The 93,161-nt window shown below is 60.4% G+C and carries 94 protein-coding genes and 1 tRNA gene (1 of these 95 running past the window's edge); 47 read left to right on the top strand and 48 right to left on the bottom strand.

What is annotated here, in order from left to right; all coding sequences use genetic code 11:
- Positions 1 to 2,655, bottom strand: a 2,655-nt coding sequence (locus ACN0Q0_RS10160; RefSeq protein ID WP_417243270.1) for a DUF3971 domain-containing protein, incomplete at its 3' end; no start/stop codon positions are given.
- 161 nt (positions 2,656 to 2,816) lie between these two features.
- On the opposite strand from ACN0Q0_RS10160, the gene bcp reads away from it, so the two are divergent.
- From bcp to ACN0Q0_RS10135, 5 genes are all read left to right on the top strand, one after another.
- The gene (gene bcp, locus ACN0Q0_RS10155; RefSeq protein WP_417243269.1) at positions 2,817 to 3,275 is read left to right on the top strand and encodes a thioredoxin-dependent thiol peroxidase; all 459 of its coding nucleotides are present in this window, start codon (positions 2,817 to 2,819) and stop codon (positions 3,273 to 3,275) included.
- Positions 3,272 to 4,081, top strand: coding sequence for a ferritin-like domain-containing protein (locus ACN0Q0_RS10150; protein ID WP_417243268.1), 810 nt, complete (start codon positions 3,272 to 3,274; stop codon positions 4,079 to 4,081). Before bcp ends, ACN0Q0_RS10150 begins: the two co-directional genes overlap by 4 nt.
- A 321-nt stretch (positions 4,082 to 4,402) precedes the next feature.
- The gene (locus tag ACN0Q0_RS10145) at positions 4,403 to 5,704 is read left to right on the top strand and encodes a DUF5930 domain-containing protein (RefSeq protein ID WP_417243267.1); all 1,302 of its coding nucleotides are present in this window, start codon (positions 4,403 to 4,405) and stop codon (positions 5,702 to 5,704) included.
- On the top strand, positions 5,694 to 6,278 hold the full coding sequence (locus tag ACN0Q0_RS10140; protein ID WP_417243266.1) for a bactofilin family protein: 585 nt from the start codon (positions 5,694 to 5,696) through the stop codon (positions 6,276 to 6,278). The genes ACN0Q0_RS10145 and ACN0Q0_RS10140 overlap by 11 nt, the downstream gene beginning before the upstream one ends.
- Positions 6,279 to 6,490: 212 nt before the next feature.
- The gene (locus ACN0Q0_RS10135) at positions 6,491 to 7,393 is read left to right on the top strand and encodes a DMT family transporter (protein ID WP_417243265.1); all 903 of its coding nucleotides are present in this window, start codon (positions 6,491 to 6,493) and stop codon (positions 7,391 to 7,393) included.
- Here ACN0Q0_RS10135 and ACN0Q0_RS10130 read toward each other — a convergent pair.
- Positions 7,390 to 8,163 carry a DUF2189 domain-containing protein gene (locus ACN0Q0_RS10130; RefSeq protein WP_417243264.1) on the bottom strand — a complete coding sequence of 258 codons (774 nt, stop codon included), beginning with the start codon at positions 8,161 to 8,163 and terminating at the stop codon, positions 7,390 to 7,392. The genes ACN0Q0_RS10135 and ACN0Q0_RS10130 overlap by 4 nt on opposite strands.
- A gap of 123 nt (positions 8,164 to 8,286) precedes the next feature.
- The gene (locus tag ACN0Q0_RS10125; protein ID WP_417243263.1) at positions 8,287 to 9,675 is read right to left on the bottom strand and encodes a divergent polysaccharide deacetylase family protein; all 1,389 of its coding nucleotides are present in this window, start codon (positions 9,673 to 9,675) and stop codon (positions 8,287 to 8,289) included.
- Positions 9,676 to 9,900: 225 nt separating this feature from the next.
- Between ACN0Q0_RS10125 and ACN0Q0_RS10120 the strand changes: the two genes are divergently transcribed.
- From ACN0Q0_RS10120 to ACN0Q0_RS10110, 3 genes are all read left to right on the top strand, one after another.
- Positions 9,901 to 10,488: an anthranilate synthase component II gene (locus tag ACN0Q0_RS10120; RefSeq protein WP_417243262.1), complete on the top strand. Its 588-nt coding sequence runs from the start codon at positions 9,901 to 9,903 to the stop codon at positions 10,486 to 10,488.
- Positions 10,489 to 10,494: 6 nt separating this feature from the next.
- The gene (gene trpD, locus ACN0Q0_RS10115; protein WP_417243261.1) at positions 10,495 to 11,526 is read left to right on the top strand and encodes an anthranilate phosphoribosyltransferase; all 1,032 of its coding nucleotides are present in this window, start codon (positions 10,495 to 10,497) and stop codon (positions 11,524 to 11,526) included.
- A 100-nt stretch (positions 11,527 to 11,626) separates the two neighbouring features.
- Positions 11,627 to 12,160 carry a hypothetical protein gene (locus ACN0Q0_RS10110; protein WP_417243260.1) on the top strand — a complete coding sequence of 178 codons (534 nt, stop codon included), beginning with the start codon at positions 11,627 to 11,629 and terminating at the stop codon, positions 12,158 to 12,160.
- 119 nt (positions 12,161 to 12,279) lie between these two features.
- Here ACN0Q0_RS10110 and ACN0Q0_RS10105 read toward each other — a convergent pair whose 3' ends face one another.
- The 5 genes from ACN0Q0_RS10105 to ACN0Q0_RS10085 form a co-directional block, all read right to left on the bottom strand.
- Positions 12,280 to 13,668 carry a TRAP transporter large permease gene (locus ACN0Q0_RS10105; protein WP_417243259.1) on the bottom strand — a complete coding sequence of 463 codons (1,389 nt, stop codon included), beginning with the start codon at positions 13,666 to 13,668 and terminating at the stop codon, positions 12,280 to 12,282.
- Between the two features lie 5 nt (positions 13,669 to 13,673).
- A complete protein-coding gene (locus ACN0Q0_RS10100) occupies positions 13,674 to 14,363 on the bottom strand; it encodes a TRAP transporter small permease (protein WP_417243258.1) in 690 nt (229 codons plus the stop codon).
- Positions 14,364 to 14,496: 133 nt separating this feature from the next.
- Positions 14,497 to 15,498: a DctP family TRAP transporter solute-binding subunit gene (locus tag ACN0Q0_RS10095; RefSeq protein ID WP_417243257.1), complete on the bottom strand. Its 1,002-nt coding sequence runs from the start codon at positions 15,496 to 15,498 to the stop codon at positions 14,497 to 14,499.
- A 290-nt stretch (positions 15,499 to 15,788) separates the two neighbouring features.
- Positions 15,789 to 17,045, bottom strand: coding sequence for a sigma-54-dependent transcriptional regulator (locus ACN0Q0_RS10090; protein ID WP_417243256.1), 1,257 nt, complete (start codon positions 17,043 to 17,045; stop codon positions 15,789 to 15,791).
- A complete protein-coding gene (locus ACN0Q0_RS10085; RefSeq protein ID WP_417243255.1) occupies positions 17,042 to 18,907 on the bottom strand; it encodes a sensor histidine kinase in 1,866 nt (621 codons plus the stop codon). Before ACN0Q0_RS10085 ends, ACN0Q0_RS10090 begins: the two co-directional genes overlap by 4 nt.
- 61 nt (positions 18,908 to 18,968) lie before the next feature.
- On the opposite strand from ACN0Q0_RS10085, the gene ACN0Q0_RS10080 reads away from it, so the two are divergent.
- The 5 genes from ACN0Q0_RS10080 to lexA all read left to right on the top strand — a co-directional run bounded on the left by ACN0Q0_RS10080 (position 18,969) and on the right by lexA (position 23,550).
- The gene (locus tag ACN0Q0_RS10080) at positions 18,969 to 20,168 is read left to right on the top strand and encodes a cytochrome P450 (RefSeq protein WP_417243254.1); all 1,200 of its coding nucleotides are present in this window, start codon (positions 18,969 to 18,971) and stop codon (positions 20,166 to 20,168) included.
- A gap of 76 nt (positions 20,169 to 20,244) precedes the next feature.
- Entirely contained in the window at positions 20,245 to 21,051 is an 807-nt protein-coding gene (gene trpC, locus ACN0Q0_RS10075) for an indole-3-glycerol phosphate synthase TrpC (protein ID WP_417243253.1), read from the top strand.
- 1 nt (position 21,052) lies between these two features.
- A complete protein-coding gene (gene moaC / locus ACN0Q0_RS10070; protein WP_417243252.1) occupies positions 21,053 to 21,544 on the top strand; it encodes a cyclic pyranopterin monophosphate synthase MoaC in 492 nt (163 codons plus the stop codon).
- Positions 21,541 to 22,713 carry a molybdopterin molybdotransferase MoeA gene (locus tag ACN0Q0_RS10065; protein WP_417243251.1) on the top strand — a complete coding sequence of 391 codons (1,173 nt, stop codon included), beginning with the start codon at positions 21,541 to 21,543 and terminating at the stop codon, positions 22,711 to 22,713. Before moaC ends, ACN0Q0_RS10065 begins: the two co-directional genes overlap by 4 nt.
- 126 nt (positions 22,714 to 22,839) lie before the next feature.
- Positions 22,840 to 23,550 carry a transcriptional repressor LexA gene (lexA, locus tag ACN0Q0_RS10060; protein ID WP_417243250.1) on the top strand — a complete coding sequence of 237 codons (711 nt, stop codon included), beginning with the start codon at positions 22,840 to 22,842 and terminating at the stop codon, positions 23,548 to 23,550.
- On the opposite strand, the gene ACN0Q0_RS10055 is transcribed toward lexA, so the two are convergent.
- Positions 23,547 to 25,769 carry a ComEC/Rec2 family competence protein gene (locus ACN0Q0_RS10055; RefSeq protein ID WP_417243249.1) on the bottom strand — a complete coding sequence of 741 codons (2,223 nt, stop codon included), beginning with the start codon at positions 25,767 to 25,769 and terminating at the stop codon, positions 23,547 to 23,549. The genes lexA and ACN0Q0_RS10055 overlap by 4 nt on opposite strands.
- Positions 25,770 to 25,875: 106 nt before the next feature.
- On the opposite strand from ACN0Q0_RS10055, the gene gltX reads away from it, so the two are divergent.
- The 3 genes from gltX to ACN0Q0_RS10040 all read left to right on the top strand — a co-directional run bounded on the left by gltX (position 25,876) and on the right by ACN0Q0_RS10040 (position 30,003).
- Positions 25,876 to 27,312 carry a glutamate--tRNA ligase gene (gltX, locus tag ACN0Q0_RS10050; RefSeq protein ID WP_417243248.1) on the top strand — a complete coding sequence of 479 codons (1,437 nt, stop codon included), beginning with the start codon at positions 25,876 to 25,878 and terminating at the stop codon, positions 27,310 to 27,312.
- A gap of 323 nt (positions 27,313 to 27,635) precedes the next feature.
- Positions 27,636 to 28,931 (top strand): citrate synthase, encoded by a 1,296-nt coding sequence (gltA, locus tag ACN0Q0_RS10045; protein WP_417243247.1) that lies wholly within the window; start codon positions 27,636 to 27,638, stop codon positions 28,929 to 28,931.
- Positions 28,932 to 29,058: 127 nt separating this feature from the next.
- Positions 29,059 to 30,003: a hypothetical protein gene (locus ACN0Q0_RS10040; RefSeq protein WP_417243246.1), complete on the top strand. Its 945-nt coding sequence runs from the start codon at positions 29,059 to 29,061 to the stop codon at positions 30,001 to 30,003.
- A gap of 6 nt (positions 30,004 to 30,009) precedes the next feature.
- On the opposite strand, the gene ACN0Q0_RS10035 is transcribed toward ACN0Q0_RS10040, so the two are convergent.
- The 13 genes from ACN0Q0_RS10035 to ACN0Q0_RS09975 form a co-directional block, all read right to left on the bottom strand.
- Positions 30,010 to 30,786: an enoyl-CoA hydratase-related protein gene (locus ACN0Q0_RS10035; RefSeq protein ID WP_417243245.1), complete on the bottom strand. Its 777-nt coding sequence runs from the start codon at positions 30,784 to 30,786 to the stop codon at positions 30,010 to 30,012.
- Positions 30,787 to 30,873: 87 nt separating this feature from the next.
- Positions 30,874 to 31,413: a DUF2087 domain-containing protein gene (locus ACN0Q0_RS10030; RefSeq protein ID WP_417243244.1), complete on the bottom strand. Its 540-nt coding sequence runs from the start codon at positions 31,411 to 31,413 to the stop codon at positions 30,874 to 30,876.
- 227 nt (positions 31,414 to 31,640) lie between these two features.
- Positions 31,641 to 32,093 (bottom strand): cytochrome c-type biogenesis protein CcmH, encoded by a 453-nt coding sequence (locus tag ACN0Q0_RS10025; RefSeq protein WP_417243243.1) that lies wholly within the window; start codon positions 32,091 to 32,093, stop codon positions 31,641 to 31,643.
- A complete protein-coding gene (locus tag ACN0Q0_RS10020) occupies positions 32,090 to 34,069 on the bottom strand; it encodes a heme lyase CcmF/NrfE family subunit (protein WP_417243242.1) in 1,980 nt (659 codons plus the stop codon). The genes ACN0Q0_RS10025 and ACN0Q0_RS10020 overlap by 4 nt, the downstream gene beginning before the upstream one ends.
- 242 nt (positions 34,070 to 34,311) lie before the next feature.
- Positions 34,312 to 34,734: a hypothetical protein gene (locus ACN0Q0_RS10015; RefSeq protein WP_417243241.1), complete on the bottom strand. Its 423-nt coding sequence runs from the start codon at positions 34,732 to 34,734 to the stop codon at positions 34,312 to 34,314.
- Positions 34,731 to 34,868 carry a hypothetical protein gene (locus ACN0Q0_RS10010; protein ID WP_417243240.1) on the bottom strand — a complete coding sequence of 46 codons (138 nt, stop codon included), beginning with the start codon at positions 34,866 to 34,868 and terminating at the stop codon, positions 34,731 to 34,733. The genes ACN0Q0_RS10015 and ACN0Q0_RS10010 overlap by 4 nt, the downstream gene beginning before the upstream one ends.
- Positions 34,869 to 34,871: 3 nt before the next feature.
- Positions 34,872 to 35,054, bottom strand: a complete 183-nt coding sequence (locus ACN0Q0_RS10005) for a hypothetical protein (protein ID WP_417243239.1) — start codon at positions 35,052 to 35,054, stop codon at positions 34,872 to 34,874.
- Complete coding sequence (locus tag ACN0Q0_RS10000; protein ID WP_417243238.1) at positions 35,044 to 35,598, bottom strand: holin family protein; 555 nt, start codon at positions 35,596 to 35,598, stop codon at positions 35,044 to 35,046. Before ACN0Q0_RS10000 ends, ACN0Q0_RS10005 begins: the two co-directional genes overlap by 11 nt.
- A complete protein-coding gene (locus tag ACN0Q0_RS09995; RefSeq protein ID WP_417243237.1) occupies positions 35,589 to 36,200 on the bottom strand; it encodes a holin-associated N-acetylmuramidase in 612 nt (203 codons plus the stop codon). Before ACN0Q0_RS09995 ends, ACN0Q0_RS10000 begins: the two co-directional genes overlap by 10 nt.
- Before the next feature lie 123 nt (positions 36,201 to 36,323).
- On the bottom strand, positions 36,324 to 36,767 hold the full coding sequence (gene ccmE, locus ACN0Q0_RS09990; protein WP_417243284.1) for a cytochrome c maturation protein CcmE: 444 nt from the start codon (positions 36,765 to 36,767) through the stop codon (positions 36,324 to 36,326).
- 25 nt (positions 36,768 to 36,792) lie between these two features.
- Positions 36,793 to 37,821, bottom strand: a complete 1,029-nt coding sequence (gene argC, locus ACN0Q0_RS09985) for an N-acetyl-gamma-glutamyl-phosphate reductase (protein WP_417243236.1) — start codon at positions 37,819 to 37,821, stop codon at positions 36,793 to 36,795.
- A gap of 132 nt (positions 37,822 to 37,953) precedes the next feature.
- Positions 37,954 to 38,766: a glutamate racemase gene (gene murI / locus ACN0Q0_RS09980; RefSeq protein WP_417243235.1), complete on the bottom strand. Its 813-nt coding sequence runs from the start codon at positions 38,764 to 38,766 to the stop codon at positions 37,954 to 37,956.
- A 1-nt stretch (position 38,767) separates the two neighbouring features.
- On the bottom strand, positions 38,768 to 39,718 hold the full coding sequence (locus ACN0Q0_RS09975; RefSeq protein WP_417243234.1) for a lysophospholipid acyltransferase family protein: 951 nt from the start codon (positions 39,716 to 39,718) through the stop codon (positions 38,768 to 38,770).
- A 198-nt stretch (positions 39,719 to 39,916) separates the two neighbouring features.
- On the opposite strand from ACN0Q0_RS09975, the gene ACN0Q0_RS09970 reads away from it, so the two are divergent.
- The 5 genes from ACN0Q0_RS09970 to grxD all read left to right on the top strand — a co-directional run bounded on the left by ACN0Q0_RS09970 (position 39,917) and on the right by grxD (position 44,750).
- Positions 39,917 to 40,816, top strand: a complete 900-nt coding sequence (locus ACN0Q0_RS09970; protein WP_417243233.1) for a LysR family transcriptional regulator — start codon at positions 39,917 to 39,919, stop codon at positions 40,814 to 40,816.
- Positions 40,817 to 41,273: 457 nt separating this feature from the next.
- A complete protein-coding gene (gene purL, locus ACN0Q0_RS09965) occupies positions 41,274 to 43,433 on the top strand; it encodes a phosphoribosylformylglycinamidine synthase subunit PurL (RefSeq protein WP_417243232.1) in 2,160 nt (719 codons plus the stop codon).
- 89 nt (positions 43,434 to 43,522) lie between these two features.
- On the top strand, positions 43,523 to 44,008 hold the full coding sequence (locus ACN0Q0_RS09960) for a hypothetical protein (RefSeq protein ID WP_417243231.1): 486 nt from the start codon (positions 43,523 to 43,525) through the stop codon (positions 44,006 to 44,008).
- Positions 44,009 to 44,098: 90 nt separating this feature from the next.
- On the top strand, positions 44,099 to 44,329 hold the full coding sequence (locus ACN0Q0_RS09955; protein ID WP_417243230.1) for a BolA/IbaG family iron-sulfur metabolism protein: 231 nt from the start codon (positions 44,099 to 44,101) through the stop codon (positions 44,327 to 44,329).
- Positions 44,330 to 44,390: 61 nt separating this feature from the next.
- Entirely contained in the window at positions 44,391 to 44,750 is a 360-nt protein-coding gene (grxD, locus tag ACN0Q0_RS09950; RefSeq protein ID WP_417243229.1) for a Grx4 family monothiol glutaredoxin, read from the top strand.
- A gap of 81 nt (positions 44,751 to 44,831) precedes the next feature.
- Here grxD and ACN0Q0_RS09945 read toward each other — a convergent pair whose 3' ends face one another.
- Positions 44,832 to 45,239 (bottom strand): cell division protein ZapA, encoded by a 408-nt coding sequence (locus ACN0Q0_RS09945; protein WP_417243228.1) that lies wholly within the window; start codon positions 45,237 to 45,239, stop codon positions 44,832 to 44,834.
- A 1-nt stretch (position 45,240) separates the two neighbouring features.
- Positions 45,241 to 45,765: a hypothetical protein gene (locus ACN0Q0_RS09940; RefSeq protein WP_417243227.1), complete on the bottom strand. Its 525-nt coding sequence runs from the start codon at positions 45,763 to 45,765 to the stop codon at positions 45,241 to 45,243.
- A gap of 331 nt (positions 45,766 to 46,096) precedes the next feature.
- Between ACN0Q0_RS09940 and tkt the strand changes: the two genes are divergently transcribed.
- The 5 genes from tkt (at position 46,097) to ACN0Q0_RS09915 (ending at position 51,642) form a co-directional block, all read left to right on the top strand.
- Entirely contained in the window at positions 46,097 to 48,115 is a 2,019-nt protein-coding gene (gene tkt / locus ACN0Q0_RS09935) for a transketolase (protein ID WP_417243226.1), read from the top strand.
- 422 nt (positions 48,116 to 48,537) lie between these two features.
- A complete protein-coding gene (gap, locus tag ACN0Q0_RS09930; RefSeq protein ID WP_417243225.1) occupies positions 48,538 to 49,539 on the top strand; it encodes a type I glyceraldehyde-3-phosphate dehydrogenase in 1,002 nt (333 codons plus the stop codon).
- A 272-nt stretch (positions 49,540 to 49,811) separates the two neighbouring features.
- Positions 49,812 to 49,955: a hypothetical protein gene (locus ACN0Q0_RS09925; RefSeq protein ID WP_417243224.1), complete on the top strand. Its 144-nt coding sequence runs from the start codon at positions 49,812 to 49,814 to the stop codon at positions 49,953 to 49,955.
- Positions 49,956 to 50,096: 141 nt separating this feature from the next.
- The gene (gene gap, locus ACN0Q0_RS09920) at positions 50,097 to 51,098 is read left to right on the top strand and encodes a type I glyceraldehyde-3-phosphate dehydrogenase (RefSeq protein ID WP_417243223.1); all 1,002 of its coding nucleotides are present in this window, start codon (positions 50,097 to 50,099) and stop codon (positions 51,096 to 51,098) included.
- A gap of 181 nt (positions 51,099 to 51,279) precedes the next feature.
- Positions 51,280 to 51,642 carry a hypothetical protein gene (locus ACN0Q0_RS09915; protein ID WP_417243222.1) on the top strand — a complete coding sequence of 121 codons (363 nt, stop codon included), beginning with the start codon at positions 51,280 to 51,282 and terminating at the stop codon, positions 51,640 to 51,642.
- Positions 51,643 to 51,750: 108 nt separating this feature from the next.
- Here ACN0Q0_RS09915 and coaD read toward each other — a convergent pair whose 3' ends face one another.
- On the bottom strand, positions 51,751 to 52,245 hold the full coding sequence (coaD, locus tag ACN0Q0_RS09910; protein ID WP_417243221.1) for a pantetheine-phosphate adenylyltransferase: 495 nt from the start codon (positions 52,243 to 52,245) through the stop codon (positions 51,751 to 51,753).
- A gap of 177 nt (positions 52,246 to 52,422) precedes the next feature.
- Positions 52,423 to 52,857, bottom strand: a complete 435-nt coding sequence (locus ACN0Q0_RS09905) for a CBS domain-containing protein (protein ID WP_417243220.1) — start codon at positions 52,855 to 52,857, stop codon at positions 52,423 to 52,425.
- Positions 52,858 to 53,111: 254 nt separating this feature from the next.
- Between ACN0Q0_RS09905 and ACN0Q0_RS09900 the strand changes: the two genes are divergently transcribed.
- The gene (locus tag ACN0Q0_RS09900) at positions 53,112 to 54,173 is read left to right on the top strand and encodes an enoyl-CoA hydratase/isomerase family protein (protein ID WP_417243219.1); all 1,062 of its coding nucleotides are present in this window, start codon (positions 53,112 to 53,114) and stop codon (positions 54,171 to 54,173) included.
- A gap of 84 nt (positions 54,174 to 54,257) precedes the next feature.
- The gene (locus tag ACN0Q0_RS09895) at positions 54,258 to 54,452 is read left to right on the top strand and encodes a DUF2892 domain-containing protein (protein WP_417243218.1); all 195 of its coding nucleotides are present in this window, start codon (positions 54,258 to 54,260) and stop codon (positions 54,450 to 54,452) included.
- Between the two features lie 16 nt (positions 54,453 to 54,468).
- On the opposite strand, the gene ACN0Q0_RS09890 is transcribed toward ACN0Q0_RS09895, so the two are convergent.
- The 11 genes from ACN0Q0_RS09890 to ACN0Q0_RS09840 all read right to left on the bottom strand — a co-directional run bounded on the left by ACN0Q0_RS09890 (position 54,469) and on the right by ACN0Q0_RS09840 (position 63,740).
- Complete coding sequence (locus tag ACN0Q0_RS09890) at positions 54,469 to 55,137, bottom strand: Crp/Fnr family transcriptional regulator (RefSeq protein WP_417243217.1); 669 nt, start codon at positions 55,135 to 55,137, stop codon at positions 54,469 to 54,471.
- A 63-nt stretch (positions 55,138 to 55,200) separates the two neighbouring features.
- Positions 55,201 to 55,641: a DUF302 domain-containing protein gene (locus ACN0Q0_RS09885; protein ID WP_417243216.1), complete on the bottom strand. Its 441-nt coding sequence runs from the start codon at positions 55,639 to 55,641 to the stop codon at positions 55,201 to 55,203.
- 92 nt (positions 55,642 to 55,733) lie between these two features.
- On the bottom strand, positions 55,734 to 56,801 hold the full coding sequence (locus ACN0Q0_RS09880; RefSeq protein ID WP_417243215.1) for a c-type cytochrome: 1,068 nt from the start codon (positions 56,799 to 56,801) through the stop codon (positions 55,734 to 55,736).
- On the bottom strand, positions 56,782 to 58,086 hold the full coding sequence (gene soxC, locus ACN0Q0_RS09875; RefSeq protein ID WP_417243214.1) for a sulfite dehydrogenase: 1,305 nt from the start codon (positions 58,084 to 58,086) through the stop codon (positions 56,782 to 56,784). Before soxC ends, ACN0Q0_RS09880 begins: the two co-directional genes overlap by 20 nt.
- A gap of 131 nt (positions 58,087 to 58,217) precedes the next feature.
- Positions 58,218 to 59,915, bottom strand: coding sequence for a thiosulfohydrolase SoxB (gene soxB, locus ACN0Q0_RS09870; protein ID WP_417243213.1), 1,698 nt, complete (start codon positions 59,913 to 59,915; stop codon positions 58,218 to 58,220).
- 115 nt (positions 59,916 to 60,030) lie between these two features.
- On the bottom strand, positions 60,031 to 60,882 hold the full coding sequence (gene soxA, locus ACN0Q0_RS09865) for a sulfur oxidation c-type cytochrome SoxA (protein WP_417243212.1): 852 nt from the start codon (positions 60,880 to 60,882) through the stop codon (positions 60,031 to 60,033).
- A 30-nt stretch (positions 60,883 to 60,912) separates the two neighbouring features.
- The gene (gene soxZ / locus ACN0Q0_RS09860; protein WP_417243211.1) at positions 60,913 to 61,242 is read right to left on the bottom strand and encodes a thiosulfate oxidation carrier complex protein SoxZ; all 330 of its coding nucleotides are present in this window, start codon (positions 61,240 to 61,242) and stop codon (positions 60,913 to 60,915) included.
- Positions 61,243 to 61,275: 33 nt separating this feature from the next.
- On the bottom strand, positions 61,276 to 61,692 hold the full coding sequence (soxY, locus tag ACN0Q0_RS09855; RefSeq protein ID WP_417243210.1) for a thiosulfate oxidation carrier protein SoxY: 417 nt from the start codon (positions 61,690 to 61,692) through the stop codon (positions 61,276 to 61,278).
- Positions 61,693 to 61,724: 32 nt separating this feature from the next.
- Positions 61,725 to 62,198, bottom strand: coding sequence for a sulfur oxidation c-type cytochrome SoxX (soxX, locus tag ACN0Q0_RS09850; RefSeq protein ID WP_417243209.1), 474 nt, complete (start codon positions 62,196 to 62,198; stop codon positions 61,725 to 61,727).
- A gap of 148 nt (positions 62,199 to 62,346) precedes the next feature.
- On the bottom strand, positions 62,347 to 62,931 hold the full coding sequence (locus ACN0Q0_RS09845) for a thioredoxin family protein (protein ID WP_417243283.1): 585 nt from the start codon (positions 62,929 to 62,931) through the stop codon (positions 62,347 to 62,349).
- A gap of 53 nt (positions 62,932 to 62,984) precedes the next feature.
- On the bottom strand, positions 62,985 to 63,740 hold the full coding sequence (locus tag ACN0Q0_RS09840; RefSeq protein ID WP_417243208.1) for a cytochrome c biogenesis CcdA family protein: 756 nt from the start codon (positions 63,738 to 63,740) through the stop codon (positions 62,985 to 62,987).
- A 113-nt stretch (positions 63,741 to 63,853) separates the two neighbouring features.
- On the opposite strand from ACN0Q0_RS09840, the gene ACN0Q0_RS09835 reads away from it, so the two are divergent.
- The 4 genes from ACN0Q0_RS09835 (at position 63,854) to ACN0Q0_RS09820 (ending at position 66,332) form a co-directional block, all read left to right on the top strand.
- A complete protein-coding gene (locus ACN0Q0_RS09835; protein ID WP_417243207.1) occupies positions 63,854 to 64,267 on the top strand; it encodes a hypothetical protein in 414 nt (137 codons plus the stop codon).
- A gap of 63 nt (positions 64,268 to 64,330) precedes the next feature.
- Positions 64,331 to 64,864 (top strand): GlcG/HbpS family heme-binding protein, encoded by a 534-nt coding sequence (locus tag ACN0Q0_RS09830; RefSeq protein ID WP_417243206.1) that lies wholly within the window; start codon positions 64,331 to 64,333, stop codon positions 64,862 to 64,864.
- Positions 64,865 to 64,891: 27 nt separating this feature from the next.
- Complete coding sequence (locus ACN0Q0_RS09825) at positions 64,892 to 65,266, top strand: ArsR/SmtB family transcription factor (RefSeq protein ID WP_417243205.1); 375 nt, start codon at positions 64,892 to 64,894, stop codon at positions 65,264 to 65,266.
- A 40-nt stretch (positions 65,267 to 65,306) separates the two neighbouring features.
- A complete protein-coding gene (locus ACN0Q0_RS09820; protein ID WP_417243204.1) occupies positions 65,307 to 66,332 on the top strand; it encodes a YeeE/YedE family protein in 1,026 nt (341 codons plus the stop codon).
- 27 nt (positions 66,333 to 66,359) lie between these two features.
- On the opposite strand, the gene ACN0Q0_RS09815 is transcribed toward ACN0Q0_RS09820, so the two are convergent.
- Positions 66,360 to 67,664: a glycerate kinase type-2 family protein gene (locus ACN0Q0_RS09815; RefSeq protein ID WP_417243203.1), complete on the bottom strand. Its 1,305-nt coding sequence runs from the start codon at positions 67,662 to 67,664 to the stop codon at positions 66,360 to 66,362.
- A 76-nt stretch (positions 67,665 to 67,740) separates the two neighbouring features.
- Between ACN0Q0_RS09815 and ACN0Q0_RS09810 the strand changes: the two genes are divergently transcribed.
- Positions 67,741 to 68,316 (top strand): pyridoxamine 5'-phosphate oxidase family protein, encoded by a 576-nt coding sequence (locus tag ACN0Q0_RS09810; RefSeq protein WP_417243202.1) that lies wholly within the window; start codon positions 67,741 to 67,743, stop codon positions 68,314 to 68,316.
- Positions 68,317 to 68,394: 78 nt separating this feature from the next.
- Entirely contained in the window at positions 68,395 to 70,602 is a 2,208-nt protein-coding gene (gene selD, locus ACN0Q0_RS09805; protein WP_417243201.1) for a selenide, water dikinase SelD, read from the top strand.
- Here selD and mnmH read toward each other — a convergent pair.
- The 3 genes from mnmH to ACN0Q0_RS09790 form a co-directional block, all read right to left on the bottom strand.
- A complete protein-coding gene (mnmH, locus tag ACN0Q0_RS09800) occupies positions 70,580 to 71,635 on the bottom strand; it encodes a tRNA 2-selenouridine(34) synthase MnmH (protein ID WP_417243200.1) in 1,056 nt (351 codons plus the stop codon). The genes selD and mnmH overlap by 23 nt on opposite strands.
- A 155-nt stretch (positions 71,636 to 71,790) precedes the next feature.
- Positions 71,791 to 71,877, bottom strand: a tRNA-Leu gene (locus ACN0Q0_RS09795).
- 68 nt (positions 71,878 to 71,945) lie between these two features.
- Positions 71,946 to 72,482: a DUF2306 domain-containing protein gene (locus ACN0Q0_RS09790; RefSeq protein ID WP_417243199.1), complete on the bottom strand. Its 537-nt coding sequence runs from the start codon at positions 72,480 to 72,482 to the stop codon at positions 71,946 to 71,948.
- 131 nt (positions 72,483 to 72,613) lie between these two features.
- Between ACN0Q0_RS09790 and ACN0Q0_RS09785 the strand changes: the two genes are divergently transcribed.
- Positions 72,614 to 73,390 carry a LytTR family DNA-binding domain-containing protein gene (locus tag ACN0Q0_RS09785; protein WP_417243198.1) on the top strand — a complete coding sequence of 259 codons (777 nt, stop codon included), beginning with the start codon at positions 72,614 to 72,616 and terminating at the stop codon, positions 73,388 to 73,390.
- 13 nt (positions 73,391 to 73,403) lie between these two features.
- Complete coding sequence (gene lipB, locus ACN0Q0_RS09780) at positions 73,404 to 74,063, top strand: lipoyl(octanoyl) transferase LipB (protein WP_417243197.1); 660 nt, start codon at positions 73,404 to 73,406, stop codon at positions 74,061 to 74,063.
- A 35-nt stretch (positions 74,064 to 74,098) separates the two neighbouring features.
- Here the strand turns inward: lipB and ACN0Q0_RS09775 are convergent, their stop codons facing one another.
- Positions 74,099 to 74,779 (bottom strand): outer membrane protein, encoded by a 681-nt coding sequence (locus ACN0Q0_RS09775; RefSeq protein WP_417243196.1) that lies wholly within the window; start codon positions 74,777 to 74,779, stop codon positions 74,099 to 74,101.
- A gap of 242 nt (positions 74,780 to 75,021) precedes the next feature.
- On the opposite strand from ACN0Q0_RS09775, the gene ACN0Q0_RS09770 reads away from it, so the two are divergent.
- The 8 genes from ACN0Q0_RS09770 to ACN0Q0_RS09735 all read left to right on the top strand — a co-directional run bounded on the left by ACN0Q0_RS09770 (position 75,022) and on the right by ACN0Q0_RS09735 (position 81,909).
- Positions 75,022 to 75,420 carry a c-type cytochrome gene (locus ACN0Q0_RS09770; RefSeq protein WP_417243195.1) on the top strand — a complete coding sequence of 133 codons (399 nt, stop codon included), beginning with the start codon at positions 75,022 to 75,024 and terminating at the stop codon, positions 75,418 to 75,420.
- Between the two features lie 311 nt (positions 75,421 to 75,731).
- Positions 75,732 to 77,390 (top strand): cytochrome c oxidase subunit 1, encoded by a 1,659-nt coding sequence (locus tag ACN0Q0_RS09765; protein WP_417243194.1) that lies wholly within the window; start codon positions 75,732 to 75,734, stop codon positions 77,388 to 77,390.
- A gap of 129 nt (positions 77,391 to 77,519) precedes the next feature.
- Positions 77,520 to 77,969 carry a hypothetical protein gene (locus tag ACN0Q0_RS09760; protein ID WP_417243193.1) on the top strand — a complete coding sequence of 150 codons (450 nt, stop codon included), beginning with the start codon at positions 77,520 to 77,522 and terminating at the stop codon, positions 77,967 to 77,969.
- A gap of 4 nt (positions 77,970 to 77,973) precedes the next feature.
- Complete coding sequence (locus ACN0Q0_RS09755) at positions 77,974 to 78,405, top strand: bleomycin resistance protein (protein WP_417243192.1); 432 nt, start codon at positions 77,974 to 77,976, stop codon at positions 78,403 to 78,405.
- Between the two features lie 76 nt (positions 78,406 to 78,481).
- Positions 78,482 to 79,090: a DUF2244 domain-containing protein gene (locus ACN0Q0_RS09750; RefSeq protein ID WP_417243191.1), complete on the top strand. Its 609-nt coding sequence runs from the start codon at positions 78,482 to 78,484 to the stop codon at positions 79,088 to 79,090.
- Between the two features lie 207 nt (positions 79,091 to 79,297).
- The gene (locus tag ACN0Q0_RS09745; RefSeq protein WP_417243190.1) at positions 79,298 to 79,939 is read left to right on the top strand and encodes a PEBP family protein; all 642 of its coding nucleotides are present in this window, start codon (positions 79,298 to 79,300) and stop codon (positions 79,937 to 79,939) included.
- 51 nt (positions 79,940 to 79,990) lie between these two features.
- On the top strand, positions 79,991 to 80,524 hold the full coding sequence (locus ACN0Q0_RS09740; protein ID WP_417243189.1) for a ricin-type beta-trefoil lectin domain protein: 534 nt from the start codon (positions 79,991 to 79,993) through the stop codon (positions 80,522 to 80,524).
- A 236-nt stretch (positions 80,525 to 80,760) separates the two neighbouring features.
- Positions 80,761 to 81,909 (top strand): Hint domain-containing protein, encoded by a 1,149-nt coding sequence (locus ACN0Q0_RS09735; protein WP_417243188.1) that lies wholly within the window; start codon positions 80,761 to 80,763, stop codon positions 81,907 to 81,909.
- A 71-nt stretch (positions 81,910 to 81,980) separates the two neighbouring features.
- Here the strand turns inward: ACN0Q0_RS09735 and ACN0Q0_RS09730 are convergent, their stop codons facing one another.
- On the bottom strand, positions 81,981 to 83,123 hold the full coding sequence (locus ACN0Q0_RS09730; RefSeq protein WP_417243187.1) for an HPP family protein: 1,143 nt from the start codon (positions 83,121 to 83,123) through the stop codon (positions 81,981 to 81,983).
- 311 nt (positions 83,124 to 83,434) lie between these two features.
- Positions 83,435 to 84,280: a LysR substrate-binding domain-containing protein gene (locus ACN0Q0_RS09725; protein WP_417243186.1), complete on the bottom strand. Its 846-nt coding sequence runs from the start codon at positions 84,278 to 84,280 to the stop codon at positions 83,435 to 83,437.
- Between the two features lie 162 nt (positions 84,281 to 84,442).
- Here ACN0Q0_RS09725 and ACN0Q0_RS09720 point away from each other — a divergent pair, with 162 nt between their 5' ends.
- The 3 genes from ACN0Q0_RS09720 (at position 84,443) to ACN0Q0_RS09710 (ending at position 90,021) form a co-directional block, all read left to right on the top strand.
- Entirely contained in the window at positions 84,443 to 85,621 is a 1,179-nt protein-coding gene (locus ACN0Q0_RS09720) for an MFS transporter (RefSeq protein WP_417243185.1), read from the top strand.
- Between the two features lie 306 nt (positions 85,622 to 85,927).
- Positions 85,928 to 86,965, top strand: a complete 1,038-nt coding sequence (locus ACN0Q0_RS09715) for an efflux RND transporter periplasmic adaptor subunit (protein ID WP_417243184.1) — start codon at positions 85,928 to 85,930, stop codon at positions 86,963 to 86,965.
- An 8-nt stretch (positions 86,966 to 86,973) separates the two neighbouring features.
- Complete coding sequence (locus ACN0Q0_RS09710; RefSeq protein ID WP_417243183.1) at positions 86,974 to 90,021, top strand: efflux RND transporter permease subunit; 3,048 nt, start codon at positions 86,974 to 86,976, stop codon at positions 90,019 to 90,021.
- A 217-nt stretch (positions 90,022 to 90,238) separates the two neighbouring features.
- On the opposite strand, the gene ACN0Q0_RS09705 is transcribed toward ACN0Q0_RS09710, so the two are convergent.
- The 4 genes in view from ACN0Q0_RS09705 to ACN0Q0_RS09690 are tightly spaced (at most 13 nt apart) and all read right to left on the bottom strand, a layout consistent with a single transcriptional unit that may run on beyond the window.
- The gene (locus ACN0Q0_RS09705) at positions 90,239 to 91,009 is read right to left on the bottom strand and encodes an SDR family oxidoreductase (RefSeq protein ID WP_417243182.1); all 771 of its coding nucleotides are present in this window, start codon (positions 91,007 to 91,009) and stop codon (positions 90,239 to 90,241) included.
- Complete coding sequence (locus ACN0Q0_RS09700) at positions 91,006 to 92,040, bottom strand: zinc-dependent alcohol dehydrogenase (protein WP_417243181.1); 1,035 nt, start codon at positions 92,038 to 92,040, stop codon at positions 91,006 to 91,008. Before ACN0Q0_RS09700 ends, ACN0Q0_RS09705 begins: the two co-directional genes overlap by 4 nt.
- A 13-nt stretch (positions 92,041 to 92,053) precedes the next feature.
- Entirely contained in the window at positions 92,054 to 93,151 is a 1,098-nt protein-coding gene (locus tag ACN0Q0_RS09695) for a mandelate racemase/muconate lactonizing enzyme family protein (protein ID WP_417243180.1), read from the bottom strand.
- Positions 93,148 to 93,161 carry the end of an ABC transporter permease gene (locus ACN0Q0_RS09690; protein ID WP_417243179.1) on the bottom strand. Its footprint extends 988 nt past the window's final position, so the window shows 14 of its 1,002 coding nt (coding positions 989-1,002); its start codon lies off the right edge, out of view; the stop codon is at positions 93,148 to 93,150. The genes ACN0Q0_RS09695 and ACN0Q0_RS09690 overlap by 4 nt, the downstream gene beginning before the upstream one ends.

Genomic DNA, 93,161 nt, shown 5'->3' with positions numbered 1-93,161 from the left:
GACCTGCCGCGTATCGAGCAGGGCCACAACCGCCCCCCCCGCCCCACCCGAAGCCCCCGCAGCGGTTCCGCCAAAGGTGGCGCGGCGCAGATCAAGTGTTCCGCCCGCAATCTCGACGCCCACGGCCTCGCCCGCGCCGCGCCCGATCAAGCTCGCCCCGACGTCCAGCCAATTGCCTAGCTGAACCCGCTCGAACCGCACGCGGTCCAACCTGCCCCCGCGCTGTAATGTCACCGTTCCGCCCGTGGCACTCAGCCCCGCCGCCTCGACCGAAAGATCCGTAACCTCGGGCAGGTCGCCCGCCGTGCCCTCGACACGCAGCACCCCCGCGTCACCCGCCGGTTTGCGCCACCCGAGCGGCGCAATCGACAGCTCCGCCCCCGTCAAATCAGAGGTCAGCACAAAGGCAGGTGCGTCACCTTTGCGCAGCGCCACCGTCAGATCCGCCACCGCCGCCCCCGTCACCGCCCCGTCAGGCAGCGCAATATCAAAGGTGTCGAGGAACGCCTGATCAAGTGTCACACGCCCCGAAATACCCGATTGCCCCGCGTGCTGTGGGCCAAAGGTCTTGCGCCATTGCCCGTCAAACTGTGCGGTGTCGATCTGTGTCGGTCCCTTGATCGTCAGGCCCGTGCCGTCCACCGCAAGCTCCAAAGCCGCCGCGCGCAAGGTTTGCCCCGCCATCAGTGAGGTCGACACCACATCGCGCAACCGTCCCGAGAGCGTGAACTCCACGTCCTCCATCAGCACCTTTTTCTTGAGCGGAAAGGCAATCCGCCCCTCGATCTGCGCCCGTCCTTGTGCCACGTCCGGCCCGAAACTGGCGGCTCTCAGGATCGAGAACGGTTTTTGCGCCATCAACGACAGCGCCGCCTCCATCGGTGACGCCGTCGCGAGATCGACCACCATCGTCGCGGGCAACTTGGTGATATCGGGGATGCTGACCACGGTTCCGGCCACCGCGATGTCGCCGCCCTGAGGCGCCGTGATCACGCCACCGCCCACGGACAGGGTCATCTCGTTGTTTGAAATCGTTCCATAGCCGGACCCGCCGGTCACAGGGGGTAAGCCGTTGATAAAATGAACCGTTGCATCCTCGAACCGCCAATCCAGATAGCCGTCCGGAGCGGGGAGATCCGGCGCGAACCGCAGCGCAAGGTCGAGACCGCCAAATGTCGCTCCGGTGATATTTTTGGCCAACCAGTCGCGGGTCGAGGCCACCGCCCCCTGCGGCCAGAGCGCCATAAGATCGTCAATATCCAGACTGTCGACATGGGCCTCAAGCCCCGAATGCCACCCGTCCGCACGGGCATGTGCCGATCCCGATCCGCGCAACCACACATCGCCGTGGCGCAGCGCCACCTGTCCGATATCGGCCGTAAACGGCGCGGAGGAGAACGACAGATCCACCGAGCCCTCGTCAAACCGCAGCGGCTCGGCAAACATGCCCTCGGGGGACACAATCAATTCGTTGACCTGCAACTGGCCGACAAACCGTTGTGGCCAGTTGCCAACGAAATCACGCAGCAACAGCGCCCCGTGGCCTTTGAAATCCACAGCATCGGTGGCAATCGACAGCTCTGCAAACTGGATACGTTCCGTGACAGGATCATAGTCGAAATAGCCCTTTGCGCCATCGAACGTCAGCGGTGTGGCCCCTGCACCGCCGCGAAAATCCCCCGCACCGATTTCCAACGCGCCGGAATAGGAGGCCAACAGGCCGTCGCCATTGATTTTGGCCCGCATGGAGGCCGACACGGGGGCCTCGATCAGCGATAGAAACGACAGTGCGGGCGATTGCAGCGCGAAATCCGCCGTGGGCGCATCCGTCACCTGAAGCGCAATCGTTGTGGCCAGGGAGCCTTTGCGCGACTGGAACTGGAACCGGGCCTCGGCGAGGTTTTCGGTGCCATTGAACAGGTCGAAATCCAAAGCGATATCAATGGTTTTATCGCTATTCTTAAGGGTAACGATGGCATCGGTGGCCTGCCAGATGCGCCCCGTGCGCGCATCTTCCAGGGTCACGGTGATGTCGCGGGCCTCAACCGTGGAGACCTCCGACAGCGGCGCTTGGGCAAAGGCGGCGTCAATGGCCGCAAGAACCTCGGCGGCCGATCCCACAGCTGCGCCCGCGCCCCCGAACGCCAATGCGAATGTCCCGTCAACCGAGCGGCGCACAGTGATTTGCACCCCCGAAAGGCGCAGGATGTTGGGGGTAAAATCCCCCGCCATCACGCCCTCTTTGGTCAGGACCGCCCGCAGGGAATTGAGCCGCGCCAGTTCCGCCCCCGAGGGGTCAATAATCCCCAAATGACGGGCCGTCACGCGCGGCACAAAATTTTCGTCAACGCGCACAACCAACTGGCCGATCGACACCCGCGCCCCGCCCAGATCACGGTTCACCCGCGCCTCGATTTTATCCGTAACGGCGGCGGGCAGGATCAATTCGCGCTCTGTCATGGACAGGATCACAAGGCCCAACGCCACCGCAAGGATGGTCAACCCGCTGACCATCCAGACAAAGAACCGCACCGCGTGTTTACGTTTGCGCCCCTTTGGCCGCACATCGCCCTCCCCCATGCCCAACGCATCGGTTGGCATGGTCAGCGGGGCATCTGCCTGCGGTTCGGACGGGGCGTGCGGTGCGTCACTCATATCGTTGGAACAGTTCGCTCACTTATCTTACGGAACCCTGACGGAAATGGAGAGGGGCGCACGACACGGGCCGCACACGGTTTCATCTTGTCTGATCTGCGCATAAAACTAAACCTCAAGGGCAATCAACGCCAAACAGATCAAGAGAGAAAGAAAACGACATGTTGGAAACAGGCCAAACCGCTCCCGATTTTACCCTGCCCCGCGATGGTGGCGACCGTGTCACCCTGTCTGATTTGCGCGGACAAAAGGTTGTTTTGTATTTCTACCCCAAAGACAACACCCCCGGATGCACCACCGAGGCGCTCGATTTCACCGCGCTCAAGGACGAATTTGCCGCGGCAGGCACGTTGGTGTTCGGCATCTCCAAGGACAGTGTGAAAAAACACGACAATTTTTGCGCCAAGCATAATCTGGACATCCCGTTGCTGTCGGACGCGGAGGGCACAGTGTGCGAGGACTACGGTGTGTGGGCCGAGAAACAGATGTATGGCAAGAGCTTTTGGGGCATCGTGCGCACCACCTATCTCATTGACGGGGATGGAAAAATCGCACAGGTCTGGCCCAAGGTCAAAGTGGCGGATCACGCCCGTGCCGTGCTTGAGGCGGCCCGCGCATGACCCTGACATTGGCACAGATGGCCGACGAGGTTCTGCGCACCGCCGACGGGCGCGAAAAGACCGCACTGGCGCATAAGCACGCCGCCGCTTGGCGTGCGTCCCGTGACGCAGGCACGCCGATCGGGATTGGCACCGCCACCCCGCCGATGCAGCCCGCCCGCCCCGCGGCCCCCGCGCTTCTGGATCCGCGTGACGTGCCCAAACGCAAGCCCGGAACGCCCGAGGGCCGTCTGGCCATCCTGCACGCCATCGCCCATATCGAACTCAACGCCGTGGACCTGCATTGGGACATCATCGCGCGGTTCACCCATGTGCCGTTCCCGATCGGGTTTTACGACGACTGGGTGAAATCCGCCGACGAAGAGGCCAAACATTTCAACCTGATCTGTGATCGTCTGGAGGCGCTTGGCTCCTTTTACGGCGCCTTGCCCGCCCACGCCGGCATGTGGCGTGCCGCCGAGGATACCGCGCAGGACATCATGGGGCGTCTGGCGGTTGTCCCGATGGTTCTGGAGGCCCGTGGACTTGATGTGACACCGGGGATGATCCAGATTTTCAAACAGGCCAAAGATCCCGAAACCGTGGCGGCGATGGAGGTGATCTACGACGAGGAAGTCGCGCATGTGGCCTACGGATCCAAGTGGTTCCATTTCCTGTGCGGACGCGAGAACCTTGACCCCAAGGTGACGTTTCACAGCCTTGTGCAGCAGTATTTCCATTCGACCCTGCGCCCGCCGTTCAATGCGGAAAAACGGGCCGAGGCCGGCATTCCGCCCGATTTCTACTGGCCGCTTGCGAACGCCTGACAGCAAGACACCATGCGCAGCCCTGCCCGAACAGGGGCCGCAATGCCACACAAGGCGCGGCAAAGTGCAAAAGCAAATGCCGGATCCCCCGGGGTCTTGTCAGGGCCGCCCTACCATATGTGCGACAGGGCGCCGCAGGAGGCACAACGCGCGGGGCACGGTTCGGCATAAAACCGCCCAATCACAGGGGGTTCCGCCGACCTGCTCACAAAAAGGCCGTAAACCGTTGCCCCGCGGGGAATCGTTTTGTAAGGACTTCGGTAACCGGTTCGCGAAAAAGGCAGGATCGGGTGGGATGGACCTGAGGACGGTTGATAAAACATGATTAGACAGCTCAATCACATGCTTGAGCGCCGTTTGCCCGAAAAGCGGGTATTTCTGCGCTCTGACAATGACACCCGCTACCTCCGTCTGTCGCCGCTCACGCAACTGGCCGTGGTGTTCGGCACCTCCGTCACCATCGTCTGGATGACCATCGCCACCTCGATTATTCTCATGGATGCCATCGGGTCGGGCAATTTGCGCGAACAGGCCAACCGCGATCTGGTTTTGTTTGAAACCCGCCTGAGCCAGTTGGCCAGCGAGCGCGACACCCGCGCCGCCGAGGCCGCCGCCGCACAGGCACGGTTCAACACCGCCCTGAAACAGATCTCCGTGATGCAGTCGAATTTGCTGAGTTCCGAGGAGCGCGTGCGCGAACTGGAAACCGGTATCGACGTGACACAGGCCAATTTACGCGATGCGCTCAAGGTCCGCGATGACGCCATCGCGGCACAGGAAACTCTGGCCGCACAGGTCAACGGCACCGATGTGAGCCCCACAGGCGTCACCAGTAAAGACATGGAGGCAACCGTTGATGTGCTGGCCTCCGCGCTGAGCGCCACCTCCGCCGAGCGCGACGCGATGGTTGTTGACGCCCATCAGGCCGTCACCCAAGCCAAAACGCTTCAGGTCGAATTGAAACTGATGGAAGAGAAAAACGACCGGATTTTCTCCCAACTCGAAGATGCGATGACACTTTCGGTCGCCCCGCTCGATAAAATGTTCCGCAACGCGGGCCTGTCGACCGAGAGCCTGATCAAAACCGTGCGCAACGCCTATTCCGGTCAGGGCGGCCCGCTCACACCGATCACCTTTTCGACCTCTGGCCATCTGGATCACGACAGCGAACGTGCCAACGGCATCCTCGACAAAATGGACCGGTTGAACCTTTACCGCATCGCCGCGCAAAAAGCGCCGTTTGCCCTGCCGGTCAAAAACAACTTCCGCTACACGTCCGGCTTTGGCCCCCGTTGGGGCCGGATGCATGAGGGCACAGACTTTGCCGCCGCTTACGGCACGCCGATCTATGCCACCGCCGATGGCGTCGTAACCTATGCCGGTTGGCAGTCCGGTTATGGCCGCCTTGTGAAAATCCAACACGAATTTGGAATTGAAACGCGCTATGCCCACCAGTCAAAACTTCTCGTGAAAGTTGGCCAAAGGGTATCGCGCGGAGAGCAAATTGGTGCTATGGGAAACTCTGGTCGCTCTACCGGCACACACTTGCACTATGAAGTGCGCGTTGGCGGAACGGCTGTAAATCCGATGACTTACATTAAGGCTGCCAACGATGTTTTCTAAAAGCAGGATCAATGAACCCGGCCCGAAACAGGGCGAAGGTGACCAAAAACTCGATACAACTGCGAGCAAAACCGCAGCAGCGAGTGCCAAACCGGCAGTCCCTGATTATGCGGCCCCTGCGGCAAAGCCCAAAGCGGCCGTATCCGTACTGTCCACAGACCTGACCATTACCGGAAACCTCAAGACGACCGGTGACATTCAGATCGAGGGGACGGTTGAGGGTGACATCCGCGCCCATCTGCTCACCGTTGGTGAAACCGCCACGATCCGTGGCGAAGTGGTGGCCGACGATGTGGTCGTCAATGGTCGCGTGATCGGTCGTGTGCGCGGGTTGAAAGTCCGTCTGACCTCCACCGCAAAGGTCGAGGGTGACATCATCCACAAGACCATCGCGATCGAGAGCGGCGCACATTTCGAAGGCTCCGTACAGCGTGCCGACGATCCGCTCAACAACGGCTCCAAGCCGGCTATTCCTGCGGCCACCGCCTCCGCTCAGGCGGCCCCTGCGGCACCGACCACCTCGGCGGCCACGTCGGCGGCGACAGCGGCACGCAAGGCTGACAAAGGCGCATAAGCCCGCCACCTGCGACATGTATTCCAAGGCGGCCCTTCGGGGTCGCCTTTTTCTTTGGCGGTCTTGTGTCTCGTCCCGCCCCACGCCTGCGCGCCCCCACGGTCCTGTGCGCAAACCATCACACCCCGTGATCGCAGACATGCGGGGAATGCGATTGTCTCACATGGCAAGCTCGGGCTAACTGGCGGCCTGATATGTAAAAAGAGACGCCCATGCCCCTTGTTCCCTCCGCCGATCTTCACACCACCGCAAATCTGCGCGGCGCCGCGTTGATGGTGGCGGCGATGGCCCTGTTCGCGGTCGAGGACACCTTGCTCAAGGAGGTGTCCACCCGTTTGCCCGTGGGCGAGGTGTTGATGATCTTCGGGCTTGGCGGCATGGCGCTTTTTGCCGCGCTGATCATGCGGCGCAACGAGCGCCTGATCCACCCCGCCCTCTGGTCACGGGTGATGTTGATCCGCACCCTGTTCGAGATCATGGGCCGCGTGTTTTTCACACTCTCGCTCGTCTACACCACGCTATCGTCCACCTCCGCCATTTTACAAGCCACCCCCATCGTCGTGACCGCCGCCGGTGCGGTGATCTGGCGCGCACCGGTGGGTGCGGTGCGGTGGGCGTTGATCCTGTTGGGGTTTGCGGGCGTTCTCATGGTGCTACGCCCCACATCAGGGGCCTTTTCACCGCTGTCCATTCTGGCCGTGCTCGGGATGCTCGGCTTTGCGGGCCGCGATCTGGCGACCCGTGCCGCCCCGCCCGTATTGTCCTACGCGCAACTCGGTTTGTACGGCTTTGGCGCCCTTGTCCTGTCAGGTATGGGGTTGTTGATCTGGAACGGTCCGGCCGCCATACCGTCCGTGGTGGATCTCGTCGCCCTCGGGGCCGCGATTGTGGTTGGCGTCACCGCCTATTCCTGTCTCACCTTTGCAATGCGCATGGGCGAGTTGTCCGTGGTCACACCCTTTCGCTATTCGCGCCTGTTGTTCGGCATGGCCATGGGGATCTTGGCCTTTGGCGAACGCCCCGACACATGGGAAATCGCCGGCGGGGGTGTCATCGTTGTCGCGGGCCTGTCGATCATGCTGACCGCCCGCACACGCAAACCCGCCGCCCGCTAGATCAACGCGCGGCGATACAGGTGCCAAGTGGCGTGACCGAGGATCGGCAGCACGATCAGCAGCCCCAAAAACAGTGGCGCCATCGCGATCAGGGTCAGCACCGCGACCAGAATGGCCCATGCCATCATCACCACGAAATTTGATGTGACCACCTTGAACGACAGGATCATGGCGGTGACGAAATCCACCTCTTTGTCGAGCAGATGCGGCAGGCTCGTCACCGTGAGCGAGAACAGCACAAAGGCCAGAACCGCCCCCACGCCCAATTCCACCGCGATCATCGACAGGCCCGTGGGTGTCAAAAAGGCCTCGTAGGATGACGAGATATTGGTGAGGTTGGAAATGCCCATGAAGAGCGCAAAAATCATATGGGCCAGAAACGACCAGAACAGCACATAGATGACGATGATGGCCCCCATCCACGGGATTTGGCGGTCCTTTTCGGCCTTCACAATGCCAAGCACCTTGTACCAATCCATCGCTCCGCCACGTTCCAACCGGCGCGAGACCTCGTAAAGCCCCACGGCGGCAAACGGTGCGAACAACGGAAAGCCCAAGGACATCGCAAAGGTCCACAATACGGTCCCCGCATTGAACACCACAAAGCCCAATCCGATCAGCACGTATACGGCGGAAAAGAACAGGCCAAACTGGGGCGCGCGGCGGTAGTCATGCCACCCCGCCGCGAGGACCTCGCGCAGGTCGCGAAAACTCAGGCGTGCAACTTGCGGCAGCGGCGCGGCCGCCGCATGATCTGTGGTGTGCGTCATGTATCCTCCCTGCCGCGCCCTTCTGTCGGGACGCAGTCATTTTCGGAATGATCTGACGCGATTGCCCAGCCCCCTGTCAAGCGCCGCGCAATAATGTTGTGCGTGAAATAACGGGCCTGCGGTTCAATCCGCGCCCGCTGTGAGCTGATAGCTCAACGGCACAAGGCTCACGGTTGCGGCGCGGTTGCCCAGGGCCCATTCGGCCAGAGCCTGAATGGTCTGTGGCGTCGAGCGTCCGAGCAAGACGATGCCATTGTCGATCCCCGCCCGAAAGGCCGCCTGATCGAGGAATCGCTTGATCGCCGCGACATCCTGATTGCGGCCGTCAATGTCACGGAACACCAAGGCTGCGGGCTGATCCTCGCGCTGCGCCTCTTGTTCGAGGGCATTCAGACCACGGGGGAAAGACACCAACCCACGCCCATTGGTGGCCGCGGCGGCGACCACTTGGGCGGCGACCTGACGGCTCGCTTGATAACTGGCGGACGGCACATCGAGAAAGCCGATAGAAACAGGCATGATCTCTTCGGCCTGTGCCAATGTCATCGCCGCATCCTGAGGCGTTGCCCCCTCGGGCAAACCGACCATGGCCAGAACTTCCAGACCCTTGTTGCGATACGACAGCGCCCGCTCGCCCGCCGCAGCGGCCAGAACGTCAACGCCAAAGGTCACGGGGAACGGCAGATTGGCAATCGCCGCATCATCGGGGCCAAGTTGCGCCACGTCGACCAAAATCACCGACATCATCGGGCCATTGACCGCCGTCCCGTCAAAATTGGCGGAATAGGCCACGAGCGCCGGAAGGTCCTCGGCCATAATGACGGGGGTATCTTCGGTCGCGGCCTTGTTCGAGACCGAGGGCAGTCGGGTGGATTTGCGCGTGTCTTCGCGGTCGGTGAAGGAGCCGACTTTCGCGCCCAAAGGTGCCTGTGCGCTTTCGCCCAACATGGCATCGGGTTCGGTATCGGGTTCGGTATCGGGCATTTGCGGCTGTGCGGGGGCGACATCCGCACCCTCGGGAACCGCAACCACATTCGGGGCGGCCCCGGTCGCATCGGGGGCCGCGGGGGCCGACGGCGCCGGACCTTGGGTCTGTGGTTCTTGCGCTTGCGGGGTGGGCAGAACGGGGGCCTCATCCGTGGCGTGCGGAGCGGCGGCAACATCGTCGGAGCTCGGCGCACTCGGCGTGTCGAGCGCGCTCATATCGGGGTGCGGCGCGGGATCGGTTTCGCCCGCACCGGTCGCGCGGGCGTCCTGTGCGACCTGATCGGCGGCGGGTTCATCGGGTTGCGCACCGGAGCGGTCCGGCTCGGACGCGGGCGTCTGTGCGGTCATCTGTGGCGCATCGCTTGCGGCGGGGGCGTCATCCGCGCCCGCGGGCGCCGTATCATCCGCCGCCATTGGCCGTGGCACAGAGACCTCAACAGGGCCAACGACCTCATTGGCCACGGTCAAAATCCCGCCACCAACGACGAGCCCCCAAATCAAACCAGTCAGAATACCGCGACCCATATTTCGCGTGCTCCTTGCTCAAAGACGCGCAACCGCGCGTGATCCCTCATGCGCACCTGTGCGCCATATGCCTTTTTGTCGGAAGAATTCGGGTGGAACCCTTGACCCTCCATCAGCCTTCGTGAACATGTATAACGCGCCTTTAAGGTGGGATCATCCCCCTTTGACGCACCCAATCCCAAAGCGCGACCAAAAGGCCGCGCAATATCACCAAAAGAGCGTAAAATGCTGCTACTCATCGATAATTACGACAGTTTCACCTACAATCTGGTCCACTACATCGGTGAATTGGGGTGGGCGGCGAAGGTCGTGCGCAATGACGCGCTCGATGTGCAACAGGCGATGGCGCTCAAACCGTCGGGCATTTTGCTCTCGCCGGGCCCCAAAACGCCACATGAGGCTGGCATCTGTGTGCCGCTTGTCCATGCCGCCGCCGAAACCGGAACGCCCCTGTTCGGGGTGTGTCTGGGCCACCAATCCATTGGCGAGGCCTTTGGCGGTGATGTGGTGCGCTGCCACGAGATCGTGCATGGCAAGATGGGCGAGATCAAACACGATGGTCACGGCGTCTTTGCCGGATTGCCCTCGCCACTCTTTGGCACGCGCTATCATTCGCTCGTGGTCGACCGCGCCACCCTGCCCGACTGTCTGGAGGTCACGGCAGAGTTGGAGGACGGCACAATCATGGGGCTCAAACACAAAACCCTGCCCATCGAGGGCGTGCAATTCCACCCCGAGAGCATCCGCTCCGAACATGGTCACGCGATGCTCAAAACCTTCCTCGACCGTCTCCCCGTTTCCGAAAAGGCCTGAATTCCCATGTCCGACGCGCCCCATGACCTGCTCAAACCCTTTATCGGGCTTGCCGCCGATCGCCCCCTGACCCGCGCAGAGGCCGAGGCCGCGTTCGAGATCCTGTTCAAGGGCGAGGCCAGTGCGGCGCAAATCGCAGGGCTGTTGATGGCGATGCGCACACGCGGCGAGGCCGTGGGCGAGATTGCGGGGGCCGCCGCCTCCATGCGGGCCAATTGCATCCCCGTCAAAGCGCCAAAGGGCGCGATGGACATCGTCGGCACGGGCGGCACGGGCAAGGCGACGCTGCAAATTTCCACGGCCACCGCGTTTTGCGTGGCGGGTGCGGGCGTGCCTGTGGCCAAACACGGCAATCGCAAACTCTCGTCCAACTCGGGCGCGGCCGACAGTCTTGGCGTCAACGGCATCAACGTCATGGTCGGCGCGGATGTTGTCGAACAGGCGCTTGGCGAGATCGGCATCGCCTTTATGATGGCACCGATGCACCACCCCGCGATGAAACATGTCATGCCCGTGCGCCTTGATCTGGCCACCCGCACCGTGTTCAACATCCTTGGCCCGCTGACCAACCCCGCAGGCGTCAAGCGCCAGTTGACGGGCGCGTTTGATGCCGGCCTGTTGCGCCCGATGTGTGAGACGCTTGCGGCACTCGGGTCCGAGCGCGCGTGGCTTGTCCATGGCTCTGACGGCACCGACGAGGTGACCATCACGGGGCCGACCAAAGTGGTGGCGCTGCACAACGGATTGATCCACGACGAAGAGGTCCACCCCGAACAAGCGGGCCTGCCGTGCTATAAATTCAGCGAGATCGAGGGCGGCAGCCCCGAAAGCAACGGCGCACGGATGCGGGCGGTTCTGGCCGGAGAGGACCACGGCGCCTACCGCGACGCGGTGCTGCTCAATTCCGCCGCAGCGCTCCTGATTGCCGACCGCGTGGAAAACCTCAAAGACGGGGTCGCAATGGCCGCGACAAGTCTGGACAGCGGCGCGGCCCTATCGAAGCTCGAAGGCTTGGCGCGTCTCACCTCAAGCCCATAATCATCCCAAGACGTTTTGAAATCATTCGTAAATTTGTTGCCCCTATTCTGACGAAAGTCCCGTAGATATCCTACAATTGCATTGAGAAAGGCCTGTATCAGTGAAACCCCCTTTTCTTGCCACACTGGCGCTTGCCGTGACCACGCAAATGGCCCATGCCGGCTATTTCGAACATGAAAACTGGGCCACGGTTAAAATCGGTGAAATATGCCATGTCTTCACGCTCGGATCCGCACGGGACACCTCCGGCACATTGATCTTCAGCTTTCCCCGAAACGGCTACAACTCCAGCTTCGAATACCGCTATGCCCCCTATCCCGGGGAAACGGGGGCGCCTTGGGGGCCGGATGATTCCGTTGTGTTATCTTTCGACGACGAAGAAACATGGATTGGTGACGAAATGGCTTTGGAACGGGATTCACACGGTGATTTCGCCAGTCTGACATCGGGTTTTGTTCCCGAAGTTGTCACGTCGGTTCGCACCGCCAACCACAGCGTTGACGTGGCAATTGATCGTGTCGACGAAGGCGAAATCTGGCTTTACGGGACGTTCTCGGCCGCAGGCTTTTCGGCCGCACTCGGCAAGGCGGGCGAATGGTGCCAGTTCGATCCTGCGGCCCTTCCAGAGTCCTAGTCACCCTGCGCCATAGATTGGCGTCAGCACAAATTCGAAAAACAATCGCCCCCGTACAAAACGGCGCGCCCTTTTGCAAAGGCGCGCCGTTGGTTATTTCATCCTAGCGTTTCGCCGCGTCAGTTCGTTATGATCTCCGGCCCCATCAACGTGGTGGGCAGGAAGGTCGAGATAATCGGCACGTAGGTGATCAGGATCAGGAACACGAACAGGATCGCGAGGAACGGCAGGGCTGCGCGGACCACGGCCATCATCGGCATGCCCGCGACACCCGAGGTTACGAACAGGTTGAGACCCACGGGCGGTGTAATCATGCCGATTTCCATGTTCACCACCATGATAATGCCAAGGTGGATCGGGTCGACGCCAAGTTCGATCGCAATCGGGAACACCAGTGGGGCGACGATGACGATAAGGCCCGACGGCTCCATGAATTGCCCGCCGATCAGCAGGATCACGTTGACCATCACGAGGAACATGATCTTGCCAAACCCCGCCGAGAGCATCGCGTTGGCGATCTGCTGCGGGATTTGCTCATCGGTCAAAACGTGTTTTAGGATCAGGGCGTTGGCGATGATGAACATCAACATGATGGTCAGCTTGCCCGCGTCGAACAGGGTCTGACGGGTGTCTTTGTGGACAAGCGCGTGGACAATCGCAAAGCGCTTGAAAATCACAAGTGGCCCGCCCTTGACCCCCTTGAGCGGCCCCATGTCGCGGTAGACAAAGGACGCCACGAGGAAGGCATAGACAGAGGCCACAGCGGCGGCTTCGGTCGGGGTGAAAATCGCCCCTGTGAGACCGGGAATACCGTAAATGCCGACCATGATGATGACGATCAACATCAGGCCCCAGAATGCGTCTTTGAACGAGGCCCAGATTTCGCCCCACCCCGCCCATTCGCCTTTGGGCAGGTTTTTGACCCGTGCAATGACGTAAATCGCGATCATCAACATCGTGCCGGCCAAAAGACCGGGGATTACACCCGCGAGGAACATGCGGCCCACGGAGACATCCGTGGCGGAGGCATAGACCACCATCACGATGGAGGGCGGGATCAGGATGCCCAAGGTGCCTGCGTTACAGATCACCCCTGCGGCGAAGTCCTTGGTATAGCCGACCTTGGTCATCGCGGCGATCACGATGGAGCCGATGGCCACCACCGTTGCGGGCGAGGACCCCGACAGTGCGGCAAAGATCATACAGGCGAACACGCCCGCAATGGCCAAGCCGCCGTGAAAGTGGCCGACACAGGCGATGGAAAAGCGCACGATGCGCGTGGCCACCCCCCCCGTCGACATGAACGACGAGGCGAGGATAAAGAACGGAATGGCCAGAAGCGTGTAGTGACCTGCCATCGCCTGATAAAGCGACTGCGCCACGGAGGCGAGCGAGGTGTCGGAAAAGGCCAGCAAAAAGATCATGGACGACAGGCCGAGCGAGACCGCAATCGGCACACCGATCAGCAACAGCCCGATCACGAATGAAAAGAGAATGACAACTTCCATAGGGATTATTCCTCGTATTCGCCGTGCGCGACGCGCTCGACTTCCTCTTCGGCCTCGTGAGATACGATGAGGCTGTCTTGTTGACCGGTGATGATGCGGATGGTGGCCTGCACAACGCGCAGCAAAATCATCCCGCAGCCAAACGGCAAAATGAAATAGGGGACAACGCGGGGCAGTTTGTCATAGTGGTCGCCATAGTTGATGGCGTCCTCCAGCCAACGGAACATCCCGAGCATCGGCACCTGATCCGTGGTGTAAAACGCACGGTCGCGCACGCCCTCGGTAAAGCCCAACGGGAACCACCGCCCGTCGGTGGGTTGCAGCGCCGCGAAGGGCGCCCAGTAGTCCCACGCCCCCTTGAGCAAAAGCGCCGAATAGATGATGCACGCAATGGCCGACAGGATCGCGGCGACCCGTTTGCCGCGGTGGGGCAACATATTGGTGACCGCATCCACACCGAGGTGGGAGGTCTTTTTGAACCCGTAGGAAATGCCCAAAAGCACCAACCACGCGAACAGGATCAAGACCACTTCGAGGCCCCAGATCAGCGAGGTGTTATACACATACCGCATGACCACATTAACAAATGTAATCAACGTCATAGCCCCAAGAATAAATGCAATCACATTTTCCTCGAGCCCGTCGAAAAACCGCGCGAGCGGTGTCTTGGGTAAATTGTCCTGGTATTGTGTCATAAGACCCCCATCCCTCTAATCCCGATGTGCCGTCAAGCCCGGTGCGGGCCGCGTGTGGCCCACCCGTACGGTGGTTGGCAAACGGCCCCGCACCGTATGGGCGGGGCCGCTGTATTCCATCAAACGCCTGCGCTTAGTGCTTGGCGTTGATTTCTTGGGCTGCTGCGATGTTGTCGGCGCCAACGTCACCTTCGAACTGTGCCCAAACGGGTTTCATCACTTCGACCCACGCCTGACGCTGTTCTGCGGTCAACTCGCGGATCACGCCGCCTGCGTCGAGCACAGCCTGACGGTTTTGCGCGTCCACTTCGGCAATCGCCGCGTTCCGGTCGGCGGTCACTTCGTTCATGATGGTGGAGAGCTGATCGCGGATGTCCGCATCGAGACCTTCCCACCAGTCAACGGAGGTCACAACCATGTAGTCGAGCAGGCCGTGGTTGGTTTCCGTGGTGCCGTCCTGAACCTCAAAGAACTTCTGGCCATAGACGTTGGACCATGTGTTTTCCTGACCGTCCACAACACCCGTTTGCAGCGCGCCGTACACTTCGGAGAACGCCATCGGCTGTGGCGATGCGTCGAGGGCTTCCATCTGGGCGACCAAAACGTCGGAGGGCTGAACGCGGAATTTCAGGCCTGCGGCATCTGTTGGCAACAACAGGGGCTTGTTGGCGGAGAACTGCTTGAGACCATTGTGCCAGAAGCCCAGACCCAGGAGGCCGCGACGTGTCATGGCTTCTTTCATGTTCTGGCCGACTTCGGACTGTTGGAACTCTTCAACGGCGTCCATGTTTTTGAACATGAACGGCAGATCGAAAATGCGGTAGACTTTGGTGAACGCTTCGAATTTGGACAGCGATGGTGCGGCCATCTGAACGTCGCCCTGAAGCATCGCTTCGAGAACCTGATCATCGTTATAGAGCGTGGAGTTGGGGTAGACCTCGACACAGGCCTTGCCGTCCATCTCGGCGTTCACGCGCTCCATGAACAGGTTGGCGGCGATGCCTTTGGGGTGTTTGTCGGTGTTGGTCACGTGGCTGAATTTGATGACCATTTCGCCCTCATCACATGCGGCAAAGCCGGCCTGTGCGGTGACGGTAAGAGCAAGGGCCGTAGCGGCGGTTGCGAGCAATTTCATGGGTGTCCTCCCTGACATGATCCCGAATATTTCAAATCGTGTTTGATGCGGTGCGCGCCATCCCGATCCGGAACACGGCACACTCGAGACAGAGACAACAACAGCCGCAATGCCCGCACAAGGGATCGTGAAGGAAATGTGAACAGCTCCGATTTTCGGCGTGTTTTCAGGGCATTGATCGACGTGAAAACGCATAGCTGCCATGCTGCATCCGCATCATGTGCGACCATCCGCACACCTGTTAGCGATGACTGTGCGGATTTCCGCACAGCGCGGCATGAGTCGCCGGATCACCCGCGATACAGTTCCGCACGCACCCCGTGACGCGCCAGTTTGTCGTAAAAGGTTTTGCGCGGCAGTTTCAGTCCCTTGGCGGCTTCGGTGGCGTTACCGTCGTGGCGTTGCAGCGCCGCAATCAACAAGGAACGCTCGACCTGCGCCAGTTGCTCGGCCAGTCCCAACTCTTCCTCTTGGGCCTCGCCCTCCGACAGGCCCATCGCGAACCGCATCGCCGCGTTCATCAGGCTACGCGCATTGCCCGGCCAGTCCTGCGCCATCAGGCGCGAGATCACTTCGGGGGTGATTTGCGGACTGGGCAGACCCGCCTGTTCGCAGGCAATATCGACGTAGTGGCGAAACAGCACAGGGATGTCCTCGCGCCGTTCGCGCAGGGGCGGAATACGGATCACCGCCGCATCCAGCCGGTAAAACAGGTCCGGCGAAAACGCCCCCTCGCGGGCCAGTTTCCCCAGATCGGCATAGGTGCCCGCGATCAGGCGCGGACGGTCGTGGTGTTCCAACAAATCGAGCAAGGCAAACTGCGCGGGCGACGGCAAGGCGGCCACTTCGTCCAGAAACACCGAGCCGTCTTTGGCCTCCCTAAAGGCCGCGGCAAGGCTGTCGCCCGTTTGGGAGGCAGCGGAAAACTTGAGGAATGGCGCCTGTGAGCCTGCCGACAACAGGTGGACCACTTCGGCCATTTTGGCGGTGCCAACACCCGGTTCGCCCGTCACCAACACATCCGCCGCCGAGCGCGACACGGCGCGGGCCTCCTCGCGCATTTTGCGCGATATGGCGGAGGTGCCGCGCAGCAACCGCGCCGCCGCGTCACCTTGCGCCACCTGACGTTTGAGGCGGCGGTTCTCGAGTACAAGCGCACGGGTACGGATGGCCTTTTCCACCACCGCCAGAAATTCTTTGGGCGCACAGGGTTTTTCCAGAAAATCAAACGCCCCCGACGAAATGCCTTTGACGGCCATCGGGATATCGCCCTCCCCCGTGAGCAGGATCACCGGCAATTCGGGGTCGATGCCATGGGCGTATTCAAGCAATTGAAACCCGTCCTTGCCGGGCATCCGGATGTCGGTGACCACCACGCCTGCGAAATCGCGGCTGATGTGATCCTTGGCCTCGATGTAGCTGCCCGCAAGGGTCGGCACCAGATCGGCCAACTCCAACGTTTGGCCCAAGGCTTCGCGCACGCTCAGGTCGTCATCGACCATCAACACCCGTTCCACCGCCGCGCCGCGTGTCCCCATTGCACTCATTGTTGTGCCGCCTCCCGGTTGCGACCCGCACGGGCCAGCTCGATTGTAAATGTGGCCCCGCCGCCCTCGGAACCGGGACGGTTTGCGCCCTTGATCCGCCCGCCAAAGGACTGGATCAACCCGTAGGAAATCGACAGGCCAAGCCCCATGCCCTGCGCCGCGCCGACCTCTTTGGTGGTGTAGAACGGGTCGAACATTTTCTCGGGATCGTTGATCCCTGCCCCTGTGTCACTGACCGTCAGGCGCACGAACTCCGCCCCCGTCTCCGCGCCTGTTTCCTGTGCCGGACCGATGCGAAGGGTCAGGCGTTTGGGGGCGCCCTCCGCCACGTCGGCCATCGCGTCCACCGCATTGGAAACAAGGTTCATCACCACCTGTTGCAACCGCACCTCGCCGCCGCGCACCACGGCGGGGGGGCCGGCGATCCAATCCGTCTGCACGCCTGATTTGGAGATTTTCGCCTGCATCATTTCCAACGCCGCCTCGACCACGCCATTGAGATCGACATCGGTGACGGCTTCGTTTTCCTGACGCGCAAAGGCCCGCAGGTTCTTGATGATCCGCCCCATGCGCCGCGCCAGTTCCGAAATCCGCCCGAGGTTCTCGCCCGCCTTGTCGGCACGGTCGCGTTCCAGAAACGCCTGCGCGTTTTCGGCAAAGGAGCGAATGGCCATGAGCGGTTGGTTCAACTCGTGGCTGATCCCCGCCGACATCTCGCCCAAGGCCGAAAGTTTGCCCGCCTGCACCAGATCGGCCTGCGCCCGTTTGAGGCGTGCCTCGGCCTCTTCGCGTTCGGCCACCTCGCGTTGCAAATCACGGTTGGCCGCCTCAAGCGCCTGCGTGCGCTTGGCCACACGGGCCTCAAGACGCGAATTGGCCTCTGCCAAGGTCCGCCTGCGTTCCATCGCTACCCATGCAAAGGCGCCAAAGGTCAAAAAGAGCGCCGTGGCAAATCCCGCCTGTAGCCGCGCCATCGCCCGCACCGGCGCCAGATCCATCAACAGTTCACCCGTCAGTTCAATCACGGGAAGGGCCTGGGTCAGGTGCAGCGCCCGCGCGGGGATATACGGTCCCGCGTCCAGATCGAACACCTCATAGCCCCCGATGCGGCGCGTTCCGGTGACCGGAAAACCGGTGTCACCGCTCCCGTCTTGGGTCCGCATCACCAATTCGCCACGGTTGGCCACGAATGCCACGCCTTTGTCATCAGTGAAATAGATCGCTGACGGGTCCGTGGGCCATGACCATTCCAACAGGCCGACATCGACGCTGACCAACACCGCCCCGCGTGACGCGCCGCCCGGATAGAACACGGGGGCCGCAATGACAAAGCGGCGGCGCTGTGCCTCATCCACGAAATGCGCCACACCCAAGGCCCCGTTCAAGGCCCGCCCGAACGCCACGTTCACCCCTGCGGGCATCCGCACCGCATCGCCCGTATCGGCCAGAACATAGCCCTTTCGCGACACGATTGTGATCGAATGCGCCCCCGTTTTGTCGGCCATCCCGAGCAAGAGCGCATCGGCGGCCTCGATTTGCGAGCGGGCGTTGCCGCCCTCCAGTATCGTGCTCAACGTGGTCGGGTGGTCGGCCAGAAACACCGCCAGTTCGCGGTAGCGTTGCAGCCCCGTGGTCAAACGGTCCGAGGCCAGTGCCAAATCCGAGCGCCCCCGCGCCGCCGCCTGATCCAGTTGCGCCCGAAAGGCAACCCCGTAGACCGCCGCCCCGAACAGCGCGGCCACCACCACAAACACAAGCGCCCCGCCCAGCCGGCGCAATCGCGACACAGGCAGGGGCGCAGGTACGGATACCGGCGCAGGCGGGCGCGCATTCGGGTGCGGTGGGGTCAGGGCATCGGTCATTTCAGCCGCAGTCTAGAAAGAACGGCTTGCAAAGCAAAGCGGTTAGCGGCAGCGTCCCCCCATGAAAAATTTCTCGCAAAATCCAAAAGATCCCGCCTTTGTCCAAGACCCCTACAGCTTTTATGCGCAGATGCGCGAAAGCGGCCCGCTCGCCTATTGGCAGGAGTTGGGGCTGCCCGTACTCACGGGCTATGACGGCGTGTCGATGGCACTGCGCGACAACCGGTTTGGCCGTGAGGCCCCCGAGGGGTTTGCGCCCCCCGTCCCCGCGGCCTTGCGGGCGTTTTACGACATCGACGCCCATTCGATGCTGGAACTCGAAGGGCCACACCACCGCCGGTTGCGTGGCCTTGTGCTGCGCGCATTCACCTCGCGCCGGATCAAGGCACTTGTCCCCGACATCGAGGCCATTTGCGACGATCTGTTGGACGGGGTGGCGGACGGCGCCGGCACAGACACCGATCTGTTGCAACGCTTTTGCCAACCCCTCCCCGTGCGGGTGATTTCGCGACTGTTGGGCGTGCCCGAGGAGATGTGCGACCAATTGCTTGCGTGGTCCAACGCCATGGTCGCGGTCTACACGCCGCTGCGCACCCCCGCCATCGAGGCCGCCGCCAACAGCGCCGCCACCGATTTCGCCGCCTTCATGCGATCCTATGTCGAGGCGCGGCGCACCACCCCGCGCGATGATCTGATCACCCATTTGATTGCCGCCGAGGAAGACGGGGAAAAACTGTCCACGGATGAATTGATTTCCACCTGCATTTTGCTGTTGAACGCGGGCCACGAGGCCACGGTACATAGCCTCGGGATTGCCGTCAAAACGTTGCTTGAACACCAGACGCCACACGGCGCCTTGGCCGACGACCGTATCGACACCACGATCGAAGAGGTGTTGCGCTACGATCCGCCGCTGCATTTCTTTGACCGGTGGGTCTATGAGGACACGCAGTTCATGGGGCATGATTTCAAGCGGGGCGACAAAATCGGCCTGCTGCTTGGCGCGGCCAACCGTGACGGGGACGCATGGGATGATCCCGACACCTTTACGCCCACGCGGCCCGTCAAACAAAACATGGCCTTTGGCGCGGGCATCCATTTTTGCGTCGGCGCGCCGCTTGCCCGGTTGGAGATGCGTGTGGCGCTCCCCCGCCTGTTTGCCCGCTTCCCCGCCTTGCAACTGAGCGATGCCCCGCACTATGCAAATACATGGCATTTCCACGGGTTGAGCACTTTGCACGTGCGGCTGCGTGAAAAGTGAGTATTTTACCGACAAAGACGACAAAGTGCGTGTGCCGGTTGACGTTGCATATGCGCCTACAAAGGGATGAACGGCCATGACGACAGTTCTCGATAAAATCAAAGCCTATAAACTCGACGAAGTGGCTGCCGCCAAGCTTGCCGTCCCGCTTGCCGATCTCGAAGAGCAAGCCGCAGCACAAGAGGCGCCGCGCGGGTTCGCCGACGCCCTGCAAGCGTCCGCGAAATCGGGTTACGGCCTGATTGCCGAGGTGAAAAAGGCGTCCCCGTCCAAAGGGCTCATTCGCGCCGATTTCAACCCGACCGCCATCGCCCGCGCCTACGAGGACGGCGGGGCCACCTGCCTGTCCGTGCTCACCGACACGCCCTCGTTTCAGGGCGCACCGGACTTCATGATCGAGGCGCGCGCCGAAGTGCGCCTGCCTGTGCTGCGCAAGGATTTCATGTACGACACCTATCAGGTGACCGAGGCCCGTGCGTGGGGGGCGGACGCGATCCTGATCATCATGGCGAGCGTTGAGGACGGACAAGCCGCCGAGCTTGAGGACGCCGCCTTTGCCCTCGGCATGGATGTTCTGGTCGAGGTGCATAACGCCGAAGAGCTGGAGCGTGCCTCGGTGCTCAAATCACCGCTGTTGGGCATCAACAACCGCAACCTCAAAACCTTTGAGACCACACTCGACACCACGCGGCAGCTGTCGCGCATGGCCACCGAGGATCGCACCCTTGTATGTGAAAGCGGCCTGAGCACCCCCGCCGATCTGGCGGACATGGCCGGTTACGGGGCGCGGTGTTTCCTCATCGGGGAAAGCCTGATGCGTCAGGACGATGTCGAGACCGCCACCCGCAAACTGCTTGCGAACCCCGTTGGAGGTGCGTTGTAATATGGCCGACCTGACCCATTTCGACGCGGGCGGGCACGCCCATATGGTGGATGTCTCGGGCAAGGCGGTCACGGACCGCTCCGCCACCGCCGAGGCCGCGATCAAGATGACCGCGACCACCCTCGAACATATCACCAAAGGCACCGCCAAAAAGGGTGACGTGCTTGGCGTGGCGCGACTGGCGGGGATTATGGGGGCCAAAAAGACCTCCGATCTGATCCCGCTATGTCATCCGCTGCCGATCACCAAAGTGGCGCTTGATCTGGTGGCGGACGAGACCCTTCCGGGCGTACGCATTCAGGCCACGGTGAAAACATCGGGGCAAACGGGGGTCGAAATGGAAGCCCTCACCGCCGCCACCACCGCCGCGCTGACCGTCTACGACATGCTCAAAGCTGCCGAGAAAGGCATGGAAATCACCTCCGTGCGCCTGTTGCGCAAAGAGGGTGGAAAATCCGGTCTGTTCGACGCCACCACGGAGGCCAACACATGATTTCTGTCACCGACGCCCTTAACGAAGTTTTCACGCTGTGCGCTCCGGTTGGCACCGAAACGGTTGCCCTGCGCCACGCCGCAGGCCGCGTTTTGGCCGTGCCTGCCACCGCACGGCGCGATCAGCCGCCCTTTGCCTCCTCGGCGATGGATGGCTACGCCGTGCGCGACGCGGATGCGGGCCAAGGGGCCACGTTCACCGTCATTGGCGAAGCCGCCGCCGGACATGCCTTTGACGGCCCCATCGGGACGGGTCAGGCCGTACGCATTTTCACCGGCGCGCCTGTGCCCGCCGATACCGACCGCGTGATCATCCAGGAGGACGTGACCCGCACAGGCGACACCATCACACAGGATGCGCCCTCGACACAGAACCGCAATATCAGACCCTTAGGCGGGGATTTCAAATCAGGCGACAGCGTGGCCGCCCCGCGCCGCCTCACCGCTCAGGACGTCACCCTATTGGCCGCGATGAACGTGGCCGAGGTCGAGGTGTCGCGCAAACCCACCGTGGCGCTCATTGCCACAGGCGATGAGTTGGTGATGCCCGGCGAGACGCCGAACCCGTCTCAAATCATCGCCTCCAACAGCTTCGGCCTTGCCGCGATGATCGAGGCGGCGGGAGGCATCGCACGGATGTTGCCGATTGCCCACGACACCGAAAGCGCGTTGCGCCAGTCGTTCGAATTGGCGCAGGGGGCGGATGTGGTTGTGACCATCGGCGGCGCATCGGTGGGCGACCATGATATCGTCGGCAAAGTGGCCTCGGACCTCGGACTTGCCCGTGCGTTCTATAAGGTCGCCATGCGACCCGGAAAGCCGTTGATGGCGGGGCGTCTGGATGGCGCACTGATGATCGGATTGCCCGGAAACCCCGTGTCCTCGATGATCACCGCACAGCTATTTCTGGTGCCGGCGCTACATGCGCTTATGGGGTTGCCCGCCACCCCCGCGCCGCGCCGCACGGCCACGCTTTTGGCAGATGTTGGCGCCAATGGCCCCCGCGAACATTATATGCGGGCGCAGCTCGGCGATGAGGGCATCGTGCCGTTTGACCGTCAGGACAGCTCGCTCATGTCGATCCTCTCCACCGCCAACGCCCTGTTGGTGCGCGCCCCCGATGCGCCCGCCGCCACGGCCGGCGAGACCGTCGACTACATCGCGCTTTAGGGCCGTCACGAGGGGAGGACATGGATCCGCCACGCAATTGTTGACACAATTGGGGAACATGGGTAGAACATAGTCAGAACACAGGGCCAAAGAGAGCCTTTTGCGCACCAAAACGGGAGCGAGCAAATGCTGACAAAGAAACAAATGCAACTCTTGGAGTTCATCGATACACGGATGCGCAAAGAGGGCGTCCCCCCCTCGTTTGACGAGATGAAAGAGGCGCTTGATCTGCGGTCGAAATCGGGCATTCACCGTTTGATTACGGCACTTGAGGAACGCGGATTTATCCGTCGCCTCGCCCACCGTGCCCGCGCCATCGAGATCGTGAAACTGCCCGAGGCCTTGGGCGGCGAACCCACCGCGCCCACAGCCGTAGGGTTCACCCCCCGCGTGATTGAGGGCGACCGCCCCGATAGCCCGCCCCCCGCCGCGGCGATGGATGTCTCTGCCGCCGCTGTTTCCCTGCAAATCATGGGTAAAATCGCCGCCGGAGTGCCGATCGAGGCGGTACAGGACAATGACATGGGCATTTCGGTGCCGTCCATGATGCTGTCGGGCCACGGCAATCACTACGCTTTGGAGGTCAAAGGTGATTCGATGATCGACGCCGGCATCAACTCCGGCGACATCGTGGTGATTCAGGAAACCTCTTCGGTACGTGACGGCGATATCGTGGTGGCGATGGTCGAGGGGTACGAGACCACGTTGAAAACCTATCGCAAGATGGGCGACCGCGTCGCCTTGGAGGCCGCGAACACCGCCTATGAAACCCGCATTCTCCCCGCCGAACAGGTCGAGGTACAGGGCAAACTGGTCGGTCTGATCCGCAGCTACTAATCCGCCGCTTGCGCGAGAGTGAATACCTCTCCCAAGTCCTCAGTGGCCGTGCCGTTTGGCGCGGCCTTTTCTTTGGGCACGGACCGCGCGGACAGCGGGCTATTCCACAACCGCCGCCCCACCACACCCCGCGTGGTTTCAAGCACGACATGCCCCGCCCCGAGGTGGAACGCCAAAGCTCCCGTTTCCTTTAGCTTAGACAAATCGAACATTTTACAGCTTCCAACCGGGTCGAAATCCAGTTTTTGATTCACAATTACGATATCGTGGGTGCGACAGGCCGCCCCCACACGGTCCTGCCATCCGCGCCCTGTGATATGGGCAACACGCAGCGGGCCAATCCGTAAATCGGGCATTGCACGTGCAGCGGCCTCACCCTGACCGGCGCGATCCCCGTCGTTTTCCAACCATGTACGGGCGGCGAACCCCGCGCCTTCGGGCTTGCTGAGCACACGCCCCTGCGGGGTCATCATACCGACCAGACCACCGTCATCCGAGACCAGAAACACAGGCCGCTCGGCCCCGATCCAAAGCGCGAAGGCCGCACACAGCGGGACAAGCCCGATGACACGGGCGCGGCCACGCCAGATCATCACAAACACCCCGCCCAAAGCCATCAGTGGCATGACCCCGTCCGGCGGTGTCGGGACATGGGTCACGGCGCCCTCCCACCCTGACACCGTGGCGGCCACGCCCAAAATCCACGAAATTGCGGGGGCCATCACGGCAAGCGCCGCGCCGTGCAATCCGAACGGCGCAAGCCCCACCGCAAGCACCGCCATCGGCATAATGATCGCCCCCATCAGCGGGACGGACAGGACGTTGGCAATCAGGCCATAATCCGCGATGCGGTTGAAATGCGCCGCGGCCACAGGCGCAGTGGCCAGCCCCGCCACGCACGACGACACCACCACCGCCGCCACCACCCGCGCGGGCTTGGGCATGCGTGCAAATTGTGGCACCCGCCGCATCCCGTTGAACGCCGCCACGAGGGATGTTGTGGCGGCAAAAGACATCTGGAACCCCGGTTCGGGGAGCACTTCGGGGCGCAGGAGCAAGATCAGGATCGCGGCAAGGGCAACGGAGCGCAGCGAGATGGCGCGGCGGTCCAAAAGCACGGCCACAAACATCACCGACACCATGATAAAGGCCCGCTCGGTGGCGACATTCCACCCCGACAGCGCAAGGTAGAACGCCCCCGCGAGCACTGCGAAAACGGCGGCGATCTTCTTGCTTGGCATCACCGTCCGGTCCCGAAACCCCATCAGCAAAATCAATCGGATAGCGCCGAACACCGCGCCTGTCAGCAGCCCCATATGCAGACCCGATATGGCCAGAAGGTGCGACAGGTTCGCCCCGCGCAGGGCGGCTTCGGTTTCGGGGGTGATGGCGGAGCGGTCACCCGTCAGGATCGCGGCGGCAAACGCGCCCTCCTGCCCCCCGATGATGCGGCGAATATCATGGGCGAGGACCACGCGCAGGCGGTGCAACAACAGCCCCGCGCCCTGATCCGCCGCCGCAACACGCACCACGGGCGCACGGGTGTAGCCCACAGCGCCCAGACGGTCGAACCACGCCATGCGTTGGAAATCAAACCCCTGCGGCTCGGTCGGTCCCGCAGGCGGCGACAGGTTGGCGGTCAGGCCAAGCCATTGTCCCGGCACGATGGTCTGTACCGGCACCCCGTGCAGCGAGATACGCACCCGCGCGGGCATGCGATCCGGCGCGACATTGCGCAACGCAACGCGGTCCAACGTGAGGCGCACCGCCCCGGAGGCCGAGCGGTCAATCGTGACCACACGCCCCTCGACGGGGCCGTAATAGCGAGAGTTCAACACAGGCGCGGCACGGATATTGGCCCGCGCCCCCGCCGCCATAAGCCCCACCAGAACAAGGCAAATCGCCATCGGGATCACGGCGCGCCCCATACCGATGCGCAGCGCCACGGCCAGTGCCGCGATAGCCCCCGCCCCCGCAAGCGCATAGTGCAGCAGGCGTGGTTCATACGGCAGGGCGAAATAGAGACCGACCCCGACACCGAGCAACACAGGCACCCAGACAAACAGCGTGCCGCGCTGTGCCTCAAGGGGGCCGCGCCACGACAGGGATGTGGCTCTCGACCGCGCCCATGCCCACGCTCCGGAGCACACCAACGCCCACGGCGGACACCATGACGCCCGCACCGCCACAGCGCCTGCTGCCCACCGGTCGGGGGCCATCCCGTCGTATCCTAACCTTGGGCGCACCCTTGTGTCCCCTTTCACGGTCGCGTAAATCTGCTGCGATATCACTCTCCGAAATCTTGGTTACCAAAGGGTTATACCTATGAGCGCAGCCTCCCGCCCCGATCAAACACCCGTCGTGACCCGCATCGCGCCGTCCCCCACGGGCGATATGCACATCGGCACCGCCCGCACCGCCCTGTTCAACTGGCTCTACGCCCGTGCGCGTGGCGGCAAGTTCCTGTTGCGCATCGAGGACACCGACCGTGCGCGTTCGACCCCCGAGGCGACACAGGGCATTCTGGACGGGATGGCGTGGCTCGGCCTTGATTATGACGGCGAGGCCATCAGCCAGTTCGAACGCGCCGCCCGTCACAAAGAGGTGGCCGAGGCCATGCTTGCGTCGGGAGCCGCCTACAAGTGCTTTGCCACCCAGGACGAGATCGAGGCCTTTCGCGAAGCCGCCCGCACCAAGGGGGAAAGCACCCTGTACCAATCGCCGTGGCGCGACGCCGATGCCGCGACCCATCCCGATGCGCCCTATGCCGTGCGCGTCAAGGCCCCGCGTGAGGGCGTAACCGTAATCCGCGATCAGGTTCAGGGCGACGTGACCATCCGCAATGACCAGTTGGACGATATGATCGTGCTGCGCTCGGACGGCACGCCGACCTATATGCTTGCCGTTGTGGTCGACGATCACGATATGGGCGTCACCCATGTCATTCGCGGCGATGACCACCTCAACAACGCCGCCCGTCAGATCCCGATTTACGAGGCCATGGGCTGGCCCCTGCCCGTCTATGCCCACATCCCGCTGATTTTTGGCCCTGACGGGAAAAAGATGTCCAAACGCCACGGCGCCACGGGTGTCAAAGAATACCAGGCCATGGGATATCCATCGGCGGGGATGCGCAATTACCTCGCCCGTCTGGGGTGGAGCCACGGCGATGACGAGTTCTTTTCCGATGCACAGGCCAAAGAGTGGTTTGATCTGGACGGCGTCAACAAATCGCCCGCGCGGTTCGACACCAAGAAGCTCGAAAACATCTGTGGTCAGCATATCGCCGTGATGGAGGATGCCACGATTTTGAGCGAAGTGGAGGGCTATCTCGCAGCTGCAAAATGCCCTGCCCTGACGTCAGAGCAGAAAACGCAACTGGCGGCGGCGATGGTCTATGTCAAAGGATCTGCGAAAACTTACCCGCAACTTATTGAAAAGGCGCACTTTGCCCTCGTGCAACGTCCGCTCGATCTGGACGAGAAGGCGCAAAAGCAGCTCACCGATGTATCCAACGGTATACTGAAAGAATTGACGCCGCACCTGCAAAGTGGTAGCTGGGACCGCGAGGCGCTCGAAGGCGCGATCAACGCGGTCTGTGAGTCACGCGAGATCGGCTTCGGAAAGGTCGCCGGCCCCCTGCGCCCAGCCCTTGCAGGACGTGCCGTGACCCCGAGCGTACTCGACATGATGCTCGTTCTGGGGCGGGAGGAGAGCCTCGCCCGTATTGCGGAGTTTACCGCCAAATGCCCGAGCGCATAAGATAGCCGGAAACACGCCCCCGGGTGTGATTCCCGGTGAACGGACCTGTCTCTCCCAATTGTACGCGCCCTTTTTCGGGACCTCATTGCGTGCATTTGACAAAGGTCATTAAAGTTTAAGCCAAAGCGGTTAACGCTCTGGCAACCGCGGCCCCTTAGATCCTGTCAAAGGCGATATGGGAGACCACGGAGATGCCGAAAGCGCCCCGCGCTTTGATGCCCCAAACGGCGCCTGAGGATACGGATTTAACCCGCACGCCTGAGACGTCCGCCAGACCACCAACGGCCCCTGCGGGAGCGCCGTTGCCAACCGAAGGAATGACGATGGCAGATACCAAGAAAACAGCGACCCTGACGCTTGACGGAAAATCTTACGAGCTTCCCGTTCACTCGCCGACCGAAGGGCCAGACGTGATCGATATCCGCAAGCTCTACGGCGAGGCGGGTGTGTTTACCTATGATCCGGGTTTTACCTCCACCGCCTCGTGCGACAGCGCCATCACCTATATCGACGGTGGCGAAGGCGTGTTGTTGCACCGTGGATATACCATCGGTGAGCTGGCCGAAAAATCCCACTACCTCGAAGTGTGCTATTTGCTGCTCTACGGTGAGCTGCCGACCGCCGCCCAGATGGAAGATTTCGAAAGCCGCGTGACCAATCACACGATGATCCACGAGCAGATGCACAAATTCTTCTCCGGTTTCCGTCGTGATGCGCACCCTATGGCCATTATGGTTGCGGTTGTGGGCGCCATGTCCGCCTTTTACCACGACAGCACCGACATCGCCGATCCGTGGCAGCGCGAAGTGGCGACCATTCGCCTGATCGCCAAAATGCCGACAATCGCGGCGGCCGCGTTCAAATACACCATTGGTCAACCGATGGTCTATCCGCGCAACGATCTCGACTACGCGTCGAACTTCCTGCGCATGTGTTTCTCCGTGCCCGCCGAAGAGTACGAAGTGAACCCGATCCTTGCCCGCGCCATGGACCGTATTTTCACGCTGCACGCCGATCACGAACAAAACGCCTCGACCTCGACCGTGCGTCTGGCGTCCTCGTCCGGTGCCAACCCGTTTGCCTGTATCGCGGCGGGGGTTGCCTGTCTTTGGGGCCCCGCACATGGCGGCGCAAACCAGGCCTGTCTGGAAATGCTGCGCGAAATCGGCACTGTGGACCGCATCCCCGAATACATCGCCCGCGCCAAGGACAAGAACGATCCGTTCCGCCTTATGGGCTTTGGCCACCGCGTGTACAAAAACTTTGACCCCCGTGCCAAAGTGATGAAGCAATCGGCGGATGAGGTTCTCGAACTGCTCGGTGTTGACAACAACCCGACCCTTCAGGTGGCAAAGGAACTGGAGCGTCAGGCGCTCGAAGATCCGTATTTCGCGGACAAGAAGCTGTTCCCGAACGTCGACTTCTATTCCGGCATCATCCTTGAGGCCATGGGCTTCCCGACCTCGATGTTCACACCGATCTTTGCGCTGTCGCGCACCATCGGGTGGATTTCGCAGTGGAAAGAAATGATCGAGGATCCGGCCATGAAAATCGGTCGCCCCCGTCAGCTTTACACCGGCGAAGCGCTGCGGTCCTACACCAACGTCGAAGACCGCTAAGCCACAGGCCCAACACAAAATTTCAAACCCGCCCTCATTTGGGCGGGTTTTTTTTGGCGTTCTGTGCCAGACTTTGAGCCGGGCGAAAGTCGCCTGTTTGAACGGATTACAGGGGCGCGGAAAGATCATGGCACGCAAACTCATTTTGCATATCGGCACGCCCAAAACCGGATCGACCTCTGTGCAGCACACGCTTTTTGCGCATCGCGACCAATTGGCGGCGGCGGGAGTTCATTGGGGGGATAGCACCCGTGAACCACGTGCGGCCGCCCCGCGCCATTCAAGCGTGAGCCACGCCCTGCGACGCGGGCCGCGTAAATGGGACGCCGAACGTGACGCAATTCTGGCCGACTTTGACGCCTCGGGCCACGACACGCTTTTGCTCAGTGACGAGGTCCTGTCCGAATGCGGGGCAAAGGCCATCGCACGGATGGCGGAGTTCGCGGCCCCCTTCGAGACCACCGTGATCTGTTATCTGCGCCGTCAGGACCGCTACGTCGAAAGCCTGTGGAACCAGTATTGTGGCGAGGGGCGGCGTGAACCGCGCAGCATCCGCAAATTTGCCACCGCCCGCGAGGTGCGAAAGCGGCTCGATTATGGCGCGATGTTGGACGCATGGCGCGGCGTTGGCACGGTGAAGGCCGTCTCGTTCGACGCGGCCAGATCCGCCCTTGTCCCGGGGTTTCTGGGCGCACTCGGCCTCGATATGACGCTCACGGACGAAGTGCGCAAGAACGTCAGCCCGTCGATGAATTGCGCGGCCCTGTTGGCCCAACTCAACCGGCAGGGCGTCACATACAACAGAGCGAAAGTGATCAAGGCGTTCCGGCACGACACGCTTAAAACCGCACTCGGGCGGACCTTGCGCAGGGCGCTTTTGGCGGAGCTTCAAGACGCCAATACGGAGCTTGCGGCGCGCTATGGCGTGACCTTTGACGACACAATGCCTGACGAACCGGACCGCCCGCTATATGCGCCGACCGAGGCGGCTTTGGCCCATGCCATCTCCCGCCTTGCCCCTGGCCGCAAAGCCGGAGCAAAGGCAAAAGACGCCACTGACCCCACCGGCTAAACGCGTTTAGCGCCCCTCGTAGACGGGTTTGCGTTTTTCGAGAAAGGCCATCACGCCCTCTTTGAAATCCCGCGTCTGGCCACAGGCATTTTGCAGCTTGGCCTCAAGGCCCATTTGCTGCTTGAGCGTGTTGTCATAGGAGGCGTGCATCGCCTCTTTGAGGTGGCGGAAGGTCACGGTTGGACCGCTGGCAAGGTAACGCGCCCGCGCCATCCAGTGCCCCGCGAACAGATCATCCTCGACACTCTCGTAAATCATGCCCCATTGCGCCGCTTTATCGGCGGGGATTTCATCCGCGAACAGCGTCGATCCAATGGCCCGCGCCAACCCGATGTGGCGGGGCAGGAAATAGGTGCCGCCCGCATCGGGGATCAGGCCAATGCGTGAAAAGGCCTGTAGGAAAATGGCGCTCTCGGTGGCGATTGTAACGTCACAGGCAAGGGCAAGTGACGCGCCCGCACCCGCCGCAGCCCCGCCAACGGCGGCGATGGTCGGGATGGGGCAATCATGGATTGCGAACATCATCGGCTCGTATTCGTCACGCAGCGTGCGCTCCAGATCGGCGGTGCCGGCGTTGACGCCATCGCCCAGATCCTGACCCGAGCAAAACGAACCACCGGCCCCTGTCAGCACCAGAACGCGGGCGGTTTTGGGCGCATCGCGCACCGCGTGGGTAATCTCGGCCCGCATCTGTGTGTTAAGCGCATTGCGCACATCGGGGCGGTTCAACGTCAGAACGCCAACCCCGTCACGAACGTCGAATGTGATGGTCTCATAGTGCATGGGGGTCCCTTCCCTCGGTCACGGGTTCCTATCAAGATAGGCATCCGCGCAGCCGAGGGAAGGGGAACGCCCCGTCACGGGGCATTTTTATTGCGTGACGGTGGGGTTTGCCCGTGTGCGGCGCTTGTTTACGGCGCGGATCACCTCGCGGGCCGTGACATCGGGCGTCACCTCGACACGGGTATATTGCGACCCGTCAAGGGTACGGGTGAGCAACCCGTCCTCGATCAACGACCGCCGGATTTGCGCGGGATCGCGAAAGGTGGTCATCGTGTCAAACAGGTCCGAGATTTGGCGCTCGGTGAACACCGTGCGGGCCGGTACCTGCGCCCAGAGCGCCCAAAGACAGGTTTGTCGCACCTTACGCTTGGTCGACCATGAGGCCATCAACCCCGCCTCATCGAACCGCGCCAAGGCACGGGTGACGGCCCGCCCCTCGGGTGTCTCAATGGGAGCGGCCCCACCCTGTGCGGCGCTCAGGTGTTGAAAGTTGCGGTAGCCCCCTGCCCGCGCAATGGCGTTCAGGAGGGTTTGATGCGGCACAGCTTCGGCACCGAGATCGGATTTGAGAGCCCGCGCAAAGGCGGACACATCGGGAAGGGTGAGCGAAATAGGCTCGCGGGTCATCGGTTCATCTCCGTTGATCGCGTCTTGTTGGTCGTGCGGGGAGCTGCCCTTGGCCCACGCTCGAAGACGCGCGGAAAACCGGATGGTGTGTTTAAAAAGCAGGTTCAGCGTATCCCCGTGCGGGGACGGCAGCGACTCGGTGAACTGCGGACCGGTGTCCCAGACATAGTTCGCCCGCCGATGCATGGCAAGCGGCGGGCGAAACGCATCCGGAAATCCGGTCGGGATCAGTCTTTCATAATCGAATCGAGGCGGTCCTGTTCATCCTGTGTCAGCTCCGCCACCTCGGTCTCGTTTTCGCGACGACGCACAAAGTTGACACCAACAAAGAGCGCGGCCAACAGCATCAACGGCCCCGCGATCCAGAGCAGTTTGTTCGATCCCGTCAGCGTTGGCTTGAGCAGCACATACTCGCCATAGCGGTCCACCACATAGTCGACCACCTCGTCATTGCTGTCCCCCTCGATCAGGCGCTCTCGGACCAACATCCGCAGATCCTTTGCCAGATCGGCGTTGCTTTCGTCGATGTTTTCATTGCGACACACAAGGCACCGAAGCCCCTTGGAAATCTCGCGGGCGCGCGATTCCATGACGGTATCAGACAGCACTTCGTCAGGCTGAACAGCCACCACAGGCGCGGCTGTCATCACGAGGGCAAGTATCAGAACAAGATGTTTCATTCTGCGGGGACTCCTGCGGTGGGGCTCACCGCCGTTTTGCGACGACGCGCCCCTGCGGCCACACGGTAACGGCGGTCGGTCAGGCTCAAAAAGCCACCCAACGCCATGATGATCGTGCCGCCCCAGATCCAGTTGGCGAGCGGTTTGATATAGGTGCGCACGGCCCATCCGCCGTTGGCCTGTACATCGCCGATCACAAGGTAGACGTCACGCAAGAACCCGTTGTCGATGCCCGCTTCGGTGGTGGGCATTTGTTGCACGGGGTAACTGCGTTTTTCGGGGTGCAGCGTGGCAACGTTTTTGTCGCCTACGAACACCGACATGCTGGCCATGGTGGTGATATAGTTCGGGCCTTGTTTACGCTCGACCTGATCGAGGGAAATCGTATAGCCCGCCACGTCAAAGGTCTCGCCGATATTGACGACGCGAATATCCTCGACCGACCACGCGGTCAGACCGGCGATGCCCGCAATGGTGACGCCAAGGCCACCGTGGGCCAACAGGCGGCCCCAATCGGCACGCGGCAAACGGGCCAGACGGGACAGATCGCGCGCCTTGCCGGTTTTGGACAAAAGGTCCTGCGCCGCGCCCGCAACGAGCCACATGCCAAGCGCCAAACCAATGGGACCGAGCAAAGTCTTTTGGGTCTGGATCGACCAGATGAGGCCAAACACCGCAAGGGCAAGGATCATCGACGGGACGAGTTTCTTGAGCGTCGCGCCAAGGCGGGCGCGTTTCCACGCCATCATCGCGCCCACGGGCAGGATCAGCGCCAGAATGGTAAAGAACGGCGTAAAGGCCGCATCGAAAAACGGCGCCCCGACCGAGAGTTTACGATCCCAGAACGCTTCGGCCACGAGCGGCCAAATGGTGCCGATGAACACCACGAATGCCGCCACCGCCAACAGGATATTGTTGGTCAAAAGCGCGGTTTCGCGGCTCACCATGGAAAACACGCCCTTGGCCGTCATGGCCGAGGCCCGCAGGGAAAAGAGCATCAGGGAGCCACCCATAAAGATCGCGAGGATGAGCAGGATAAACACCCCGCGCTCGGGGTCGTTGGCAAAGGCATGCACAGAGGTGATGACGCCGGAGCGGACAAGGAAGGTGCCGATCAACGAGAAGCCGAAGGCCAGAATGGCAAGGAGAATCGTCCACGCCTTGAGGCTTTCGCGTTTCTCGACCACGACAGCCGAGTGCAACAACGCGGCGGCAAACAGCCATGGCATAAACGACGCGTTTTCAACAGGATCCCAGAACCAGAAGCCGCCCCACCCGAGTTCGTAGTAGGCCCACCACGAACCGAGACCGATACCGATGGTCAAGAACACCCACGCGGCCAGGGTCCACGGGCGCACCCAACGGCCCCACGCCGCATCAACGCGCCCCTCGAGCAAGGCAGCCACGGCAAAGGAAAAGGTCATCGACAGACCCACATAGCCCAGATAGAGGAACGGCGGGTGAAACGCCAAACCGGGATCTTGCAGCAGCGGGTTGAGGTCATTGCCGTTCATCGGCGGGAATTGCAGACGCAAAAACGGGTTGGACGTAAACAGGATAAAGGCGAGGAACGCGACGCTGATCGACCCCTGAATGCCCAACACCCGGGCGCGGAGCGTCACCGGCAGGTTGGCCCCGAACAATGCCGCAGCCCCCCCGAACAGCGCCACGATCAAAATCCACAGCAACATGGAGCCTTCGTGGTTGCCCCAAACACCCGACACTTTGTAGAGCATCGGTTTGGCCGTGTGCGAGTTATCAACCACAAGTTTGAGCGAGAAATCAGAGGTGACAAAGGCATAGGTCAACGCACCGAACGAAAAGGCGATCAACACCAGTTGCACCACGGCGGCGGGTTCGCCCACGGCCATATAGGCGCGGCGTCCGGTATGAGCGCCCCAAAGCGGCAAAATCGTTTGGGCAATAGCCACAAAAAACGCCAAGATCAGTGCGAAATGTCCAAGTTCTACGAGCATATGCGTGTCTCCTTTGCACGAGGTTTACCCTCTCGCGGCACGCAGGCCAATGGGCAGGACCGCCAAGTCGCAAAGAAATGATCACGATATGGCGCTCAAGGGTGCGCGTTGGTGTCGCAGACTGCACGATGTGTCCCCGCCCGCGCGACACATCGCACGGAATCACACGTGCAAAAGCCGGAGTGCACATGGCGAAAAAGGGGCCGCATGCGACCCCTTTTCCCCTGTCCCTACCCTCACCTCTATAGAAATAGAAGCACCCCAAGGGACATCGTAAACGCACCAAGAACGGGCCATAAAAACGCAAATCCCCGTAGACCGAATGACCCCTGGATCACGGAAAAATGCAACACCGCGCCGCAGATCAACAACGACAGGAACACAAACAGCGCGGCGGCCTCCATCCCCCATGCGGGATCATCCAACACGCGCATCAGCCACCACCACCCGATGGTGAACCCCGTACCGGCCCATGACAACGACATGCCAAGGGCAAGCGGCGTGGCGCGTTCGTGCCACAGCCAAAGGAAGGTGACCGAGATCAAAAGCGCCATGACCGAGATTGCGCCATAGGCCACTTGCATCATCGCGGCAAACCCGAGCCCGTGGGCGCCGGCGAGGGCCGCCATAAGAATGACGGCGAAAAGGGCTGCGACTTGTTTCATTGCTTTAACATCTCCTTCACGGCGGCATCCAACGCATCGGCGGCCTGCGCGTTTCGTTTGAGCGCGGCACGCACGCCATGCTCGGTCCATTCTGTTTTTAGTCGGGTCCAAAGACGGGATAGGAAACGGTGCATGGCTCACCTCTCTCGCGGTAGGCGTTCGCGGATCATCGTGGTCATCTCGACCAGGATCTGCGTGTTTTTATCGAGCACGGAACGGGTCGCCTGATCCTTTTGCAAGTCTCTGTAAAGAAGGTAGAAAACCATCAATGCCCACGGTCCGTTTTCGGCCAGCGCCTTTATCAGTGCATCACTCATCATGGATCTGCCTCCATGCGGCGAGGGCGGGGTTGTCCTGTCCCGCGCCCATGGCGACAGGCGCCAGACCACTTGACCCCGCAGCCAGAGCATTGAGCGCGGCGATATTGGCCGTCACCATGGATGCCTGGTTCATTGTCGCGGCAATGGACTGTTGAAAGTCCTGGCTTTTGAACTGATAGCGTGCGCCAAAGTAAAAGCTGACAATCGCGCCAAGCAGCCACCACAGCGGCTCGGGGACGAGGGCAATGCCCTGCATCCGCGCGGCGAACCACACCGGATCCACCATCGCCGCCACGCACAGCCCGATTGTGCCAAAAGCCATCAGGGGACGCGGCACGCGGTTGAGCCCGTCCATGAACCGGTCAAAGCCCCCCTTGCGCTCGACCGCAAATTCGCGGGCGAATTGTTCAAGCGCCGAACTGCGAAACGCCGCGTCCCGTGCGCTCGAATTTTCACTGTTCTCCAGAAAGACCTCAGCCGTTTCGCGCAACACGTTGCGGCCATTGCCGAACAGCAGGCCCAAGAGTTTTTCGATCAGCCCCATGACGCCACCCGTTTGTCATGTTCGGCCTGCGTAAAGTGATAGCGTTCCGAGATAAACGCCTCGGCGCGCACGATCCACCCGCCTTTGCCCCCGTCACGGCGCTTGGCGTATTTGCGCGAGGACGGACGGCGATCGGCCAAGGCGTAATAGTAGTTGCGCCGCGCGATCCCGTAGGCATCCACGAGGTGATGCGGGGCGAGCGATTGCGCAATTTGTGCGGCCTCGATCGTTTGCGGACCGATAACGCCATCCACGGCAAGCTTGATCCCCATGTCGCCCAAAAGACGCTGTAACACCCGCACTGCATTGGCGCCCGCGTTGACGTACATGTCGAACACACTCGCCTGCAAAGCGGGCGGCAATTCATCGATGCGCGGCCCGTGAAAGTAATGCGACACAAAGATATCGCGGGCCTGTTCACGCGAGAGTTTGCGCACGTCACTGATGCTGACCTTGCCGTCACCATCGACATCCACGCCCAGACGCCGCAGCGTGCCAATGGTGACGCCGTATTTTGTCGCCCCGCCCGGATCGCTGGGGTCGTTGACGTAACCGCCCTCGCGGTCAATAATCTCGTCTGCGATTTGTTGAACTGTTTTCATATGCCTCAAATCCCACCTATTTGATGGTTCAAGGCTGCCTGAAAATGGTTAACGCCGCCGAACATCAGCGGTCGGCGGCGTCTTAAAATTTCTTAACTGTCGTTGCGTAAGGCGTTGGAAAACCTACGTTTCAGGCTCCTGATAGACCCCTTGCTCCTTGAGCGCGTCAACCACCTCTTTGGGCATATAGGTCTCGTCGTGTTTGGCCAGAATTTCGGTCGCCACGAACACCCCGTCTTTCAGGCTGCCCGTGCCAATCATCCCCTGGTTCTCGGAAAACAGATCGGGCAAAACCCCCTCGTAGCTTACGGGGATCGTATTGGTGACATCCGTGACCTTAAAGGTAACCTCGGTCCCCTCGCCACGTACGATACTACCCTCCTCGACCAGACCGCCGATGCGGAAAATCTCGCCCACGCGCGGTGGCTCTTCGACCACTTGGGTGGGCGAGCGGAACAGGTTGATCCCGTCCTTAAAGCCGTAACCGATCAAACCAACGGCCAGCACCAAAACCAACGTCAGGATGGACAGCACTTGCACGCGGCGGGTTTTTTTGAGGTTCTTCATTCCGGCCATGACGGGCCTCCTAAAGTTACGGGAACATCGGCGCGTTCATCAAACCCGCCGTTTCCTCAAGGCCAAGCATCAGGTTGGCGTTCTGGATCGCCTGCCCCGAGGAGCCTTTGGTGAGATTGTCGAGCGCGCCAATGACGATGCAACGCCCCTCGATACGATCGGCCACAACGCCGATATGGCAAAAATTCGACCCGCGCACATGTTTCATGTTCGGCGCTTCGCCGGTTGGCAGGACCTTGATAAACGGCTCGTCCTTGTAGGCATTGGCAAGCGCGTAATGCACCGCACCGGCCTCACCATGGACATAGGCCGTGGCAAGAATGCCGCGCGTGGCGGGGATCAGGTGTGGCGTGAATTGGATGCGCACATCGCGGCCCGCCACAGCCGAAAACTCCTGATCGAACTCGCCCAGATGGCGGTGTTTGCCGCCCACGGAGTAGCCAAAGGCGTTGTCTTCCAACTCGCCGAACAACAAGTGTTCCTTGAGCGCACGCCCCGCGCCCGACACCGCCACCTTGAGGTCAAGGATGATGTTGTCGAGGTCGATCACGCCCGCACTGATGAGCGGACGCAAAATAAACTGGCCCGTGGCCGCATTGCACCCCGTACCGGCCACAAGACGTGCGCCCCTGATCTGGTCGCGGTAAAATTCGGTGAGACCGTAGACGGCCTCTTTTTGCAAATCGGTGGCGGAATGGTCTTTGCCGTACCAAAACGCATAGGCCGCCGGATCGCGCAGACGGAAATCCGCCGACAGGTCCACAACCTTGGTCGTTGCGGGCAACTCTTTGATCACCGCCTGAGAGGTCGCGTGAGGCAAGGCGCAAAACGCCAGATCCACATCCGCGAAATCAATATCCTCGATCTTGCACAGCGGCGGCAGATCCATGTGACGCAGGTGCGGATAGACCTCTGACATCGCCATGCCCGCCTTGCGATCGCCCGACAGCGCCACAATCTCCATCGACGGATGGGTGGCAATCAAACGAACAAGCTCCGCCCCCGTATAGCCGGAGGCACCGAGGATGGCGATTTTATGGGTCATATCACTGTCTTTCATCAAACGGGACCGCCCATCATAGGGTCGGCCTTAATGTAGGGGGTACACGCCGCAACTGCAATTGCGGCAAAACGCGCAGGGCATCACAACCGCATCACGGCCACGGACATAGGGGTCTCAGGCCTTTACGAACTCGACTTTTCGCTTGAGAAATTGCGTGGCGCCGCGTGACACTTTGGCCGGATCGCCGGTGGTCAGGAACATCGATTCCGTCCCCGCACCGATCATCGCCGGATGGCGTTGCAAATAATCGGCAAGGCTATCGGCCACGAGATTGGCCTGTGAGAACACTTTGACATCGGGGCCAAGCGCCTCCTGGAATTCCTTTTCCATCATCGGGTAATGGGTACATCCAAGGATCGCCGCATCGGGGTTGGGCAATTTGCGTTTGAGCGCATCCACATGGCTGCGCACCAAGGCATCGGCCAAAATCATATCGCCGTCCTCGATCGCATCGACCACGCCGCCACAGGCCTGTGCCTCGACATCCACGCCGATGGCGCGAAACGCCAGTTCGCGTTGAAACGCCCGACTCGCCACTGTGGCAGGTGTCGCAAAAAGCGCGACGTGTTTGACGCCCACTTCGCGCGGCGGCGAGTTGTCGCCCCACTCGCGTTCGGTGAGCGCCTCGATGAGCGGCACAAACACGCCGAGCACGCGCTTGTCTTTGGGGATCCAGTTTTCCTGCATCCGCCGCAGCGCCGCCGCAGAGGCCGTGTTGCACGCCAGAATGACAAGATCACAGCCCGCCTCCCACAACCGCTCGACCGCGGCCGTGGTCAAATCGTAGACGTCATCCGCACTGCGCACGCCGTAAGGCGCGTGGGCATTGTCGCCAAAATACACAAACGGGACATCCGGCAACCGCTTGGTCACCGCATCCAGAACGGTCAAACCGCCCAATCCACTGTCAAAAACGCCTACTGCCATTTTAATACCGGTCCTTTAGACCTCTTCGGGGTTTGGCCCCATGTTTGACTTCGAACTCATACCCGTGATCGAAATTTGCCACAGGTGTCGGGGATAGTGAATAGGTCTCACGCCGCAGAAAATCCATCATCTTTTTAGGATCACGCAGGTATGGCTCCAGTTTTTCCCGCGCAATCGGTGCGCCGACCACAACCCGCACAGGCGCCCCGATGCGGGCGCGAAACTCGCGGATCAGCAACCCCATGCGCAACGTGTTGTGTAAATGGCTCGCCAACTGGAACAGGCGCGAATTGACCCCGTCGAAATAGACCGGCACCACCGTGGCGTCCGAGCGCGCAATCATTTTGGCCGTGAACGCCCGCCACCCCGGGTCCATCGGCTGCCCCAGCGGGTGCGCCGCCGTCGAAACCGTCCCGCCCGGAAACACGCCAATGCAACCGCCATTCCCCAAATACCGAAGCGCCTCTTTGCGGGTTTCGAGGTTCAGCGCCACCCCCGCTTTGGTCTCCTCGAAAGAGACGGGTAGGACCGCACGGTCAAGATCCTCGGCCCGCTTGAACACACGGTGCGCCAGAATGCGAAAATCACCACGCGTCACCGACAGGATATGCCCCATCATCAACCCGTCCAGAATGCCGTAGGGATGATTGGCCACCACAATCACCGGCCCCGAGGCGGGAATGTTTTCAAGCGCGCCCGCGACCACATCCAGTTCAAGCCCGTAGCGCTCGACCATGACCTGCCAGAAATCGCGCCCCTGCGCGACGTCGGCACCGTACCCCGCCGCACGACGAATAAGACGCAATCGCCCCGTTGCATTCTCCATCAGCCGGATCAGCGTACGCCCGGAACGGGTCTTGGCGGAACTGGCATAGGAAATATCACGGGCAACCTGACGTGCCGACAGCGGCGGTTGCACGGCAGTCTCGGGTGTCGTGTTCGGGTCCGACATTCTCGCAGCCCTCCAAGCTGTGCCTGCACCGACTGTAATGGACTGCTTACGTTGCCGCCATAAAAAGCGTATATAAGAGGCACGGGTTACAAAGGCCTCACATATTTGAGATATGTGGGGGGCTGCGTCTTGCACCACGCAAACGCTATGCTATGTGCCAGTGATATTTCGGGTTGGACGGGTTAAAGCGAGAGACAGATGGATTGGGATAAGCTACGGATTTTCCACGCAGTTGCGGACGCAGGGTCATTGACCCATGCGGGTGATACCTTGCACCTCAGCCAATCCGCCGTGTCGCGCCAAATCCGCGCGTTGGAGGAATCACTCTCGACCACACTGTTCCACCGTCACGCCCGCGGGTTGATTTTGACCGAGCAGGGCGAGTTGTTGTTCGAGGCCACCCGCGCCATGAACAAGCGCCTTGATGCCGCCTCGGCGCGGATCCGCGACAGCGAAGAGGGTGTCAACGGCGAACTGCGCGTGACCACCGCCACCGGCTTCGGCTCGCTTTGGCTGGCCCCCCGTTTGCACCTGTTGTATGAAAAATATCCCGAGCTGAAGATTGATCTGATGCTTGAGGAACGCGTGCTTGACCTGCCGATGCGCGAGGCCGATGTGGCCATCCGCATGAAAGAGCCGTCCCAGGCCGATCTGATCCGCAAACGGTTGATGAACATCCGTATGCGCCTTTATGCGACACAAGCATACCTCGACCAGAACGGCGTTCCCAAAACCGTCGAGGACCTCGCCAACCACCGCCTGATTTGCCAAAATCCGAGCTCCGCTCAGGTCTCGGCGGGGGCGCAACTGGTTCAGGAGCTGACCGAGGTGTCAATTCCCTCGACACTTTACGTCAACAACTATTTCGGCGTGCTGCAGGCTGTGCTGCACGATTTGGGTGTCGGCGTTTTGCCGGACTACCTGACCGAAAGTGCGCCCGAACTGGTGCGGGTCCTGCCCGAGATTGAAAGTGGCGAAGTCCCCGTGTTCCTCGCCTACCCCGAGGAATTGCGCCATTCCAAGCGGATCGCCGTGTTCCGCGACTTTATTACCGAGCAAATTTCAGAGCACCGCCGCCACATGCGCGACGACGATTAACCACGACCCACGCGCGCCGCGCCGCAGCACTGTGGCCTCCTCGCAACAGGGGGCGACATGGCACCCGAAACCTTTGCGTCACGCCATGCGCACTACCCCCTTGATGACACTGCGTAAATTTTACCCGCCGCGTAAATTCTTACAAGCTATGCGTGTGCCGCATGGCAGCAATGCGCAATTTCACAGCTTAAAACCTTGCGCCATTCACAAACCGCACCTAAATCGGGCAGTGAAGGTGCTGATTGACGCAAGTCTTGGCAACTTCACCTCCCTGTTAGACTTGGGCCGAGCTTATGCTCGGCCTTTTTTTTGGGATTTCGTAAACTCCGCCGGATTTGCGCCGCGACTTTGCGTTTATTGTGCATGATTCCACGCCTCGCGCGTGCCTTCCCCCTTCCCCCACGTCCACGCATGTCCTAAGACAGCGCCAAGAATTGCTGCCTTCGAGGGGATACCAATGACCGAGCCTGCCATCACCGAGGATCTGATTGCCGCACATGGCCTCAGCCCTGACGAATACGCCCAGATCCTGCGCATTTTGAACCGCGACCCGTCCTTCACGGAACTTGGCATTTTCTCCGCCATGTGGAACGAACACTGTTCATACAAATCGTCCAAGAAACACCTGCGCGGCCTGCCCACCACCGGCCCCCAGGTGATCTGTGGACCGGGCGAGAACGCGGGCATCGTCGACATCGGTGACGGCCAGTGCGTGGTTTTTAAAATGGAAAGCCACAACCACCCGTCCTATATCGAACCCTATCAGGGCGCAGCCACAGGTGTGGGCGGCATTTTGCGCGACGTCTTTACCATGGGCGCACGCCCCATTGCGGCGATGAACTCGCTGTCCTTTGGCGTCAAAGAACACCCCAAAACCCGTCAACTTGTCCACGGTGTGGTCGAGGGTGTGGGCGGCTACGGCAACTGTTTCGGCGTTCCCACAGTGGGCGGCGAAGTCCGGTTCCACAAAGCCTATAACGGCAACTGCCTTGTGAACGCCTTTGCGGCGGGCCTTGCCGACACCGACAAGATTTTCTACTCGGCGGCCTCCGGCGTCGGCATGCCCGTCGTCTACCTTGGTGCGAAAACCGGCCGTGATGGCGTCGGCGGCGCGACCATGGCCTCTGCCGAGTTCGACGACACCATTGAGGACAAACGCCCCACCGTTCAGGTCGGCGACCCCTTCACCGAAAAATGCCTAATGGAGGCCACCTTGGAACTCATGGCCACAGGCGCCGTGATTTCGATTCAGGATATGGGTGCGGCGGGTCTGACCTGCTCCGCCGTTGAAATGGGGGACAAAGGCAAACTGGGCATCCGTCTCGATCTCGAAAACGTGCCACAGCGCGAAGCCAATATGACGGCCTACGAGATGATGCTGTCGGAAAGCCAAGAGCGGATGCTCATGGTGCTCAAACCCGAGAAAGAAGACGTGGCGCGTGCCGTGTTCGAAAAATGGGATCTGGATTTCGCCATCGTCGGTGAAACCATTGCCGAGGACCGTTTCGTCATTATGCACAACGGTGTTTGCATGGGCGACTTGCCCCTGTCCACGCTTGCCTCCTCTGCGCCCGAATACGATCGCCCGTGGGTGCCAACCCCCGCCGCAGCCCCTGTCGAAGACGTGCCACAGATTGATCCGGTTGACGGTCTCAAGGCACTGATTTCGTCGCCAAACTACGCCTCCAAAGCATGGGTCTATGAGCAATACGACACCCAAGTGATGGGCGACACGGTGCAAAAACCGGGTCTGGGCGCGGGCGTGATCCGCATCCACGACACGGGCAAAATGCTCGCCTTTACCTCCGACGTGACCCCGCGCTATGTCAAAGCCAACCCTGTCGAGGGCGGCAAACAGGCGGTCGCGGAAAGCTACCGCAACCTGATCGCCGTGGGCGCGAAACCGCTCGCAACCACCGACAACCTGAACTTCGGCAACCCCGAAAAGCCCGAAATCATGGGCCAGTTCGTCGGCGCACTGGACGGCATCAGCCAAGCGGTGTCCTTCCTCGACATGCCGATCGTGTCGGGCAACGTCTCGCTTTACAATGAAAGCTACGGCGAAGGCATCCTGCCCACCCCGACCATCGGCGCGGTTGGCCTCATCGCCAATGAGGACGAACTGATTTCCGGCCTGCCGAACGACGGCGATATTGCCATTTTGATCGGGGAAACCCGCGGCCACCTCGGCCAATCGGCGCTCCTCGCCGAAGTGTTCAACCGCGAGGACGGCGATGCGCCCCATGTCGATCTCGCCCTCGAAAAACAAAACGGCGCGTTCCTGCGTGCCAACGGCAAACTGGTGACATCCGCCACCGACCTGTCCGATGGCGGTCTGGCTCTGGCGGCCTTCGAGATGGCCGAGGCCGCGGGTCTGGGCCTCACGTTGGATGACGGCGACACCGCGCAGCTGTTTGGCGAGGACCAGGCCCGCTACCTCGTTGCCTGTTCGTTTGATCAGGCCGAAGCCCTGATGGTTGCCGCCTCCCAAGCGGGCGTCACACTCGCCACAGTCGGCAAGTTCGGCGGCGACACGGTCCAGATGGGCGGCTCTTCGGCCCCTATGGCCGAGCTGTCCGCACTCTTCCGCGGCACCTTTGGCGACACCTTCGCGTAACGCCGGACGCCACAAGAGCACGAGACCAAAGGCCCGCCAGTTCTGCGCGGGCCTTTCCTTTTTCGCCCCCATAGGCCACGCTATCCCACATGGATCACCTGCCCTCTCTCACCTCCGATTGCCACCAATGCGCCGCACTATGCTGTGTCGGGCTGACATTGGATAAAGGCGACCTGTTCGCGATTGACAAGCCAAGCGGCACGCCCTGCCCCAATCTGTCGCGCGATTGCCGCTGTGCCATCCACAGCGATCTGGTGGACAAGGGCATGGTGGGCTGCACCCTGTACGACTGTGCGGGGGCGGGCCAACGGGTGGTGCAGATGCGGTTCAATGGCGAAAACTGGCGCGACGATCCCACGCTTTTGCCTGCGATGATGCGCGACTTTAACGCCCTTAAACCGCTGCACGAACGCATGGCGCAGCTGGTCGAGGCAGGCACGCTAGACCTCACGCCCGACCTTGAGGCCGAACGCGTGGCGCTTTTGACCCGCCACGCACGACTTTGGTCCGATAGCGACACATTGCGCGCCCGCTTCGACGCATTTGTGACCGCACTAAACGCCGCAGACCCGTGAACCGACTTGCAGCGCCCGCCGCCCGCCATTAGATTTGCGGTCAGTCAACACCTCAAATCCAACCACAGACCAAGCATGGAGCGCCCGTCAATGGCCATCACCACCACCGAGATCGAACATCTGATCCGTGACGCTTTCCCAAATGCAAAAGTCGTAGTGCAAAGCGATGACGGCCACCATTTCGCCGCCGAAGTTGTCGATGAAAGTTTTCGGGGCCAGAACCGCGTCCAACAACAACGCGCCGTCAACGCCGCCGTAAAGGCCAAGCTCGACAGCGGCGAATTGCACGCGATGGCGCTCACCACGCGCGCCCCCGATTAATCCGGACCACCGCAGGCCGCTCACGATCCAACCTACAGAATTTATGCAGAAAGTTCCAAATATGTCCGCTCAGGAAACCATCCAGAATACCGTCGACAACAATGATGTTGTGCTGTTCATGAAAGGCACGAAATCCGCACCGCAGTGTGGCTTTTCCTCAAAAGTTGCCGGCATCCTCAATTTCATGGGCGTTGAGTACACCGATGTGAACGTGTTGGCCGACGACGCCGTGCGCCAAGGCATCAAGGAATTCTCCGACTGGCCAACCATCCCACAGCTCTACATCAAAGGCGAATTTGTGGGGGGCTGTGACATCGTGATCGAAATGACGCTTTCGGGCGAACTGGATACCGCATTTGCCGACAAAGGCGTGGCCTTCGATGCCGAAAAGGCCGAGCAAATCCGCGCCGCCAACGGTTAAACCATCGCGCCAAACGGCCCGGACATAAATAAAGGGCGGGGAGATCACTCTTCCCGCCCTTTTCATGTCCGGTTGTTCCGTTCATCTGTCGTCAGACAAACCAAGGCGCTCTTCGAGCGCACCGGCCATCGCTTCGCTGCGGGCCGCGATTTCGGCCAGTGAATCCGTCACGCCCTGCGGAACGACAGGCACTTCGACCCGCTCGGGTTCCGGCGCGGGGCGCGCCCGCATTTCCTCGATCAACGCCTCTTGTGCGCCGAGTTTGCTTTCGAGCGAACGCAGTTTTTCATCCATACCCGCCGTTTTATCGGCCAACATCAGGCCGGACATCAACAGCATCCGCGCCTCCGGCATCCGCCCGATCTGGCTCGACAACACCGACGCTTCGTTTTCAAGCAAGGCGGCAGCGGATTGCAGGAAATGCTCCTCCCCCTCCTGACAGGCCACCTCATAGGTGCGTCCACCGATATTGATTTTCACGTCGGGCATCTTACATTTCCTCCGTTGCGGTGGTGGCATCCCGCGGGAGCGCCGCTTTGAGATCGGTAATCAGGCCATCGAGTTGGGCGCGTTCGGTCGCCCGCACGCGTTCCAACGCCTGCACATCCGCCGAGAGCCCCGCGTTGATCAGGTCCGCATCACCGACCCCCGCCGCGTTGGCCTCACGCAGGGCCGTGTTATTGGCACGCAGCGCGTCATTGGCGTGGCGCAATCCCGTCATCGAGGTCTCGAGGTCGTAAATCTGACGACGCAGGGTTTCAACCTCGGCTTCCAACGCGGCCACATGGGTGTTCTGCTTTTCATGGATCGCTTTGACGCGCTGCTCCATCTGGGCATTGGTGTCTCTTTCCGTTTCGAGAGCCTCGTTGAGGCGGCCGATTTCGGCCTCCATCTCGTCGCTCGAAATACCGCCGCCCGGCGCTTGTGCGGCACGTTCCTCGGCTATGGCCACGGCCCGACCGATCCGCTCCAACGCGGACGTGATCCGTCCCTCAAATTCAGAAATATCGCTCATTGGCCCTCACTCGTTCCTTCTCCTTGTCCGATGTCACATGTCGCGCGTCAAACGGGCAAAGTCCCGCACAGCTTTGTCCCGTGCGCCTTTGATTCGAGAGCCTAGCGCAACGGCGCAGCATTACCAATATCTCCGCCCTGTTTCGCAGCCCATCCACGGGTCCGAACGGCATAATTCGGCGATCAAGGCCGTTTTGCACGCTCCAAAGGCCACCAAAACGCCTCGTGCGCCTCACGATCCTTGATCTTCCCGACCGTCTTGGTATCAGGGGCGCACTCGATCGCGTGCCCATCCGCGATCCACACTCTAGTCTGTTCAAGGAGACCCATACGTGGATATCGCTAAACTGCGCGAGGCGCACCCCGATCACTGGATGCGCGCTGCTGCCATTCGTACGCTGACACTCGATGCTGTCGCCGCCGCCAATTCCGGTCACTCCGGCATGCCCATGGGCATGGCTGATGTTGCCACGGTTCTGTTTAAGAACCACTTAAAATTCGACGCCTCCGCCCCGCTTTGGGCCGATCGCGACCGGTTTATCCTGTCCGCCGGCCATGGTTCGATGTTGGTCTACTCGCTGCTGTACCTCACCGGATACGAGGAAATGCCGCTTGAGCAGATCAAGAATTTCCGCCAGACGGGCGCGAAAACCGCAGGCCACCCCGAAAACTTCCTGCTCGATGGCGTCGAGACCACCACAGGTCCGCTCGGTCAGGGCATCTCGAACGCCGTGGGCTTTGCCATGGCCGAAGAATCACTGCGCGCCCGTTTTGGGTCCAAGTTGCAAAACCACTACACCTACTGCATCGCCGGTGACGGCTGTCTGATGGAGGGCGTGTCGCAAGAGGCCATCGCCCTCGCCGGTCGTCAGAAGCTCGGCAAGTTGATCGTGTTCTGGGACAACAACAACATCACCATCGACGGCACGGTTGATCTGTCGGACCGCACCAATCAGCCCATGCGCTTTAAATCCGCAGGGTGGCACGTTCAGGAAATCGACGGTCACGACCCCGAGGCCATCGACGCCGCCATCGAGGCCGCCAAGAAGTCCAAGAAACCGTCGATGATCGCGTGCAAAACGCACATAGCAATTGGCCACGCCAAGCAAGACACCTCCAAAGGCCACGGCGCACTGACCGATGCCGCCGAGTTGCAGGCCGCAAAAGAAACCTACGGCGCGCCTCTTGGCGCCTTCGAAGTCGACGCCAAAGTCAAAGCCGAATGGGAAGCCATCGGCGCCAAAGGCCGCAGCGCCCGTGCGGAATGGCAAGCCCGTTTCGACGAACAATCCGAGCGCCGTCAGGCCGAGTTCACCCGCGTCTTTGCGGGCGAAGCGCCGAAAAAACTGTCGGCCGTGATCAAGGCGTTCAAAAAACAGATCTCGGACGAACAGCCCAAAATGGCAACGCGGTCCTCGTCGCAAAAAGTGCTCGAAGTGGTCAATCCGGTCATGCCCGAGACCTTTGGCGGCTCTGCCGACCTCACCGGTTCCAACAACACCCTGACCGAGGGTCTGGGAACGTTTGACGAAACCAACCGCAAAGGCCGCTACGTCTATTACGGCATTCGCGAGCACGGTATGGCCGCGGCCATGAACGGCCTTGCGTTGCACGGCGGTGTCCGCCCCTACGGCGGCACGTTCTTTTGCTTCACCGACTATGCCCGTGGCGCGATGCGTCTGTCCGCGTTGATGCGTATTCCCGTGACTTACGTCATGACACACGACTCCATCGGTCTTGGCGAAGATGGCCCGACACACCAACCCGTCGAGCATCTGGCAATTTGCCGCGCGACACCGAACACCGTGACCATGCGTCCCTGTGATACGGTCGAGACCGCCGAAGCGTGGGAAATCGCGCTGACGTCGCAATCGACGCCCTCCGTTCTGGTCCTCACCCGTCAGGGTCTGCCCACACTGCGCACCGAGCACAAAAACAAGAACATGGTGGCCTCCGGCGCCTATGTTCTGGCTGATGCCGAGGGCAAACGTCAGGCGATCATCGTGGCCACGGGCTCCGAGGTGTCTCTGGCCATGGAAGCCCGCGAGATCTTGCAAGCCGAGGGCATCGGCACCCGCGTTGTTTCCATGCCGTCCATGGAGCTGTTCGCCGAGCAAGACGAAAGCTACCGCCGCAAGGTTCTGCCCGCAGGTCCCGTGCGCGTTGGCGTCGAAGCGGCATTGCGTGCCGGTGGTTGGGATCGTTGGCTCCTCGGTGAACGTGGCCGCGAGAGCAAACAGGCGTTTGTCGGCATGACCGGTTTCGGCTCGTCTGCACCCGCCGAAGAATTGTTCGAGAAATACGGCATTACCACCGCCAACATCGTCGCACAGGTCAAAGCGCTGCTCTGACCCCGGCATAAGATCGACATTGAAACGCCCGCGCCCCAAAGCGCGGGCGTTTTGCGTTGGGCACTGACAGCGGGATGCGCGGTGCGCCTCGTGACGCCGCCACCCGACGTCAAGGTCGAGGTCGGCGTTTTGGGCATCCCGTGGCCGATATCGCACCGCTCGACAGGTCCGCAGACCTTGAGACCCACCGAGATCAGGCCCAGGCCGCTCTCCCCTTTGCGGCCCGATGTCGACAGGCCTGAGGGCACGACGCCGTTAGCGCAACCACTCAATGTTTTCGCTAACATGTTGGCGCTAAACGGGTTTTCCCACACTGCATACTTCCGTATACGGGACTTAAGTCGGGGAGGCGCGGCCCAGTCATCCGCCCCGCCCGACGCAGGCACACGGCGCATCGCCGCAGTAGGGAGCATGAGGGACGCATGACAATCAAACTTGGCATCAACGGCTTTGGCCGTATCGGCCGTTGCACATTGGCACATATTGCCGAAGCCGGCCTGAACGAAGTCGAAGTGGTGAAAATCAACGCCACAGGCCCGATCGAGACCAACGCCCACCTGCTCAAATACGATAGCGTCCACGGACGGTTCGGCAGCCCCGTCACCGTCAATGGCACCACAATGGATTTAGGGCGTGGCCCGATTCAGGTGATGTCCACCTACGAGCCTGACGAGTTGGATTGGGAGGGCGTCGATGTCGTTCTCGAATGCACCGGCAAATTCAATGACGGCCACCGTGCCGATGTCCACATGCGCCGCGGGGCAAAAAAGGTCCTGATCTCGGCTCCCGCCAAAAATGTCGACCGCACGGTCGTGTTCGGCGTGAACCACCGCGACCTGCGTGACGACGAGCGCATGGTGTCCAACGGGTCGTGCACCACCAACTGCCTCGCGCCACTGGCCAAGGTGCTCAATGACGCCGTGGGCATCGAGAGCGGCATCATGACGACGATCCACTCCTACACGGGCGACCAACCGACACTGGACCGCCGCCACCCCGACCTCTATCGCGCCCGCGCCGCGGCAATGGCGATGATCCCGACCTCGACCGGTGCGGCCAAGGCCCTGGGCGAGGTGCTTCCCGAGCTGAGCGGCAAACTCGACGGCACCTCCATGCGCGTGCCGACCCCGAATGTCTCCGCCGTTGATCTGACATTTCAGGCGGGCAAAGACGTAACCGTGGCCGACATCAACGAAATCGTGCGCGAGGCCGCCTGCGGCCACATGGGCATGGTTTTGGGTTATGATCCCGAACCCAAGGTCTCGATCGACTTTAACCACACCACCGAAAGCTGCATCTTTGCGCCCGACCAGACCAAGGTCATCGGCCGCACCGTCCGCGTTCTGGCGTGGTACGACAACGAATGGGGCTTTTCGGCCCGCATGGCCGATGTCGCCGCCGCCATGGGCCGCCTGTCCCAATAGGAGCGCAGCACCCGAGGCGCACTTTCCGCCTCGCCATGCTCTTTCATAGGGCCGCAATCCTGCACGTTTGCGCGCTCTTGAAGCCCGGCGGTCTCATCCCGTCGGGCTTTGCCCTTTTCTTGCCCTTTCCTGCGTCCGTCACACATGCGCCCCTCCCGCGCCCTGCCTGCCCATGTCCGCCCGTGCCTGCCCTGCCCCGGAACCGCTTGCCTCTTCCCTTCGCTGCGCGTGAGTGACACAATGCGCCAACTGGAACTGGAACGAGCCTTTTCATGACCGACTCTATCGCTTTGGGACTTGCCGCCGTCATATTGGTAGCCCTCGGTCTTGATTTCGGCCTGAATGACGGGGCGGCCTCGCTGTTTTTGGCACGCAAACTGATCGTCCTGCTCCACTACATCGCCTTCTGGCGCTAAGTCCCGCGCTTTGCGGTTGACCTTTGCGCCGCGATCGCGATGTTAGCGTTAACTGCCTGACGTCATAAGGCGTCGGCAAATGTGTGAAGGACGGACCGCAAACAGGCCCGCCCCGCCGAACAAGCGTCAAGGAGTGCTGACATGGCTGTAAAAGTGGCAATCAACGGATTTGGTCGTATCGGTCGCAACGTTTTGCGTGCGATCATCGAGTCGGGCCGGACCGATATCGAAGTTATTGCAATCAACGATTTGGGGCCCGTGGCAACAAACGCCCACCTGCTTCAGTATGACAGTGTGCATGGCCGCTTCCCCGTCGAGGTCAAACACACCGACGACACCATCGACGTTGGCCGTGGTCCGATCAAAGTGACCGCAATCCGCAATCCTGCCGACCTGCCGTGGTCGGACGTGGATGTGGTGATGGAATGCACCGGCATCTTCGCCTCGAAAGAGGCCTGCCAAGCACACCTTGAAAACGGCTCCAGCCGCGTTCTGATCTCTGCCCCCGGCAAAGACGCTGACAAGACAATCGTTTACGGCGTGAACCATGGTGAGTTGACCGCTGACGATATCGTCGTATCCAACGCCTCATGCACCACCAACTGCCTCGCACCTGTTGTCAAGGTTCTCAACGACAACATCGGGATCGTCAAAGGCTTTATGACCACGATCCACTCCTACACGGGCGACCAACCGACACTCGACACCATGCACAAAGATCTCTACCGCGCCCGCGCGGCGGCTTTGTCCATGATCCCGACCTCGACCGGTGCGGCCAAGGCCGTGGGCCTCGTGTTGCCCGAGTTGAACGGTAAACTCGACGGCGTCGCGATCCGCGTCCCCACCCCGAACGTGTCGGTTGTCGACCTGACGTTCGAAGCCGCCCGCGACACCACCGTCGAAGAGATCAACCAGTTGATCCGTGACGCCGCAAACGGCCCGCTCAAGGGCGTGCTTGGCTACACCGATGCGCCACTGGTGTCTTCCGACTTCAACCACGATCCGCATTCCTCCATCTTCCACACCGACCAAACCAAGGTCATGGAAGGCACAATGGTTCGCATCCTGACGTGGTACGACAACGAATGGGGTTTCTCGAACCGCATGAGCGACACCGCCGTAGCCATGGCGAAGTTCCTCTAAGCGAGGCGCAACACGTCAAGTTATCCCGCGCGAACGGGTTAAACAGCGCTCCGGAGCCATATGGCTTCGGAGCGTTTTTCGTTTTGGGATCACCACTGACAGGTCGCACAACACACCTTTGTGATGGACCTGTACCAACGGCCATATTAGGATATTGACACCAACTATTACGGACCCCCCCATGAAAAAACTTATTTTGACCCTCACAGCCCTGTCCGCACTCGCGGGCTGTTATAAACCCGAACCCGCCCGGACAATCGGCACACAGAACGGCAAGGCGCTTTACCAAACCACATGTGACATCAACCAATCCGCCGTGGGCAGCAAAGCCCTCTTTGGTCCCAATAAGGGCAAGCGCGTCACCGCCTATTATGGCTGTGAGCCACAAGCGCGCGAGACCTGCCCGAGCGGGTTCACCGTCACCGACATGACACAGGGCATCCCTGAGCGGCACACCCAGACGTTCCAGAACGGTGCCTATACCACCCGCCAAACCTTTTACATCCGTAAGACCACAATCCAATACACCTGTAACGGCGCATGACATCACAGGCGGAATGACAAAACGAAAGCCCCGCATCACCGTGTGCGGGGCTTTGAAATATGCGGGCAGGCCGTTCCGGTGCAGGGCCGCCACCGCGGCGCGACAGGCTTACGGTTTCAGCTTGTCCAACAGACGCGCCTCGACCTGCGGGGTGACGAATTTCGACACATCCCCCCCAAGTCGCGCAATCTCCTTGACCAGTTTTGACGCAATCGCCTGATGGCGCGCCTCCGCCATCAAAAACACCGTCTCGATCGAATTGTCCAAGGCACGGTTCATTCCAACCATCTGATACTCATACTCGAAATCCGCCACAGCCCGCAGCCCACGAATGATAATCGACGCGTTCACATCGCGGGCGCAATGGATCAAAAGGTTCTCGAACGGATGCACAACAATCTCGCATCCCGTCTCCTGTGCGATTGCCTTGGTATAGGCTTCCAACATCTCAACGCGCTCTTCGAGCGAGAACATCGGCCCCTTGTCGCGGTTGATTGCGACACCGATCACCAACCGGTCCACCAAGGCACACGCGCGGCGAATAATGTCGCCATGCCCGTGGGTGACGGGATCAAATGTGCCAGGGTATAGTCCAATGCGCATGAGGCTCTCCTTGCTCTGGGTGCAAGCAACAATATTGCGCGAATGAACGCAAGCGAAACAGGAAAGAGACCGGAAAACTGTTGCGCAACGTCATCGCAGACCCCGCATCAGGCCCCGCCGCACCTCACCGGCGGCGACCTGAACAGCGGAGCCTGCATGTGCGATCCGTGTGCGCGGTCAGTGCCCCATGATCATGCCTTCGAGGGCATTGCGTTCCATCGCCAACTCTTCGAGGCGCGCCTTGACCACATCGCCGATGGACACGAGGCCAACCATTTTGCCATCATCCATCACAGGCATGTGGCGAAAGCGACCCTGTGTCATTTTTTCAAGCACATCGAGCGCGGTATGATCGGGCTGACAGGTGACAAGTTTACGCGTCATCAGCTCGCTTACAGGCAGATCCAGTACGGATGCGCCCTGACGCCCCAGTTCACGCACCACATCACGCTCCGACAGGATACCATCGGGGTGGTCAAAGTCTGTTCCAACCACCAATGCCCCGATGCGTTTTTCCGACAGGATCGCAACCGCCTCTCCCACGGTCATGTCGGGGGCGATGCCCTCGGTGGTGGTAATGGCTTTCCCTTTCAAGATTTGTCCGACAATCATGCAGTATCCTCCGTTTTGCACATGCGCGTTTCGTCCCTGTCCTTAGCGTCCTCCCTAGAGGCCCTCCGTGTCAAGTTGCACTGCGGATTTGGACATAATATCCCGAACAAATGCAAAGCGGGCAGACTATGCAAACTGTCTATTTAAAACATTAACATGAGATATTTGGTGACAATCCCCATTAAAATTGCATTTTTCAAACATTTTACGCCACATTCCCTTGACCCGCGCGGAGCCGGGACGAACATGGGCGCATGAGTGGAAAACATACAGAATTGAACATCCGGCGCGAAGGGCTGGCAGGGCGCATCACGCTCAACCGTCCCACCGCGCTCAATGCACTGACCCCGTCGATGTGTGACGCCATCACCGCGACACTTGCCGCATGGGCCAAGGACGACACCATTGCCCTGCTCATCATCGATGGCGCGGGCGACAAGGCCTTTTGCGCGGGCGGCGATATCGCTCAGGTCTACGCCGAAGGGATCGCGGGCAACGCGGGGTTTGCCCAATCGTTCTGGCGGCGCGAATACCACATGAACGCCGCGCTGTTTCACTTTCCCAAACCCGTCGTCACCTTTCTACACGGCTATACCATGGGCGGCGGGGTCGGTGTGGGGTGTCACGGATCGCACCGCATTGTCGATCACACCACACGGATCGCCCTACCCGAATGTGCCATCGGACTGGTCACGGATGTGGGCGGCACGCTGTTGCTCGCCCGTGCGCCCGGACGGGTGGGCGAATACCTCGCCGCGACCGCGTTTCGCATGGGGCCACAGGATGCCATCTACGCCGGATTTGCCGATTATTTGGTTCCCCGCGAGACATGGCCCGCCCTCATCGCCGCGCTTTGCACGACGGGGGATGTCGCCCGAATCGATCCGCACGCCCTGCCCGCAGACGACGCGCCGCTAAAGGCATTGCAGCCGCGCATTGACATGCATTTCGCAGGGGCCACATTGCGCGACATTCTCAACGCGCTCGACCATAGTGACGCCCCGGACTTTGCCGCTCGAACCCTTGGCCTGATGGATAAAAACGATCCGCTTGCCATGACCGCCTCGATCGAACTGATCCACCGCGCCCGTGGGGCCGATACCATTGAGGCCGCTCTTGAACAGGAGTTCCGGTTCACCTGTCGCGCCGTCGAACAGACCGATTTCCTCGAAGGGATCCGCGCCCGCATCATCGACCGCGACGGGGTTCCACACTGGCGGCACGCTTTGCGCGCGGTCCCTGCCCTGACCGTCTCGACGCTGCTGCGCCCGTTGGGGAAAGACGGGCTTTGGACCCACCCACATGAGCCGGAATGACGCACCCGCAACGTGAGTTAGTCACAGACAGGGACAAAGCGCCGCGTTAGCGTTCGGGTGAACCTTAAAAGAGAAAGTCATCCCATGCTCAAGAAAAACGTAGGCGGTCTCGACCGCATCATTCGCATCGTTGTCGGTGTTGCCCTGATCGCGGGTTTCTTTATCAACGGCAATCCGCTGTTTCTGATCGGCATCGTGCCGCTCGCTACAGGCCTGTTGAATTCGTGCCTGCTTTACTCGCTGATCGGAGTGAACACCTGCCCGATGAACAAACGCTAAACCGGCACAGTCCCTCTCAGGCCGCTTCCGAGAGGGACTTCAAGGCGTCGACATCAAGTAGACGGACCTCGCCACGGGCGGTGGCCACCCACCCGCGCCGTTGGAACTCTTGTAACTGTCGCGAAATGACCTCCCGCGCGGTGCCAAGTTCGGCGGCCAATTGCGCGTGGGTTGCCTTGAGCGTGGCGTCGGTATCAGCCAGTTCCACCAGTTTTTGAGCCAGTCGAATATCGACCTTTTGAAAGGCGATCTCTTCGATCACATGGAACAGATCGGTAATACGGCGCGAATAGGCCGAGAACACAAAGGTGCGAAAGCTCTTTGAGGTCGCCACCAGATCATCGAACACACGGCGCGGAATGGCCGCGGCCTGCACTTCGGTTTCGGCAATCCCTTCGGCGGAGTAATCCTCGTAGGCCAACAGGCACGCGGTGGTCAAAACACAGCTTTCACCCGCATGCACACGGTAAAGCACCATTTCGCGCCCCCCCTCGGAGGTTTGTTGCACGCGCACGGTCCCCTCAAGCAAGAGCAACAGGTTCTCGGGGCTTTTGCCCGGACCAAACAGGATGGTTCCCTTTGGCACCGTCACGATTTGCGATTGTGTGGTCAGACGGTCGCGCAGTTTATCATCAAGGCTGGATAGCCCCATAAACCGGTCGATCCAATCAACGCTGATATCCATGCCGTTTCCCTTCGCGCGGGGATGGAGCGCAATTGAGCGCCCCACCGAGTTCAGGCACTACAGTTAGAAGCTTGTGGCCTCTTCCACAATCTCTGTCAGCAAATCTTCGACGGCTTGCATCGGTCCATCGGGGTAGTCGCGAAACCCGATGGTCACCTTGCCCGCCTGATCGGCCACAAAAATCGAAAAGGGGCAATGCACGATGTTCATCGGGTCGGCTTCCATCACCTGACGCGACACCGTGGCCGAGCAAAACAAAAACACATCCGCAGCGTCGAAAATCGTCACGTCAGATCCGACATCTTCGCGGGTGCGTTCCAACATCTCGCCGGTGTGGCTGCGGTAATCAATCACCAGACCCTTTGAAATAATCGCATCCTCAACGGCAAAAGTGGCATCGTCAAACGTGCCATCATAGTCAAAGGTGATCGCGGCCTCATTGGCGGTCGCGGGGGCGGCGAGCATCAATGCGCTCACGGCAAGTGCGGTCAACATAGGGTGCATGAGAGGTCTCCTGAGCACGCGGCCAAGTGTCATCCGGGCAATGTAGCATAGAAAAAGGGCAGCCTCTATAGGCTGCCCTTCCGGTGTCTCGCTTATTGCGACACGGATTTGAGGTATTCGATCACCGCTTTGATGTCGTCGTCCTTTTTCAGGCCCGCAAAAGACATCTTGGTCTTTTTGTAAACGGCCTTGGGTTTGGCGAGGAACTCCGACAGGTGCGCGTCGTCCCAAACTGTGCCTGCGTCATGGGCGTCCTGCATGTCACCGGAGTATTTGAAATCATCGACATGCGCGACAGCGGCGCCATAAACGCCGTTGAGGACGGGACCCACCTTGTTTTGCGCCCCTTCGCCGACTTGGTGACAGGCCTTACACTTTTTAAAGACCTTTTCGCCCGCAGCGGCCAGATCGGCGTCAAAGGCTGCGGCAACCACAGGGGCGGCCTCGGGCTCGGCCACGACCTCCTCGACGGCGGCCTCCTCGACAACCGCGTCCTCGACGGCAGCCGCCTCCCCCGCGCCCTCTTCCTCAGGTGTCACGTCCAGAACCGCAGCACGTTTGGTCACTTCGACCGTATCCTTGCAGTTCTCGTAACAGGCATTGGCCTCGGTAAAGATCGTCAACTCGGTCTCCGCGCGATCATCAAGGATGAAACCGTCCGCGTTGGGCATCTCGACATCCATGAAATTCTCGTTGGTGAGAACGAAATCGTCCTCCACGAGATAGTTGGAATAGAGAATATAGGCGGTGATCGCGTAAACATCGTCGTCCGACATGGTTTGGGCCGCGCCAAACGGCATCGAGCGGCGCACATAGTCAAACACGGTCGACAGATACGGCCAATAGGAGCCCACGGTTTTGAGCGGATCTTTATCCGCCAACGTCCCGTCGCCGCCCGCCAGTTTGGGCCAGTTGTCCACACCTTCGGCGAACTCGCCGTGACAGGCGGCACAGTTGTCGGAGAAAATCATTTCGCCGTCTTCGACCGAGCCAGACCCTATGGGCAACCCCTGTCCCTGTGGACCGATATCAAGATCCCATGCGGCAATCTCGTCGGGCAGTGCCACACGGCCAAGACCCATTTTCTCCGCATATGCGGGGGCCGCGAGCGCGGCCACGAGCGCCGTGCCTGCGATCAGTTTAGGAAGAAACTTCGACATTTTCTGACTCCCCGTTTTCTTTGACCCACCAGGTCTGAATACAGTTGTTGTGATAGACCGAGTTCTCGCCGCGCACCTCGCGCAATTGCGCTTTGGTCGGCTGAACGTAGCCCGTGTCATCATGGGCGCGCGATTGCAGGAGCATCTCCGAACCATCCCAATTGATGTCGAGATAGAACCGGGTGAGCGCCATTTTCTCGCCCGGCTTGGCCAGACGCGCTTTTTGCCATGTCTTGCCACCGTCGATGGACACATCCACGCCCGAGATCGCCCCGCGCCCCGACCATGCCAGACCGGTAATCACGAGCGGACCTTTGCCGTGGGTGATGGGCATCTGCGGGCTGGGCGAGGTCACAACGGATTTCGCATCCATGATCCACGTCCATTTGCGCGAGGTGCCATCGGCCAGAGTGTCGGTGTATTTCGACGTCTCTTCGCGGCTCTCGATCGGGTGGTCCGTCACCTCGATGCGACGCAACCATTTGACCCACATGTTGCCTTCCCAACCCGGAACCACGAGGCGCACGGGATAGCCATGCTCCATCCGAAGCGCCTCACCGTTGGCCTTGAACGCGACGAGCACGTCATCAAGCGCCTTTTCCATCGGGATAGAGCGCCCGTTCGACGAGGCATCGGCGCCCTCGACGTAAACCCATTTGTCGGCCAGATCACCCGCCGCATTCAGACCCGCTTCCTCAAGAAGCGTGCGCAGGGTGATACCGGAATACTCCATGTTATGGATCATCCCGTGGGTGAATTGCGAGCCGTTCAGCTGTGCGCCCGCCCATTCCATGCCGGTGTTGGCCGCGCATTCGAGGAAATAGGTGCGGTTTTCACGCGGGAACCGTTCCAGGTCGGCGTAGGTAAAGACCAGTGGTTGATCGACAAGACCGTTGATCATCAGGCGGTAGTCTTCTTTTTTCAGCTCGATCGCACCCGAGTGGTGACGTTCGAATGCACAGCCCTGCGGGGTGATGGTCCCGTCAAGCGCGTGGATCGGCGTGAAGTTGATCGAGGAAATCACATCCGCGGTCAGCCACGGCACGTTGCGCCGGATCACATCGCTCTCGAACTGGATCGGCATCCCGTAAGGCGAGGCATCAACGCCCTCACCTGTGGAGCTTGCCCAATCCTGAATTTCGGTAATCAGCGGGTCGGGGGTGTTGTCTTGGGCCACGGCCTTGCCTGTGGCGGCCAGACCGACACCAGTCGCCGCAGCACCGCGCAAGAACGCGCGGCGGTTGGGGCCTTTGGCGGGGCTATCGTGTGTGGGGGTGTCACTCATGGAATGTGCTCCCTTGTTGAATACGGTTTCAAACGCGGTGTTAAATTCTATCATTCGCCTATGTGAATGAATTTGAAGCAGAAAACCGCCCCGCACCCTTTGACAAAGGCACGGAACGGTTTTGATCTGTTCTAGAGGCCGAGCACCTTGACGGAGGTGTTTTCCTCGGCCGTGACGGTGCCTTTGGCGCGGATGTGATCCTCCACGACGTCCCAGATCTCGGGGCCTTCGGTCCCCTCGTTGACCGAGGCCCAGCCCGCGACGGTGTAGGTTTTCGCGGGATCGAGTTTCTCGCCCGTCTTGAGCATGGTGATATCGGTGATCCGCTCGCCCTGTGGCTTGGTGATGTCGATGGTGTAGCCAAGCCCCCCCATACGCACCATATCGCCGCCCTGTTGGTAGTAAGGATCAGGGTTGAAAATGTTGTCGGCCACGTCTTCCATAATCGTATGGATGAACTCGCCCGTCATCTCGGAGCGATACGCCTTGCCATAGGTCATGGATGTGGCGTTCCAGATGTCCTCGCGGGTGATCTTGTCACCGGGGATCAGGCTTGGCCCCCAACGCACACCGGGCGACATGGCAATATCCGCCTCGCGCTGTTCAATCAGGGCGTCACAAATCAGGTTGTCCCATGTGCCGTTGAAATTGCCACGGCGGTACAACAGGCTATCGGTTTCGCCGATCACCTCGGACATCTCGTCCAGATAGGGGGCGCGCTGTTCGTCGATGAGGGCGGCGACCTCTTTGTCGGGTTCGATCACATCCGAGAAAATCGGGATCAGTTTGTGACGGAAGCCCATCATTTGACCGTCGCGCACGTCAAGATCGACACGGCTGACGAATTTCCCGTTGGAACCGGAGGCGATCAGGATCGTCTCGCCCACAAGCACAGGCTCGGGCAGCGCGTCATGGGTGTGGCCCGACAGGATCACGTCGATGCCTGTCACGAGCGAGGCCATCTTTTTGTCGACGTCAAAACCGTTGTGCGACAGCAGGACCACGAGCCCCGCGCCTTGGGCTTTGACCTCGTCCACGACCTCTTGCATCCGCTCGGTGCGGATACCGAAGGAGTATTCGGGGAACATCCAACCGGGGTTGGCGATCGGCATATAGGGGAACGCCTGACCGATGACGGCGATTTTGACGCCGCCGCGTTCAAAGAATTTGTAAGGTGCGAAATCCTCGGCGGGCTCATCCCATTCGGCGTCATAGATATTGGCGCCGAGTGCTGCGAACGGCAGATCGGCCACAACTTCGCGGACGCGGTCGGAGCCGAGCGTGAACTCCCAGTGGAAGGTCATCGCATCAGGTTTGAGCGCGTTCATCACGTTGACCATGTCCTGGCCTTCGGTGTGGAAACAGGTGTAGGAGCCGTGCCACGTGTCGCCGCCGTCAAGCAACAATGCGTCAGGGCGTGCCGCGCGGATCGCGTTGATCACGGTGGCCACACGGTCAAGGCCGCCGACCTTGCCATAGCCCTGTGCCAGTGCGGAAAAATCACCCGACGACAGCGCATAGTGCGAGGGCGATCCGTCCTCGATGCCGTAGAGCTTGCGGAAATCCGCGCCCGTGACATGGGGAACCGCACCTTTGTTGCCGCCCACGCCGATGTTGATCGACGGCTCGCGGAAATAGATCGGTTTGAGCTGTGCGTGGATATCGGTGACGTGGATCAGCGACACGTTGCCGTAGGTGTCGAAATCAAGCAATTGGTCTTGGGTCAGGGTCTGCTGCGCCGCAAGGCGGGACCAATTGCCAAAGCCGGAGGCCCCGACCATTGCTGAGGCGGCCATAGAGACCTGAAGGAAATCGCGACGGGAGATCATGCGCGTAGCTCCGTTTGATTTGGCAAGGTCGCATCAAGACCTATGCGGGATTTTGAATATATTTGACTGGAGAAAACCCCGCCCTTCCCAATGGAAAAGCGGGGCCATCACAGATTTAGTTGCGAACAGACGGGCCTTCGACCGACAGGCCGTTCCCACGCGATGCAACATAAAGCTCAAGAGCCACGAACTCGGGCGAGCCCGGGCTAAAGGTCTCGGCACGGGTGTCACGGATACACCCCTTAAAGCGGCCGTGGGTCCCGTTGAGTTTGGCGTTTTTCAAACGGTACGTCGGAAACCCGTTAATCTGCCCTTGGGACAGATGGTCCGCACGGATCAGATTGCCGTAGTTGTCCTCGTGGCAGTTTGCGCACGACAGTTCCAGTTGACCGTAACGGGTATAGTAAATCTCTTTACCCTTTTCCCACATCTCGGACGCCGGACCGTCGATGGTCACGTTCACAGGTGTACCGCGTGCGGCAACCGCCAACATGGCCTCAAGGTTGAGCATTTTACCGCTGTCATACTTTTCGGCGTCTGCCCCCATTCTGGTGGTGAGGCAATCGTTGACCTGCATCTGGATGGTGCGGACTTCACCCGCGCTCTCGTTCCACTTCGGGTACGTTGCGCGCACCTCGGAGAGGCTTTCAGGACCATCGTGACAGTCGGCACAGGCCTTGCCTTCGGAGCCCCATGAGGCCTCGAAAAGGGCAAGCCCCTCTTCGGCACCAAGCATACCGGGGTTGTCGAAATCATCCATTTGCATGGCCTGTGTGTCATCCGAGCGGAAGCGCCACCCCGACAGAACCTCGCCAAGCGCACCATCAAGGTGTGCGGGGGCATCGGTTTTTGTGACGATTTCAATGTCGCCATTGATCACCAGTTCGGCGTCTTCATCCGCGACGACAGGCGCCGCGAATGTGAGGGCTGCAAGTACAGCCACAGTGCTGAGCATTGTTTTTTTCATGCGTTTCTCCTCCCTGAGCACGTGGCTAAATTAGCCGACGCTGATCGATTTGGTTTCCTCGTAGACGGACCCATCATCGTCGTACCAGGTGAATTTGAAATCACCGGCGGCCGGAACCGTCGCATCGAACTCAACATAAGGGTTGGTCGACACAGCGGGCTCGAGCTTCACATCGATAACGGACTCGCCGTTAAACTCACAGGTGAAACGATTGATGATCGAGCGCGGAATGATGTTACCGTCGCCGTCTTTACGCTGACCGGACTCCATAGGGTGCGAGATCAGGGTTTTAATGGTGATCACGTCGCCAGCAGAAGCCGACTTCGGGACTTTAACGCGGGGTTTTACACCAGATGCCATTGTGTATGTCTCCTAAATAAGTCGGTAAACCGATCAGCCGCCACAGCCGCCGATGGTTACTTTAACGGTGGAAGCGGCCTTGACGAACGACCCGTCTGCCATTTTTGCGATGGCAACAACGTCCTGCGTTCCGGCGAGGCGGATACGGGTGGACGCCGCTTGCGAACCGGCCAGAGGACCAAAGTTAAAGGTCGCCACACCGGGTGTCGGGTTGCCTGTGGCCAGGATGAGAATCGATACAGCACCGGGAGCATCAACGGACACGGGAACCGTGTTGCCGTTTTCAGCGATCTCGGGCGCGGTCAGGGTGAGACCACCCTCACCTACTTCGGAACCGCCGGTAAATGCGGCGATAGCTTCGTCGGCTGCGGCAAATGCGCGGAACGGAAGCAGGGATGCTGCCGTCGCACCAAGGCCGAGAGCCAGAGCGTCACGTCGTGTGAGTTTCATGGATTAGTCCTCGTTTTCGTAAATTCAGACGATCATTCGTCTTTGAGCGTCATGAGAAAGGCAACCACGTCCTCGATCTGGGCCGCCGACAAAAGCGGTGGCAGATCAGCCGGAGCAGCTTTGCCTGTGTAGGCGTCACCCGGACGGGTAAAACCATCAACCTTGTAGAAGGCGGGCATAACCGTGCCTTCAAACATCACTTTGGGGTTCACGACGAGACCGCGCAATTCTGCTTCGGTCCAACGTGAGCCGGCCCCATCAAGGACCGGACCGACTTCGCCGGGGAACGGGACATCAGAGTACGCTTGTGCGGCGTGACACGAGATACAGTTGCCCATGGATTTGTCGGTCATGATCTTGCGACCTTGGTCAGCGTTCCCTGCGGCGCCAGTCAGAGATGCGGCAATTGCGCCGTCCTCGTACATTACGTCTGCCGGGGCCACTTCGGCCGTAGCTGCGGTTGCTGTGAGGCAAAGTGCAGCGAATGTGGTTGCGGTGCGTTTCATGTCTCCTCCCTAAGACTTGTTTTTATTGCGCTTAAGCATGCGCTCTTTTCTTGGGCATACCGTAGCGCACCATTTCGCGAACGCGCAAGAACAAATTCAAAAAAACGAATTTTCCGATTTTTTATGTCCGTGCGCCCCACCATGGCCGTCATTCGTAAACGTTGAGTTTCCCTGTGTCCTGCTGCTTAGTTATCTGACGGGCATGGTATTTTTGGAACGGCTCATCGCCCTCGTATTCTTTATCAAGCACCCAACGCATCATGTTGTACGTTGTGAGCCGGCCAAAGGCGCCAGGCACACTTGCCACCGCCGCAGATGTTGCGGAAACACCCTCTTCGACCTCTTCGGGGAAATAGAGATTCGTTGGCGTGAACAGCACATTCCATTTCGCGACCATATCTTTTTCCGACAGCGTTTCGCCATCGAAATCCGTCACCTCGACATCGCCGAACATATTGATCTGGACCACGAAGTAATGATCCTCGATCATCGCGGTGACTTCCGGGTCGGGATAGACCTCCTCGTGCATCTTTTTACAGTAGATACAGCCGCGTTGTTCAATCATCACCAACAGGCGCCTGCCCTCGGCGGTGGCCTCCGCGAGGTCCTCGCGCAGATCCTTGAACGTGTCGCGTTGCCACGCGGCCTTATGCAACCCGTCGTCGCCCATCTGTTGGGCCAGAGCGGGAAGGGTCGCCGGAAAGGCCGTAAGGGCGATGAGGCCCGCGGCCATGACTGTACGTCGTGCAAGATGAAACATATGCGTCTCCCGTGTGGTTTAGGGCCTCAAAGCGTGCCGGATGAGCCGATTTTGGTAAAGGCAGGAAAGGTGTCGAGCATCCATGCCGCGATCAGGTTGACCGAGTTGGTCACGATCAAAACCGCGAACAGGATCAGGAAAACGCCCATCAGCTTTTCAACTTTGGGCAAGTGGCGGCGGAATCGGGCGGCAAATCCCAAAAACGGTTTGATAAACACCGCTGCGATCACGAACGGCAACGTCATACCGACGCCGAACACCAACATGAGCGCCAAACCGCGTGTCGCCGTTTCCTCGACCGAGGCCGTAAACACCACGGCGGTGAGAATCCCCCCCACGCAAGGCGTCCATCCGGCGGCAAAGGCCAACCCGATCAGGTAGGACGACCAGACGTTCATTTTTGTCACATCGCCCCCGTTCACTTGGAACTGGCGGTTCAGAATGCCGATTTTGATCACGCCGAGAAAATGCAGCCCCATCACAAAAACGATAAGCGCGGCGCCGATGCGAAAGACATCCTGATAGGAGCGAAATGCCTGCGACAGGGAAAACGCCGCCGCCCCGAGCAGTACAAACACAGTGATGATCCCGAGCGAAAACATCACCGACGCGGCAATCGCGCGTTTGCGCACGCCCGGAGCCAACGCCCCGTCTGCGCGGATCTCGCCCATGCCGACACCGGCCATATAGGAGAGGTAGAACGGCACAATCGGCAGGATGCAGGGTGAGAAAAACACCACAAGCCCACCCAGAAATGCCGAGATGAAACTGACGTCCAACATTGAAATCCTCCCCGTGTGGGTCATATGCCCACCAGTGCAGTCTTTGCGCACCTTGTGTCATTCACATATTCAAATTAGGTTGTTTGTAACGCACACGTCAATCGGGCATTCCAATGTGGTTTAAAAATCCGGGCTTTGTCGCCGCCGCCATCCTGTCCTTCGCCGCCCTCCCCGCATCCGCGATGGAGTTGATTATGATCGAGCGCGAGGGCTGCGCCTATTGCACCCGTTGGAACGCCGAAATCGCACCGATTTACCCCAAAACGCCCGAAGGCGCTTTTGCCCCGTTGCGCCGTCTGGATATCAAAGACCGCCCCGACGATGTCGTGTTCACCTCACGCCCCGTTCTGACCCCGACCTTTGTTCTGGTCGATGAGGGCCGCGAACTGACCCGCATCGAGGGCTACGGCGGTGAGGACCTGTTCTGGTCCATGCTGACCGTGATCTTGCGCGACCACACCGGTTTCGACACGCAGACCCGCCCCGAAACAGGCCCTGACGACACGCCGCCCGCCGCATCCGACTGACCCCGCGCCCCGGACCGCAAATGCATACACGGCGCGGGCGCATATTTCAAAGGAGACCATCCAGTGACCCGTATCGCCCCTGCCGCCCTCGTGGCCCTTGCCCTTTGTGTTCCTGCCTTCGCCCCTGCCCTCGTCCCTGCCCCCGCCTCAGCCCAAGACGACGACAGCGCGTTTGTCACCTTTCAGGTCCTCAAACCCGAAATCGCCCTGACGGCGGCCACCGCCGCGATGGAGGCGTGCCGCGATGCGGGCTATCAGGTGGGCGTGATGGTGGTGGACCGGTTCGGTCTGCCGCAGGCCTATGTGCGCGACCGTTTCGCGGGGCTGCACGTCTTTGAAACCGCACGGCGCAAGGCATGGACAGCCGTCTCGTTTCGCACCGACACGCTGTCCTTGGGCGAAACAACCGCGCCCGATGGTATGATGGGGGCGATTCGTGACCTGTCAGAGCCCCTTGCCCTTGGCGGCGGGCTTGTGATTGAGGCCGCAGGCTCTATAGTAGCGGGAATTGGGGTCTCGGGGGCTCCCGGTCCGGATTTGGACGCGGAGTGTGCCGGGGCAGGAATAGACGCCATCCTTGACGAGATCGCGTTCTGAACAAAAGTGAGACCGCTGGACGTGCGTATGGATCATCAATCGTCTTCATTGCCCACAATCACACCGGATATGTCCTCCGAGGACATGGACCTCATCATGAGCAGCGCCTGTGATGCCTCGCAACTGCTCAAGGCGTTGAGCCATGAGGGCCGCCTGATGATCTTGTGTCATCTGGTTACGGGGGAAAAATCCGTCACGGAACTCGAAGAGCTGCTCTCGGCGCGGCAAGCGGCGGTGAGCCAACAGCTTGCGCGTCTGCGCCTTGAGGGGCTTGTGACACCGCGACGCGAGGGCAAGGCGATCTACTACTCCTTGACGGATGAACGCCCCAAACGCATTCTCGAAGTGATCTATGAGATGTTTTGTTCCGTAGACGCGGATAAGGCGAAGCCTGCCACCTGAAGGTGCGGGGCTCTCCTTTTGACTTGGGGAGGGTCACAGAGTGCTCGATACAGTTGAATCCGGAACGATTGCCGCGCTGATCGGCCTGTTTGGCGGTCTGCTGCTCGGTCTTGCTGCCCGTTTGGGGCGGTTCTGTTCCATGGGCGCCATCGAAGACGCCCTCTACCAAGGCTCTGATCTGCGCGCCCGCCAATGGGGCGTGGCCATCGGTGTTGCCCTGATCGGCACAGGTGCGATGATGTCCACGGGCCTGTTTGATCCCGCCATGACCGCCTACCTGTCGATGAAATGGTATCCGCTCGCCTCTATCGGCGGGGGCGTGATGTTCGGCTATGGCATGGCGCTTTCGGGCAATTGCGGTTTTGGCGCTTTGGCCCGTTTGGGCGGCGGTGATTTGCGCAACTTTGTCATTGTCACCGTGATGGGGTTGGCCACCTACGTCACCCTCAACGGCCCGCTTGCCGGCCTGCGCGTGGCCCTGTTTCCGCCTGTGCCTGCGAGTTCGCCGCCCACCTTCATGCACTGGGGCCTGTCGCCCTATGTGGCGGGGGCCGTTGTGCTTGTTGTGGCGCTCTCCTCCAAGGCCTTTCGCGCCAACGGGAAATTGATCCTGTGGGGCGCGATTGTCGGTCTGGCCATTGTATCCGGTTGGGCCGGCACCGCATGGCTGTCCCATGCCGCATTCGAGGCCGAACCTGTGGTGTCCCACACCTTTGCAGCCCCCATTGGCGATGCGATGTTTTACACAATGACCTCCTCCGCCACCTCGCTCAACTTTGGCGTGGGCTCGGTCGCGGGTGTGCTTGCGGGGGCCGCGATCGGCTCGTTGTTCAAGGGGCATTTCAGATGGGAAGCCTGCGAGGATCCGCGTGAATTGAAACGCCAGATCCTTGGCGCGGCCCTCATGGGGATCGGCGCGGTGGTGGCCTTCGGCTGTACCGTCGGACAAGGTCTGTCCGCGATGTCGGTTCTGGCCTATGCCGCCCCCGTCACCGTGGCCTCCATCGTGGCGGGTGCCGCCCTTGGCCTGCGCCAGTTGATCTACGGGATTTCCTTCGCCCGCTAAGGGACGACCACCGCACCGCGGCCCCGCTCAGGCTTTGATAAACACCTGAAGGTCCGCGACGTTGGTGCCGGTCGCCCCGGTTTGAAGCAAATCCCCCGCTGCCGCGAGGCCGTGATAGCTGTCGTTGCGTGCCAGGACGTCATCCGGATCGAGCCCCGCCGCCGCCATACGGGTCAGCGTGCCATCATCGACCATTCCGCCCGCCGCATCCGTCGGCCCATCGCGCCCGTCCGTTCCGCCCGACAAGAACACGTAATCGGTGATCCCGCGTGCGGCGGCCAGTTGCGCCACGCGCAGGGCCAGTTCCTGATTGCGCCCGCCAAGGCCATCGCCCTTTATTTTGACCGTGGTTTCACCGCCGAACAGGTAGACGCCGTTTTCCGTGACGCAATCCACGATCACCTCGGCCGCATCCGCCACATCGCCCTCAAGTGGTACGGGGAACACATGCACCCCGTGGGTCACGCCGCCCCCCGCCGCACGCGCCATCGCGGCCACCGACCGCGCATTGGAGCCGATCAATTCAATCTCGCCCTCGGGCAAGGCCCCCATGTCAGGCAGATCCTGGGTCAAATGTGTGCGCACCGATACGGGCAAACGGTCCCAGACCCCAAGCGCCTTGAGCGCCTCGACCGCCTCTTCGGGCGTGCCAATCGGCGAGACCGTCGGACCGGAGGCAATGGCGCGAAAATCATCACTTACCACATCGGATAACACCAATGTGGTGACTTTCGACGGGTAGGCCGCGCGCAAGATCCCGCCGCCTTTGAGCCGCGACAGATGTTGGCGCACAAGGTTCATGGTGACGATATCGGCACCGGAGGCGAGCAACAGACGGTTGGTTTCGGCCTTTTCCTCAAGCGTCACCCCCGTCACGGGCGCGGGCAACAACGCCGAACCGCCACCGGAAATAAGCGCCAGAACCTCGCCCTTGGCATGGGCCAGAACCTGTTCGACCCGCAACGCCGCACGTGCGCCCTGAATGTCAGGCACAGGGTGGGCGGCGGCATGGACCTCCGCGCCCTCCAAAGGCGATGCGTTTTCGTAGTTTGTCACAACCACCACCATATCGGGGGTGACATGGCGCATCGCGGCCTCGGCCATGGTGCGGGCCGCCTTGCCAATGGCGATCACCAAGGGGTTGTGAAACCTGCGTCCGGCCAGCGCCGCCTCAACCGCGGCGGCGGGATCGGCCTGTGCCACTCCCGCCTCGAACAGGCGCAAGGCGGTGTGTCGCATATCGGCGGTGGCGGGGGCGTCAGTGACAGCGGACGGATCGGTTACGGTGGATTTCATCGGATCGTTCGCACGAGGGGCATTGGTTACAGTCATGTGCGTGACTGTAGCGCCTTATGCTGCGACGTCCAGAACACTTGCATCCAAGCGCCCCGCACGGCAGGGTCTGTTCATGAATGATGCAGATTTACCCACATGGACCCTCGACCTCGCGCAGCTTTTCAACGCAAGTTGGGCGGTATTGTTGCCGCAATCCGTGTCCAACCGTGTCGACGCACGCCTGGCCACTCTGGCCACGCTTGGCGCGGATGGCGCCCCCGAGGCGCGGGGCGTGGTGTTGCGGGCCGCCGATCCTGCGCGATGCACGATTGACATCTTTACCGATGCGTCCACCCGCAAATGCGCCGAGATTGCCACTGATCCGCGTGCGGCCCTGACGCTGTGGCGCGAGGACGTGTTGTTGCAACTGCGGCTGCGCGGCACAATCGCGGTGATCGAGGGGCCACAGGCGCAAGCGGCATGGGCCGGCCTGAGTGATCGCGCCCTGCCCGATTATGGCGTCACACCCGCCCCCGGCACGCCGATCACCGCACCCGATGCCTACACCCGCACGCCCGACGCCGCCCGTTTTGCGATTTTACGCCTGACGGTCGACACGATGGATGTCGTCTCGCTCAACCGTCCGACCCATAGCCGTGCGGTTTATGAGCGCCGTGATGGATGGCGCGGACAGTGGTGTGCGCCCTGAACGAACGATGGCCCGCATTAACATCTTTGAAGACCTCCCCGTGCCACACTGACCTGACGCACCACAGAAAGCCGCCCCATGCAAGACTTCCCCCTGACCCGCGACCTTGTCCTGATTGGCGGTGGACATACCCATGCGCTTGTTCTCAAACGGTGGGGGATGAAACCGCTCGCAGGTGTGCGGGTGACGGTCATCAACCCCGGCGCGGTCGCCGCCTATTCAGGCATGTTGCCGGGCTTTGTGGCGGGGCATTACGCCCGTACAGATCTGGAACTGGACCTGCTGCGCCTCGCGCGGTTCGCGGGTGCGCGCGCCGTTTTGGGCCGCGCCACGGGGATCGACCGCAAACGCAAACTGATCCACGTCGAGGGCCGCCCGCCGGTCCATTACGATGTGGCCTCCATCGACATCGGGATCACCTCCGATATGCCCGATCTCGCGGGCTTTACCGATCACGCGATTGCCGCCAAACCGCTCGACCGGTTTGCCACACAGTGGGACAACTACCGCGCCGCCGTCCGCGCAGGCCGGACCCCGCCGCAGATGTGCGTTATCGGTGGCGGGGTGGCAGGGGCCGAATTGGCGATGGCGATGGCCCATGCGCTCAAAGGCACGGACGGGCTGAGCGTCTCCCTGATTGATCGCGGCGCCATACTGGAGGAATTCCGCGCCCCTACGCGCACCGCGCTTTTGACCGCGCTCACAGATGCGGGCGTCACGCTTTTGCCCGACACGGCGGTGGGACAGGTCGGAGCGCAGAGCCTGACCCTGACCGATGGCAGCACCATTGCCTCACATTTCACCCTCGGCGCTGCGGGTGCGCGCCCCTATGCGTGGCTTGCCGACACCGATCTGACCATTGTGCAGGGCTATGTGCGTGTCGGGCCGACCTTGCAGTCGTCGGATCCCACCATTTTCGCGGCGGGCGATTGCGCCCATCTGGCCCATGCGCCCCGCCCCAAAGCGGGGGTATTTGCCGTGCGCGAGGCGCCTGTGTTGTTCGACAACCTGCGCATTGTACTGTCCGAACAGCGCGGCGCGGTAAAAAAGAGCCTGTACCATCCGCAAAAAGATTATCTCAAACTGATCTCGCTTGGCGGCAAATCCGCCTTGGCCGACAAGAACGGACTGCGCCTCAAAGGTCGCGTGATGTGGCGGTGGAAAGACAGCATCGACCGCAAATTCATGGCCGGTCTGAAAAACCTCAACCCGATGCGCCCGCCCGTCCTGCCCGATGTCGTGGCCGCGGGGCTGCGCGATGAGGTCGAGGGCAAAAAGCCGATGTGCGGTGCCTGCGGTGCCAAAGTCGGCGGGGATATTCTTTCGCGTGTGCTGCGCGATGACACAGGACCAAAGCGCGCCGATGTGACCCGCCTTGCGGGCGATGACGCCGCTGTGCTGACCCACGGCAAGGTCCACGGCGGCCAAGCCCAAGTGATCTCCGTCGACCATTTGCGTGCCTTTATTCCCGATCCCGTCCTGATGACGCAGATCACCGCCATTCACGCCCTTGGCGATGTCTGGTCGATGGGGGCCGCACCGCAATCGGCACTGGCCACCGTGACCCTGCCCCGCTTGTCCCCGCCCCTCCAACAGGCATGGCTGTCCGAAATCATGGCCGCCGCGCGCGCGGTATTTGCCGCCGAGGGCGCCGAAATCATCGGCGGGCATACCGCCATGGGCGCGGAGTTGTCCATCGGGTTCACCGTCACGGGGCTGACCGACACGCCCATCACCCTTGCGGGGGCCAAGGCGGGCGACCGGATCATTCTCACCAAGCCCGTCGGCACGGGCGTGTTGCTCGCCGCCGAAATGGCGATGCAGGCCAACGGGCGCGATGTCGCCGCCGCCTATGCGTCGATGGCGCAATCCTCCGGCAAGGCCGCACGGATATTGAACGGTGCGCATGCGATGACGGATGTGACGGGATTCGGCCTTGCGGGGCATCTGCTCGGGATCTGTCGCGCAAGCGGCGTCAGCGCGTCCATCACCCTGTCACATATCCCGCTGTTGGACGGCGCATTGGCGTTGTCGCAATCGGGAGTGGCCTCGACCATCGCGCCCGCCAATCGCGCCTATGCCGCGGAATATGACGGACCCGACGATGCGATGGGCAATTTGTTGTTCGATCCGCAAACCGCCGGCGGGTTGCTTGCCTGTGTCGGGGCCGCGGGGGCGGACAACCTTGTAAAGAAACTGAAAAAAGCCGGTTATGAGGCGGCAATCATCGGGGAAATAACCAAGGACAGCGCACAGGACGCGATCACCCTGACAGCGACGCCATAACCTTTATCACTTCGCCCGCCGCCTCGTCACGCGCCGCCACATCCATGTCGCACAGATCAATCGTCGCCGAGACAACAGGGGTGTGTTTGGCCCGTGAACGCGTATAGCGCGGGTCATAATGCTGTGCCATCAACCCGCCCGCGAGATCGACAAAATTGCCCGTCCGCGCAAGGTCTTTCCACGCATCAACACGCTCATACCCCTGAAACGGGACCAGTTTTGTAAGCAGCTTTTCAAGCAAATGCGCATCGTGGACGATGTCGGCATAGGCCTGTGCGAGGTAGCCCGCGCGGCTCGACAGTGGGGCTGTCACCTCGATGCGCGGCGCGGCGCACATCACCGCCCAAACCGAGGACGGCACCGAGACCTGACCAATGCGCGAACTTTCCGCCTCAACCAAAGTGGGTTTCGCAGGATCCAGTTTGGACAGCTCCACCGCCAGAGCACTCTCGAACGCCTTTTGCGCAGGCTGCGTGCCGAGACCGCCAAAGATCGAGCCGCGATGATTGGCCAGACCTTCGAGGTCAAGCACCTGACCGCCTTGCGCTTTGACGCGGGCAATCAGGTCGGTTTTGGCCGTACCGGTGTTGCCGTCGATCAAAACAAACCGATGGGGCAGCGGGTCATCATACAGGGTTTTGACGACCAGACGCCGCCACGATTTATATCCGCCCTCGACCACCTCCACGCGCCACCCGATCTGGCGCAGGATCGTCGCGAACGCGTTCGAGCGCTGTCCACCGCGCCAACAATAGACCAACGGTTGCCAATTGCCCTCATAGTCCGCCAATGGCCCCTCGATATGCGCGGCGGCATTGCGGGCCACCAAAGCGCCCCCGATCTTTCGGGCAAGAAAGGGCGATTGCTGGACATAGATCGTCCCGACCCGGGCGCGTTCGGCGTCATCGAGAACCGGCAGGTTGATCGCACCGGGCACATGGTCATGCGCAAATTCGGCGGGGGCGCGCACGTCGATGATCGTGTCAAACGGGGCCGCGAGAAAATCGGCAATGGATGCGAAGGTTTGGCTCATAGAAGGTGTTTAGCCCCTTTCACGTCACACGAACAGGGCCGAGATCAATGTGGCAACCGGTGTGGTGAAACGCCTGCATCCCCCCGAAGTCCGCCCAAAGAAAAAGCCCCGACCAATATGGCAGGGGCTTTTTTCTAAACTCTCCGGAGAGAGAATGGTGCGGTCGAGAAGACTCGAACTTCCACGGGTGTTACCCCACAGCGACCTCAACGCTGCGCGTCTACCAATTCCGCCACGACCGCACTGTCTAGGCTTGGTGAGGGGTTCTCTAATGAATGTTCAAATGAGCCGCAAGCACTAATTCGAAGTTTTAGAGGGAAAGTTCAGACACCCGTTGCGCCCCGTGCCGCGCGCCACCCGCGGTGGGCGCCTCGCGGCGGATTTCACGCCACACCCCCAGGGCAATAAAGGCCAGGCCAAGGGCGATCACGACCCATCCCCATTGCCGCGCCTCGTCCATAAAGATGCGGTTGGTGATGCGGCCCGGGAGGAAATTGAACACCCCCGCCACCACCAAGCCGCGCCAGTAGAGATTGCGCATGGTTTTCTCGTGGCCCACGCGGTGGCCCGCAATCGCATGAGCCACGCCCGAATAGAGCGACCACAGCGCAAAGAGCGACAACAGGTGCAGCGCCGAGAACGGCCCGATCAGTCCGAACCCCGAAATGCCAAAGGACGACAGGGCGGCCAGTGCCATGGCCACCGCCCACACATATCCCAACGTTTTATGCAAACGGTCACGACGGCGGCGATATATCACCACGGGGCCAAGCACGATGGCGACACAGGCCGCAGAGGCATGGAGTTGGATAACGGGGGCAGCGGCAAGAAACGGGTCCAGAGACATGGGGGGCCTTTCGGTGGGCGCTCGAATGCGCGGTATCGGATGGGACCGAGGGGAGACACGGCGACGGGATGACCTAGACAACCCCCCGCCTGTCGTGCCATTTGAATTGCGCGAAATAAGGGGTTTGCTTCGTGAGTGACGGGAAAACGCAAGTCGCGCTTCGTGAATGGCGGGCGTATATGACACGGCGGGAGACGCTTCTGGCGCTCGCGGGTGTGAGCGTGTTTGTCACTCTGGCCGCCCCGTTCAATTCGGGCGCGTTGCTCGGCTTTGGCCCGCGCCTCGTGTATTGGGCCGCGATGGTGAGCCTGACCTTTGCCGCCGGATCGCTGATCACCCTTACGCTCAAACCAGGTCTGGGCGCCCTGCCCTTTGCGTTTCGGGTCTTTACGCTCGGGATACTGACAAGCCTCGGTGTGTTGGCGGTGGTTGTGGTCATCAATGCGATGGCATTCGGGTGGGTACCACCCGCACGCGACTGGCCGCTGTTTGCGGCGACTTTGGTCGGGATGACCCTTCTCATCACCGCCGCGTTTCAGTATTTCGACACCAGAATGCGCACGGATCAAAACCATCCCCCCCGCGCAGGCGTGCCAATTCTGGACCGCGTGCCGATCGAGAAACGTGGGGCTCTTGTGGCGCTTTCGGTCGAGGATCATTATGTGCGGGTGCGCACCAGCACGGGCGAGGCGTTGATCCTCATGCGCCTTGGCGATGCTGTGCGCGAGGTTGGCGAGACGACACGCGGCGCGCAGGTGCATCGCTCCCACTGGGCGGCCTTTGATCAGGTCACGGGGGTGCGCCGCGATGGCGACCGCGCGATCCTGAGCATGACAACAGGCGACGACATCCCCGTGAGCCGCACCAACATCAAGACACTTAAGGAGGCGGGGCTACTGCCGCGCTAAAGGAGCAATTGCAATGGTCGAATGGCGCAGAACACCGGGCCTCACCGATTACGACGATGCCGTGGCACAGATGGAGGCCCGCGCCGATGCGATTGCGCGGGGCGAGGCCGATGAGCTGATCTGGCTCGTCGAACACCCGCCCCTCTATACCGCAGGCACCTCCGCCAAGATCGAAGACCTCGTCGATCCCGACCGCTTTCCCGTCTACGCGAGCAAACGTGGCGGGCAATATACCTACCACGGTCCGGGGCAACGGGTGGCCTATGCCATGCTTGATGTGGGCAAGCGCGGCAAGGACGTGCGCAAATTCGTGGCCGATATGGAAGCGTGGGTGATTGCCGCGCTTGCGGAGTTCAACGTTCACGGCGAAATCCGTGACGGACGGGTCGGGGTCTGGGTGGTGCGCGACGACAAACCGCTCACCGCCACCGGCGCCAAACCCGAGGACAAGATTGCCGCCATCGGCTTGCGCATCCGCAAATGGGTGTCGTTTCACGGGCTGTCTATCAACGTCGAACCCGACCTGAGCCACTTCGGTGGCATCGTGCCGTGCGGGATCACCGAGCACGGCGTGACCTCGCTGGTCGATCTGGGCCTCCCTGTGACAATGGATGACGTGGATGTGGCGCTCGAACGCGGGTTTGACGCGGTGTTCGGCGCGCGCAAAGGCTGAACGCGCGCCAAAACCGCCATCAGACCAAAACGCCATCAGAATTGTAGGCCGATGCCCAAAGACACCGTGTCAAAAGTGTAATGATGGGTACCAGGGCTTATCGTTGTCGTGGTGTTCGGGAACCCCATCGACGGGTTGGAGGCCGAAAAGTCGTTATAGTGGCGGGCCTCGAGTTGGGCGAACCAACCTGTGTCGATCTGATAGGCGACACCGATCCCGACATAGCTTGTGGTCACGCCGTCATGAAACGTGATCGTATCCGCAGGCGAGAACACATTGACATCAAGTTGCATGTCCATCCGCGCCACACCTGCCGAAGCAAAGAACAACGCGGATCCCTGCGCCACGCCCCCCCGCAGGCCGAGGGAGGCAACACTATCGGTCGAAATGTCCATCGACGAGCTCCCGGCACCGTGTGCGAAACTGCCGCCTGACCCCAAGCCGGTCATATAGCTGGCCTCGACCCCCCAAACGAAACTGTCCTTTTGAAAGGCGTAGCCAACAAAGGCGCCGCCGATTGCGGGATTGGAGTCGGCGGTGCCATAGGGCGCAGAGCCGAGGGGGGTAAACTGGCCATCCGATTGCGACTTTGCGATCACGGCCCCGCCATACCATCCGTCCCACGCCGGTTGCGCCAGAACCGCAGCCGGTTGTAGTCCGAGCAAAACTCCGACAACCAACCCCGTGTAGCGCGCCTGTCTGAATGTCTGGCCCATAGCGTCCTCCTGTCGTTCGGGGTCCAAATGACCCAACCGCTGAGGAGTCTACCCGTAAAGCGCGGGGCGGTCCTTGATCCGGGGGGCGCGATAAATGCACGGCTTTGGCGGATTTCATCCTATCGGGGCGGGTCACAGCGGCCAATCCGTGCCGGCCTTCACTCCTGTGAGAGTGCAAACCTGTATTTTTAACCTGTTCGCCCTAATATGTGTACAAACACTGCGTTCAAAGGAATCCCGATATGACCAAACTTCTCGCCCTGACCGCCGTCGCCCTGATGGCCACCTCCACCACCGCCGTCGCAGGCGATGCCGCCGCCGGTGAAGCGGACTTCAAGAAATGCAAATCCTGCCACATGATCGCGGACGGCGACACCGACATCGTGAAGGGCGGCAAGACCGGTCCGAACCTGTTCGGCATCGTCGGGCGCACCGCAGGCACCTCCGAGGGCTTCAAATACGGCGACAGCATCGTGGCCGCCGGCGCGGCCGGTCTGGTCTGGACCGAGGCCCTGATTGTTGAATATGTCGCGGACCCCAAGGCGTTTCTGTCAGACCGGTTGGGAGAGTCCGCAAAATCGAAAATGACATTCAAACTGAAAGACGGCGCGGACATCGCCGCCTATCTGGCCTCGTTCTAACCGCACACGGGACACGCCACCCCACCCGATCATGCCGCCGCACCCGCAGGGGGCGGCGGTTTGTGTTTGAACGGTGGACTGCGCCATGACCGGCGGCGAACAGGCATCGAACGGGCCGCAGGCGCACAGCTGCTTGGGATGCGATGGTCCAATTGCAAGCCATACGCGGTAATTTTCTGCGTTTGGGGCGCGTTGACACATTGCGCACGCGGACATGACCCAGTAAACATATTCTAATTCCGCCTACTGACTCCTGAGCAAAAGGGGCGGCGGAGCAAACGCATAAGACGCACATAAATCGGGAGGACCGCATGGCAGACGCAGCCATTCACGGCCACGGGCACGAAGACAACCGCGGGTTCTTTACTCGTTGGTTCATGTCGACCAACCACAAGGATATCGGTATCCTTTATCTGTTCACAGCTGCGGCTGTGGGCTTCATCTCCGTTTGTTTCACCGTATTCATGCGCCTCGAGCTCATGGAACCCGGTGTCCAGTACATGTGTATGGAAGGTCTTCTGGCCAACCCCTGTACGCCAAACGGCCACCTCTGGAACGTTATGATCACCTATCACGGTGTGCTGATGATGTTCTTTGTGGTGATCCCTGCGCTGTTCGGCGGCTTTGGCAACTACTTCATGCCGCTGCAAATCGGCGCTCCGGACATGGCGTTCCCGCGCCTCAATAACCTGTCCTACTGGTTGTTCGTCGCAGGTGTTGGCCTTGGCATTGCATCCATGTTGGCTCCCGGCGGCAACGGTCAGCTCGGCTCGGGCGTGGGTTGGGTTCTCTATCCGCCGCTCTCGACCAACGAAGGCGGCTATTCGATGGATCTGGCGATTTTCGCGGTTCACGTCTCCGGCGCCTCGTCGATTCTCGGTGCGATCAACATGATCACCACCTTCCTCAACATGCGCACGCCGGGCATGACAATGTTCAAAGTGCCGCTGTTTGCATGGTCGATCTTTGTCACCGCATGGCTGATCTTGCTGTCCCTGCCCGTTCTGGCAGGCGCCATCACCATGTTGTTGACCGATCGCAACTTCAACACCCAGTTCTTCCAACCGGGCGGCGGCGGCGATCCGATCTTGTACCAACACATCTTGTGGTTCTTTGGTCACCCCGAAGTGTACATCGTGGTTCTTCCCGGCTTTGGTCTGGTGTCCCACATCATCGCAACCTTCTCGCGCAAATCCATCTTCGGCTACCTGCCAATGGTTTGGGCGCTGATCGCGATCGGTGTTCTGGGCTTCGTTGTGTGGGCGCACCACATGTATACCGTCGGGATGTCTCTCACACAGCAGTCCTACTTCATGCTCGCCACGATGGTAATCGCGGTGCCGACAGGGGTGAAAATCTTCTCGTGGATCGCAACCATGTGGGGCGGCTCGGTCGAGTTCAAAACGCCAATGCTCTTTGCATTCGGCTTCTTGATCCTCTTCACAATCGGCGGCGTCACAGGCATCGTTCTGTCGCAACCGGGTGTGGACCGTGCCTATCACGACACCTACTACGTTGTGGCACACTTCCACTACACCATGTCGATGGGGGCCGCCTTTACCATCTTTGCCGGTATCTATTTCTACATCGGCAAAATGTCAGGGCGCCAGTATCCCGAGTTCTGGGGTAAGGTTCACTTCTGGATGTTCTTTGTCGGTGTAAACCTGACCTTCTTCCCACAGCACTTCCTGGGTCGTCAGGGCATGCCACGCCGCTACATCGACTATCCTGAAGCCTTCGCTTACTGGAACTATGTCTCTTCGTGGGGCGCTCTTCTCTCCTTCGCATCCTTCCTGCTGTTTATCGGCATCGTGTTCTACACGCTGCTCGCAGGCAAGCGCGTGACAGAGAACAACTACTGGAACGAGTACGCAGATACACTCGAGTGGACCCTGCCATGCCCACCACCAGAGCACACGTTCGAAACATTGCCCAAGCAAGAAGACTGGGACAAAGGCCATGCCCATTAATCGGGTTCGCCTGACGCTCCGCTGATCTTGTCAGAGCGTTAACTGTTAAGAGTTAAGGAAGACCTCGCCACGGCGGGGTCTTTTTTTGCCCTAATTCCCCTGCTACCCATTGGCGCAAAGGAGACCGTCATGGTGGCACTGTTTGCAAAATTTCTGGATCGGGGAGCGCCACCAAAGTCGTCGCACCTGTCGGCCTTTTGGCACCCTGCGCAATTCTCCAAGCTGTTTGACGCAAAAACGGGCAAGACCAATGTGGCCATGCTCATCACCTCACCCGAACAATTGTTCGAAATGGACCGCCCCGACCCCACCGATATCGACGCCCTCGCCCAAGAGATCGACCGCTACGTGCGCACGAAATGGGCCGCCGTCGAGGCGGGCAAAGCCGCACGGATGTTTGTCGATAGCCCCGTGTCCAATTTCGTCGTGATTCTCGAACATGCCGCCCTTGGCGCCTATGCCACCCGCACACAACGGGTGCAGGCGATCTATGGCTTTGACGGCATTACCATCGGCGCGCTCAAACCCTCCGGTCATACCTTTGATGATGATAGTGTCGAGCAATGCGTGACGGTGTGACGGAGTGACCGTCCCCCCTGCCCTTATTCCAGAGTTCGCGGTGTCGGACTGGCGCAGGTCGCGTGCCTTTTATTGCGACTTGCTCGGGTTCACTGTCGACTACGCCCGCCCCGAGGAGGGCTTTGTCATGTTGGAGCTTGGGGATGCGCGGCTTATGATTGACCAAATCGGCACAGGTCGCACCTTTGACGACAGGCATTTGCCCCAAAGTTACCCGTTCGGGCGCGGATTAAACGTGCAAATCAATGTCCCCGCCGTTCAGCCCATTCTTGATCGCCTTGCGCAGGTGGACCATCCGCTCTTGCTGCCCCTCGAAGAGACTTGGTATCGCAAAGGTACCGAGGAGCTTGGCCAACGTCAGTTCGTGGTCGCCGATCCAGATGGATATCTGTTGCGGCTGTGTGAAGACTTGGGGGCGCGACCTGCGACCCGCTAACCCTTTACGGCGCAGACCCGCACGCTACACTCGTCCCGAAGAAAAACACAATCGCACCCGAACGCACCGCACACCCATGCCCTATCTCTGGACCCCTGCCCATACCGCGCCCCTGCCGCCGATCCCCATCGCGCAGCCACCCGACGGTCATGCCCACACGCCCCCCGCGCCCGTTCTGCGGCTCGAAATCTGGCCGCACAGGTCGCTGCCGTCTAAAGGGTTTTCGGCCACCATCTGGCTCATGTTTGTGGCGGGACTTGTCCCTGTTGTCCCCTTCATCGGCACCACGGCGTTCTGGGTTTTATTGCTGTGCATGATGAGCGTTCTGGCCGCACTTTGGACTGCGCTGCGCAAATCCGATCGCGATTTGTTACGCGAAGAGGTGTTGATCTGGCACGACCGCATCACGTTGACCCATTGGACCGCAAAGGGCGTGCGGTTCGATTGGGCGGCCAACCCCTATTGGGTCAAACTCAGCCTGATCCCCGACGGCAAAGTCGAACAATATCTCACGCTCAAAGGCCGCAGCCCCCATCAGGCGGACCCGGTCCCGACACAGAACGACCACACCCGCGAAGTCGAACTCGGCGCGTTTTTGAGCCCCGAGGAACGCCTCGCCTTGCGCGGGGATCTCGAACTGGTCCTGGGGCGCTTGCGCGACCTGCCGCACGCATCCCCCCGCTGACCCGCAACACAAAGGGAACACCGGCCCGTTGCGCCCGCGAAACCGGAATTGCACAGGCCCCACACCGCACACACAGGGGCCACGGGCCAAGATACCGAAGCGGGCCGCGGCCCAACCGGTCCCTGTTCAAAATAAATCACTGTTTGTGCGCCGGATTTTCCTCGCCGCTGCGTTAAAGGTGCAACCCATGCGAAAAGGACCACCACAATGCGCACAGCACTTTATACACTCGCCTCACTTTGCCTCTCGGCGGGCGCCGTTCAGGCGGACACCTATAGCGCGGAGGTCTGGGCCGATAACTGGTTCGAGATGCGCATAAACGGTGCGCAAGTGGCCGAGGACAGTGTCCCCATCACCACGGAACGCTCTTTTAACGCTGAACGCTTTACATTCGACGCCGAACCACCCTTTGTCATCGGCCTCGTGGCAAAGGATTTCAAGCAAAACGATACCGGTCTGGAATACATCGGCACACCCCGTCAGCAAATGGGGGATGGCGGCATCATCGTACAGATCAAAGATGCAGCGGGACAAACCGCCGTTGTCAGCGACGCCGCGTGGCAATGCCTTGTCATCCACACGGCACCACTCGACAAGACCTGCGAGGCCGAAAAGGATCCCGTCGCGGGTGCGGGTGTCTGTGCCTTTGACATATCGCCAGAGCCCGAGGGGTGGGATACCGCCGGTTTCGACGCCTCCGACTGGCCACAAGCGCATGTCTACACCGAAGCCGAAGTCAGCCCCAAAATGGGATACGACGAGATTGACTGGGCGGACACTGCCGAATTGATCTGGGGGCCGGACCTTGAGCAAAGCAACACGGTCCTGTGCCGCCTGATGGTCGAATAATCCACGCCACCACCACCCCATAACCACTCATACCACAAAGGAATTTCCTCAATGACACGCCACCGTTTTACCGCCGCCGCGACCGCCGCCCTGTTGATTGCCAACATCGCCCATGCCGAAACCGTCGAGATCAACCTCGTCGACATGCTCGATAATATTCAGGACGGTTACTGCGTGGATATTGCGGGAGGGCAAGGTGCAAATGCCGATCCTGCCAACGGCCTTCAGGGGCACACCTGTTACAGCCCCTCTGGCGAGATTTTCGTCGACCAAGGGTTTGATTCCACGCAATTCGCTGATGGCACGCTCTACATGCCCGAGTTTGACGTCTGCGCCGAGGTCTCCTCGACCCAAGCAGGTGCCACCATCGGCTTGGCCGCCTGTGATGGCAGCGCGGCACAACATTTTGTCTTTTCCGGTGAAGGCACAATTACGCCGGCCGCAGCCCCCGAGATGTGCCTGACACTCGCCGAAAGCACCCGCACAGGGCGCAGCGATACCAACCAGATCAAAGAGCTGAACCTCGCGGCCTGTTCCGATGATCTGGCGGCCTCTCAGGTATGGGGCAACCGTACCGCCGACTAAGGCCATGATGCGAGAATACGACCCCTAGGGCGCCGCGGACAAAACCGGCGCCCTCGCCAACAAGCCCCCGCAAAGACCACCACGGGCATGACGCCGAACATGCCGTCCCTCGACGGGGATTATAATACCCCGTTCCGGTTCTTTCGGATTTTCAGGCAATTTCGCTATGGCTTCACACAATCCCAAGCTTTTTCTGCGACCGTCAGTGGGCATCAACAACATCCACAGAAACAACGATGGCAACGACAAGCACAGTTACAATGTTCTATATCGGCAATTTTGCCGACATGGATACCAACGAAACGGATTCGGATAATGAAAACCCGAATGTTGTTCTGGGTCTTTATGATGCGCTCGAGTTCGTTGAGGTGTCCGAAGTTGACGGGAACGACGATGGCATAATCTACGACGACGAGACAAGCTCAACGGACAGCCTGAGGTATGACATTAGCAGCGGGTCAACGGCAACGGCACTTGATAGCAGTTCGCTGTACAACGCTGAAATCCTGTTGGGTGATGGTTCGACCCTCTTGGTTCCCGTCCTTGTCATTCAGGCCGCCAATGGCGATGTTTTCATCTCCGAATATCCCGCAAATCCACTGGACGGGCTCGCCATCCAGTCGATCAGGTTGGTTAGCCTGAAAACATCCCAAGCGACAGGCATCAACGCGGGAATGTCCGACGTCCAAAACGCTACAATCGTGTGCTATGGCGCGGGGACTTTGATGGCCACCCCAAAGGGCGACATTCCGATAGAGCGCATTCAGCCCGGCGATATGGTCACGACCCTCGATCATGGCCCACAGACCGTCCGGTGGATTCATTGCGACACTCACCCTTTGGATGACGTCGAACCGGAAACAAAGCCGGTTTTAATTTCAGCCAATGCCCTTGGGTCCGGTCGCCCCCTCAACGACATGATTGTATCCCCACAACACCAGATACTGGTCGGTGGCGGCGGCCAGTTGACGGATTGGTTCAAAACAGAGTGTTTTGCACCGGCCAAATCACTGACATCACTCCCCGGCATACGGTACATGAACGGCAAAAAACGGATCACGTGGTATCACTTTGCCTGTGATCGCCACGAGGTCATCACGGCAAACGGGTGCTATTCGGAAAGCCTGCGGCTTGGGCCGATGGTGATGAACGGGCTGACCTGCGAGGACAAACAGGCCCTGACGACCATTTACGGCGCGGCCCTGACACCGGACACAGCCCTGAACGGACCCCCCGCACGGCCCTGTCAGACCGTTGGCGCGGTTCGGCGCCACATCGCCAAACGCATAAAGAAAACCCGGAACCACATGGGAAAAGACGACCTTCGACAGCCTGTTCCACCGCCGCCGAGGTGTCCTTCAGATGCGCAACAGCATCCGTATTAACCGGAAGTTTGCGAATACAGGCTTTGTGAAACCGGCATGAAAACTACGCCGGAGTTCCACAATGCCCGAACTCATTCACTTAGACTTTTGCGTGCCAAAGCGCTGATCAGATCGGTGCGCGTGACAATGCCGATAATTTGACCGCGCTCCAGAACAGGCACGGCGTCGACGGCCCCGTCGGCCATCTGGGGCAGCAGCGCCGACAAGGGGGTATTGGCGGTTGCGCGCGGCCCCCCGACATTCATAACATCTGCGGCTTGCACAGGCATTTCCCGTTGCCGGTCGAGCAGCCGGCTCATCGCCTTGCCAAATCCCCGGTTCAGGCGAAGGCCATCTTCCCGCGCCCTGTCGATCAGGTGGATTTGGAAAATCACGCCCAGAAACCGGTTGGCCTCTCCGACGACCGGAAGCGACGCAAACCGGTGACGGTGAAACAAATCCGCCACCTGCGTCAACGGCGTATCCGGCGCGACAGTAATCAGATTGGACGACATGATATCAGCGGCGGTCGCAGGCCCCGACCGGTTCGCCGCCACCTGTATTTCCGCAGCGCCAAGCAGGCGCGCCAGATCCTCGACACCAAGGTTGAATGACTGCCGGTAGCGATCCAGAATGTCGATCAGTTCCATTTCCGACAATCCAAAGCGCTCCATCGGTTCGGGGTCTTGGGTGCCATGGCTGTTCGGATCATCGAACTGTCGAAATGGATAGTGGCGCCCCGTCATCCGCCCGTAAGCGATGGCTATGAGCACCAACACGACCGAGCCGAGCCCGATTGGCATCAGGGCGAAATAGAACCCCAATTCCTGCACCGTGTCCGGACTCATCGCCACGGTCATTGCGACGGCCCCTGCGGGGGGATGCAACGCACGACACAGGATGATGGCGGTAATGGCGAGCCCCACAGCAAGCGCAATGCGCAAAACGGGATCCTGCACCACCAGACAGACAGCCACACCGACCAAGGCCGCCACAACGTTGCCGACGATCGCGGACCATGGCTGTGCCAAAGGACTGTTGGGAACCGCAAACAAAAGAACCGAACTCGCCCCGAAGGGCGCAACCAGATACAAACCCAGTTTCAGATCGATTGTCGGGGCCAGAACAAATGCTCCGGCCACCGCAAGCCCGATGAAGGCCCCAAGCCCCGCACGCAGGGCCTCTACCGGTGACGTTTTCGCGACAGCGGGACCAAATGAACCAAGATGAAACAAAACAGGACCTTTCCGTTACCGGTCGGCATGTTCTTTCAAAACTCACGCGGATTGACAATGCCTCCTAAAGGGCGCTGTCGGTTCCCTCCATCAAGGTGTCGCTTTGCCACTTGCGGGCATCCGGCCCCCAAGTGCGAGAGGGACCGTTAAACGCGCCGCCGCCGGGGTCGGGGCCGGTCCATCATGGCGCGTAAAAAGATCGGTCACGCTATAAAGGTGTCACAGGCACGATGTCATGGTTCGGGTCGCTCACTTCGCTATAGCCAGCTGCCCGACCACAGCGCCCCCATCGCGCCATGCGCCTGCGGACCCTAATGCCCTGAAAAGGTATCGAGACACCACGACCACACCGCATCCAGCATCGGACGGGGGCGCTGTGACTTTTTGCGGACAAGATAGTAATCCCGATCAGAGCCGCCCCCCGCAGGGCCGACATCGATCAGGCGCCCCGCCTTTAGATCATCCTGAACAAAGGCGCGGCTGACGATCGCCACCCCCTGCCCTGCCAAGGCGGCATCAATCGCCAAAGAGACCTGATTAAAGGTTGGGCCGGGCAAACGGTCCCCCGTGCCAAAATATGTCTGCCAATGGCCATACGCATCGTGCAAAAGCGGCATGGATCGCACGCTGTCCGGCGTCACGGTGCATGGCCCGTCTTTCAAAAGATGCGGGCTACACACCAGAATAAAGTTTTGACGGAACAACAGTTGCGCCTCCTGTTCCGCGGGGAATGGCGGGCGGATTTCACGCACCGCGATATCGACCTGATCACGGTCGAAATCCGTCACCGCCACCGTCGCGATTGTGCGGATATTCACCTCGGGCAGAATGGCGTTCAACGATGGCAGGCTCTGGATCAAAAGCCGGGTTGCAAAGGTCGGCGTGACGCTGATCGTCAAACTCTCGCTGCCACCGCTGACCTGCCCCGTCGCATCCCGCAAAATATCAAAGGCACGTTTCACCTCTGCGTGGTAAATTGCACCCGCAGATGTGAGGGCAACGCCCCGTGGCAGACGTGTGAACAAGGTCTGGCCAAGATGGTCTTCCAACAAACGGATCTGCTGTGCGACGGCGCCTTGCGACACACCAAGATCGTCTGACGCCGCACGAAAATTAAGCCGGCTGCCCGCAGCGGCAAAGGCACGCAACGCGTTCATCGGGGGTAATTTTTTTCGGGTGTCGCGCATGGGGAGCCTGTAGATTTTCTACAGCATATAGCGTTTCGATCTGACGCGAAACCCCTGCCCATATCGGTCATTGTGCGAGGCGATTCATGACCGGTTCAAATTCGGTGCTGCTCCACTCAAAGGATAAAGACGATGACACAACGTGCCGTAATTCTACCGACATCCTATTCCGTGATCCTCGCGGTCAGCGGCACGCACCTGATCAATGACCTGATCCAGTTTTTGCTGCCTGCGCTCTATCCTTTGCTGAAATCACAGTATGCGCTCAGCTATTTCCAACTGGGGCTGTTGACGCTTGCCCAACAAATCACCGCCTGTATTTTGCAGCCTGTTCTGGGGCTTTATGGCGACCTGCGGCCAAAGCCGTACTCGCTTGCCCTGTCTCTCACCATCGTTGCACTCGGCGTCATTCTACTGGCGACAGCGGGATCATTCGAGGGGCTTTTGGTGGCCTCTACCGTTCTGGGTCTCGGCTCTGCGCTATTCCACCCCGAGGCATCGCGTGTGTGCCGGATGGCCTCCGGCGGCCGCCTCGGGTTTGCCCAGTCCAGCTTTCAGGTGGGCGGAAATACCGGCACGGCCCTTGGCCCCTTGGCCGCGGCCTTAATCGTCTTGCCCCTTGGCCAGTTCAGCACGATCTGGTTCGGCCTGCTCGCGGTGTGTGGCATTATCATCCTTTTGTGGGTCGCACGATGGTTCACCCATCATCAACGCATCATGCAGGCCGCCGGTGGCTCCCCCGCAACCGGGCCGGTCCTGCCGCGCAAGCGCCTTATCATTGCTTTCGCCGTGATCGGAGCGCTGTTGCTCAGCAAATTCGTCTATATCGAAACATTTAAGGCCTATTACGTCTTCTTCCTGATTGAAAAATTCGGCCTCGACATCCCCCACGCGCAGGGTCTGTTGTTCGTCTTTCTTGCCGCTGTTGCTTTCGGCACATTTTTCGGCGGCCCTATCGGGGATCGCATTGGCCGCAAAAAGGTCATTTGGGGGTCCATTGTCGGCGCACTTCCCTTTGCCGTCTTGCTACCGCACGCTCCGCTGTGGGTGGCTGTATGCCTCAGCATAATCGTCGGGTTGGTTTTGTCGTCAGCCTTTTCAGCCATCGTCGTCTATGCGCAGGAATTGATGCCACAAAAGGTCGGCATGGTTGCGGGCTTCGTCTTTGGCTTTGCATTCGGGGTCGGGGCGCTCGGCGCCGCCGCACTTGGCGCATTAGCCGACCAGATCGGGATGCAGCAGGTGTTCGGCTCTCTGTCCATGCTTCTATGCCTCGGTTTCCTAACGGTATTTCTACCTGACATCGAATAATCGCATACGGCCGCGGGGCGAATTTGTCCCGCGGCCTCACAGCCATCGCACACCCATCACATCGACGGCACAGCCACGCTTTTGTGGCGGATGGGCCGCAGTATGCGTGAAATCGCCATTGGTCTATGGCGCCTCCATAACGGCTTTCTTGACGTAAAATTAGGAAAGGCCACGTTAGGGATAACTCACAAATGACGCATCGTAATTTGCAACATTTTCGAATGCTCTGGTGTTTTGAAAAATAGCGGAGCACAAAGCCGACTTGGCCCGCAAACGAAAATCTGGATTTGAACGAAGGAGACGCTCGTGAAAGCGCTGATCAGGATCGCAATGCTCATGGCAACCGCCGTGATACCGCTCGGAACGCAGGCAGAACCACTGATCGTTAAAGTCGGAACAGTGACCTCGGAAAATGATCAGGAACGCCGCATTTTTTATGGCCGCGTTGTCGCACGCGAGACGCTTGACCTTGCCTTTCAAGTTGGCGGTCAGATCGTCGAAATGCCGATCGAGGAAGGGGCCTTCATGTCGGCGGGCGATCTGGTTGCCAGAATGGATCAAAAACCATTCGAACTGGCCTTGCAAGATGCAGCAGCCCAACAGACCCAAGCCGCCCGAACCGCAAGCCGCTATCAACAACTTGTCGGAAGTGCGGTTGCACAAAGCAATGTACAGGACGCGGAAACCCAGTTGGAGTTGAGCGAAATCGGGTTGCGCAACGCACAACGGGAACTGGAAAACACAACGCTTCGTGCGCCGTTCGATGCGATTGTGGCGACCCGCCTCGAGCCGAACTTTGCAACGATTTCTGCCGGCACACCTGTGGTCCGGCTTCATGACATGTCGGACCTTCGCATCGAAATCGACGTCCCCGAACAGCTGTTTCAACGTGCCGGTAAAGACACCGATATGACGTTATTTGCCGAATTTGGCGCAAACGAAACGCAATACCCCCTCGAACTCAGGGAATTCAACGCCGAAACGGTTCAGATCGGACAGACCTATACGATCACCCTTGGCATGGAGCCACAGGAGGGATTGAACATTCTGCCCGGGTCATCCGCCAAAGTGACCGCATTCTTGAACACCAACGCCACGCGCATCGAAGTTCCGGCCTCGGCGATCCTCATCGAGAATGACAATTCGACCAGTGTGATGGTCTATACGCCGACGGGGGCATCGGAGGGGACCGTGACCAAGACACCCGTTGAAATCGAACCAACGGACCACGGCAATGTCACGATCCTTTCGGGGTTGGAACCCGGTCAGGACTATGTCGCCATCGGGGCTGGCCGGTTGGCAGATGGTGAAGCCGTGCGCCGGTTCACCGGCTTCGGGGAATAAGGGTCATCATGGATATCGCACGTTTCTCGATCAACCGCCCGATTTACACCTGGATCGTCATGCTCGTCTGCCTCTTGGGCGGCTTGTGGGGTTTCAACTCTCTGGGGCGGCTTGAAGATCCCGCCTTTACCATCAAGACCGCGATCGTCGTGACGCAATACCCCGGCGCATCGGCCGAGGAAGTGGCGCTTGAAGTCTCTGAACTGATCGAATCCGAAATTCAGAAGATGGGCGAAGTCAAAGACATCCAGACGATGAACCAACCGGGGCTGTCCTGGATCACCGTCAATATGAAAGACCAATATGACGGAACCGAACTTCCTGGAATCTGGACAAAACTGCGCAACCGCGTGGGCGATGCCGTCCTGCCGAGCGGCACGACCGAACCCTATATAAACGACAATTTCGGGGATGTTTACGGCATGTATTATGCCGTCACCGCGCCGGGGTACTCGGATGCGGAGATCAACGAGCTATCCGCATTCTTGCGGCGCGAAGTGTTGCGTGTTGACGGCGTGTCCGATGTGGCGCTTTCCGGCGTCCCCAACGAGGTCATCTACATCGAGCCTGATCTTGCCCTGATCACCAACATGGGCATTCCACCCGCCGCCATCCAAGGCGCCATTTCAGGGGCCAACGAGATCGTCGACGGGGGCGAAATCCAGACGCCTGAGGGGCGCACGATTATCCTGCGCCCACAGGGGTCCGACAGCGTTTCAGAAATCGCGGCCTTGTCGATGGGGGTCGGCGGAGAGGTCATCAAACTGTCCACATTCGCCGACGTTTACCGCGGGCGCGAAGCAAACCCTAATCTGATGGTCCGCCACAACGGGGTCGAGGCATTCACCTTGGGCGTTGCGGGCATAGCCACCGAGAACATCGTCGAAGTCGGCCACCGTGTCGATGCGCACCTTGACATCCTGCGTGAGGATATCCCTCTCGGGATCACAATCGAACCGATCTACCAACAACACATTGTCGTCGAAGACGCCTCTAACGCCTTTCTGGTAAATCTGGCCATGTCGGTTGCCATCGTCGTCGTGGTTCTGGCGATATTCATGGGGTGGCGGGCTGCGGTCGTGGTGGGATCAACGCTCTTTCTGACCGTTCTCGGCACACTGTTTTTTATGGCCCTTGGGTCGATCGAAATGGAACGGATCTCGCTTGGGGCGTTGATCATTGCGATGGGGATGCTTGTCGACAACGCCATCGTTGTGGCCGAGGGTATGCAAATTGCCATGCACCGCGGGCAAAATTCGCGTGACGCCGCAACCGAAGCGGCGAGCAAGACGCAAATCCCCCTGTTGGGTGCGACGGTTATCGGGATCATGGCCTTTGCCGGCATTGGCCTGAGCCCCGATGCAACGGGCGAATTCCTGTTTTCCCTGTTTGCTGTCATCGCGATATCGCTTTTGCTGTCGTGGGTGCTTGCCATCACGGCGACACCTTTGTTGGGCCATTTCTTTTTCAAACAAGGCGATGACCTACAAAGCGGCGGGTATGACAGTGCGTTGTTCCGGTCTTACGCGGCTGTCTTGCGGGCCTGTATCAAGCTGCGTTGGCTTGTTGTTGCCGCCCTTATCGCCACAACAGCCGTCTGTTTCGTCATGTTTGGATCCATCAAGCAGCAGTTCTTTCCCGACAGCAACACGCCGCTGTTTTTCGTCCATTACAAACTGCCGCAAGGCGCATCGATCCATCAAACCTCAGAGGATATGTTGGTTCTCGAAAACTGGCTGTCGGAGCGCGAAGAGGTCACGGCAACGACCGCCTACATCGGAATGGGGGCGTCGCGGTTCATGCTGACATACGACAGCGAGGACCCGAATCCCGGCTATGGGCATTTGATTGTGCGGGTCACATCGCTCGACGTGATCGAGGACGAGATGAACGCGCTTGAAGCCTACGCGCTCTCTGCCGTTCCCCAAGGCGAATTTCGCGTCAAACGGTTGGCCTTTGGTCCCGGTGGCGGTGCGCCGATCGAGGTGCGGTTCTCGGGCAACGATCCCGATATCCTGCGCGATCTGGCGGACGAGGCAATTGCCCGTTTGCGTGGTGCCTCTGACAACATCGTCGCGCCGCGCCACGACTGGCGTGAACGCGAACTGGTTCTGCGGCCGCTCTATTCCGAAGACCGCGCCCAGAACACGGGGATTTCCCGCTCCGATATCACGCAGACCCTGCGGTTTGCGGTCGAAGGTCTGGCGGCGGGAACGTTCCGCGAAGGCGACCGGCAACTCCCGATCACAGTACGTGTGCCGCGGGGGAGCGATTTGTCCCTCGTCGATCATGTGATCTATTCCGAAAGTGGCGGCGGCTTTGTCTCCATGGAGCAGGTCACTGACGGCTTTGTGTTCGAACCTCAGGACACGTTGCTCCTCCGGCGGGATCGTGCGGACGTGATCACGGTCGGTGCGGATATCCCGCGTGACATGACCGCGTCGGAAGTTCTGGCGGACGTGCGCGACGTGATCGAGGCGATGGAGCTTCCGGGGGGCTATACGATGGAATGGGGCGGTGAGTTGGAAAGTTCGAGCGACGCACAAGCCTCTCTCGCCGGACAGCTTCCGTTCAGCATCATCATTATGGTTCTGATTTCGGTGTTGTTGTTCAACGCATTGCGACAGCCGATCATCATTTGGCTGCTTGTCCCTATGGCCGTCAACGGTGTCAGCCTTGGCCTGCTCGGGACGGGTTTGCCCTTCACGTTCACTGCCCTGCTCGGGTTGTTGTCCCTGTCGGGGATGCTGATCAAGAACGGGATCGTACTGATCGAGGAAATCGACCTGACGCGCGAGGCGCACCCGCAACTGCCCTTGGTGGATGCGATTGTGACCGCCTCGACCTCGCGATTGCGCCCTGTGTTTTTGGCGGCGGCAACGACGATCCTTGGCATGCTGCCACTGATCAGCGATGCGTTCTTTCAATCGATGGCCATCACAATCATGGGCGGCTTGGCGTTTGCGTCGATCCTGACCTTGATCGCGGCACCGGTGCTGTATTTCATATTCTTCAAGCGCTCCGCAGGGCGGGACCTTGCGGCATCGGCGGCCTGAAACGGGCGGCGACCGCGCACTTGGCGTAGATGACACACCGAAACGCAATACGGGCGCCCCTCACCAGTCAGGGGCGCCCGTTTTCGTATTCTGCAGACACCAACCGGCGAATCCGCACGGTGTGTCGGGGCGGTTGCAACGTCCCCCCGCCGGAGCCTCACGACCTAAACCACGATGATCCTATGGCAAAGGGCGGCACAGGCCACGCGGCGCCCGATTAACGGCCCATCCAACCGCCATCCACAAGCATGACATGACCATGCATGTAGGATGCCGCTTCGGAGGCAAGGAAAACGGCAGGGCCGGCAAAGTCCTCCGGCTTACCCCAACGGCCCGCAGGGATCCGCGACAGGATGGAGGCCGAGCGCTCCGGATCTTTGCGCAAAGCCTCGGTGTTGTCGGTGTCGATGTAACCCGGCGCAATGGCGTTGACGTTCACGCCCTTGGATGCCCATTCGTTGGCAAATGCCATGGTGAGCTGCCCGATACCGCCCTTGGAGGCCGCGTACCCCGGAACCGTGATCCCGCCCTGAAACGTTAGCAATGACGCCGTAAAGATGATCTTTCCAGACCCGCGTGCGACCATGGCTTTGCCGATATCACGTGTGATCACGAACGGCGCGTTCAGGTTGACCTCGATCACCTTGTCCCACATGTCGTCGGGGTGGTCTGCGGCGGGCGCACGCAGGATCGTGCCTGCGTTGTTGATTAAAATGTCGATCTGCGGGTGCTCGGCCAAGACCTTGGCCGTGAACGCTTTCACCGCCGCACGATCCGAGAAATCACATGCGTAACCGGTGAACTTCCGCCCCAATGCCGTGACAGCCTTGCCGACATCCGATCCGACGGGATCGAGTGTGGCGCTGACGCCGATGATGTCCGCACCGGCCTGTGCCAATGCCTCGGCGATGCCACGCCCGATGCCGCGTTTGGCCCCCGTTACAAGGGCGGTTTTACCTTTGAGACTGAACTGGTCCAATACGTTCATTTCACATCCTCCGACATGCGGATCATTGATTTCATTGCGTTGGGATTTTGGGTCAGGGCCTCGAACGCGGCCTGGATATCGTTCAGCCCCTGAATGTCGGTGATGAAGCTGTCGCAATCGACGACACCTTTGGCGAGCAAGGCCATCGCCGCCTCGTAATCCTCGGGGTGGTAAACGCGTGCGCCGATCAATTCGAGTTCCCGCCAGAAAAACTGGAACATATCAATCGTGGGTTTGCTCGCGTGAATGGCAACCATGACGATGCGCCCGCGCGTGGCTGCGGCGGCGGTCATAAGGTCCACACCGGGTTGGGTACCCGAAACCTCGAACACGACATCGGCACCTTTGCCACCGGTTGCGTCCTGAATGGCCTTTGCCACGTCGACCTCTTTCGGGTTCATCACGTTGAACCCCATACCGCTCGCATATTTGAGGCGGTTCTCGTTGATCTCGGAGATCGTAACATTTGCCCCCGCGTCACGCGCGACCATCGCGACGAGCATACCGATGGGGCCACCGCCGATGACAAGCACGTCTTCGCCGGCTTGGACCTTGCCGCGCGCCACATCGTGACAGGCCACGGCAAGCGGCTCGATAAGGGCCGCGTGGGACAGATCGAGGTCCTCCGGCAAGACGTGGACCGTATGCGCGGGGACATTCCATTTTTGTTGAAACGCACCGGTGCTATCAATGCCGATGAATTTGAGCTTGTGACAGATATGTTCATGTCCCGCGTTACAAGCGGGGCAATCACCGCAATGATCGAGGGGCCGCACAACAATGTGTTGGCCCGCTTCAAGATCTGTGACGCCCTCACCAACCGCCGCAATCACGCCTGACATTTCATGCCCGATGGTGCGCTCGAAACCGACACGGCCATCCATATGCCCCAAATAGATATGAAGGTCGGTGCCACAGATGCCGCAATATGCAACATCGATTTGAACCTCCCCTCTGGCAGGTGGTCGCGGCGTCACAGCGTCGACTGTGAATGTTTTATCGCCGCGATAAACGGCTGCATAAGAAGTCATGGAAAGCGTCCTTTTAGGATTTCAGTTGATTGGCAGCGTCGAGTTTCTGCCAGTTGAATGTGACCCCTACGCCGGCCACATCAGGGGCCACCGCGCGATGATCCTCCACGACCAGAGGCCGCGTTGTGTAGTCGTCGATGGGGAAGGAATGAACCTCGATCCATCCCGCGTTTTTCTGGCCTGCGACGAGGCTCACGTGCAGCTCCTGCATGCCGTGGCTACAGATCGGCACACCCGCCTTTTCGGCCCGTTCGGCCACCTGAAGGAACCCTGTGATACCGCCGCAATTGGAGGCGTCAGGCTGGATGTAGCTCAGGTTGGATTGCGCAAAGGCGTATTCGAATTCGTGGATCGTATGAAGGTTTTCCCCCATAGCAAGCGGCATGCCCGTGGCCGCACCAATCTGTGCATATCCGCGGTAATTGTCCGGAATTGTGGGCTCTTCGAACCATGTGAGATTGAAGGGTTTAAAGGCGTTGGCGGCTGTGATCGCCTGCTCGACACTCATGGAATAGTTCGCGTCGACCATTAAAGCGCGGTCAGGACCGATCAGGTCACGCACGGCTTTGATCCGTGCAATATCTTCGTCCAGCGTCGGTTGGCCAATCTTGATTTTCACGCCGTTGAAACCGCGATCAAGATAGGATTGGATGCTGTCCAACAGCTTTGGCAACGGAAAACCGAGGTCGATCCCGCCGCAGTAGGCTTTGCATGTGTTCGCAGCGCCCCCCGCCATTTTCCAAAGCGGTTGGCCCGTGCGTTTGCCCCGCAAATCCCAAAGTGCAATATCAATCGCGGAGATCGCGAAAGACGCGATGCCACCGCGCGCCACGTAATGCATATGCCATTGCATCCCATCGTAAAGCGCATCGATATCCCCGGCGGGCTTGCCGATCAGGAACGGGGTCAGATCATGGGTTATCATGGCCGCAATGGCATGCCCGCCCTTGCCGCCGGTATAGGTGTACCCCGTTCCCGACGTGCCATCCGCGAGGTGCACGGTCGCGGTGATCAGCTCGAAGAAATGATGATCCCCGTGTTTTGCGTCGACCAGAACCTCAACCAACGGGATGTGGAACAGGCGCACGTCAATGGATGCGATCGTGCTCATAGCGCGGCTC

The organism is Celeribacter sp. (assembly GCF_048259695.1).
Classification (GTDB): Bacteria; Pseudomonadota; Alphaproteobacteria; order Rhodobacterales; family Rhodobacteraceae; genus Celeribacter.
This window is presented reverse-complemented; position numbering and strand designations above follow the sequence as displayed.

Excerpts from the sequence above, each read along its gene's own strand:
- ACN0Q0_RS09955 (WP_417243230.1), top strand. The coding sequence starts at position 44,099 with ATGGCCATCACCACCACCGAGATCGAACATCTGATCCGTGACGCTTTC.
- ACN0Q0_RS10040 (WP_417243246.1), top strand. The coding sequence starts at position 29,059 with ATGGCACGCAAACTCATTTTGCATATCGGCACGCCCAAAACCGGATCG.
- soxB (WP_417243213.1), bottom strand. The coding sequence starts at position 59,915 with ATGATCTCCCGTCGCGATTTCCTTCAGGTCTCTATGGCCGCCTCAGCA.
- gap (WP_417243223.1), top strand. The coding sequence starts at position 50,097 with ATGGCTGTAAAAGTGGCAATCAACGGATTTGGTCGTATCGGTCGCAAC.
- ACN0Q0_RS09760 (WP_417243193.1), top strand. The coding sequence starts at position 77,520 with ATGGTGGCACTGTTTGCAAAATTTCTGGATCGGGGAGCGCCACCAAAG.
- ACN0Q0_RS10140 (WP_417243266.1), top strand. The coding sequence starts at position 5,694 with ATGTTTTCTAAAAGCAGGATCAATGAACCCGGCCCGAAACAGGGCGAA.
- ACN0Q0_RS09695 (WP_417243180.1), bottom strand. The coding sequence starts at position 93,151 with ATGAGCACGATCGCATCCATTGACGTGCGCCTGTTCCACATCCCGTTG.
- ACN0Q0_RS09725 (WP_417243186.1), bottom strand. The coding sequence starts at position 84,280 with ATGAACGCGTTGCGTGCCTTTGCCGCTGCGGGCAGCCGGCTTAATTTT.
- ACN0Q0_RS09790 (WP_417243199.1), bottom strand. The coding sequence starts at position 72,482 with ATGTCTCTGGACCCGTTTCTTGCCGCTGCCCCCGTTATCCAACTCCAT.
- ACN0Q0_RS09740 (WP_417243189.1), top strand. The coding sequence starts at position 79,991 with ATGACACGCCACCGTTTTACCGCCGCCGCGACCGCCGCCCTGTTGATT.
- ACN0Q0_RS09975 (WP_417243234.1), bottom strand. The coding sequence starts at position 39,718 with ATGTCGGACCCGAACACGACACCCGAGACTGCCGTGCAACCGCCGCTG.
- ACN0Q0_RS09880 (WP_417243215.1), bottom strand. The coding sequence starts at position 56,801 with ATGTCGAAGTTTCTTCCTAAACTGATCGCAGGCACGGCGCTCGTGGCC.
- trpC (WP_417243253.1), top strand. The coding sequence starts at position 20,245 with ATGACGACAGTTCTCGATAAAATCAAAGCCTATAAACTCGACGAAGTG.
- moaC (WP_417243252.1), top strand. The coding sequence starts at position 21,053 with ATGGCCGACCTGACCCATTTCGACGCGGGCGGGCACGCCCATATGGTG.
- gltA (WP_417243247.1), top strand. The coding sequence starts at position 27,636 with ATGGCAGATACCAAGAAAACAGCGACCCTGACGCTTGACGGAAAATCT.
- purL (WP_417243232.1), top strand. The coding sequence starts at position 41,274 with ATGACCGAGCCTGCCATCACCGAGGATCTGATTGCCGCACATGGCCTC.
- soxY (WP_417243210.1), bottom strand. The coding sequence starts at position 61,692 with ATGAAACTCACACGACGTGACGCTCTGGCTCTCGGCCTTGGTGCGACG.
- ACN0Q0_RS10120 (WP_417243262.1), top strand. The coding sequence starts at position 9,901 with ATGCTGCTACTCATCGATAATTACGACAGTTTCACCTACAATCTGGTC.
- trpD (WP_417243261.1), top strand. The coding sequence starts at position 10,495 with ATGTCCGACGCGCCCCATGACCTGCTCAAACCCTTTATCGGGCTTGCC.
- ACN0Q0_RS09700 (WP_417243181.1), bottom strand. The coding sequence starts at position 92,040 with ATGACTTCTTATGCAGCCGTTTATCGCGGCGATAAAACATTCACAGTC.
- soxX (WP_417243209.1), bottom strand. The coding sequence starts at position 62,198 with ATGAAACGCACCGCAACCACATTCGCTGCACTTTGCCTCACAGCAACC.
- ACN0Q0_RS10025 (WP_417243243.1), bottom strand. The coding sequence starts at position 32,093 with ATGAAACATCTTGTTCTGATACTTGCCCTCGTGATGACAGCCGCGCCT.
- ACN0Q0_RS09770 (WP_417243195.1), top strand. The coding sequence starts at position 75,022 with ATGACCAAACTTCTCGCCCTGACCGCCGTCGCCCTGATGGCCACCTCC.
- ACN0Q0_RS09840 (WP_417243208.1), bottom strand. The coding sequence starts at position 63,740 with ATGTTGGACGTCAGTTTCATCTCGGCATTTCTGGGTGGGCTTGTGGTG.
- ACN0Q0_RS09835 (WP_417243207.1), top strand. The coding sequence starts at position 63,854 with ATGTGGTTTAAAAATCCGGGCTTTGTCGCCGCCGCCATCCTGTCCTTC.
- ACN0Q0_RS10125 (WP_417243263.1), bottom strand. The coding sequence starts at position 9,675 with ATGGGTCGCGGTATTCTGACTGGTTTGATTTGGGGGCTCGTCGTTGGT.
- ACN0Q0_RS10055 (WP_417243249.1), bottom strand. The coding sequence starts at position 25,769 with ATGGCCCCCGACCGGTGGGCAGCAGGCGCTGTGGCGGTGCGGGCGTCA.
- ACN0Q0_RS10005 (WP_417243239.1), bottom strand. The coding sequence starts at position 35,054 with ATGATGAGTGATGCACTGATAAAGGCGCTGGCCGAAAACGGACCGTGG.
- ACN0Q0_RS09995 (WP_417243237.1), bottom strand. The coding sequence starts at position 36,200 with ATGAAAACAGTTCAACAAATCGCAGACGAGATTATTGACCGCGAGGGC.
- ACN0Q0_RS10130 (WP_417243264.1), bottom strand. The coding sequence starts at position 8,163 with ATGACGCACACCACAGATCATGCGGCGGCCGCGCCGCTGCCGCAAGTT.
- ACN0Q0_RS09900 (WP_417243219.1), top strand. The coding sequence starts at position 53,112 with ATGAGTGGAAAACATACAGAATTGAACATCCGGCGCGAAGGGCTGGCA.
- ACN0Q0_RS09925 (WP_417243224.1), top strand. The coding sequence starts at position 49,812 with ATGACCGACTCTATCGCTTTGGGACTTGCCGCCGTCATATTGGTAGCC.
- coaD (WP_417243221.1), bottom strand. The coding sequence starts at position 52,245 with ATGCGCATTGGACTATACCCTGGCACATTTGATCCCGTCACCCACGGG.
- ACN0Q0_RS10065 (WP_417243251.1), top strand. The coding sequence starts at position 21,541 with ATGATTTCTGTCACCGACGCCCTTAACGAAGTTTTCACGCTGTGCGCT.
- ACN0Q0_RS09810 (WP_417243202.1), top strand. The coding sequence starts at position 67,741 with ATGAATGATGCAGATTTACCCACATGGACCCTCGACCTCGCGCAGCTT.
- ACN0Q0_RS09940 (WP_417243227.1), bottom strand. The coding sequence starts at position 45,765 with ATGAGCGATATTTCTGAATTTGAGGGACGGATCACGTCCGCGTTGGAG.
- gltX (WP_417243248.1), top strand. The coding sequence starts at position 25,876 with ATGAGCGCAGCCTCCCGCCCCGATCAAACACCCGTCGTGACCCGCATC.
- ACN0Q0_RS09825 (WP_417243205.1), top strand. The coding sequence starts at position 64,892 with ATGGATCATCAATCGTCTTCATTGCCCACAATCACACCGGATATGTCC.
- ACN0Q0_RS10135 (WP_417243265.1), top strand. The coding sequence starts at position 6,491 with ATGCCCCTTGTTCCCTCCGCCGATCTTCACACCACCGCAAATCTGCGC.
- ACN0Q0_RS09960 (WP_417243231.1), top strand. The coding sequence starts at position 43,523 with ATGGATCACCTGCCCTCTCTCACCTCCGATTGCCACCAATGCGCCGCA.
- argC (WP_417243236.1), bottom strand. The coding sequence starts at position 37,821 with ATGACCCATAAAATCGCCATCCTCGGTGCCTCCGGCTATACGGGGGCG.
- soxZ (WP_417243211.1), bottom strand. The coding sequence starts at position 61,242 with ATGGCATCTGGTGTAAAACCCCGCGTTAAAGTCCCGAAGTCGGCTTCT.
- ACN0Q0_RS09945 (WP_417243228.1), bottom strand. The coding sequence starts at position 45,239 with ATGCCCGACGTGAAAATCAATATCGGTGGACGCACCTATGAGGTGGCC.
- ACN0Q0_RS09710 (WP_417243183.1), top strand. The coding sequence starts at position 86,974 with ATGGATATCGCACGTTTCTCGATCAACCGCCCGATTTACACCTGGATC.
- grxD (WP_417243229.1), top strand. The coding sequence starts at position 44,391 with ATGTCCGCTCAGGAAACCATCCAGAATACCGTCGACAACAATGATGTT.
- ACN0Q0_RS10095 (WP_417243257.1), bottom strand. The coding sequence starts at position 15,498 with ATGAAATTGCTCGCAACCGCCGCTACGGCCCTTGCTCTTACCGTCACC.
- ACN0Q0_RS09970 (WP_417243233.1), top strand. The coding sequence starts at position 39,917 with ATGGATTGGGATAAGCTACGGATTTTCCACGCAGTTGCGGACGCAGGG.
- ACN0Q0_RS09735 (WP_417243188.1), top strand. The coding sequence starts at position 80,761 with ATGGCAACGACAAGCACAGTTACAATGTTCTATATCGGCAATTTTGCC.
- gap (WP_417243225.1), top strand. The coding sequence starts at position 48,538 with ATGACAATCAAACTTGGCATCAACGGCTTTGGCCGTATCGGCCGTTGC.
- lexA (WP_417243250.1), top strand. The coding sequence starts at position 22,840 with ATGCTGACAAAGAAACAAATGCAACTCTTGGAGTTCATCGATACACGG.
- ACN0Q0_RS10105 (WP_417243259.1), bottom strand. The coding sequence starts at position 13,668 with ATGGAAGTTGTCATTCTCTTTTCATTCGTGATCGGGCTGTTGCTGATC.
- ACN0Q0_RS10080 (WP_417243254.1), top strand. The coding sequence starts at position 18,969 with ATGAAAAATTTCTCGCAAAATCCAAAAGATCCCGCCTTTGTCCAAGAC.
- lipB (WP_417243197.1), top strand. The coding sequence starts at position 73,404 with ATGGTCGAATGGCGCAGAACACCGGGCCTCACCGATTACGACGATGCC.
- ACN0Q0_RS10010 (WP_417243240.1), bottom strand. The coding sequence starts at position 34,868 with ATGCACCGTTTCCTATCCCGTCTTTGGACCCGACTAAAAACAGAATGG.
- ACN0Q0_RS10100 (WP_417243258.1), bottom strand. The coding sequence starts at position 14,363 with ATGACACAATACCAGGACAATTTACCCAAGACACCGCTCGCGCGGTTT.
- ACN0Q0_RS09775 (WP_417243196.1), bottom strand. The coding sequence starts at position 74,779 with ATGGGCCAGACATTCAGACAGGCGCGCTACACGGGGTTGGTTGTCGGA.
- ACN0Q0_RS10090 (WP_417243256.1), bottom strand. The coding sequence starts at position 17,045 with ATGAGTGCAATGGGGACACGCGGCGCGGCGGTGGAACGGGTGTTGATG.
- ACN0Q0_RS09905 (WP_417243220.1), bottom strand. The coding sequence starts at position 52,857 with ATGATTGTCGGACAAATCTTGAAAGGGAAAGCCATTACCACCACCGAG.
- ACN0Q0_RS09745 (WP_417243190.1), top strand. The coding sequence starts at position 79,298 with ATGCGCACAGCACTTTATACACTCGCCTCACTTTGCCTCTCGGCGGGC.
- soxC (WP_417243214.1), bottom strand. The coding sequence starts at position 58,086 with ATGAGTGACACCCCCACACACGATAGCCCCGCCAAAGGCCCCAACCGC.
- ACN0Q0_RS09705 (WP_417243182.1), bottom strand. The coding sequence starts at position 91,009 with ATGAACGTATTGGACCAGTTCAGTCTCAAAGGTAAAACCGCCCTTGTA.
- ACN0Q0_RS09845 (WP_417243283.1), bottom strand. The coding sequence starts at position 62,931 with ATGGCCGCGGGCCTCATCGCCCTTACGGCCTTTCCGGCGACCCTTCCC.
- murI (WP_417243235.1), bottom strand. The coding sequence starts at position 38,766 with ATGGCAGTAGGCGTTTTTGACAGTGGATTGGGCGGTTTGACCGTTCTG.
- ACN0Q0_RS10085 (WP_417243255.1), bottom strand. The coding sequence starts at position 18,907 with ATGACCGATGCCCTGACCCCACCGCACCCGAATGCGCGCCCGCCTGCG.
- ACN0Q0_RS09915 (WP_417243222.1), top strand. The coding sequence starts at position 51,280 with ATGAAAAAACTTATTTTGACCCTCACAGCCCTGTCCGCACTCGCGGGC.
- ACN0Q0_RS10015 (WP_417243241.1), bottom strand. The coding sequence starts at position 34,734 with ATGAAACAAGTCGCAGCCCTTTTCGCCGTCATTCTTATGGCGGCCCTC.
- ACN0Q0_RS09750 (WP_417243191.1), top strand. The coding sequence starts at position 78,482 with ATGCCCTATCTCTGGACCCCTGCCCATACCGCGCCCCTGCCGCCGATC.
- ACN0Q0_RS10020 (WP_417243242.1), bottom strand. The coding sequence starts at position 34,069 with ATGCTCGTAGAACTTGGACATTTCGCACTGATCTTGGCGTTTTTTGTG.
- ACN0Q0_RS09720 (WP_417243185.1), top strand. The coding sequence starts at position 84,443 with ATGACACAACGTGCCGTAATTCTACCGACATCCTATTCCGTGATCCTC.
- ACN0Q0_RS09890 (WP_417243217.1), bottom strand. The coding sequence starts at position 55,137 with ATGGATATCAGCGTTGATTGGATCGACCGGTTTATGGGGCTATCCAGC.
- ACN0Q0_RS10150 (WP_417243268.1), top strand. The coding sequence starts at position 3,272 with ATGACCCTGACATTGGCACAGATGGCCGACGAGGTTCTGCGCACCGCC.
- ACN0Q0_RS09765 (WP_417243194.1), top strand. The coding sequence starts at position 75,732 with ATGGCAGACGCAGCCATTCACGGCCACGGGCACGAAGACAACCGCGGG.
- ACN0Q0_RS10145 (WP_417243267.1), top strand. The coding sequence starts at position 4,403 with ATGATTAGACAGCTCAATCACATGCTTGAGCGCCGTTTGCCCGAAAAG.
- ACN0Q0_RS10035 (WP_417243245.1), bottom strand. The coding sequence starts at position 30,786 with ATGCACTATGAGACCATCACATTCGACGTTCGTGACGGGGTTGGCGTT.
- ACN0Q0_RS09885 (WP_417243216.1), bottom strand. The coding sequence starts at position 55,641 with ATGCACCCTATGTTGACCGCACTTGCCGTGAGCGCATTGATGCTCGCC.
- bcp (WP_417243269.1), top strand. The coding sequence starts at position 2,817 with ATGTTGGAAACAGGCCAAACCGCTCCCGATTTTACCCTGCCCCGCGAT.
- mnmH (WP_417243200.1), bottom strand. The coding sequence starts at position 71,635 with ATGAGCCAAACCTTCGCATCCATTGCCGATTTTCTCGCGGCCCCGTTT.
- ACN0Q0_RS10030 (WP_417243244.1), bottom strand. The coding sequence starts at position 31,413 with ATGACCCGCGAGCCTATTTCGCTCACCCTTCCCGATGTGTCCGCCTTT.
- soxA (WP_417243212.1), bottom strand. The coding sequence starts at position 60,882 with ATGAAAAAAACAATGCTCAGCACTGTGGCTGTACTTGCAGCCCTCACA.
- ACN0Q0_RS10000 (WP_417243238.1), bottom strand. The coding sequence starts at position 35,598 with ATGGGGCTGATCGAAAAACTCTTGGGCCTGCTGTTCGGCAATGGCCGC.
- ACN0Q0_RS09815 (WP_417243203.1), bottom strand. The coding sequence starts at position 67,664 with ATGACTGTAACCAATGCCCCTCGTGCGAACGATCCGATGAAATCCACC.
- selD (WP_417243201.1), top strand. The coding sequence starts at position 68,395 with ATGCAAGACTTCCCCCTGACCCGCGACCTTGTCCTGATTGGCGGTGGA.
- ccmE (WP_417243284.1), bottom strand. The coding sequence starts at position 36,767 with ATGAAGAACCTCAAAAAAACCCGCCGCGTGCAAGTGCTGTCCATCCTG.
- ACN0Q0_RS09895 (WP_417243218.1), top strand. The coding sequence starts at position 54,258 with ATGCTCAAGAAAAACGTAGGCGGTCTCGACCGCATCATTCGCATCGTT.